This is a genomic window from Luteibacter sp. 22Crub2.1 (assembly GCF_900167995.1).
Lineage (GTDB): Bacteria > Pseudomonadota > Gammaproteobacteria > Xanthomonadales > Rhodanobacteraceae > Luteibacter > Luteibacter mycovicinus.
The window spans coordinates 1-115343 of the sequence record NZ_FUYT01000011.1 but is presented as its reverse complement, the minus strand read 5'-3'; the positions used below and the strand labels follow the sequence as shown (position 1 = coordinate 115343).

Sequence of the window (115343 nt, the reverse complement as noted above, 5' to 3'; positions counted from 1 at the left end):
GGCATCGGGATCTTCGCCACGAAGTCACAGGTATCGCGGGTAAGACGGCGCATGCCGTCACCTTCGCTACCCATGACCAGGGCGACCGGACCCTTCAGGTCGATGGCATAGAGCGACTGATCCGTATCGCCGTCCATCCCCGTGATCCACACGCCTGCGTCCTTGAGCAGGCGCAGGGCGCGGGCGAGATTGGTGACCGCAATCACCGGCACCAGATCCGCACCGCCGGCTGACGCACGACGGACCGTCGGCGTAATGCCGACCGCGCGATCTTTCGGCATCACCACGGCGGTGACGTTGGCGGCCGCCGCGCTGCGCAGGCAGGCGCCGAGGTTATGCGGATCCGTCACACCGTCGAGCACGAGCACCAGCGCGTCCGCACCGGCCGCCTCGAGCAGATCGGGCAACGCACTCTCGTCGCGCAACGGCGGTGTTTCGTACCGCGCGATGACACCCTGATGGCGGGCTTCGCCACCGAGCTTCTCGAGCTGCTCCTTGCTCACCGTCTTGACGATGAGCCCGAGCTTGCGCGCCTGCGCGGCGATCTCGTTGACACGGGCGTTCTTCGAGTTCTGCTCGATCAATACTTCACGGACACGATCCGGGTCGTTGGCGAGAGAGCCTTCGACCGGATTGATCCCTACGATCCACGTCTCACTCATGCTTGCGGCTTGCTCCTGGGTTTACGCGGCCCACGCCGACCTGCGGATGTCTTCGCGGGGGCCTGGTCCGTCGGCGCCGGACCGGCCGCCGTTTTCGTTACGGCGCTTTTCTTCGCCGTGGATTTCTTCGCGACGGGCGCCTGGGCAACGTCGGACGGCGCACGGCGCCTCGATGTGACTTTGCGCGCCGAGGTGTCGGGAGACGCATCGCGACTGTCATCCCGACGAGCGCCACGACGACCTGACGGACGCGCATCCTCCGCACGTGCCTCGTCAGCCTGGCGCGGGCCACGCTGGCGTGAGCCACCTTGCGGCGCCGCGTCCTGGCGTGACGAGCCCTGACGCGAACCGCCGGCCGAGGAGCCGCGCTTTCGTGACGATGTTTCGGCCTCCGCCTCGCGCCTGGGCGCCCGCGCGGGACGCGCATGATGCTCAACCGGCTCTTCAACCGCAACCGGTGCCGCCGTCTTCTTGCCGAAGATCCGGCCGACGGCCTTCTTCGCGGCACGTCCCATCGCCATCCCCGCTTCCAGCATGCCCGAGCGAGGCGCCGGCTTGGCCGCGGCCACGACCTTCGGCGCAGGCTTCGGCAACTCGGCCAGACGTGCGACCAGGCGGAAGTCGATCTTGCGATCCTCGAGGCTGGCGCGCAGCACCTGCACGCTGACGTAGTCACCGAGGCGATACGCCACGCCCGTGCGCTCACCCTGCAACAGGTGACGTACGGGATCGAACTTGTAGTAATCGTTGGGCAGCTGCGAAACATGCACCAGACCCGACACGCGCGAGGCCGACAACTCGACAAACAGACCGAACGAGGTGACGCCGGTGATGGTGCCCGCGAATTCCTCGCCGACGTGCTTCTCCATCCACGCGCATTTGAAACGCTCATCCACGTCGCGCTCGGCCTCTTCGGCACGGCGCTCACGCTGCGAGCAGTGGATCGCCATCGCGGACATCTGCGTATCGCTGTAGATGTACTCGGCCGGCTTGCCGCGGGTCAGCGCGTAGCGGATGGCACGATGTACCAGCAGGTCGGGATAACGGCGGATGGGCGACGTGAAGTGGGCATACGCGTCCAGCGCCAGACCGAAGTGTCCCTGGTTCTCCGGATGGTAGATCGCCATGCTCTGCGCACGCAGCAGCACGGACTGGATCAGCTCCGCTTCCGGGCGGTCCTGCACTTTCTTCAGCAACGCCGAGAAATCGGCTGGCGTGACTTCGTCCGCCGGCGGCATCTTCAGCTTGAACTCCTTCAGGAACTGCAGGAGGTCGTCGTACTTTTCCGCCGGGGGCGGCGCATGCACGCGATACAGCGCGGGGATCTTGCGCTTGGTCAGGAAGCGCGCCGCCTGCACGTTGGCGGCGATCATGCATTCCTCGATCATCTTGTGCGCATCGTTGCGATCGGACGCGCCCATCGACTCGACATCGCCCGCGGGACCGAGACGGAACTTCACTTCCGGTGTTTCGAAATCGATGGCGCCGCGACGCTTGCGCGCCTTCGCCATGACCTTGTAGAGCTTGTGCAGCGTTTCGACCTGCGGCAGAACGTCGGCGATCTCGTCACGAACGTCCGCATTGCGCTCACCCACCGCCTGCCAGACCTTGTTATAGGTGAGGCGCGCGTGCGAGAACATCACCGCGTCGTAGAACTTGGAGCGTACGACGTCGCCGTCCTCGTCGATCTCCATGTCGCAGACCATGCACAGACGCTCGACCCTTGGCATCAGCGAGCAGATGCCGTTGGAAAGCGTCTCGGGCAACATCGGCACGACGAAGCCCGGGAAATACGTCGACGTGCTGCGGTTGTAGCCCTCGACGTCGAGCGGCGTACCGACCGGCACATAGTGCGAGACGTCGGCGATCGCCACGATGAGACGGAAACCGCCGTCCTTCAGCGACTCGGCATACACCGCGTCATCGAAGTCACGCGCGTCTTCGCCATCGATGGTGACCAGCGGAAGCTTGCGGATGTCCGTGCGGCCCTTGCGCTCTTCGGACGTCACCTTGGGTTCGACTTCCTCAGCCTGACGGATGACCTCCGGCGGGAACTCATGCGGCAGGTCGTGGCTGGCGATGGCCATCTCGACCACCAGCGACGGCTGCAGGCGCTCACCGAGGACGGCGCGCACGGTGCCCATGGGGCCACGGTGCTGGGTCGGCGGATCGGTGATCTCCACCACGACGATCTCGCCCGAGCGGGCGCCGGCGTCGCGGCCGGACGGAATCATGATGTTCTGGTGCAGGCGGCGATCGTCCGGCTCGACCAGGGTCACGCCGTTCTCGATGACCACGCGGCCGACCAGGCGCGGCGAGCGGCGCTCCAGCACCTCGACGATGGCGCCCTGCCGGCGGCCACGGCGGTCGATGCCGACGACGCTGGCGAGCACGCGGTCGCCATGCAGCACGCTGCGCATCTGCTGCGGCGACAGGTAAAGATCTTCTCCGCCCTCGTCCGGGCGCAGGAAGCCGTAGCCCTCGGCGTTGGCGATGACCCGGCCCGGCAGCAGGCTGAGCTTCTGGGCGGGTGCGTAGTCGCCGCGGCGGTTACGCAGCAGCTGGCCATCGCGGACCATGGCGCCCAGGCGACGGTTGAGGGCGACGATTTCGTACTCGTCGAACAGCCTCAGGGCGCGGGCGATGTCGTACTCGGCCAGCAACTCGCCCCGCTCTTCGAACAGCGCCAGGATGGCCTCGCGGCTGGGGATCGGCTTCTCGTAGCGCTGAGCTTCGCGATCGGCATGGGGGTCGACCACGGCACGCGCCGGGCCGTGCTGATCCAGCGCCTTGCCGGAGCGGCTGGACTTGGGTTTACGGGGGCCGCGGGCGGCATCCGAACCTTTAGTTTTCTTTGTCACGTATGAACCTTTGAAGGGGGACGCGAAATAGTTTCACATCCGGTGTGCAAAATCGTTGACAAGTTTCCCCGACCTACCTAATCTACGCGGCTCACGGGGCAGCGATGCTTCGGGACACCTGCCCAGGTGGCGGAATTGGTAGACGCACTAGTTTCAGGTACTAGCGGGTAAAACCGTGGAGGTTCGAGTCCTCTCTTGGGCACCAATTATAGACGAAGCCTCGCAGCGATGCGGGGCTTTGTTGTATCCGGGGTTCAGAAAGCTGCGTCTGGCGTACAGCGCGGTCACGATGTGCCGCTGCCATAGGTCTCTCTTGGCACCGGCGACGGACTCGCCGAGAATCCGGTGACACTGCATTGGGAAGCCCACGTGTTCACACGCCTGAAGTCGATCTTCGCAACGTCCGGGGGCAACAGCAGCGCGGATAACGATATCCGCCTCAATGTCTATGCCACCGTCAGCCCGCTGCCGAAGCCAAGCTTCCCTCACACGCTCCTCGGCGAGCGCGATCTGAGCGACCCGGAATTGCACGGCCACCTCGAGGGGTTCATCGGCTACACACTCAGCCGGGGCGACGGGGAAATGACTCACACCCGTTACCACGTGATGCGGCACCTTCAACGGGTGCAACACCATGTCAGCCTGATGCTGTCCTCGAATGCGCTCCCCGAGTTCGCTCGATGGGCCTGCCAGGCGAATGCGATCGTCTTCGACGACGACGGCAGGATCTGCGATCCCGAGGGCCGCGTGCTGATCGACAGCCAGGGCGCGGGAGATCCCACTGCGGAGTTGACCTACCCCGCCGACGCGCTGGAACGAAAGTCGCGCAGCGAAGCAAGGCTGCTGGCGGACGGTATCGCCGTGCGTGGCAGCCTGCCGCCCATCATCGGTGAGCACGAGGTCCAGTGGCGCACTGCCGATGAGGTGGCCGGACGCGTGATGGCCCTTCTCGCCGTGAGCGCGTTTGCCGAGGGCATACGGGACAACGACCCGCTCGACCTCGGGCAGATACGTGAACGGCTCCCGGCCGCCTTCTCGTATTTCTCGCAGGCCGAACAAGCGTTCCTGCAGGCCGCTACGCCCGACACGCACGTCGTCACCCAGATGGGGTGGCGTTATGAGAGCACGGCGATCCTCGCCTGGGCGGCGGGTCTGTGGCCGGAACTGCCGTCTCCCGGCGAGATATGCGACGTGTCCGGCCTGACCGGGCACCTGCTCGATGCGTCAGCACATGGTCTGCCGCCGACCCATGGCCTGCGGCCTGCAAACGAGATTCTCGACGCGCTCGACGAGACGATCCGATGGCACTGGGTCATTCGCGAAGCGGAACTCGGACGACGCGAATTCCCGCCCAACGTCATTCCCGGCGTCATCAGGGAACGGCACCACGCTCTGAACTGGCTCGTTGGTTTCGAGCGCGCGGATTGGGATGATGTGACGACGCCGACGTGAACTCACCAACCCGAAAGATCAGATCGGTCGTCCCGAACGAGAACTGGCAACTGGCGATCGCTTTCGACGACGGGACCACACGCCTGTTCAATGCGTCCGTGGCCCGGGAGGAGATGGGCTGGCCGCAGCTGGCCTATCCCCAGACCTTCAAACATTTCTCATATAGCGATAGCGCATTAACGTGGCCTCTGCTGGGTAACGTCACGGCTGACTACCTGTACGACAACTCCGCACCCGTCACGCAAGCCACCCTCGAGCATCATGCCCTTCGCCTCAGCTACAAAAACCAGGCACCGACCGAGGAAAACGCCACGCATCACGTCTATGGCATCTATCTCCACGCCTTCAGCGAAGCTCTTTTCGCCGTGGGCGAGTCCATTGGCGGCGGTCACGCCGAGCGGGGCGGATCGCGACGGATGACGCTGCGCGAATGGCGGGACTGGCCCGGCTGGAAAGAGCACGCCATTCTGTCCGGCGCCGAGTGGGCCATCCCGATCATCGAGTCCTGTATCAATGACCCTGAAATGCTGGTGGATCGCCTCGTCCGGGAGATCTGTCGCCGAGCGGCCGATCCTCAGTAAGAGGACATCGAGCCCTTAGGCCGGATAATGTCGCCCTGCCCCCACGGACCTCCTGACTCATGAACGACCTGATCGGCGAAGAAGCGGAGTTCTATCTGAAGGCCTTTCACGGCCTCGACTACGCCGAGGGCAAGCTCGCCTCCAAGACCTTCGAGGAATGCACGTTCACCCGATGCTCTTTCAGCGACGCCGTCCTCGACCACTGCAAGTTCATCGACTGCACGTTCAACGCCTGCGACCTGAGCAACGTCAAAGTCAATGCCAGCAAGTTCCAGAACGTGAGCTTCAACGAGTGCAAGGTGATCGGCGTGGACTGGGCGCGGGCCGACTGGCCGCGTTATGCGGCGCCAGCTCAACTGGCGTTTCGCAAGTCCGTGGTGAACTACTCGTCGTTCTTCGACCTGAATCTTCAGGAGCTGGTGCTCGAAGAGTGCAAGGCACGCAACGTTGACTTTCGCCAGGGCGATTTCGCGCGAGCCAACTTCACCTACTCCGATTTCGCCGAGAGCCTGTTCGGCAAGACGAAGCTGATGGGCGCGGACTTCAGCGAAGCGACCAACTACATCATGGACATTCGCGAGAACCAGATAAGAGGGGCCAAGTTCACGCGGACGGAGGCATCGGGGCTTCTCTACGGTCTGGGTATCGAGCTGGTCGACTGAAGCCAGGGACCGCAGGCATTGGTCAAGGCGCTCCTATGGCGCGCCCTTCAATACCTGCCTGGACCGATCCTCCGCGTGCCGCTGGGGTAATCAAGCCCGGGATCGTCGCCAGTCGCCCTTGATGGCGATCACTGCGAACAGAAGCAGTGTGATTCCGATCCTCGATGCAAGCGCAAGGGCGTAGTGCAGCCCGGGATCGATCAGCCGCGAAAGCGCAATCATGAGCGCGGCGTACACCAGCATGGTCACCCACCCCTGCCAGCTGCGAGGACCGATTCCCCAGCCAAATCGCTTCTTCCCGAACCAATACGTCCGATCAGCCTTCATGCCTGGCACCTCAAGGTTTTGTGCCGCTCAATGTACGCCGGCATGATCGCAAGAACTTGTCGACTTACGTGGCGAACCGGCAAAGCACACTAGCCTTGTGACGTTCCCGGCTATGATCCGATCCACACCCCACGAGGTATCAAGGATGACCGCTCGTTTATCACCCCGATTCGCTCTTTGGCGCGCTGGTGCCTTCTTCGGCATCCTCGCGGCAGCCGGCATCATCGTCTTCGTTCCCGCCGGACTTCGCGAAGCGGGAGTCCACGTGGCGAAAGCGTGGGGACTCGATCAGTGGGCCGCGCCGCTTTGTCTGTTGGGTGCCATACCCGGCGCGGTAATCGCAGATCGAATCCGAACGAACCGAACCTCCGCAAGTAGCTCGTAGGCACCTCGCATGGGATGCGTAGCGACTTCTATGATTCACTCCGCTCGATAAACAAAACGCGGCCAGGGAAGTGCTCTCGAATGGTCACGACCTCGGCATCAATGCCGGCTCCGTCAAGCGGATCGAGTCGACGCGTCATGATGGTCAGGTCGAGGCCCTGACGCCGAAGCTCCGACACCTCCGCCGGATCGGCGACACCGCCGTTGAGCCATATCGAAGCATGGCCCGCTGCCATATGGCGCCAGCGATCCCAGCCCTCTAGCGTCAACACAAAGACAATCATGGTGCGCTCCTATGGGTCGGACCATCAGACGCGACACCTCGTCGGGCACCTCGTCGAGGGTTCCTACAGGCGCCGTGCTCCCCTTGCCGGGAACGCGCAGCGAAACCGCCCCCGAAACTGACAGGATCACCTGCCACAATCTTTTCTGTGCCTTCGTAGTCCACTCTTGTGCCCCGCAGCAGAATGACGATAGTCCGACTCTATGGGTTCGATAGATTCAATCAGTTTCCGAACGCATCACGGCCAAGCGTACACTCCGACGAGGTCTTCCACAGGTTCGCGTCATGCCTACCAGCCAACGCGCCCCACTTATTGCATCCAGTGCCCTTTGCATGCGGGCCAACGATGCTTTGGTCGACCCTTCGGCAGCGCTGCTGCCCAACATCGTTGTCCCTTCGGCGCCCGGCGTCGAACCTCCGTGCAAGCCTGACACCCTGTAACGCCAGCATTTGGGACCTGTCCCAAGGAGAAAGAGCGCATGACCAATGAAGCCAAGTGCCCGTTCAACCATACCGCCGGCGGCGGTACGACCAATCGCGATTGGTGGCCCAAACAATTACGTGTCGACCTGCTGGCCCAGCATTCGAACAAGTCCAATCCCCTGGGTGAGCAGTTCAATTACGCCGAAGCGTTCAAGAGCCTCGATCTGGCGGCGGTCAAGGCCGACCTGACCAAGCTGATGACCGACTCGCAGGACTGGTGGCCCGCCGACTTCGGTCATTACGGCGGCTTGTTCATCCGCATGGCCTGGCACAGCGCCGGTACCTACCGCGTCGGCGACGGCCGTGGCGGCGGCGGTCGCGGTCAGCAGCGTTTTGCGCCGCTGAACAGCTGGCCCGATAACGTCAGCCTGGACAAGGCGCGCCGTCTGCTGTGGCCGATCAAGCAGAAGTATGGCCAGAAGATTTCCTGGGCGGATCTCTACATCCTGACCGGAAACGTCGCCCTGGAAAGCATGGGCTTCAAGACCTTCGGCTATGCCGGCGGCCGCGAAGACACCTGGGAACCCGACCAGGACGTGTACTGGGGTAACGAGAAAACCTGGCTGGGTGGCGACGTTCGCTACGGCAAGGGTGCCGCGGGTAAGGACGACGATGGCGGCGTCCTCGTTGCCGATGCCGAGAAGCATGGCGAAGAGCAGAGCCGCACCGATGGCGGTCGCAACCTCGAGAGCCCGCTCAGCGCGGTGCAGATGGGCCTCATCTACGTGAACCCGGAAGGTCCGGACGGCAATCCCGACCCGGCCGCCGCTGCGCACGACATCCGCGAAACCTTCGGCCGCATGGCCATGAACGACGAGGAGACCGTCGCGCTGATCGCTGGCGGTCACACCTTCGGCAAGACGCACGGCGCCGGCCCGGCCGATAACGTCGGTCCCGAGCCGGAAGGTTCCGACATCGAAAATCAGGGTTTCGGCTGGAAGAGCAGCTTCGGCAGCGGCAAGGGTGCGGATACCATCACCAGCGGCCTCGAAGTCACCTGGACCAGCACGCCCACCAAGTGGGGCAACGGCTTTTTCGAGAACCTGTTCGGTCACGAGTGGGAGCTGACGAAGAGCCCGGCCGGCGCCCATCAGTGGATCGCGAAGGACGCCGAGGAGACCATCCCGCACGCCTTCGATCCGTCGAAGAAGCAGCGCCCGACGATGCTGACCACCGACCTCTCGCTGCGCGTGGACCCGGCTTACGAAAAGATCTCCCGCCGTTTCCTGGAAAATCCGGACCAGTTCGCCGACGCGTTCGCCCGCGCGTGGTTCAAGCTGACCCACCGCGATATGGGGCCCCGCGCCCGTTACCTGGGGCCGGAAGTGCCGTCCGAGGTGCTCGACTGGCAGGATCCGATTCCGGCGGTCGATCACCCGCTCATCGGCGAGTCCGACCTGGGCGCACTGAAGGAAAAGATCCTTGCGTCGGGTCTGACCGTTGCCGAACTGGTCACCACGGCCTGGGCTTCCGCGTCCACCTTCCGCGGCTCCGACAAACGCGGCGGCGCTAACGGCGCGCGCATTCGCCTGGCACCGCAGAAAGACTGGGAAGCCAACCAGCCCGAACAGCTCGCCAAGGTGCTGAACGTCCTCGAAGGCATCAAGAAGGACTCGGATGCCGCAGGCAAGAAGGTCTCCATCGCCGACCTCATCGTGCTGGCGGGTAACGCCGGCATCGAAAAGGCCGCGAAGGATGCGGGTCACGCCGTAACCGTGCCCTTCTCCCCCGGTCGTGGCGATGCCACACAGGACCAGACGGATGTCGAATCCGTGGGCGCGCTCGAGCCGAAGGCCGATGGCTTCCGCAATTACCTCAAGCGCAAGTGGCGTGTACCCGCCGAAGCCCTTCTGATCGACAAGGCCCAGTTGCTGACCTTGACCGCGCCGGAGATGACCGTGCTGGTCGGTGGCCTTCGCGCGCTGGGTGTGCGCTCAGGTAACGACAAGCATGGTGAGTTCACATCCAGGCCGGGCACGCTCACGAACGACTTCTTCCGTAACCTGCTCGACATGGGTACGGAATGGCGAGCGATGTCATCGGCACAGGATGTGTTCGAAGGCGTCGATCGCAAGTCGGGCGAACGTAAGTTCACCGGAACGCGCGTCGACCTGATCTTCGGCTCGCATGCGCAGCTGCGTGCCATCGCCGAGGTGTATGCGACGGAAGATGCGCAGGCGAAGTTCGTGACGGACTTCGTGGCGGCATGGACCAAGGTGATGAATCTGGATCGCTTCGATCTGAAGTAACCGGGCACGTGTATCGTTTGATCTGAAGGCCGCCGGGACTCGTTCCCGGCGGCCTTTCTGCTTACGGCTCAACGGCCACTCTTGACACGTCGGCCGACCGCACGAAGACTCAGGCCGAAGCACAGACATGGAACGCATATGCGCGTCGATAGATCGTCACCCCGCGATCGACGGGAAACCCGGAACGGGCTCAAGAACTTCGAGTTGCAGGTCATCAAGGCCATGGCGTGCGATGTTCTCAGTGACGAGATGCTGAACGAGCTCGCAAACCCCGGTATACCCGTGGTCTACGAATACACCGGCTGCGGCTATTTCGTGACTGTCGAACATGGTGCATTGCCTGCTGTTGAGCGGACACTGTCGGTGCCCCCACTGGTCGGTTCGCTCGGCGAAGTCGTATGCGGGTTCGTCGTCTATCTCGGAAAGCACGAACTGACTCTCGAAATTCACGAGTGGGGCCCGTTCTCCGTGACGAACGATTTTCGCGAGAGCGACGTCGTGGTCCGTGATCCCATGCCATGCGATCTCGACAAGTGACCGCGGTTAGTCCAGGGAACTGCGTCGCACATCGCCGTCAATCCCGATTGCGATACACCTCGGGAACGAACGAATAACCGGCCCCCTGCTTCGCCACGTGCCCGCGCTGGTCCTCGCGCAAACAGACGGCGTCGCCACGCTGCCCAGTCGCCTGCTGCAACGCTACACCTCGCTCGTCGACGTGATCGATCTTCCCGTCGAGATCCCGGGGTTTCAGTTCGCGATGGGCTGGCATCCGCGTGCTCAGCAGGATGAATCGTTGCGCTGGTTGCGGCAGTGCTTTCTGGATGCCGTGAAGCCGGACGCTGCGGCCTGAGGCTGCGCGTCACACGTCAGCTGCTCGACACCGCCATCAGATAAGCGCGACACATGATCGGCAGCTGCGCCCTTAGCATCGCCAGCGAAGACGCCGGCGCTTCCTTCTCCAGCACTTCGCGTACCGTTCCCACGAGAATCGTACGCACGGCAAACGTCACCGTCGGCAGGTCGTCGAAGTGGGCATCGGCCGCGCTGGCAAGCAGCCGCTCGATCGCCTGGTCGGCGCGGCGGACGATGTCGTCGATCAGGTCATCGGTGTCGAGTTCGGCAGCCACCGTATAGAGCACACGAGAACCGGGCATGTGGCGTAGCTTCGCTTCGAGATAGGCATGCACCAGCCCATCGGCCATCTCACCCAGCCGCGCACCTTCGAGCCGGACGCAGGCCTCTTCGGTCGCGATCACCACCTCATAGAGGTACTGCTCCAGCACCGCGTACAGCAGCGCCTCCTTGTGCGGGAAGTACTGGTACATCGTTCCCACCGACACCCCTGCCCGCTCGGCCACCCGCGTAGTGGTCAGCTTGACCAGGCCGTCGAACAGCAAAACCTGAAACGTCGCCTCGAAAATCGCCGCGACTGTGGCGGTCGAGCGGGCCTGACGCGGGGTTTTACGCGGCTTGAGGGGGTCTGAAGGGACGACGGCCATATGCGAATGTAAAAACCGAAGGATGATTCATAAATTAACTCATAGCGCCATCCGCCACCTAATCCAGAAGGAAACGCCATGAGCAACACCGATCGACGCATCTCCCTCATCACCGGTGCCAACAAGGGCATCGGTCTCGAAATCGCCCGCCAGCTCGGCAAGGCCGGCCATCGCATCCTGCTAGGCGCCCGTGACACCGGCCGTGGCCAGCAGGCCGCCAAAACGCTCAGCGACGAAGGCATCGATGTCCGCTTCGTCTCACTCGATCTCGGCAGTCCGGCATCGATCAAGGCCGCCGCGGCGGATATCGAAGCCAACGAGGGCCGTCTGGACGTCCTCGTGAACAATGCTGGCGTCGCCGTGCAAGGCGACGGCAACACCAGCACCGCGACGATGGACGCCGTGCGCACCACTTTCGAGACGAATTTCTTCGGGACGGTGGAAGTCACCCAGGCTCTGTTGCCGCTGGTGAAGAAGTCCGCCTCGGGGCGCATCGTTAACATCTCCAGCGGCCTCGGCTCCATCGCGCTGAATGCCGATCCGACGTGGGACTATGCCGCGGTCAAGCTGATCGGTTACAACGCGTCGAAAGCCGCGCTGAACATGTTCACCGTGATCCTCGCCGATGAGCTGAAGGACACCGGGATCAAGGTCAACGTCGTCAATCCCGGTTACACCGCGACGGACCTCAACGGCAACAGTGGTCACCAGACCGTGGCCGAGGGCGCGCAGGAAGCCGTGCGAGTCGCGCTGCTTCCCGACGATGGCCCGACGGGCGCGTTCACCAGCAAGGAAGGTCCGGATCCTTGGTGAACACCAATCCCGCGACGTAATCAGGTCGCGGACGGGCTCTGCGTAAACATCTCGACGAGGCTGTGCGGCGCACGCTCGCCGAAACAGATGTCGAGGAGTTCGTCCGCGTCCGCCGCCGCCGAAGCGCTGCGTGGAAACAGCGTCGCCTCGTATGCGGCAAGCGCCGCTTCGATGTCGCCGGGATGCGCCACGATGGCCTGGGCCAGTTCCGCGCCATCCCACATCGCCAGATTGGCGCCCTCACCCGAGGGCGCCATCAGGTGGGCGGCGTCGCCGAGCAAGGTCACCCCGGGAGCGCGATCCCAACGATGATCGCCCGGTAACGCATGAATGATGCGGAGGACGGGCGGCGTTTCACCATCGGTAATCAGCGCGGTGAGGCCCGACGCCCAGCCGTCGAATTCCAGGGCCACGCGAGCCCTTGCTGCCGCCGGATCGGAGACGTCGATCTCGGCCATCCAGGCTTCGGATCGCCTGAGCGCCACATAGGTATGAAGCGCGCCATCCGGCTCCCGGTGCGCAAGGATGCCTTTGCCAGGCATCGCGGCAAACATGGCGCCACCACCAACCGCATCCGCTGCCGCCTTGTGGCGCTCGTCGCTTTCGTATAGGTAGGTCTCGACATACGACATGCCCACGTAGGCCGGCCTGGCATCCGACAGCAACGAACGCACCTTCGACCAAGCGCCGTCGGCACCGACGAGAAGGTCGGTCGTCACGCTCGATCCGTCGACGAAGGTCAGGCGATGCTGCGCACCTCCCGCTGGCGATGCGCTGACAAGCTTGCGTCCCCACTGGATAGCGCCAGCCGGCAGCGACTCGATCAGCATGCGGCGAAGCTCACCACGAGGCACTTCCGGTCGGCCACCGGTGCCGTCATCGGGCTCGTCGAACAGGACGCGACCGTCCGCGTCGAGCACGCGGGTTTGCTGACCGCCAGGGTGAACGAGCGCCTGAAAGGCTTCGAAGAGACCTGCCGCCCTGAGTGCCCGCTGCCCATCACGTTCGTGGATGTCGAGCATGCCACCCTGCGTACGTGCCGTCGCCGAGGCCTCTGCCTCGAACACCGTCGACGCGATGCCATGGACGTGGAGAACGCGCGCCAGCACCAGGCCGCCAAGACCGGCACCGACGATCGCTATGGGGGTATGCATGGGGAAAGACCTTACGAAATGGCTTATGGAACGTCGTTCCAATCATCTTGGAACGACGTTCCATCCATGTCAAGATGGCTCATGGTCAAGAAAGCTGCCCCCACCCCGCGCCGCGAAGACTCCCTCTCGCGGGACCGTATCGTCGACACGGCTATCGAACTCCTCGACGCCGAGGGTGAGAGCGGTTTGACGTTTCGCGCTCTGGCGGGGCGGCTCGCCACGGGCCCGGGCGCGATCTACTGGCACGTCGCCAATAAAGGCGAGTTGCTGACAGCCGCGTGCGACGCGATCGTCAGCCGGACGATGACTATCGCAGTGGCTGGCGAGTCGCCGGAAACCGACATCCGCGCACTCGCTCTGGGTCTGTTCGACGCCATCGACGAGCACCCATGGGTGGGCTCCGCACTCACGCGCGCGCCCGGGCAGCTGCCTGCCGTTCGCATACTCGAAGGACTCGGCCAGGCCCTCTGCGCGCTTGGCGTTCCCGCCGAGAGGCAGTGGCCGACGGTGTCGGCATTGCTGAGTTACATCCTCGGCGTGGCGGGACAGAATGCGGCCAATGCGCATGTCGGCAGAACGCTGGGGACGGATCGCCTGGCCTTCCTGTCGAGTGTCGCCGCGACGTGGTCCGAGCTCGACGAAGAGGCCTTTCCGTTTGTGCGGAGCATGGCGGGGCCTCTGCGCGAGCATGACGATCGCGCGGATTTTCTGGCGGGGATCGATCTGATTCTTGGCGGGGTCTGCGGACGGACGGACGTATAAGCCGACGGGCAGAATGCCTACGCCGGCTGGCGGGCTCCGCCGCTCGTTGACAATATCGCAATTTGCGATAGTCTTCGAATCATGGCTTACGGAAGAGTGCAATGCGCGTCATCACGAATCGGCGCCTGGCCGAATTCGGCAGCCGTCACATTGACGCAAACGAACCCCTCCAAGTCTGGCGAAAGCTTCTTGAGTCGCGCAGCTACTTTGGATTTAGCGACATGAAGTCAACCTTCGGCGCAGTTGATGTCGTAGGCGACAAGCATGTATTCAACATACGGGGCAACCGGTATCGGATCGTTTGCGGCATCAGCTACTCGACGCAAATTTGTTTCATAAAAGCGTTGTTGACGCACAGCGAATACGACGAAGGAAAATGGAAATGAAAGCAAGACACTCGCTCGCCTCGGTGCAAAAAGGCTGGGAAGCGTTCCAGAAGATGTCAGGCATGCGTCATATAGCCAACGACAAAGACTATGAAGAAGTCGTCGCGCTCGCCGATGCGCTCGTTGATATCGGTGCTATGGACGAAAAACACGCCAGCCATTCGTTGTTCGCGGTTCTGGCAGACCTCATCTACGCCTATGACCAGCGAAATTATCGCCAGGCCGATGTACACGGCGTCGACCTCCTTCGCTTTTTGATGGAACAGCACGATCTCCGGCAGAATCAACTGCCAGAGATCGGGACACAAAGCGTGGTCTCCGAAATTCTCGCCGGCAAGCGCGATCTCACGGTGACTCACATTCGCGGGTTATCGGAGCGTTTCGGCCTTAGTCCAGCCGTCTTCTTCTAAGCGCCGGCGTCAGGGCGTCCGTCGCCAGCGGCGCGTCGCCCAGCGCCACAGCATCCACCACAACACCGCTACCGGAAAGGCCAGGACGCCCCGAGGGACCGAGCATTGCGTTTGTTCAGTCAGGAATTCACTCCGTGCGCTCACGCACCAGATCGATGAAGGCACGGAGGCCAGCGGACATATGCCGGTGCGCGGGGTAGTACACCGCGAGACCAGGGAAGCCGGGGCTCCAGTCGTCGAGAACACTTACCAGACGGCCAGCGGCGAGATGCTCTGCAACGCCCAGGCCATTGCTCCACGTCCACGCCAGGCCGAAACCGTCGACGGCGGCGGCAACCATCAGATTGTGGTTGTCCAGGCCAAGCGGACCGTCGACCTCGATGCGCCGCTGCTCGCCGCGTTTCTCGAACTCCCAGCGGTAGATCGTCCCGCTCGGCAGGCGGCCCCGGATGCAGACGTGCTTCGTGAGGTCGTCCGGAACCTTCGGCTTGCCGTGGGTTTTGAAGTACGCCGGTGAGCCGACCACGATCAGCCGCAGCTTGTCCGAGCAGCGCACGGCGACCATATCCTGCGGCACGTCGTCAGCCAGACGAAGGCCGGCATCGAAACCCTCCGCCGCGATGTCGATGAATCGTCCCTCGGTATTGAGGTCGAGGCGCATCTCCGGATAGCGGCGCAGGTACTCGAGGATGACCGGCTCGAGGATCATGGCCGCGCCGCCTTCCGCCGCACTGATCCGCAGCGTCCCGGTCGGGCTGTCCCGGAAGGCGTTGGCGGCCTCCATCGCGGCGGAGATCTCGCCAAGTGCCGGGCGCACCCGTGCCACGAACTGCTCCCCGGCTTCGGACAACGACACGCTGCGGGTCGTCCGGTTGAACAGGCGGACACCCAAGCGTTGCTCCAGGGCCGCGACCGCGTGGCTCAACGCCGACGGGGACATGCCCAGGGCCACGGCGGCCCGTCGGAAGTTCTGGTGGCTGGCCACCGCCAGTACCGCCTGAAGTTCGATCAGCCCGGCCTTGTGCATTGTTCGGGATTCCGCATCGATGGGTGCCGGATAAGCCTGATTGACGGGATGGCCGGGTGCAAGTGAAAACCGTCATCTTCGGCCCCGCCTCTGTATAATCGTGCCCAGCAACACCCGGTGGGAGAAGCGGAAGGACCCGCTGCCGAAGGCGCAACGCCCGTAATCGCTCAGGCTCCCATGACCACCGGCGTGCTTCATCACTCTGGAGAGACCGGTTAGATCCGGCGCCGAAGGTGCAAGAGGCCATCCGCCTCCAAACTCTCAGGCAAAAGGACAGAGGGGCGCCCCACGTGCCGGCACGGCACGTTCTTTCGGATGCCTCCAAAGTCATGAGCCAGAAAAACTCTCCTTCGCTGCGCGAGCTCGAGAACCATGGCGCGTTCATCGAGCGCCACATCGGCCCGAATGACGCCGAGATCGCCGAGATGCTCGCCGTGGTCGGCCACGCCGACCTCGATGCGCTGACGGACGCCATCGTCCCCGGCTCGATCAAGTCGCCCGCCCCGCTGTCGCTGCCCGCAGCGGTGACCGAGGAAGAGGCGCTGGCCAAGATCCGCGCGATCGCCGACCGCAACACCGTCTTCCGCAGCTTCATCGGCCAGGGCTACTACGGCACGCTCACGCCGAACGTCATCCTGCGCAACGTGCTCGAGAACCCGGCGTGGTACACGGCCTATACGCCGTACCAGGCGGAGATCTCGCAGGGCCGCATGGAAGCGCTGATCAACTTCCAGACCATGGTCACCGACCTGACCGGCATGGACATCTCGAACGCGTCGCTGCTTGACGAGGCCACTGCCGCGGCCGAAGCGATGACGCTCGCCAAGCGCTCGGCCAGGTCGAAGTCGAACGTCTTCTTCGTCTCGAAGGACGTCCATCCGCAGACCCTCGAAGTGCTGCGCACGCGTGCCGACGGCATCGGCATCGAGCTGCACGTCGGTGACGACAGCGAAGGGACGACGGTCGACAGCTTCGGCGTGCTGCTGCAGTACCCGAACACGTTCGGTCGCATCAACGATTACAAGGCGTTGGCCGACGCGACCCACGCGCGCGGTGCCATCGTCTGCGTCGCCACCGACCTGCTCGCCCTCACGCTGATCGCTTCGCCGGGCAGCTGGGGTGCGGACATCGTGGTCGGCAACACGCAGCGCTTCGGCGTGCCGTATGGTTTCGGCGGTCCGCACGCCGCTTACCTCGCCTGCCGCGATGCGTACAAGCGCTCGATGCCGGGTCGCCTGATCGGCGTCTCCGTCGACACCGAGGGCAAGCCGGCTTATCGCCTCACCCTGCAGACCCGCGAGCAGCACATTCGCCGCGAAAAGGCCACGTCCAACATCTGTACCGCGCAGGTGCTGCTCGCCGTCATGGCCAGCATGTATGCCGTGTACCACGGTCCGGAAGGCCTCGTCCGCATCGCCCGCCGCACGCATCGCCTCACCGCGATCCTCGCCGGTGCGCTCGGCAAGGCTGGCGTTGCCGTCGGTGGCGACTTTTTCGACACGCTGCATGTGACCGGAGTCGACGCGAAGGCGCTGCACGCCAAGGCCGCAGCCGCCAACCTCAACCTGCGCGCAATCGACGCGAACAGCGTCGGCATCAGCCTCGACGAGACCACCACGCGTGCGGACATCGCCGCGCTGGCCGGCGTGTTCGGTGCGAACGTGAACGACATCGACGCACTCGATGCCGCGACCGACGACGCACTGCCGACTGCCCTGCTCCGTGATGTCGACTTCCTGCAGCATCCGGTGTTCAACACGCACCACAGCGAGCACGAGCTGCTTCGCTACCTGCGCGGCCTGGCCGACAAGGATCTCGCGCTGGATCGCACCATGATCCCGCTGGGCTCCTGCACCATGAAGCTCAACGCCACCGCCGAGATGATCCCGGTGACGTGGCCGGAGTTCGCCAACATCCACCCGCTGGCCCCGGCCAGTCAGGCCCAGGGTTACAAGCAGCTGATCGACGAGCTCGAGGCGATGCTGGTCGAGTGCACCGGTTACGACTCCGTCAGCCTTCAGCCGAACTCCGGCGCCCAGGGTGAATACGCCGGCCTGCTCGCGATCCGCGCGTACCACCGCTCGCGTGGCGAAGGCCATCGCGACATCTGCCTGATCCCGGAATCCGCGCACGGCACCAACCCGGCGTCCGCGCAGATGTGCGGCATGACCGTCGTGGTCACGCGCTGCGATGCCAACGGCAACGTCGATGTCGACGACATCCGCGCCAAGGCGGAGAAGTATTCGGATCGTCTCGCCGCGATCATGATCACCTACCCGTCCACGCATGGCGTGTTCGAGGAAGACGTGGTCGCCATCTGCGACGTCGTGCACAAGCACGGCGGCCAGGTGTACACCGACGGCGCCAACATGAATGCGCTGGTCGGCGTGGCCAAGCCGGGCAAGTGGGGTTCGGACGTCTCGCACCTCAACCTGCACAAGACCTTCTGCATTCCGCACGGCGGTGGCGGCCCGGGCGTCGGCCCGTGCGCGGTCAAGTCGCACCTCGCACCGTTCCTGCCGCGTGCCTTCGGCGCCGAGGGCGGCGTGGGCATGGTAAGCGCGGCCACCTTCGGCTCCGCGTCGATCCTGCCGATCTCGTGGATGTACATCACGCTGATGGGCACCGAAGGCTTGCGGAAGGCGACCCAGGTCGCGCTGCTCAACGCCAACTACATCGCGAAGCGCCTCGCCCCGCATTACAAGACGCTGTACACGGGTCGTAACGGCCTGGTCGCGCACGAGTGCATTCTCGATCTGCGTCCGCTCAAGGACGTCACGGGCGTGGGCGCGGAAGACGTGGCCAAGCGCCTCATCGACTTTGGCTTCCACGCACCGACCCTGTCGTTCCCGGTCGCGGGCACGCTGATGGTCGAACCGACCGAAAGCGAGTCTCAGCATGAGCTGGACCGTTTCATCGACGCCATGATCCAGATCCGTGAAGAGATCGCCGCGGTGGAAGATGGCCGTCTGGATCGCGAGGACAACCCGCTGCGCAATGCTCCCCATACGGCTGCCATGGTCACCGGCACCGAGTGGACGCACGCGTATCCGCGTGAGCTGGCCGCGTTCCCGCTGCCCTCGCTGAAACTCAGCAAGTACTGGCCGCCGGTGTCGCGCGTGGACAACGTCTACGGCGACAAGAACGTGATGTGTGCCTGCATCCCCATCGATGCCTACAAGGAAGATGCGGAGGTTTGAGGCTTTCGCTGCTGAAAGCGTCCAGGGCGGGAGCCATCGCCAGCAGGCTGGCTCCCGAGTCCCTCGTTCCATACCCCCGCGAATCCCTTCGGCCATGCTTTGTCTTAAACTGGAAACCTGGCCGCCGCACCTCCGCCGCGGCACACTTTCCAAGGTAAGCGCATGACTCAGGAAACTCTTCGCGACCAAAGCCTGCTCGGCCTCCTCAGGGGCGTCGAGGACTTCAGCGCCAACGTCTTCCCCGAGACGCAGGAGCTCTTCAGCGAGCTGGCCGAAGGCCAGAGCCCGCACACCTTGTTCATCACCTGCGCGGATTCACGCGTGGTCCCGGAGATGATCACCCAGACCCAGCCAGGGGATCTCTTCGTCTGCCGCAACATCGGCAACATCGTGCCCGGCTACGGCGAAATGCTCGGTGGCGTCTCCGCCGTGGTCGAATTCGCGGTCGCCGTCCTGCATGTCCGTCATGTCGTGATCTGCGGCCATAGCGACTGCGGCGCCATGAAGGGCCTGCTCAACCCGGACTCCACCCGGACGCTGCCCACGGTCGAGGCCTGGCTACGCAACGCGGCCGCCGCCAAGAGCGCGGTGTTCGCACGCCAGATCGAGGGCCCTGCCCTGCTCAACGCAGTGACTCAGGAAAACGTCCGCCTCCAGCTGGCCCACCTGCGCACGCATCCGGCGGTCACCGCCGCGCTGGCCAACAAGGCGATCACCTTGCAGGGCTGGGTCTACGACATCGGCGACGGCACCGTTTCGGTGCTCGACCAGGCACACGACGAGTTCATCCCGCTGGCCGAGGCGATCAAGCGGGAACACAAGGCGTGATCCTGCCGGGGCGGGCGCACCTGGGCCATATCCTGCGTTACGTGGGCAAGCCGTTGATCTGGCTGCTTGCATGGGATGTGGCGGTCACCGCCTTCTGGTACGTAATGCATCCTCGGCTCACGGCGGAGTTTCCCGCCCTGCCGCTCACTCTGCTCGGCTCGGCCGTCGCGGTGTACCTCAGCTTCCGCAACACCACGGCGTACGCGCGCTGGTGGGAAGCGCGCACCCTCTGGGGAGCGATGGTCAACGCCTCGCGGACACTCGCCCGCGAGGCGGTCACGCTCCTGCCGGACCGCGGCATGGGTGTCACGGTCGCGCATCGACAGATCGCCTATGTGCACGCGCTGCGCATGCATCTGCGTCGACAGGCGCCGTGGGACGAACTCGCGGCGCGTCTGCCGGCGGAGGAAGTCGAACGACTGCGCGGCGTCCTCAACGTGCCCAACGCGATCCACGCGCGCACAGCGGCGCTGATTGCCGACACCCGCCCCGACCCGATCATTCAGGCGGCCTTCGCGCGGACGCTGTCGGACATCTCCAACGCTCAGGGTGGCATGGAGCGGATCAAGAACACGCCTTTGCCGCAGCAGTACGCGACCTACCCGGCCATCTTCACGCACGGCTTCTGCATCCTGCTTCCGCTGGGTCTGGTCGAGACGCTGGGCCTGCTGACGCCCCTCGGCTCCACGGTCGCCGGCTTCCTGTTCCTGGCCCTGCTACAGATCGGCAACGACATGCAGAACCCCTTCGAGAACCTCGAAGACGACGTGCCGCTGACCACGCTCACGCGCGGCATCGAGATCGACCTGCGCGACTCACTCGGCGAAACGCATGGGCTGAAGCCCGTGCAGCCGAACGATGGGATTCTCTGGTAGCGATTGCTGCGCTGCATCCATGACGCCTGGCACACGACCCGGCCTCCGATTCGGATTTCAATCGATATAAATACCGGTCCCGGAGATCTGCCCTTGCGCGCGATTCGCCCGTTCGTCCTTGCCGCCGCCGTTCTGCCGGCCGCTGTCGCTGCCGCTTCCGGCCCCTCCGACCTCGTCAACCCACTGATCGGCACCACCAACGGCGGCAACGTCTTCCCGGGCGCCGTCGTGCCATTCGGCATGCTGCAGTTCAGTCCCGAGGCCTCGCCGTTGCCGGGCAAGAAGGCCCCGATCGCCGCACCGGGCGGTTACGAATATCGTGCCGATGCGATCCGCGGTTTCAGCCTGACCAACGTCGAAGGCTGGGGTTGTGCGGGTGGCTCGGGCGATGTACCGATCATGCCGATCACCGGGGACGTGACGACCTCACCCAGCACGGACTTCCGCCATGCGTACGCATCGAAGTTCAGCCACGACCATGAGACGGCAAAACCAGGCCAGTACCGCGTAACACTCGACAACGGTGTCACCGCCGATCTCACCGCCGCGCTGCACAGCGGTGCCGCACGCTTCTCCTTTCCCGCCGACAAGCCGGCCAACGTGCTCGTGCGCGCGTCCGATTCGGAGGTCGGCTCGGAGAACGCGAGCATCGTGGTCGACAAGGCCAACCGTCGCATCAGCGGCTCGGTCACCAGCGGTAACTTCTGCGGCTATATCGACAAGGCGGACCGCCACAGCTACTACACGATTCATTACGTCATCGAGTTCGACCAGCCATTCGCCAGCACGGGCACGTGGAAGGACACCGCCGTGACCAAGGGCGGCACGAAGAGCGAAGGCGGCTCGGGCTACGGTGAAAAGGGCTTCCCTGCCGAGGGCAAAGGCTCCGGCGCATGGGTCGGTTTCGCCAGGGGCACGAAGGACGTGAACCTACGCGTCGGCATCTCTTACGTCAGTGCGGCGAACGCGCAGGCCAACCTCGATGCTGAAGTACCGAAAGGCACTTCGTTCGATACCGTACGCGATAACGCGATCGCCACGTGGAACAAGCAGCTGTCACGCATAGACATCGAAGGTGGCACGCCGGACCAGCGCACCGTGTTCTACACCGCGCTGTACCACGCATCGATGACGCCGAACGTCTTCAGCGATACCAATGGCGAGTACATGGGTTTCGATCAACAGGTGCATAAGGTTTCCGGCACGCAGAAAGCGCAGTACGCGAATTTCTCCGGCTGGGACGTGTACCGCTCACAGCTGCCGCTGGTGACCTGGCTCGACCCGAAGACCGGCAGCGACATCGCGCAAAGCCTCTACAACCAGGCGCAGCAGAACAAGGGCGTCTGGGACCGCTGGACGCATAACAACGGCGCGACGCACGTCATGAACGGCGATCCCGCCGCGCCGTCGATCGCCGGCATCTACGCGTTCGGTGGCAGGGACTTCGACGTCAAGGGCGCCTTTGCCTCGCTCGTGCACGCGGCGGACAACCCCACTGAACTGGACAAGTCGATGGACGGCTGTCCGGTGGAATGCGTCGGCCAGCGCCCGGGTCTCGAATCGTGGCTCAAGCTGCACTACATCCCCGTGGGCGCACCGTCGTGGGGGCCCGCCGCGGATACGCTCGAAATCGTCGCCGCCGAGTTCGCCCTCAGCGCCCTGTCCGACCGGCTCGGCGACAAGGCCACTTCCACGCGTTTCCTCGACCGCGCCCAGTACTGGCGCAACCTGTTCGATCCGAAGGCCGCTCCGGACGGCGGCTACATCCGCAACCGCAACGCCGACGGCAGCTGGGCGCTGGTGAAGGACGATGACGACAAGGAAGCCCACGCCTTCACGCCATCCACGGAAGACGGCTTCGTCGAAGGCAGCGCCGCGCAATACGTGTGGATGGTGCCGTTCAACGTGCACGGCCTGTTCGACGCGATGGGCGGTATGGACAGGGCGCGCAAACGTCTGGACAACTATTTCTATCAGCCCGATGGCACCTTCGCGGTCACAAAATCCGGGCCGCTGCATGCCGAGCTCGACAATGAGCCGTCGATCGGTGGTCCCTGGCTTTACAACTACGCCGGCCAGCCATGGAAGACACAGGAGCTGGTGCGCCGCGTGCTCGATACGATCTGGGTCAACGGTCCGAACGGCATCCCCGGCAATGACGACCTGGGCGAGATGTCCTCGTGGTATGTGTTTGCGGCGTTGGGCATCTATCCGAATATCCCGGGACGCGCGGAGTTCATCGTGGGCAGCCCGATCTTCACGAAGGCCACCGTGCATCGCGAAGGCGGCGATGTGGTGATCGAAGCGCCGAATGCGGGCGCGGGCAAGCCGTATGTCACGGGGCTGAAAGTCGACGGGAAGACGACGCCCCGCTCATGGCTGCCGGAGTCGTTCGCGACCGGCGGCGGCAAGCTGGAGTTCGACCTGTCGGATAAGCCGAACAAGAGCTGGGCGAGCAAGGCATCGGACGCCCCGCCGTCGTTCGACACCAGGAAGCACTGATTATGTAGGAGCGCGCCTGCGCGCGACGGGTTTGCGGTAGCCTCCATCGCGCGCGCTCCTACATGCCGCCATACAGCCGCCTACGGGCGGCTTTTCTTCGTCCGAAAATCCGTCTGATTTTTCAGAATCCTTCCATATCCACACTGCCCTTTGGTCACTACGGTGACACCCTCTTCTACGAGGTGTCGCCATGGGTACGATTCCCAACATCCAGGCCTTCGTGGCGGGTGAGTTCGCGCAACGGGGACGGATGCTGTCCGTCGGCTTCACCGACACCGATAAGGCATCTCGCCCACCACGACGCTCGTTCCTGGCGTTTCGGCTGGAGTTCTCCGAGCGCCTGTCCACGCCATTCCGTGCGGTGCTCTACGGCATCACTCCCCAAGTCTGGACTTATCCCGATGCCGAGCGTCCTGGCGATCGTCACGTCGAGCCACACCCGGACCGTTTCCTCGGTCTGCTGACCTCGATCTCGGTCCGGGCCGAATCGCGAACGCGCAAGATCCATGGCGTTGTCACTGCGGCACGACAGATCGGCAACTGGCACAGCCAGACCGAAGACATCGGCTACGACGTCTACGAGCTCGTCGTCGAACCCACGCTGTGCCTACTCGCCCTGCGCCAAGCCAACCGCGTCTTCCAGGAGCGGACGACGCTACAGATCCTCCACGAGCTGCTCGACGAGCATCGTCTGCACAACCCGCTGGTGGATGCGACGCTTCGGGCCACGTTCCCCGTGCAACGCGATACCGATCGTTCGCTCGCACGCGCCTACCGCATGCAGTATCAGGAATCCGACCTCGATTTCATCCAGCGCCTGCTGATCGACGAAGGCCTCAACTATGTCCTCGAGGCGGAGACCGGCCACGTGGGGACTGGCAACGCCTGGCATGTATTTGCTGCCGATCACCGTTTCGACGACACGCCGGAGGCAACGCTGAGCGTCACGCCGCGCCCGGGCAACCTTCCGCTTACCGGCTGGATGGCACGCCGTCAACTGGTCCCTGCCTTCACCCGCGCACTCAGTCACGACTATAAGGACAACACCCGATACGAAGCCCGCCACGACGGGCGCGCTAACCTCGGCATGGGCGAGATCGCACGCGGCAAATTCGGCCACTACGAGACACTGTCACCGCGCGCGGTGGTCAAGCCATCGAATGGCATGGGCGTGCCCGCACAACATCGCCAGTGGGCCCGCGACATGGATGCCGAGATCTTCGTCGGTACCACCACCGTGCCCTTGTCGCTCGCCAGTGCTGTGCGCATCAAGGGACTGGAGTCGCGTCGACACCCCATGCGCCATGGCGAGTCCCGGTCCCGCAAAAACGACTACATCGTTACGGCACAGACCATCGTCGCTCATGTAACGCTGCCGGGTGACGTACGCATCCACTGGGCAACACTGAATGACGAGATTCGTCAGCAGACGGGTACGACCCTGTTCGCCGCCGTAACCAACGCGCCACCCTTGCACGTCACGTTCGAGGCCCAGCCCGCAGACAAACCCCTCGTGCCGCCGCACCCGTCGCGCGCGTTGCGGCCGCGCCCCGGCCCTATGACCGCGACGGTCGTCGGCCCACCCGACACCGTCGTCGCTACCGACGACCTGGGCCGAGTCGCGGTGGTGTTCCACTGGGAGCGCGCGCCCGACGTCCCGCAGTTCGCGTGCAACTTCCCGGACTTCCCACGCGGTCCGCCGATCCGCGTGCGCTATGTGCATCCGGGCGCCGGTGAGGGCATGGGGTTTCAGTACCTGCCGCGAGTCGGCGACGAGGTGCTGATCTTATTCATCGACAATGACCCCGACCGGCCTGTCGCCGTAGGTAGTGTGCACAACGGTCGCAAGGGCACGCCCGGTTTCGGCGGCGTATCTACGCTCCCGGGAGACGCTGCACTCACTGGGCTTCGCTCGGTCGAGCACAACGGTCGCGGCGCCAACGAGCTGGTGCTCGACGACACTAATGGCGAGGTGGGCCTTCGTCTGGCGACGAGCACCGCGCATAGCGAACTCAACCTAGGGCACCTCGCCGTTCCACGAAAGGATGGCAAGGCGGCGGTGCGAGGTCTGGGGGCGGAATTGCGCACCGAGGGTGCAGCGGTGTTCCGAGCGGCACAAGGTATGCTTGTCAGTACCGAAAACGCCGCTCGCGAAGCGCATCATCTGCGCCATGACGACCTGGCCGAACTGCTCGCTCGTTGCCAAGACCTAACACAGGCATTGGGCCGAGCGATGGCCCGCGCCGGAGGTGACGAGCCGCGTCACCTCGGACAGACCGCAACCAGGGAGGCACTGGCGACGTGGGCGAGCTCACCGACCTCCACCGGGGACAAGGGGACGTCCGCTTTGCTGGCATTCCACGGCAAAGATGGAATTCTCGCCGCCACAGAAAAATCGCAGGTGCTCTACGCCGGCGAACACCTCGATCTGACCGCAGACGGCACGTGTCACCTGGCGAGCGGCCAGCGCACGCATGTGAACGCGGGGCAAGGTGTCGGCATACACACCTGCGAGGGTGGCATCGCGATGGTCGCCTCGGCGGGGCGCGTCAGCGTCGAGGCGGCGCAGCACGATCTGCGCATCGACGCACGCCAGTCCGTCACGGTGACGAGCCACGACGATGAAGTTGTGCTGTCCGGCAGGATCATCCGGCTTGTGGCTGACGATGGCAGCTACATCAGGCTCGGCGAGGGTGTCGAGGTGGGTTCCCCGGACAAGTGCCGCATGTACGTGACGGACATTGAGTACGCAGGGTCACGGAGCATGACGCGAGACGTCAGGGCCCGCGCGGCAGAGGATACGCGGCAGCGCGCGCAGTTAGTCTTCCCCGAGCTGGACCCGACCGAGATCGTCGCTGCAACCAAGCGGACGTACGCGGCTGATCAAGAGGCTCAGGAACGCGTTTACGGCGAAACCGACGATGAAGGCATGACTGGATGGGTCTCATCGGACAGCGTTCGTCCCGTTCGATTCCTTACCGGCACACGGGTCCCGGAACCGGGTCCCACAATGATTCCGAACGAGGACACCGGCGGTGACGCATGACTGGTCGCCTGATCGTCGTTGGTGACCTCCATTCTCATGGCGGAACGATGGAGCACGGCTGCGCGCACGCCCGCATCGATGGGCTTGCCATCGTCCGCCTTGGAGATGAAGCCGCCTGTCCACAACACGGAAAAACGCGTGTCGCGACCGCCAGTTCCGGCATCCGATACCACGGTGCCGTCGCCGCGTGCGATGGCGACGAGCTCGAGTGTGGCGCCGTGCTCATGGCACGCCAACACCGCGTCACAAGGATCTGACCCGCCATGACAAAAGACACCGGTACGTTTAACGTCGTCGCCCAGCGCGACATCATGTTGTTGCACAGCGACCCCAAGATACATCCACGCATCGTCGTGCCCTCCGACCTTCCAGGCATCGTCATCTTTGTCCACGGGGTCAACGACCCGGGTGCCAACTACGATGTCATCGAAGAAGGCATTTGCGAGGGCCTGAATGAGCGTCTCGATGCGTTCCGGCTGATTCCCGGCGTGTACGGCGAGGCCTATCGGGAAGCGCACAAGTCGAAGCTTTCGACTGGCGACAAGGACTATAAGAAGGTCGCCGAGGTCAAGTACGACCCGGATATGTATCTTTACCAGCGCAAGGAACGGGGCGGAGAACCCGGCGTCAGAACCCATAGCGTATTCATTCCCTTCTATTGGGGCTATCGCGCTGCCAAGAAAGAGATCGCGCGTGAAGCGCCGGAGAAGGGTGGGACACCCGATGGATACAAGGTGAAGCGCGGCCAGTATCAGGACATCCATGGCAATCGATTGAGCAAGCATTTCGCCAAGGGCGGCGGCATGTTCAACAACGCGACGACTTCCCTGCCGCTGATGTTCGAAGCCGGTTTCCGAGACAATCTGCTTAACAAAGCGGCCAAGCAAGCCATGACCGGCTATGAGTACAGCGCGGAGAGCCCGCATCGCCGCTACATGGCACTCGCCGCCGAACGACTAGCCATGCTGATCCGCGAGATACGCGCGATCTCCCCGGACGACACGATCACGGTGATCGGTCACAGCCAGGGCACCCTGGTGGCCCTGCTCGCACAGGCCATGCTTGCCGATGGCAACCCTCAGCGGGAATTCGAGGGAGCCGTCATACCCGCGCTCCCTCCCGCACGATCCGCGGACTGCCTGATCCTTGTCGACTCGCCTTACAGCCTGATTGAAACGTTTGCCGAAAAAGCCGCAAGGAACAACGTCTCTCGTTACACCGCCAAAAGCCGGCTGAAAACGCTGATCAACATCGTCGAATCCATCACGGGCAAGCCATATACCATGCCCGAGCTTACCGAGCTCTCACCCGCCATTGAGGGCAATCGCGACCACCAGGGACGAGCCGGAAAGCGCTGGAAGGGTGTGGGCGCCGCGCAGCGTCGCGAGCGCGACGGAACACTCACGCCTTTCACTGAGCGCGACAACCGCGGCAAGGTCTACATGTACTTCTGCCCAGAGGATGAAACCGTCAACCTGTTGACTATCAAAGGCATCGGAACGCTAGGCGTCCCCGATGAACTTGAAGACCGCACACCCGCCATGAACGAACTGAAAAAGCGTCGGTTCTTTCAGAGGGCGTGGACCCGTCGCAAGAGTGATGATGAAGGGCACCCGGTACTCGTCGGCCAGCCGGAAGGCTACGCGAACTTCGGTGGACGGCACAGGTGCTTTGTCAACGGCGAGCCTATCTCCCCGCCCTATGAGCCCAAAATGTATGGGGGCGAAGCAATCATCGGCAGTGTCGAGACCGCCGGCAAGGTCATTCCTAACGACTATGCCAAGGACCTTCTGATCGGCAATCCCGACACTGACGTGAAACAAACGCCACTGGGAATTCCATATTCCGACTCATCGAACAAGCAGAAGATCATGCGCGATTTCAATGAAGGAAAGGAGCCCGATGATCAGACATATGGCGTCTTCTTGCTACCCATTCCTGACTTAGTTACAGGTGGTCGTAAGGGATGGGAGGTTTATCGCGAAGAAACGCCAAACGAGATACGCGCTCGCATTGCGCATGAAGAAAAGATGTGGCAGAAGAATTCATATCATTCCGCAATGCTCTCTGATCGCGACAACCTACGCCGGGTGGCGGCGTTTGACGTGGCTATCGGGCAGGCAAAGGTTCTCGATGACGAGAATGCGCGAAGTCTGTTCCACGGATTGGCGGACTGGAAGATCGACGGGAACGCGATGAAAATGATTACGTCGAATCCACTTTACGGATCATTGAGTCCCGCCGCTTGCGCACTCACTCAGGGCTGCTACAGCTATTACAAAACTGGAAAATTTCCGCAATCTCTAGTGAGAACCGAACCGCCAGAACTTGTAGATACGGAGAAACTCAAATGGTTCGATTAATCACTCGAAAATGGGATTCCATGTCGATCGATCAGAGAGTCGGCATCTTATTTTTCTTCACCGCCTACGTGGCAGTCATCCTAATCACGTCCATTGGACTCCTGACATTCGACATGTACAAAGTAGAAGATCCAACCCCAAATAAGCGGCTGATCATATTAGCAAAGTATCTCTTCATCATTCCACTGGCTTGGACAACTTTTATTGCAGCCGGGTGCACGAAGACGGCCTCAGAAAAGCAAACCGAAGAGATGATGCTTTCGATAAGGTCAGACCAGGAGCGCTCCCTGCCGCCGCACGAGCGAATCATGAGAGGGACGGGTGACCGGTACGCGCTGGAACTACGCGCCGTGGGCCTCAACATCGAGGACGCGTCTCAGGATGAACTTTGGAAACCTATCACGTCACTCGCCAGTATAGTCGCGTCGGTCTATCCACCTCAGATCGAGGACTTTCCTCAAGATGAAGACGACAGGCTGATGCAATCCCGTATTGCAGAAGCTTCCGCCGCACAGAGCGTTGGACTCGACGCAGTATCGGATTGGCCCATCCCTGCGCTGGCTGCCCAACCGCCCACACCGACCTCAGCGAAGACATCGGCAGGCGAAGAAATCGGGTCAAGTCTTCAAGGCGCAAGCCTCGTCTATACCTACGCTATATGGATCGACGATCTCAACGGCGAAGACGCCTCACCGCTTGTCGATAAGCTTTTCGCATTCTTCGACGAGCACCCGGAGGTGCCGCAGGTCATCGTCATGGCTAAAGACGGCGACACATTCCGCGACACGTGGACAGCCCCAGGCCATAAAAGAAGGCAAGGTGCACATATACCAGAAAGGCTCTCGAGCTTTGTCAGCCTCCTGGTCACAAGAACCGATCGAGTCGACCGCTTCATTCGTCCCTACGCGATCAAGGAAACGAAGGGAGCAACCTCCCCGCTCCAGACAGAGTTCGACTACATCAAACTCTATAACTTCTACTGGGAAGAAGACGAAGCGTACGCGGCAAGGCGCCATGAGTCTTACATCGCAACCACGATGAGTGCCAGCCACTGGGCCAGCCGTCTCCCCGCCTTCCTGAAAACCATCGATGACAAGGGTGTCCCCGGCTTCAAACGTACGAACTATCTTCCTCTGCGTTGGACCGAGTGGCAGATCGATCTCTTCGACCGCGCACCGTTGCTTGGCTACCTCCACCGCCCCATCACGGTTCGCCTGCGCGACGACGAGGATAAGCCGTTCGACATCGATGCCGCCACGGCTGCGCTAACGGCAGGTTGGGAGCGTGCGGTCGGGACCCTGCCTGCCGGCGAGGCTCCGGTGCGCGTCTTCCGCGATACCCGCAATGATCACGGCGTGACTAAGGTGCTGGCCCCGATCCTTCGAAGTCAAGCAACACCTATCAATGTCGACAACATGGATCAGGGATTCGACATTGGCGTACGACTAGGTAATACCGGCATCGCCTCGCCCTTCGTACAGATCGCCCTGGGAACCATGGCCAGCTACAAGCTCGGCGGTGCGACGGCTACGGTGCATCGGCGGGAGAACGGTGATGTGACGTTTACGATGATCAGCCCATCCGATCCGGAACAAAAAGCGGCTTGGGAAGCAAGGTCGGGAAAGAAGAATCCTTTCTACGCGCACGTGAACTAATGGCGTCTCATTGTTTAAGACAAAGAGCATTCTTCGATCTTTGAGGCAAGTCATTTCGCGCCTCTAGCTCGCAACTCTGGTCAAAAGCTATGCGCAACGCCTCGCTCATCGTGGCTGTCGCGCTTAGCATAGCCAAGCACTAAGGAACTCGGTCGTGACGATTGGCGCGCGCCTCAAATTTATACGCTCCGGCCTTCCGCACCTGGCGATGGCTCGATCACTGGGAATATCCCTGCGGGCATATGCTATCTACGAGCGAGATGAGCGCCTACCTCCCGCCGACACACTCATCCGCCTGAACGACCTGGGCTGGAATACGAACTGGGTTTTGACCGGCATCGGCGAAAAGGGCCTCGACACGCGCTCTTCGTCGCCACCCCAGAATTTGGGGATCGACGAACTTAAAGCCGCCGTAAGAGTAGCCGAAGAGGCATTGGACGAAAGTAGGTTAGGTCCTGACGACTATGCAATGCTCGTTGGCCTGATCTACGTCGCCCTGGGAAAAGGCCTCGATATCGCAGACGTGCTTGCATTCGCAAATGCCTGCCGCCCGCGGGCTGCATGGAGCAGGAACGCCAGGTCGCAATCAGAGCGGCTGAACCGTTCGGTCGACCGTTTCGTTCGTGAGCATCACGGAATTCCGGAATAGCGTCCGCGATTAGGAACGGCGCGATTCCATCCGCGCCCTTCTTCAAAGCCACCTCACAGCTTCATCAAGTACTTCGCATCATCCCGGTGCACCTCGCTCGGCCCCGATGACAGAAACGTGTCGTAGCCAAGACGCGCCGGGTTCGGCCCGCCCAGGCGTATGCCGCCCACATCGTCCCGATGAAGTAACGGCACGACTTCATATTCATACGCTTCGCCCAGCGTGATCCTAATCCAGCGACGCAGCAGCTCATGGGCCACGCCGCCGGGCATGAATTCCATGTAACGCGGTTTGCGAAGCGGTCCGACGTGCAACTTTACCCGCAGGTGCCGCTGTCGAACCCGTCTGCCGAGCACCATGTTGACTCCTAACGTCGAATTGGCGACGCCAAGGCGTGTCTGCATCCCGACGGGCAACTCGTACATCGCCTCCACGCAATCCTCGACGCGGATCGTCTCGCCCACCTGCAGGGAAAGAATCCGGCCCAGGTATTCGGCGGACATGGGGTTTTGACGCAACGCGGCACAGATACCCGCCATAGCGTCATCCGACAGGGACAGCCGCTCGGGGCCGGCAAAGCGACCCGTATCCCGCAGCCCATGGCCAGCCAGCGCCCTGAGCGAGCCACTGAGCGCGCTCTCCGCGCCCAACTCGTACCCGAGTTCGGGATGGTCATATCGCCATGCCTCGTAGAACAAACTCACCGGGCGCTGGATCATGACGTCGAAAAACGCCTTGGCGCCCCCGTTGCGTCCACGGCTTTCGCTCTCAGCCACTCGCTCGGTGTAACTCGGCGATAGTGCGCCAAAGCCACCGAGCAACCCCATCACCGGGGTGGTGATCTCCACCTCGGTCGTCGGGTCCTTCAGTGCATCGACTGCGGCATCGACGTCAGCGATGGCCCGTCCGTCGCGAATCACCCGCACGGCCTCGACGTCCCCCGGCGCAAAGCTCAATGAGGTACTGTTTCGGAACCGCACCCGGCGCGTCGCTGGCATGCCCGACGCATCCGGCGATACCGACGAGAGCAAGCGCACCGTCTGGTAGAACTCGAAGCCCTTCGCACCACCGACCGCACGCCGAATCAAATCAGCGGGCCGCTTCCCGTTCGCATCTTGCATGAGTAGAGCTCCTTGCCGGTATGGCACGATGAAAGGGTGAGTTCGGTAAACGTGTTGATCTGCACGTACTGCGCAAACACGATGTCGAGCACGTGAACCAGGGCATGCATGCCGATGCCCACCAGCTGCGTCACGTCGATGGAGAGATCGATGGCGGTGCCGCGCATGGGCATGATGCCGCCGAATCCCGTCAGCCATCGCATGACCGATTCCTGGCGAATGCTCACCAGCGACTGCACAATTTGCTCGCCCCACACCGAGCCGGGTGGGACGTACAAACGAAGCAGTTCTCTCAGGGCGCTGGCATCCGGCCTCAACAACGTTTCCTGGTTCATGGACAGCTGCGACACAAGTCGCCAGCTGGCCTCTTTGCCGAGTCGGAATCTCGCTACGGCGGAGGGGCGCGTGATCAGTCGCCCTTCCGGACCCGTTGCCGCATCCGGCGCATACAGACGGGCACCCGGCGTGCCGCAAACCAGCTTGGCCGGGGCATCGCCATCGCAACAGAGCATCCGGACGCTTACACCGAAGCCCACGCGAATCGTTTCGCAGACGCTGTCGACGAACAAAATGGTTTCGGAATTAGGATCCTCGCTGCCTGCCGCCGTTACCCAATAGGGACCCGAAACGCTCGAGCTCGTCCTTCGCGCGGCGTGGAAGTGGGGAATATCGAACGCACCACCCTCCTCGGCGGAACGCGCACCTTCAACCGATTCAATCGAAAGCAGACCGCCCACGGGGTACCCCGATGTCCGTGCGCCGATATCCAGCGTCGAGCCAGCATGTGACCGTGCCGATGCGCCTGCCGAGGCCCGAAATACGTTTGCCAACGGCGCGCATCGGGTCAGCAGATGCTCCGGACCCACGCTTCGAAGGTCCATGCCATCGACGATGGTGCTTCGGCCCAGGAAGAGGATGGCGCGGCCGCTGCCATCGCTTTGCCGTGTTCCGTTGGGCAACACGAGGTCGAAAAATCCGAACTTGTCCGGGAAGGCAAAAAACTCGCGAAGCAGGCGGAAACCGGGATGCGACGCTACTGAGTCGTCGAGGACGCGTGTCTCGTGGTTGAGGCCGACGACATCGAGCATGCCACCATCGAGGACATACCGGTTGTCATCGGGATCGGGAGAGAGGACCGCCGTGACGCCGAGACCCAGCGCATCCCTCAACTCCGCCGCGATAGACGTATCGCCGTCGACAAACAGACGAAGGCCGCGTGTCACGTCGCCGTCCCAGCGCAGATCAAGATAGGGGCCGCGGTACATGGTGCCGGCTCGGGTATGAAACACACCGGAGGCGTTGAAGCGTGCCGACGAAAGGTCCGGAGCGTGCGTGTCGACGTCAAACAGCGTGTTGAAGCGGAACCGTGTGCCTCCGGGCGGCCCGGCGTGGATCAAGACCCCTCGTTCGAGGGCACCACTGAACGCGCCCCTGTCAAAGCGCGCTACTGCGCAGGACGGAAAAGGACGTCGGTATTGCGGAAAAATCGCCTCGAGCAAGGTCTCGGCGAAGCCGGAATACCCGTCGTCGAGCCGACGGGCGACCCGGGCGTTTAGCCACGCCACGGACTGCAGCAAACGCTCAATATGCGGATCATCGCTGCCGTTCTCAGACAGTCTCAGGCCCGCGGCTACCCGGGGATAGCGTTCGGCGAACTCACGCGCCTCGGCATTTAGCGATGCCAGCTCGCGCTGAAAATAGGGAAGTATCGGGCTCACCGGCTTGCCTCCTGCCGCGCGCCGCCATACCCCGGCAACGACCGGCGAGGAACCGGCTCCGCCACGGCGAAACGCATGGTAGACGACTGATACCGGGCCTCCAGGCCGACCGGCTCTAACAGGTCGGCCACCTTGAGCCGAGCGCGAATCACAAAGTCCAGGGAGCCTGACGCGCCATGGTTGTCGCTGATCACGACATCGACCGACGTAAACCGACGATCGAAGGTCTCGATCGTGTGCCGAATCTCGTTGGACAGATACTCCCGGTCTTTCGCGTTGGCGAGGCTAAGCACCGAGAAGTCGGGCATGCCCAGCATAAACGCCGAGCTTGCGACGAGACTGAGGGAGGAGTCAGCGGCAGACACCTCGGACTCGTCGACCTCCGATGCATCGTCGGCGGTGTCCAGAACGATCTGGCGATGCACGTTCCTGGTGTTGAGAAGATCCTCGACGTCTCTGATCGCTGAGGCGATATAGGCTGCCGCGCCGACTTCGCCAGGACTCCCCGGCTCGGCCTCATCCCCTAGCAGCCGGTCCAGCAGACTTGCCGTGACTCGCAATTCCTTCATGTGTCGCCTCCGATGAAAACGATCTGCGTCAATGGTGACGCAGGAAGGTTTTATATCGAGTGGCGGCGCGGAATGTTTGAGAATCTGGACCGATTTAGGGGTGAGTTTTAATGCTTGAGGGTTGGGCGCGATGAGAGCTGCGGCATGCCCCGATCGCGCGCAGGCGCGCTCCTACAAGGCGCTGCGTCGTAGACGTAACGCGTTACCAACCACCGACACCGAGCTCAGACTCATCGCCAGTGCGGCGATCATCGGTGACAGCGTCAACCCGAACACCGGGTACAACACGCCAGCCGCCACCGGCACACCTACCGCGTTGTAGACGAACGCGAAGAACAGGTTCTGCCGGATATTCTTCACCGTCGCGTCCGACAACGCGCGCGCACGGGCGATGCCGGCGAGGTCGCCCTTCAGCAGCGTGACCGACGCGTTTTCGATGGCGATGTCGCTGCCATTGCCCATGCCTATACCGATATCGGCCACCGCCAGCGCCGGTGCATCGTTCACACCGTCACCCGCCATGGCCACGACGGCACCGCTTGCCTTCAGCGAGGCCACGATGCGTGCCTTGTCTTCCGGCGATGCGCCGGCGTGTACGTCATCGATCGGCAACGAGGCTGCTACCGCTTTCGCGGTGGCCGCGTTATCGCCCGTCAGCATCACCAGCTTGACGCCGGCCTCGTGCAAGGCCTCGAGCGCCGGCTTCGTCGACGGCTTGACCGCGTCCGAGAAGGAAAAAACCGCCGCCAGTCGTCCGTCGATCGCGAGGTACATTGCGGTGGCGCCCCTTGCACGTGCTTTCGAAGCCACGTCATGCGCGGCACCGAGCTCGACACGCTCGTTTTCCATCAGCCGGCCGTTGCCGACGGCTACATCACGGCCCTCGACGCGACCGCTCACGCCGCGCCCGACGTAGACCTGGAATCCCGACACGGCGGCGATGGTTACGCCCTCGCCTTCCGCCGCCGCGACGATAGCCGCCGCCAGCGGATGCTCGCTGGGACGCTCGACGGCAGCGGCCATTGCCAGTGCGGTGGCAAGATCGACCCCGAACGTACGCACATCGGCCAGCGTCGGCTTGCCTTCGGTCAGCGTGCCGGTCTTGTCGAAGACCAGCGTGTCGATATCCCGCAGCCGTTCGATCGCTCCGGCATCGCGAAACAGCACGCCCGCCTGCGCACCGCGACCGCTCGCCACCATGATCGACATCGGCGTCGCAAGGCCGAGGGCGCACGGACACGCGATGATGAGAACCGAGACGGCCGCCACCAGTGCATGCGTCAACGCCGGCTGCGGACCCACCCACCACCAGACCGCGAACGCCAGGATCGCGGCGACGACGACGAGCGGGACGAACCACGCCGCCACCTTGTCCGCGACGCGCTGCGACGGCGCGCGTGAGCGCTGCGCTTCGGCGACCATCGCCACGATGCGCGACAACACGGTGTCCGTACCGACATGGTCGACGCGCATCGTCAGCGCGCCGTGCTGGTTCTGCGTGCCACCGGTCAGCCGGTCATGCGCATGCTTGGCCACGGGCATCGCCTCGCCCGTAAGCATGGCTTCATCGACATGGCTCTCGCCATCCAGCACGGTGCCGTCGACCGGTACTTTCTCGCCCGGACGCACGCGAAGCGTGTCACCGACGCGCAGGGCATCGATCGCGACATCCTCTTCGTGGCCATCGCTGCCGACGCGACGTGCCGTCTTCGGCACGAGACCCAATAAACCTCGCAGCGCTTCACCGGTGCGCCGACGGGCGCCCAGCTCGAGGAGGTCACCCAGCGTCACCAGTGTCACGATCACGGCCGCGGATTCGAAATAGACCGCGACCTGCCCGTGCATGTCGCGCATCGCCGGTGGGAACTTGCTAGGCAAAAGAAACGCGACCGTGCTGTAGAGCCAGGCGACGCCGGTGCCCAGCGCGATCAACGTATACATGTTCGGCGACCACGGCTTGAGCGACCGCCAGCCACGGGCGAAAAACGGCGCGCCGCCCCACAGCACCACGACCGTCGCCAGGATCGCCTCGACCCAGCCGAGGATCGCCGCCCACGGCTGATGCCATGCCTGCCCCGCAAGATGCGGAATCATGGTGATCAGGAACACGGGCACCGTCAAGGCGACAAGCAGCGCCAGCCGACGGCCTAACGACCGCACCTCACCGTCGTCGTCATCCAGGCTCGGCATCGCCGGCTCGAGCGCCATGCCGCACTTCGGGCATGAGCCCGGGCCTTCCTGCCGCACGTCCGGGTGCATGGGACAGGTGTAGATCGTCCCGGCGGGCGCAGGTGCCGCCGGGGTCTTCGGGCCGAGGAAGGCCATCGGGTCGGCGGCGAATCGTTCGCGGCAGCGGCCGCAGCAGAAGTGATACTCCTGGCCGTCATGCATCGCGTGGTGTGCGGTCTTTGCAGGATCGACCGTCATGCCGCACACGGGATCGATCGCGGTCGCCGGCTCGGCGGCCGCGTGGTGCGCGCAGCAGGAGCTCATGCGTTCGGCTCCGCCAGCGCCTTGAGGATGGGACAGTCTTCAGGCGCACCGTGTCCCGGGCACGCCTCGACCAGTTCAGAGAGGCCATCGCGGACACGCTGGAGTTCGGCGATGCGCTCGTCGATGGCCTGAAGGCGCGCTGCGGCGCGTTCGCGCACACCGAGGACGCCCCCGTGGCGATCGGCAGATAGCGCCAGTAGTTCGCGGATTTCCTCGAGGGTGAAGCCGAGGTCCTTCGCTCGACGGATGAAGCGCAGGCGGGACACCGCACCCTGGTCGTATTCACGGTAACCCGAGGGGCGGCGCTTCGGCTCGGGAAGGAGGCCTTCCCGCTCGTAGAACCGGATGGTGTCGATGGCGACGCCCGCGCTCTGCGCGATGCGGCCGATGGTGAGGGAGCTTTGGCTGGTCATGGGATAAGTCTAGACCCTTTATCCAGGTCCAGAGTCAAGCGATTGGGCTCATGGGGCCTGCCGCTTCGGAGAATGGGAGAGCCCCTGTCCTGCAGCCCATACACCAGGTCGGGTCAAACCGCTACGCAACCGGAGCATTCGCCCGCTCCCCTTACGGTCTCCTCGAGATACCCGAGATCGGCGACAGCAAGGACGATGGTTTAGCGTTCGATTTGCCCAGGCATTCACACTTCATCGGAGCACGCGGTTCCGCTGGAAGCAGACGCTCGTAATCGACCGGATGCGACCGGACAGCGACATGCCAAGCAGTTACAGGTACTCACATGCCGTCGTTTCGGGAAGGTGCCCGAAGACTTTGAAGCCCACGTCAGTCTTGATGCCGGGCAGATGGATGGCTCGCAAAGCAGCGAGCAAACTCGAGGCCTGTTCATCGTTCGCAGGCCTGACCTCGACCCACTCGATGTCCTCATAGCTGCCATCCATGAAATGGTAGAACCATTCCGAGTCCCAGTCGGACTCGTAGCCGGACCCCACCATTCTGACGCGCCACGCAGGACCTGGCTTTTCCAGCTCCAACATAGCGGCTCGAAGCTCTCTCCACTTCGTGTTGTTCATGGTCGGGTGCATGGGGGCACGCTTATTTTCTTGATGACTGCTAAGCATATGATACCGCCCGGTATCCACGCATAGATCCGTCGATGGCTCCGCTGCTCGTGGCGAGTTGCGGGGCCGACTTAAGGAAAAGCTCTGCCCGCCAACGCGCACTCGAACCGCAGCAGGCGGTTTTTGTCGCCCGATCCGACGAGTCGACTCAGCAACCCACCGCGGCCAGAACTCCACTGCATAAGCACCTTTCGCGCGGCAGCGGGTTCTGTTGTGCTGATCCCTATGACATGAATGTCTGGCCAAGGTGGCGGCGTGACGTCGTCACTTGCGTGTTCATGCGGCACCCCTTCGCTGCACTGTCGGCACAGGATCCGAACGTTGGAAGTCCAGACCTCATGATCGACCTGCGCCAGGTCTAGCGCCGTAGTCAAGGCTTCGAGATCAGCGGCGTCATCCGTGTGCACCTCGGCCTCATAGGTGCTGTTAGCGGAAGGCTCAAACAGCTCCAGGACGTTGAAGACCGAGTAGGTCCGACCCTTGGACTGACGTTCGCCGACGGGTGCGCCATCGTGCAGAACGACATCGCCAGCCCTGAAGCCAGATTTTGGGTAAGGAATGTTGCGGATGACGACGCGTACCGGGTCTATGCGCGTTCCCCACACGACCTCGCCGTTGTCATCAGGATTCAGGCGCACAGGCGCGATGCCAAAGTTTCCCTGGATTGGCCCGTCACCCTCGGGAATGCGCAAACCGACGCGATGCCAGGCTTTGCGTGCAGCAGTCCAGTCACGCAGGGCCGTCGCAGCGATGCCCATGTTCCAGTTCGCCGCCTCGTCATCAGGCCGAAGATCTGAAGCGCGTCGGTTATGGTAAAGCGATTCCACCCATGCGCCGCGGTACTTGTGCACGAGGCCGATATTGTAGTGCGTCGAGGCGCGCTCTGGGTCCAGCGCCAGCGCGCGCTCGTACAGAGCCATGGCACCATCCGAATTGTCCAGAGCCCGGGCCTCGTCGAGCAGCTTGTCGACGGCCTCGCGAGAGGTAAATGCCTGTGGTTCACTCAATTGAGACTGCCCTTATCGCGGTGGTTGTGGCGCCAGCACGCGCGTCGGCGTCGCTGCGTGGACTATTTTAAAACGGTCATATAAAAGTGGCAGCTTTTGCCCATTATGAACAGTTGCGATCGTCAATCTGAAAGCGGAACGGCTTGGACCCAGTGGTACCCGCTGCGCGCAGGCCAGAGCAGTGGCATGGAGGCCAACGCCGCCATGCAAGCGATGAAGACGCGCCAAGCAGGGCTCATGCATCAGGGTCTACGGCAGAAATTGAGAGGCCCGGACACTGGCGCAGCGACGAAGGCGGCACTTCGTAAAGTCAGCAGTGCTTTCCTGAGCGCGGCGCTGCGGCCGGTTACCTTGAGCACGGGCAGCACCGCGCATAGGTTCTCGCCAGGCTTCATACCGGTTTCCAGCAGCAGCTCGTGCAGCAGCGACAGCAGCAGGGCTGTGTCGCGCGGCGGATCGTCTGGCCGGGCCGCGACCAGCGCTTCAAGCAGCCGGATGATCACGGGAGGCATGCCGGGTGCCATTCGTGCTGCGGTAGCCAGCGCTTTAGCATAGCGTGAGGCACGGACATGCTCGCCCGCCAATAGCAGAGCCATGTCCACCCCCAGTGCATTGATATCGATCCGGGCATCGAGCACCGTCTGCGCGAGTGCATCGATAGCCAGCGCCAGTTGTCCCGGCTCTTTACCAGCCAGCGCGAGGGCGATAAGCAATGTTCCTGGTGGGCCCGGGGCGACGGTGGGTTCAAGTAGAGGCGCAAGGTAGGCGCGGTTCTGCCATTGCGCTTCCGACCAGTCCAGATTGTTACCCAGCAGCCTGCAACCGGCGGCGAAAAAAGTGTGCAGACAGCTGGGCGCCAGCGTCGCCCAGAAGCGGATCAGCGCTTCGTCGGTACCTGCGTAATTGAAATGCTGCGACGCATAGCGCGGTACAAACGTTGCCGGCTGATGCCCATGCAACGCTATGAGCAAGCGGTCTGCGCCCTCCGGCACGAAGCCGTCATCGACGATGATCCGGCGGTGGACGTACTCACCTGGCGCCGATGTCCGCGTATCAACATGCCAGCTGAAAACCGGCGCGCGGGTGGTATCCGGGCCGAGATCGCCCAGCGCGGCGAGCAGTATCGGGTCGTCGTTGCCAGGGTGACGGGCACGCGATGCCGCCACCATCAAGGGCATGTCGAGCTCGCCGCCGTCCAGCGTGTCGCCGAGCGCGTAGCGGAAGGCGCGCAGCAGTGGCGAGTCCGGCAGCGCGCGCAGGTTTGGTTTCGGCCCGGTGGGTGGCGCCAGCCGCATCAGGGCGCGAATACCGGCACGCCGCGCGGGCAATACTCCCGCTGCCGCATGGGCAGCGATGCGCGTGGCCAGACGGTGTGGATCGATAAAGCCACCTTGGTGGGTTGCGGCATCCAAGGGCTCAAGCCCGGCACCGTGTTGCGCGGTCGCGACCGTATCCATCACGCGGTCGAGAATGTCGATATCGATACCGGGGTGTTCGCCGTATGCATCGACCTGCCGCTCGTAAGGCAGCACAGTGACATCGAGCAACACCGCCACGATCTGGCCAAGCGCCTGAGTCAGTGGCTTGCGCAGCCGCTTGAGTCGCTTCGCAGCCGGGGCGAGGCGTTCGCGCGTGCGAGCGTCGAGCGGGGCCATCCGCGTAAGCGCGGTTACCACGGCTTCGAAAGCATCGATGTCGGTGTCGTTTTCGAATACATAGGCAATGCGTTCTGCCAGCGTGTCGACATCGTCGATGCGCGGCAATTCGCGCGAGGGATCGCAGGGCCCGGGCAGGGACGGAGTGCTCAGCGACACATCCAACGTGGCGTGCGGCTTTTCCGGCCGCGCGCCCGTCAGGGCGGCCAGCGCTACCCGGTTTGACGCAGCAACGGCGGCCAGATAGTCGTTGAGCGTGTCGCGCACGCTGTCGTCCAGTGCGAGGTTGCCAAGCAGTTTGATCGCTTTCGCCTGCACTGCGGCATCCGAATGGCCCAGCGCATCAGCCAACAGCCGCGCGGCCGCGTTTGCGGCATGCGGCTCACTGCGAAGGCGTCGCTCGATCATTTTCATCGCCAACAGCGCGTGGCCTTTGGCCGCAGCGTGCATCGCGGGTGCAAGCGTATCGAGCAGATCGGTGGTGGCGACGGGGTGATTCGCATCGACCGCGTCGATGACCTTCAAGGCCATACCAACCGTCGGTGGGATACGGCTGCGGCAGAGCGCCAGATAGCGGGGCAACCGGGCGTGGAGTTCATCAAGTGTAGGCGCCATGCGCTCATGGAACCGGGAGAACCACCCTGAACGGAACTGCGGCCAGTCCTGTGCCAGGGCATCCAGCGCCTTATCCAGCAATATATCGCGACCGAACTGCGCTTGCGACCACGGCGAATGGAAGAAACCAAGCCAGGCGTCCCGGCGGTATTTATCGATCGCAGCGAGACTGGCATCCGATGTTCCCTCGATCTCCATGACGCGGAGGATCACCGGATGCAGCGTCGGGTTGGCTGCCACATACGCTTCGAGCGACGCTTTCTTCTGGTAGATCGCGTATGTCGGCAGATCCATCATCAGGAGCGTGTGCGCGTCGCTGTCGGGCCGCTGCATCAACCCGTGTTCGATAAACGGATTGATGTAGTGCAGCGAGGGCCACGGCCCGCTCATCAGCGCATCACCGAGGCCTTCCAGGCAGGGCGGCGCAAATTCACGGGCCAGCGGAGCGGCATCTTCGATGCGAATACGGTGATCCGCGACATCCTTTGCGGTTCCGCACACAAACAGCGCGGCTTGCGTGGCACGTTCGCGGTCACGCAGGGGCTGTTTCATTTCCCACGGGAGGTGCGGGTCGTCTTGCTTCGCCAGGACGCGCAGCGTTGCGCGTAGCGCCTTTGCGAGGCCCGGACGATTTTCCTTTGGTATGTCGCGCAGCGCTGCGATCACTGCCGCTGTGTCACCTTGCGACATCGCATGCTCAAGTGCTTCAGGGACGGCTTCGCTCATGCGCGGGCTTCCCAGGCGCTGCGCGCCGCCAGCACGTGTTTACACGGGCCGCGTTCCGCGCCGTGCCGTGCGAACCAGGGGCACGTGCAGCGTATCTCGGCATCCACGGCGCGAACGCGGTGCCCCGCGCCGTCGCTGTCTACAGTGGCGGCGAACACGGGGCCATCGTCGAGATGTACGGCAGCGTGTTCCAGCAGCTCCCTGGCAGCGGCAAGGCGCGGGTGGGCGTCTTCGATGGCCGACAGGTCAAAGGGCAGGACGCGATGGAAATAGCCTTGCTCTGCGACGTCATAACCGACGAGGCCGGAGGCACCCAGGGCGCGCAAGGCATCCGCTACGCGCTCACCGGGCAGTCCCGTGGAGAGAGCCAGATCGTCGACACGCAACAGGTGTTGCCAGTTCAGCTGGGCGCGCACGCGGTCGAGCACCGAGTGGTTCCCAGCGTTGCCGAGGCGCATCAGCGCGTACAACGACTGGCCCTCGCCGGAGAAGCCTCGCCATGTCTCGGCGCTCAGCACCAGACTAACCCTCATGCCATTGAAATCCAGTACCCAGGCGCTGGCCTGATTTGACGGGTCGGCATAGACGCGGAGGTGGCGGACGCCCGGCAGCAACGGTTCCAGTACCCGTAGCCGGGTACTGTCCGTCACGCGCACGCCGCCCTCGACCGCGCGCGTGGTCGTGATCAGGCCAGCCGCCCCACGGGCTATCCACAGTGGCGTACGGGCCGTCGACGCGCGCGGAAGCGCCCGGAGAAAACGCAGGGACTCTACGGAACCGGCCTCGAGACGGGGCGTCATTCCCGCCTGGAACGCCTGTACCTCCAGCATGCCGCGCACCCAGCGCTCTGGCAGAGCCACCTTCCGTTCGGTTACGGAGCCGTTGGAGGTCGCCAGGGTCAGTTCGCCGGAGCCTACCGAAAGGCCCAGCCCGTGGTCATCGCGAACGCGGGCAAGGGCGGCGCGCATCGGTGCATTGAAATCCACGTTGGTGGTGCCTTTGCCGGTCACCTCACCGGCATATCCTTCTGGCCCCAGGTCGACGCGTATATAAGCGCTGCAGCAGGCAGAGAAGCCCTCGAAGCGGAGTACGCCTCCGCCGGAGGTAACGACCGGGTCAGCCAGCGCGATGCGCTTTGCCAGCATGTTGGGTGGCGTAAAGAAGCGCGATCCGACGATCAGGTGCACCGCCGTCAGCGCATCGGCCACCAGCCTTGGCTGATGGACGCGGCCTTCGAAGAAGTGAGACGTCGGCAGGGCACCCGTCGCGCTGGTAACTAACGCGAGATGCGGGCCGCTACGATCGTCGAGCGCCGACGCGCCCGCGTAGCGGTAGGCGTGCTGTACCTCGGCCATGAGCGCGCTCCTTCCCATCCAGTCGGCATTAGAACCGATCGACCGCGCGAATGGGAGAGGTTCTCGCTGCACTACTTCAGAGCCGCGATCTCATCGGGACCCTGCCCGTCCACTACCGGGAGCCACGGATCTCGCCTGCCCGATCGACCTCGGTTCCGCAACTTCGCCCGTAGGTCGAGACGTGGCATGCACACCCACTACAGCATCATTGATTGAAAGACTGCCCTGAACACGGCGGCAGGCGCAGGCGCAGATCTCTCGCTCTACCACCGCAAAACCCGCGGCCCCAGCAATGCACCCACCACCGAGGGCACCAACATCCCAAGCAAATACCAGACCGACCAGAACGGCGGCGCCATTTCCGGGCAATGCAGGCAGTAGGCAACGGCGGAGGTCGCACCAGCCAGCAATCCCGCAGCGGCTCCCGCCAGGCGCAGCCGCACGGGCGCCATACCGCGTACCGCCCACAACATGGCGACAAACGGCGGTACCGACAGGACGGCGATGATGATCGAGCACACCTTCCAGGTATGACCGAGCAACAACGGCACGCGGGCATCGACATCCGCGCCGGCGAGCACGATGCCTGCGGCGATCCAGGCGATCACGGCCGGTATCACGACGGCGGTCCATCCCGCACCCACCGACACGCCCGGACGCGACAGCCGGAGCGTCACGAGCAAGGCACCGCCGCCGAGGGCCACCGCAAATCCGAGCCGGAACCAGAAGACCGGCATGGAGACCACCTCGCCGAGATCCGGACGGATACCCAGAAAGACCGCCATCAACACCGTGGCTGACGACAATCCGATGAGGATAGCTACCGCGAAGCGCCAGGGCGGGACGCGCCGATCGACCGGTGTCGTCTGGCTTGCGAGCAGGGAGATCAGATCGTCGGTCTTCATGTCAGGCCTCGAATGCGCGTGGCGAGGGCCTTGAGGCCACGGTGTATGCCGACTTTGACGGCAGATTCGGACAATCCGCTGCGAGACGCGGCTTCGGCCACGGACAAGCCCTGAAGCTTGACCAGTTCGATCGGCAGGCGATGGCGCTCAGGCAGGGTGACCAGTAACTCGCCGAGATCGCGCCTTGCTTCAGCCGGCTCGAGGTCGACGGTACCGAAGAGGTTATCGTCTTCCCAAAGGGGCTCGTGCAATGCCTCGCGTCGCGCATGGGCGCGGAAGAAATCCATCAACTTGTACCGGGTAATGGCATAGACCCAGGCCGTCAGTGACTGATCGTCCTGATAGGTGTGCCGTGCGTTATGAATGGCCAGCAGGGCCTCCTGCAGTACATCCTCGACATCGGCCGGAGCCTTCGGCAGTCGGCGACGCAGGTATGCACGCAAGTGCGACGACAGCCTGCCGAGGAAAAGGCGGTACTGCGCGGCATCACCGCTCAGCCCTTGCAGGAAACACCAGCGCAGTTCGACCTCGGCGGAGGTGGTGGCGTCATTATCGGACATCGTCCCGCCTGTGATCACCCGAACACGGGCATCGCGGAGTGTAACGCTGGAGGTAACGGGAGTTCATAGTCACTATTCGCGTCCGCGCCCCATCCGGTTACACCTCGCGATGTCCGGGTGTAACCAGCGGGCCCTTTCAAGCGAATTCTCCTGTACCGGACGCCGTGTCCGGACCCAAGGAGACCGCCATGAACCATCGCCACATCGCTTCCCTCGCCCTGACCTTCGCCGCCCTGACCGCCGGTGTCGCTCACGCCGACGCCGCCAAGCCCGCCGTCGAAAAATGCTGGGGTGTCGCCAAGGCCGGCCAGAACGACTGTGCCGCCGGCCCCGGTACGACATGCGCAGGTACCGCCAAGGCGGATTATCAGAAGAACGCGTGGAAGAACGTCCCGGCCGGCACGTGTACCGCCATCAAGACCCCCAAGGGCAACGGCTCCCTGACCAAGGTGGGCTGAGCTCGCCATGACCCTCGCACCCACCGCGGGTATCGGTTTCAAGCCCCAGCACGCTGACGACGTCTTCGCTTGTGCGTCGCCGGCCCTTTGGCTCGAGATCCATCCGGAAAACTACGCGGTGGATGGTGGGCCGCGACTGGCGCTGCTGGATGCGCTCGCGTCGAGGTTCCCGCTGTCGCTACACGGGGTCTCCCTGTCACTGGCCGGGGAGACCCCGCCCGATCCCGTGTGGCTGCGGCGGCTGAGGACCCTCATCGAGCGAACGCAGCCCGTTCTGGTATCGGAGCACCTCGCGTGGTCATCGTGGAACGGGAACTATCTTCCCGACCTGCTTCCCTTCCCCCGGACGCACGAGGCCCTGTCGAGAATCGTCGAGCACGTCGACCGGACGCAGACGGCACTCGGGCGGCGCATCTCGCTTGAAAACCCAGCCCATTACCTCCCGATCGACGGGCATGAGTGGAGCGAGACGGCATTTCTGGCCGAGCTTGCCAGACGCACGGGCTGCGGTCTGTTGCTGGATATCAACAACGTCCACGTCAGCGCCCGAAATCTCGCCGCCGATGCCCACGACTACATCGATGCCTTCCCTCTTTCGTTCGTCACCGAGATCCATCTGGCCGGACACGCATTCGACGAGGGACTCGAAGGCCTCCTGATCGATTCGCACGATGCACCGGTCGCCACCGAGGTGTGGGACCTCTACAGCTACACACTGCAAAAGACAGGTCCGGTGCCGACCCTGATAGAGCGCGATGGCAACGTTCCATCGTTCCCGACGCTGCTGGCCGAGCGCGATATCGCTCAGGCGATTCTTGCCAATGCGCACGGACGAACGCCATGAACTCCGCGTCTTTCCAGCAAACGTTCGCGGAGGCTTTAAGGGCGGATGGCAGCCGCACGGCGTTCTCCGACCATCCTGCGTTCGCCGTGTACCGCAACACGGTGATGCGTGGGTGCATCGATGCCCTCGAAGCCAACTACCCCGCGGTATCGTGTCTCGTGGGGCGCGACTGGTTCCGGTCGGCAGCGGCCATCTTCGCCAGCGAGGAGCCCCCGCGTGACGCACGCCTGGTGGCCTACGGTGAACGCTTTGCCGACTTCCTCGCAAGGTTCGCACCCGCTTCCGAACTGCCTTATCTACCTGACGTCGCGCGCATAGACCGCTTATGGACGGAGAGCTACATCGCGGCGGATGCACCGCACCTCGACCTGGAACCGCTGCGGCAGGCGGACCCCACCGCCATGACGTCATGGCGTCTCACCATCCATCCGGCGACTCGTACCTTTGCCTCCGACCTGCCCGCCTTCTCCATCTGGTCACCCAGCCGGGCCGGCGAGGCGGTGGATGGCGGCCTCGTGTGGGAGCCGGAAGCCGTAATGATTACCCGGCGCAATCACGAGGTGCGCGTCACGCCAGCCAGTCCCGCCGTGTTGTCTCTCGTGCATGCGTGTGAGGCCGGTCTGTCGCTGGCCGATGCGATCCGTACAACCACCGATGCTTACCCCGGCACCCGCATCGACCTGCTCGTCGCCCTCCTCGTCGAGGCGGGTGCCTTCGCCTCACCCTGAAGGATCTGATTCCCATGAACGAACCACGCTTTTTCTCCGGCAATTCCGTGCGCGCACGGTGGAACGCGATCGCCGGAGCGGTCGAATCCCACATCGGCCACAGCTTCCTGGCCTTGGTAGCCCGCGTCTCCATCGCCGCGATCTTCTTCCAGTCCGGACGCACGAAGGTCGAAGGTTTTCTGACCATCACGGAGAGCACGTACGAACTGTTCCGCACGGAATACAAGCTTCCGCTGGTGCCGCCGGAAATTGCGGCGCACATGTCCGCCTACGTCGAAACTTTTGTACCCGTACTCCTGGTGCTGGGCATCATGACGCGCCTCTCCGCCACCGTTCTCCTCGGCATGACGACCATCATCGAGATCTTCGTGTATCCCGACGCATGGCCTACCCATCTGTCCTGGGCGGCCATCCTGCTGCACCTGATCGCACGCGGAGGCGGACGCGTGTCGCTCGATCATGCATTCGGCATTCGCTGAACGCGAAAAGATAGTGCGGGCAGCTGTAACCGAATAGCCATCGGCAACGAATCAATCAATGCCACTTCCGGCACACCTTCTGGAGAACGCCATGAACACCGCCACCCACAGCATCGCCGCGGCTGCCGCCCTCTTCGCCGTCTCCGCCGCCGCCATCAGCGCACCGGCACACGCCGCCGAACAGGCTGCCGGCAAGACCGTCCACTGTTATGGCATCAACAGCTGCAAGGGGACGTCCGATTGCAAGTCGGGCAATCACCAGTGCAAGGGGCAGAACGAATGCAAGGGCCAGGGCTTCAAGGCCGTCTCCGTGCAGGAGTGCAAGGCACAGAACGGCAGCACCACGCCGCCCGCGGCCTGATCGTCGGGCCCGGCCGATATATACGGCCGGGCCACCTTGAAGGACTGTCGATGCAACCGACCATACCTCCACCGTTTCACGGTTACGGGCTCGGGCTTCGCATAGCTCACTACGCCGAGTTCCTCGCGCGTCAGCAGCCGGTGGACTTCGTCGAAGTCATCTCGGAAAACTTCATGGTCGAAGGCGGCCGGCCCCTGGATACGCTTGCACGCATCCGTGACCGCTACGACGTCGCGCTTCACGGCGTCTCAATGAACCTGGGCTCGGACGACGGTGTCGACCTCGACTACCTCAGGCGCCTGCGCGCGCTGGCCGACACCATCGAGCCCCTGTGGCTATCCGATCACGTGTCCTGGACCGGTGTCGGCGGCATCAACTCCCACGACCTGCTCCCTCTTCCCTATACGGTCGAAGCGCTCGATGTCCTCGCCAGAAACGTGCTCGATGCGCAGGACGCCCTCGGACGCGCACTCGTGCTCGAGAACCCGTCGACCTATCTGTCGTTTTCCGACAACACCATGGATGAACCGGGCTTCCTGAAGGCACTGTGCGAACGCACGGGATGCTTTCTTCTTCTCGACGTCAACAACATCGTCGTCAGCGCGACCAATCATGGACTCGATACCGAGGCATGGATGGAGCGCTTGCCCCTTGACCGTGTGCGCCAGATCCATCTCGCCGGTCACAGCCAGGGCGTGGACATGCTCGTCGACACGCACGACGCCCCGGTGGCCGACACCGTCTGGGATTTGTACTGGCGATTCGTCCCGCGCCTCGGCGAGGTCGCCGTCATGATTGAACGTGATGACCACATTCCGCCATTGCCCGAGTTGCTGTCGGAACTCGAACGGGCGCGACAACCGGCGATCGTTACGACGCCATGAGTCTGGGCGACCTCCAGCGCCGCCTGCTCACGGCGGTCATGACCGGACGCCCGGTGCCTGAGCTGTCGGCGGCCGGCCAGCGCGTGTATGCAAATAACGTGCGCGGTCAGCTGCTGGCCGCGTTGCGCGATACCTACGAGAAATGCGCGGCGTGGCTGGGCGACGACGTCTTCGATGTGCATGCCGGGGCCTATATCGAAGTACACGGTTCAACGTCCTGGTCACTGGATCATTACGGCAGCGAGTTTCCGGACTATCTTGCGCGAGCCTTCCCGGAAAGGCTCGAACTGGGTGAACTGGCGTGGCTAGAATGGGCACTTCGCGCCGCGTTTTCCGGAAGAAACGCTTCAGGCCTCGCGCTCGAGGAACTGCACGTGAGGGATTGGGATGGCGTCCAGTTCTCGTTCGTTCCCACCCTCATGTACCGACAGCTGCACACGAACGCACCCGCCCTATGGGCCGGCATCGCGTCCGGCCAGCGAACACATACACGTATAGCCGACGGCGCAGCCGATAACGGTCAAGGCGTCCGCGTCTGGCGGCATGAGTTGACGCCACGCTTCGTTTCCATGACGCGTGCGGAACACGCCTGTCTCGATCTGCTGGTCGCGGGCGCAACGTTTGGCGAAGTCTGCGAGTGGCTGTCCTCGACGGCGCGTGAGAAAGACGTCGCCTCCGCGGCGGGATCGCTGCTTCGCGCCTGGGCGACCGACGGATTGATTACCGGTGTGCGGGAAACCGGCTGACCCCTCGTCCATTTTCGAGCCCGAGTTTTTGCAGCGCAGCGTGACACAAACGCGCAATAACGGCTTAATTCTCCACAGGGGATTTAGATCGATCTAAGTGTGTGATCCACGTCACGTCGCTCAAGCGATGACGTGGACGACCTGGATCGTGGGGTGGGGACAGTCTGGGGATGACGCATAAAGCGTGGCTTCCCACAACGCTGCTTCCTGTCGGGCCTTGGGTGGGGATTTGGGAAGCTGTCGCATGAACGCACGAAACGATCGTATCGCCGTGAAACGAGCCTGCGCGAGGAGTGCTGCCTGTTTCCCACGGTGAGGGATGCTGACCGTTACACGGGTCTCGCGCAGGCGCGCTCCTACGACCCCGTGTTGGAAAACGGTGGTTGCGCAGGCGGGCATCCGCTTTAACCCATAGAAAACCGCAGAGAGACCATCACCGACAAGCGGGGGCTTGTCGGGCGTGGAATTTTGGATCGATGTAACTGGTTCCAGCAGGAGGCCGTGTGCAGAACTAGACCGGGTATCTGCAGTGATGAAACGGGGATCAACGCGCCGTCTCAACGTGCGCGCACATTACTGAGGGAAGTAATCGCAATGACTTATCTGCCACACATGCTCAAGCGCAAGCCGCTCTGCGCCGCACTCGCCGTAGCCACCCTGTCCTTCGCGGGCCTGCTCGCCGTTCCGGCGACCGCCTTCGCGCAGGCCGCCGCACCCGTCGCGACAAGCTCTGACGCCACGGCGCAGACCACCGATAGTGCCAAAGCGAAACAGGACGAAAAGACCCGGAAAACCGACAAGGCGAAGGACGACAGCACGACCAACCTCGACGCCGTCGTGGTCACGACGTATGCCCAGTCCATCGACCAGAACGTCCAGGACAAGCGCGAAGCCAACTCCATCGTCGAAGTGATCAATGCGCAGAACATCGCGCAGTTTCCGGCCAAGAATATCGCCGACGCGCTCGCCCACGTCCCTGGCGTCGTCATCAGCCGCGAGTCCGGCGAAGGCAAGACGGTCAGTATCCGCGGCCTCGCGCCCGAACTGACCCTCACCGAACTGAACGGCAACTACGTGGCCTCGGCCGATACTTCCGCCGGTCTGACGCGCTCGTTCAACTACACCCTGATGCCCGCCAACATGTTCTCGGACATCAAGCTCTACAAGAGCCTCGAGGCGCGCCTCGACGAAGGCGGTATCGGCGGCAACGTCGACCTGCGCACCCGCCGTCCGCTGGAAATGAAGGCCAACGACGGCTTCGTCTCCGCGAACATGGCCGGCTCGGACAACAGCAGCAAGATCAAGCCTCAGGTTTCCGCGCTCTGGTCCTGGAAAAACAAGGACGAGACCTTCGGCTTCCTCGTCGCCGGTTCCGAACAGAAGCGTCGTGACATCAACTACACCGCCAACGCCAACAGCTGGCACTGGTGGGGCAATGATTGCACCGACCACGCCACCTGTACCGCGCCGCCGACGGATATACACGGCAAGCCGTACGGCGGCGACGTCGCACCCAATATCGACCTCTGGTCCGGCGGTGGCGTCGTCGATCAGGGTGGCAATACCTATAACGGTTACTGGATGCCGCAGCAGTTCTCGACCAGCCGGAACCAGCTTGACCTGAAGACCAAGGGCGCCCAGGCGACCATGCAATTCAAGCCGAGCGATCATTTCCTGCTGACGGGTAACTACTTCCGTTTTCAGCGCGAGCAGACCCAGATCACCAACACGCTGGAAGTGCCCGAATGGGGCCTGCCGGGCAACAGCAACTACGCCGACCAGCAGGGCCGCCTGCTCGCGAACAACGGCTTGTCTTTCGATCCGTCGCACACCGTCGTGACGGGTGCCAACTACGTGCTGCCACCCGCTGGCACGGGCTGTAACGCCACGGTCAACCCGAGCACGGGTGCGGTGCGCCAGGCCGTCGACGTGTGCTCCACGGAAATCCCGTGGGTCACCGGCAATTACTCCGTCGAGAAAGCCACCTCGCAGACGCTCAATCTCGAAGGCGAGTGGGACAACGGCGGCGCGCTCAGCGGTACCTTCAACGTCGGCCGCACGTGGGCCAAGGGCGGACCCTCGGTCGAACTGGGCATGGCCGCCAAGCCGCGTAACTTCGTCAACGGCGCGTGGGTCGACGGCAGCAACGGTGCCGCATGGACCCTGGACGGCAAGCCGACCCTCACCGCGGCTCCGGGTGTACTGCAGGCCATGCAGAACGGCGCGGGCCAGGTCGACCTGGGCTCGACCGGTTCCAACATGGTCAACACCACGACATCGCAGAACTTCGCACAGGCGGACTTCACCTGGGCGTTCGACGACAGCTGGATGCAGTCGCTGCAGTTCGGCGTGAAATACCGCGACAACAAGGCCGAGCAGCAGAGCAACGAGGTGCGCTGGTACTGCAAGGGCACCGAGTCGCAGTTCCAGACCTGCGACCCGAACGCCGGCCAGCTGCCCGCGGGCTTCCTGCAGGCCAACAGCCTGGACGGCAGCAGCGAGGTCTACAACGACAATACGTTCCCGGCGATCAACTTCCCGGCGTACTACAACTACCTCAACTCCACGTACGACCGGGTGCTCTACAACCATCCCGAGAACAAGTCGTCGATCCAGGAGAAGATCGCCGCGGCGTACGTCCAGGCCAACTTCGACACGGGTACGATTCGCGGCAACGTCGGCCTGCGTTTCGTCAGCACCAAGCAGGACCTGACGGTCGCGGATCAGATCACGACCAACAACGCGGTGTACTACCACGATCCGGCGGGCAACATCCTCATCTGCCCGGCATCGGGTGTGAACGCCGGTGGCGGCGCCTGCGCGGCAGGTGACTTCCAGTACCTGCCCCGCGAAGTCGCGGTCATCCAGAACTACACCAACGCCACGACGTCCAAGCGTTACAACAAGCTGTTGCCGAGCTTCAACATCGCGTGGAACGTGACGGACGACTTCCTGGTTCGCGCGGCCGGCTCGCAGGCACTGGCCCGTGCCAACTATACCGATCTGGCGCAGCTGGGCAGCCTGACCAATAACACCCAGGAGTACTACAACGACCGCAAGCAGTTCGGTGCCCCCCTGCCCGGCTGGTACGGCAGCGGCGCCAACGCCGACCTGAAGCCGTTCACGGCGACGCAGTTCGACCTGGCCGGCGAGTGGTACTACGCCGAGCATTCGGTGCTCGGCCTGGATCTCTTCCAGAAGAAGGTGAAGAACTTTGTCGTGCCCGTGACCGTGAACAACCTCACGGTGAACGTCGGCGGCACGGAAGAGAACTTCCTGCAGTACAGCACCAACGCCAACGGCCGTTCGGGTACGTCGAAGGGTATCGAGCTCTACACCCAGCACACCTGGGACTCGGGCTTCGGCTACATCGGCAACTACACGCTCAACAAGACGAACGAAACGGCCGTGACGCTGGGCGATACCGCGGTGGGCAAGGCCGAGCTGATCGGCAGCGCCAAGTACGCCGCCAACGTCTCGGTGTTCTACGAAAAGAACGGCCTGCTGCTGCGCGCCAGCGACAACTGGACGGGCCGCACCATGCAGGGTCTGGCGTCGGGCCTCCCGATCTACTCGCAGCCGTACCACCAGATCGATCTGAACGGTGACTACGAGTTCAACAAGCACGTCATGGTGACCGCCTCGGTGATCAACCTGAACAAGGCGACGCCTCACCAGTACCTCGGTGGCGACACCCGGGCACGCCTCGTCTCGCTCGAGTACGCCGGCCGCCAGTACTACGTCGGTGTGACGTACAAGTTCGGCGACGGTACCTGAGTAAAAACAGACGGGGTCAGGCGCATCGCCTGACCCCGTTTCCGTTTCAACGGATGCCTCCCCACTCCGTCGAAGGAAAACACCATGAATTCGCATAAGGCACGCCTTCCCGGCCGTGCTCTCACCGTCGCGCTGTCGCTGCTGCTGTTCGGCACCATCGGCGACGGGCGAGCCAGAGAGAAGACAGCCGCCGCGCCGCCCGGATCGTCGCTCGATCTGGCGAACCCGCTAGTCGGCACCGCTTCGCTGGATCGCAAGGAACTGATCGGCAATGCCCCGCCCCCGGGCGAGCCGCTCTACACCGGCATGACCACGCCCGGCGCCAGCCTGCCGCAAAGCGCGACCGAAGCGGCGCCGGTCAACATCAACGCCGACCTCAGCTTCCCCACGGGCGTGCCCGTCGCCTATGACTACCGACGTCCCGCCATGATCGGTTTCACCGGCGGCGGATCGACCTATGGCGCACGTGGCGCACCCATGGTCATGCCGGTCGTCGGCGACTGGACCGTGCCGCCCGACTACGCCACGTCGTACTACGACAAGGCCACCGAGAAAGCATCGCCAGGCTACTACGCCGTCGATCTCGCCACGTTCCACACGAAGGTGGAGCTGACGGCGTCGCAGTGGACCAGCCTGATGCGTTTCACCTTCCCGGAAAGCCATCGTTCGAACGTGGTGATCAACCTGCGCCGGGACGGCGGCGACGTGGAAGTGGTCAACGACCGCACGATTCGCGGTGTCGCCACCGCGGGGCGTCGCGACCACGACGCGGATGGTCCCTATTTTGTCGCGGAGTTCTCCCGGCCTTTCGCCAGCTTCGGCACGTTTCACGCGAACCTGAGCGATAAGGGCGAAGGTCTGGGTGGCGAAGATGTACAGGCCGGACGACGCAACGTGTCGGGTAGCTACGCGGGTGGCTATGTCACCTTCGACACGAAGGCGGGCGATCAGGTGGTCGTACGCATCGCTCACGGACACAGCGCCGAAGAAGCGGATCAGCGACTGCATGCGCAGGACAGCGATACCGACTTCGACCGCGTACACGCCAGCGCACGCGTGGCCTGGGCAAAGCTGTTCGATCGCGTGGAAGTGAGTGGCGGCACCCCGAAGCAGCGCACACTGTTCTATTCGACGCTCTACCACTCGTTCGCCAGCCCGCGCATGATCGCCCGCAAGGGTGAGCACTACACGGACGCCGCGGGCAAGGATCAGGTGGCGGCATACGATCATTACGGACCAGTGCCCTTCTGGGACACCGGCCGGAACCAGATCACGCTGCTGATGCTGCTCGAGCCTGGCGTCGTCCAGGACATCATGCGCTCGGAGCTGGATCGCGCGCACGAACGCGGTTACATGAACACCTCGTTCCACGGCGACCATGCCGTGTTCCTGTACGACGGTGCCATGCAGCGCGGCATTCCGTTCGATTATGCAGCCGCTTACGACGCGTTACGCAAGAATGCCACGGACCCCAGGGGTCCGCGTGGTTATCTCGCGGAATACGACAAGAACGGATGGATCTCCGACATCGTCCCCCCTGGCAACCCGAGTCCGCCCTATGCCGGCGGGAAGGCCGGCGTGGCAACCACGCTGGAATACGCGTGGGACGACCATGCGCTGGCCGACGTGGCACGACGTCTGGGTAAGAAAGACGATGCCGACCTCTTCGAACGCCGCTCCGCGAACTATCGGAACGTATTCGATCCCTCGACAGGTTTCTTCCGCGGACGTACCGACGACGGCAAATGGATCTCGCCGTTCGATCCCGCCGAGCCTTACTACAACTTCATGATGAAGGAAGGTTCGGGCTGGTCGACGCTGTGGCTCGTGCCGCATGACGTGCAGGGACTGATGAACCTGCTGGGCGGCCGAGACGCGTTCAACGCCAGGCTGGATACGTTCTTCTCCACGCCTTACCAGCCCAAAGGCATCTGCCGCGACTGCACCGGAGTGATCGGGCAATACGTGCAGGGTAATCAGCCGGACCAGCAGGCGCCGTATCTGTATGCGTGGAGTGGTCAGCCGTGGAAGACGCAGGCGCTGGTGCGTCGCATTCTCGCCGATCTGTACGGCAGCGACGCCTCGGGCTACGGCTACCCGGGGATGGACGATCAGGGATCGACGTCGTCGTGGTACGCCTTGAGCGCGATGGGTTTCTATCCCGTCGACCCGGCGACGCCCGATTACATCATCGGAAGCCCGATCTTCGACCGTGTCCGCCTGCGTCTTGGTAACGGCAAGGTGTTTGAGATCGTTGCCCGGAACAACTCGGACCGTAATCCGTACATTCAGTCCGCTACGCTCAACGGGAAGCCGTGGACCAAACCGTGGTTCAGTCATTCCGATATCGCCGAGGGCGCCACACTGGTGCTCACGATGGGTCCCGCACCCAGTAAGACCTGGGGCACCGACCCGAACGACGCGCCGCCCTCCATGTCGGCCGCAAAAAAGGATCCTCAATGATGCGTACGACCCACCTGCGGCACGCCTGCCTCGCCATGGGGATGGCTGCCGCCTTCGCTCCGGTCGCCATGGCGGCGGCTGACACGGCCTCGACCTGGAGTGGCAAGGCCGCCCCGCTCGCCACGCCTTGGACCGGCAAGGTGTCGCCCACCAACGCGCTGCCGGAATACCCGCGGCCACAGCTTGCGCGCCCGTCGCTGGAACACCCGCAGTGGCTGAGCCTCAATGGGCTTTGGCAGTACGCGGCGAGCGACACCGAGGCGAAGCCGACCTTCGGCCAGGCACTGAAAGACAAGGTACTGGTGCCCTACCCGATCGAGTCCGTCCTCTCGGGTGTGCAGAAACATGCCGACTTCATGACCTACCGCCGCACCGTGGACGTCCCCGCCGCCTTCACCGCCCAGGGTCAGCATGTGATGCTGAACTTCGGCGCGGTGGCGCAGGATGCAACGGTCTACGTCAACGGCACGCAGGTCGCAAAGCACACGGGCGGCTATACGTCGTTCGCCACGGATATCACCTCGGCCCTGAAGGCCAAGGGCCCGCAGGAAATCGTCGTCACGGTGCACGCACCGGTCGACGGCGAAGACGTGATGGTCGGCAAGCAGCGCCTCAAGCCTGAAGGCATTTTCTACACGCCGGCCTCGGGCATCTGGCAGTCGGTGTGGATCGAGTCGGTCAGCGCCACCAGTCTGGCGCAGCTGACCTTCACGCCGGCCTCCAGCCTGGACGCCTTCACGGTGACTTCGAAGCTGCAGGGCGACAAGGCGGATGCCACACTGCACGTCACCGCCTACGCGGAGGGCAAGCCCGTCGGTGAGGCGACCGGGCCCGCCAATGCACCGCTTCATCTGGCGATCGCCCATCCGCGGCTATGGAGCCCACAGGACCCGTTCCTGTACACGTTCAAGGCGACGCTCGCCAAAGGTGACCAGCATGACGATGTCACCAGCTACGCGGGTCTGCGCACCATCGGCCTCGCAAACGTCGGTGGCCTCAACCGGATCGTGTTGAACCGCAAGCCGACCTTCCTGCTCGCAACGCTCGACCAGGGCTACTGGCCGGACGGTATCCATACCGCACCCACCGACGCGGCACTGAAGTTCGATATCCAGAAGACGAAGGATCTCGGCTTCAACACCATCCGCAAGCACATCAAGGTCGAGCCGGCGCGCTGGTATTACTGGGCCGATCACATCGGCCTGATGGTGTGGCAGGACATGCCCGCCCTGCCCAACGGCCACAACGAGAAGCTCAGCGATGCCGCCAAGGCCGGCTTCAAGACCGATGTCACGGCCATCGTCGAGCAGCTCAAGGGCGAGACCTCGATCATCGGCTGGATCCCGTTCAACGAAGGCTGGGGCCAGTGGAGCATTCCCGCCGCCGGTGAACTGGCCACGCAGATCAAGCAGCTCGATCCTTCGCGCCTGGTCAATGCGCGCAGCGGCGCGAACTGCTGCGACACCAAGGGCGACCCGCATGCGGGTGACGTTTACGACATCCATGATTATCAGGGTCCCGGCCTGCCGGCTCCGGATGCGACCCGCGCATCGATGGATGGTGAGCATGGCGGCTTGACGCTCGGCGTACCGGGTCACGTGTGGCCGAACACACCGATCAATCCGTACGGCGAGGTGAAGGACAACGCCGCATTGAACGCCGGCTATGTCGCGAACACGGCCGTATTGCGTGACAAGGGCCCGGGTATCGGTGTGTCCGGCTCGGTCTATACGCAGATCACGGACGTCGAAGGCGAGCACAACGGCTTGTACACGTACGATCGGAAAATCGAAAAGGTCGACGAGGCCAAAGTCCGCGCGATCAATGAGGCGACCATCAAGGCGGGTAGCCCGTCCCTCTGAATTTCAACAGTTGTTCCTTTTTCCCAAAGCCCCGGAGCAATCCGGGGCTCTTTTTTTATTTTTCCGCCTCTTCGTCATGTGAGGCCAGTATTCGCCGAAGACGTTCAACATTCTCAGCAGAATCAAGCCCTGAGATCGATTCCACGACCTTCCCGTCACGGAAGACATTGAACGTAGGCGAGGCAGTGAAGTCGACGCCCTTCCAGGCCGCGTTATCAAAAGCGATCATCGCCGGGAACATCGGAAACCGTCGATTCCACTCGGTCAGAACCTCGCGGTCCAGTTCCGCGCCACTGATCAGCCAGGTAACGTTGGATTTGTTGAACATCCCGGCCAGCTCGGCATCGCGTAGCACTTTCGAGGCCGCATCCTCGGCGAAGTGACACCCAATGACGACGACCACGTACGTGCCCTTTGCCGGTGTGGTCGGCTCAACCAGACTCAGGCCGCCGTCATGCTCGACATATCCCATCGGATGGCCCGGCCCTGGGGCCGTAGTGACTTCAAAATGGCGATAGTCGTAGAAATCATCCTCGGGGTATGCCTGTCTCAGCTGGGCCGATGCGACAAAATCCCTGGCCGTAATCAGAGCTTCGTAGTACGCCTGGACTTCACTTTCGGCTGCAATGTTTCGCCGCCGAAGCTCTTTCAGTACGTCGCGCATGCCATGCAGATACAAACTTCTCGCGTCGTAGTCTCCCGCTTGCGCGAAGAAACTCGAGGTCTTCAGCATGCGGAAGAGCATGCGAAGATCCGCTTCCTGCTGTACTTCCAGGCTGGCAATCCACTCCGCCAGCGACCTTTTATAGAGCCGCTTCAGTGCCAACGACTTCTCTTTGGGAGTAATCGCCGAGAGACGGATCGATGAAACCTCGGCCCACAGCACATCGCCCGAATGACGCACGCCGCTGAGTACGGGCGACGCGTAAAATGCCAGAAACGAAAGAACCCAAAGGGCGCCGCTCCGACATGTTCGCGAATCAGGACGTTTTTTCACCTAGTGAGTCCGACAAAGATACGAGCAGACCGCACCTTCGAGCCGCTCGCAAACATGGCTGCTACCGCCCTTGTGTACGAGGCACGCTGCGCCCCCACGGGTAGGTGGAAGTGACCGCCTCAAACGACGCTCGACTCGATTGTCATTCTCGGTTGTTGCACGACGCGTCCGAACGGCTCGTGTCGTCGTCTGCAATCCAAAGAGCGCCAGGATGCTGTAGACCTCGGAAGAGTGCATACCCTCAAGCTCTACGCTCGAATACGAACCGAGTCCTCGCGGAGAGAACATCAGCGATGCGAGAAACGTCTTCATCTTCGCCTCTCCAAACCGATGAATGGGGGAATTTGGCGTGACGGCCAGATAAGCGTCTAATTGCGCCCGGGTCCGAATAGGAGCACTTATCGCGTCGAGGACCTCTTCAGAAGAGGCTGCTTCGTTCTGTAGTTGATAACTCGAAGCGCACGCATCGAAGCTCAGTGCCAGAGCGAATGCTCCAGCAAGAATAATCATTTTCATGTGAGACCCTGGGAAGAAGGTTGGCTGGTGGCGCACGTACCGAAAGGTTGGTGTTGTGCCCGGGAAATGATCGCTGTATCGACCCTCACCTGGATGTAGGCGAGCGACATCAATCCCGACAGGAGATCTCCCTCCGTGCCTCAGCAACCCGTCCTTAAGTGAGCGCGCTGCCAAGGTGCAGCGGCCCTGCGCCGTCTCCGAGCAGAAGCGCAGCCCGCCGCCTTCCGTGGTGATGCGCTGGCTCCATCGCCGGGACCACCCGCCAACGTTACCGAATCGATCCAAGCCAGACTGCTCGACCCCTCGCCGGGTTACGTAGCGCCAAACCTCCGTGGTACCGAAAACGCGCATGTTGCGCTGCAGCTTTTCGACGCCCGCTTTTTTGTGATCACATATCAAACATCGCAACGAAGGCCCCGTGATGAGCGTCGATCCCAAAGCCCTCCCCACCCTGACTGAAGTCACCCGCTCCACGCTGGTGGATCAGGTCTATCGGCAGCTGCGGGACGCCCTGATGAGCGGCCGCTTCGAGCCCGGCCAGCCATTGACGATCCGAGGTCTGGCCGAGGCGCTGGGCTCCAGCCCGATGCCGGTACGCGAAGCGTTGCACCGGTTGCACGCGGAGCGCGCCTTTGAAGTGACACAGACCGCGCGCATCCGCGTTCCGGTCATGACCGTCGCCCGCCTTCGTGAAATCCGCGATGCCCGCGTCGCCCTCGAAGGCTTGTTGGCGGAGAAAGCCGCGGCCCTGATCGACAAGAACGATCTCGCCGAGATCCGCGCGATCTACAAGCAGATGCAGGCCGCCGTCACGAGCGTGAACGTTCCGGATTACCTCTGGGCCAACTTCGCCTTCCACCGCCGCATCTATGCCGTCGCCCGCACCGAACTGGTGATCGCCGCCGTCGAGACGTTCTGGCTGCACATGGGCCCGTGCTTCGGGCTCGTCGCGCCGGACAAGGCGCATCTGCGCCGCTCGATGGAGGCGCATCGCCGCATCGTCGAGGCACTGGTGGATCGTGATGGCCCCGCCGCGAGGGCCGCCGTGGCCGACGACATCATGCAGGCCGCCGACTCCCTCACGCATTTGCTGGCCGACAGCAGCGGTCGCGCCCCCACACAAAAGAAGAAAGGAACCAAAGCATGACGATTCTCGATCGGATGGTGCCCCAGCCTGGCTTGCGTGTGCTGATCTCGGGCGGCGCGTCCGGCATCGGTGCGGTGTTGGCGGATGCCTATATCGAAGCGGGCGCCACCGTGCACGTGTGCGACGTCAGCGCCAAGGCCGTCGACGCCTTCAACGCGGCGCGTCCCGGTGCGCTCGCCACGCTGGCCGATGTCTCCGATGCCAACCAGGTAGCGAATGTCTTCCGTGTCCAGGAAGAGCGCTTCGGCGGCCTGGATGTGCTGATCAACAACGCGGGCATCGCCGGCCCCACGGGCGGCATCGATGCGATCGCGCCTGAGGCGTGGAAGACCACCGTCGATATCAACCTCAATGCGCAGTACCGCTTTGCGCACCACGCCGTGCCTCTGCTCAAACAGTCCGACCGCGCGCATCTGCTGTGCATGTCGTCCGTGGCCGGCCGCCTCGGCTATGCGTGGCGCACCCCCTATGCGGCGACCAAATGGGCCGTGATCGGTCTCATGAAATCGCTGGCATCGGAACTCGGTCCTGACGATATCCGCGTCAATGCCCTGCTGCCGGGCATCGTCGAAGGGCCCCGCATGGAAGGCGTGATCCGCGATCGCGCCACCCAGCTGGGCCTGCCCTATCCGGAGATGGAAAAGGAATACCTGAAGAAGATCTCGCTGGGCCGCATGGTCACTGCGGAGGACGTAGCCGCCATGGCGCTGTTCCTCTGCTCGCCCGCCGCACGCAACGTGACCGGTCAGGCCATCAGCGTCGACGGCAACGTCGAATACCTCTGAGCCCCCTTCCTCCCTTTTCGTTCCGGAGTCTCCCCATGGCCAAGGCCAAGCCCGTCATCATCACCTGCGCCGTCACCGGTGCGATCCACACGCCGTCGATGTCGCCCCATCTGCCGATCACGCCCGATGAAATCCGTGATGCGGCGCTCGGCGCGGCAGAAGCAGGTGCCGCCATCGTCCACCTGCACGCGCGCAATCCGGAAAACGGCCAGCCCAGCCAGGACGTGAACCTGTTCCGCCAGTTCCTCCCGCAGATCAAGAAGCAGAGCGACGTGGTGATCAATATCACCACCGGTGGCGCGCCCAACATGGGCGTGGAAGAGCGCCTGCAGCCCACCCTGTTGCTGAAGCCCGAACTGGCATCGCTCAACATGGGCTCGATGAACTTCGGTCTGTACGAAATGCTGCAACGCTTCCAGGATTTCAAATACGACTGGGAACGCCCGTACCTCGAAGAGAGCGACGACCGCATCTTCCGCAACACGTTTCGTGACATCACCTACATTCTCGAAAGCTGCACGAAGAACGGCACGCGCTTCGAGGTCGAGTGCTACGACATCGGCCACATCTACGCGGCGCAGCACTTCGTGCAGCGTGGTTTGCTCAAGACTCCTGTGTTCCTGCAGTCGGTGTTCGGTCTGCGCGGCGGTATCGGTGGCGATCCGGAGGACCTGATGCATATGCGTCGTACGGCAGATCGTCTGCTCGGCAAGGACTATGTCTGGTCGATCCTCGGCGCCGGGCGCAACCAGATTCCGCTGGCGACCATGGGCCTGGCGATCGGATCCAACGCACGCGTCGGCCTCGAAGACTCGCTGTGGGACGGTCCCGGCCAGCTCGCCGCGAGCAACGCTCAACAGGTCCGCCGCATCCGCACCGTGATCGAAGCACTGGGCCACCGCGTGGCGACACCTGACGAAGCGCGCGAGATCCTGCAGCTCAAGGGCCGCAATCAGGTCGATTTCTAAGCATCCCGGGAGAGCGTCATGAAGATCGAAGTACTCGTCGACATCAAGACCACCCTGGGTGAAGGCCCGCAGTGGGACGTCGAGCAGCAGCGGCTGTACTGGGTGGACAGCATGGACGGCCGTATCCTGCGTTGCACCGCGGAAGGCAGCGAACTACGCGGCTGGGAAGTCGGCCAGAAGATCGGTTCCATGGCGCTGCGCAAACATGGCGACCATGCGCTGGTCGCCATGGAGAACGGCATCCACGACCTCGACCTGGGCAACGGCGACCTGCAACTCATCATCGATCCCGAGCCGGGCATGACCACCAACCGCCTCAACGACGGCAAGGTCGATCGCCACGGGCGCTTTCTGGTCGGCTCCATGGACATGCAGGAAGAAAAAGGCTCGGGCAAGCTGTTTCGTCTCGACCCCGATCTTTCCCTGCACGTGCTGGAGGAAGACATCATCTGTTCGAACGGTCCGTGCTGGAGCCCCGACGGCAAGATCTTCTACTTCGCCGATACGTGGACAGGCGAGATCTGGGCGTACGACTACGACAACGCCAGCGGCAAGGTGAGCAACCGTCGCACGTTCGCCAAGGTCGATACGTCCGGCGGCGGCGCCGCGGACGGTGCCACGGTGGATGCCGAAGGCTGTGTCTGGCAGGCGCTGGTGTACGACAGCAAGTTGATTCGCTACACACCGGATGGCGAGGTGGACCGCGTTATCGAGATGCCGGTGCGCAAGGTCACCAGCGTGGCGTTCGGCGGGCCGGACATGGACGTCCTATACGTCACCTCGATGGGCAAGCCGCCCTTGCCGAGGTTCCCCGGCGACGGCCAGCAGCGCGGATCGCTGTTCGCCATCACCGGTCTGGGTATACGAGGCGTGCCGGAGCGCCGCTTCGCCTCCTGAGCCTCGCGCACGGGATTTCCACAGGATCCGATCCATCTCACTAACGGTGCCGTGACGCGCCGGGGGGAGTGTCATGTTCAAAAAAACCGAAGCACCGTTGAAGAATATCCATCGCTTCTCGTGGGTCTCCCTGCTGGTCTGTTGGTTGATCTGGGTCCTGAATGCCTATGACCGGGAAATCATCCTTCGACTTGGCCCTACCATCTCCAAGGAGTTCAACCTCAGCCCCGATCAGTGGGGTACCGTGGTCACGGTGGTCATGCTGGCTCTGGCTCTGCTGGATATCCCCGGCTCGATCATGAGCGACCGCTATGGCGCCGGCTGGAAGCGTGCACGCTTTCAGGTGCCGCTGGTCCTCGGTTACACCTTCATCTCGTTCCTTTCGGGTTTCCAGGCACTGACCGGCAAGCTCTGGTCGTTCGTCGCGCTGCGCGTCGGCGTGAACCTCGGCGCGGGCTGGGGCGAACCGGTCGGCGTCAGCAACACGGCAGAATGGTGGCCGGTACAGCGCCGCGGCTTCGCCCTCGGCGCGCACCACACGGGCTACCCCGTCGGTGCGATGCTCAGCGGCCTGATCGCCAGCTTCGTCATCAGCACCTTCGGCGAGGGTCACTGGCGCTATGTGTTCTTCCTCGCCCTGATCGTCGCCATTCCGCTGATGATCTTCTGGGCTCGCTATTCGACCGCCGCACGCGTCGACACGCTGTACGCCGATATCGCCGAGAAGGGTATGACGCCCCCGGATCTGGGCGATGGCGTGAAGGTCGCCAAGGGCGAAACCTGGAAGACTTTTGTCGCCACGCTGACCAACCGCAACATCGCGCTCACCGCGGGCAACACGATGCTCACGCAGGTGGTCTACATGGGCGTGAACGTGGTGCTGCCGGCGTACCTGTACAACATCTCCGGCCTGTCGCTGGCGGAGTCCGCGGGCATGAGCGTGGTCTTCACCATCACCGGCATTCTCGGTCAGCTGATCTGGCCCAGCCTGTCGGACATCATCGGCCGGAAAATCACGCTGGTGATCTGCGGCGCGTGGATGGCCGCGTCGGTAGCGGCGTTCTACTTCGCCCAGAACATGGCGATGCTGATCACGACGCAGTTGCTGTTCGGCCTTGTGGCCAACGCGGTGTGGCCGATCTACTACGCCGTAGCGTCCGACTCGGCGGAGCCGCGCGCCACGTCGACGGCCAACGGCATCATCACCACGGCAATGTTCATCGGTGGCGGTATCGCACCGGTACTGATGGGCGGCCTCATCTCCATGGGCGGCGGGTGGAAGAGCCTCAGCGGGTACATCGTCTGCTTCTTCGTGATGGCCGGATGCGCGCTCGCCGGTGTCCTGTTGCAGTTGTTCACCCGCTACGGCAGCCAGCACCACAACCCACGGGCGGCCGCCTGACCGGATCCCCGGAGAACAGCCATGAGCATCCTCAGCCCGTCACAAGACACCGAACGCCTGGTCATGCGCAAGTTGATGCCGGTACTGGTGGTGGCTTACATCATCAGTTTCCTGGATCGCAGCAACATCGCGCTGGCCAAGACGCATCTTCAGGTCGACTTCGGCCTGTCGACCGTGGCCTACGGGGTAGGTGCAGGCCTGTTCTTCCTCACTTACGCACTGGCTGAGATACCCAGCAACCTGATCCTGCACCGCGTGGGCGCGCGTTTCTGGATCACGCGGATCATGGCGACATGGGGACTGGTCTCTGCGGGCATGGCGCTCGTGCAGGGCGAGACCTCGTTCTACGTGCTGCGGCTCTTGCTCGGCGCCACGGAGGCCGGATTGTTCCCGGGCGTGATGCTCTACCTGACCTACTGGTTCGGAGAAGCATCGCGCGCCCGGGCCACTGGTTACTTCCTGGTCGGCGTGAGTCTGGCCAATGTCATCGGCGGCCCGTTGGGCGGTGCTTTGCTGGGGCTGGAAGGCAAGCTCGGACTTCACGGCTGGCAGTGGATGTTCGCGGTGGAGGGCCTGCTGGCGACAGCCTTTGCCGCCGTGGTCTTCATCACCCTGCCTGACCGCCCTGCCCGGGCGCGCTGGCTGACGCCTGCACAGCGCGATGCGATGGAACGGCGGATCGCTGATGAGGCCGTGGCGATTGAAACGAAGCGCGGTAAGGGAGCGAGTGGGCTGGCCCGATGCTTCACCGACCCACAGATCCTGCTGGCGATCCTGATCTACTTCTGCCACCAGATAGCCATCTATACCGTGATCTTCTTCCTGCCCGGCATCATCGCCGGCTACGGAAAGCTGAGCGATCTTCAGGTGGGCTGCCTCAGTGCCTTGCCCTGGCTGGCCTCCGCCATCGGCACGATGACCATACCCCGGCTGGCGAACACGCCCACACGCAGTGCATGGCTGTTGCGCGGCGGACTCGTGCTGATGGCCGTCGGACTGCTGGTTGCCGCATGGACGGGCCCGGTCGTGGCGATGCTCGGGTTCTGTGTGGCCGCCTTCCTGTTCTTCGTCGTGCAGTCGCTGATCTTCACCTACGCCACGTCGCGGCTGACCGGCCGCGGACTCGCGGGCGGCCTGGCGTTTATCAACACCTGCGGTTTGCTGGGTGGCTTCCTCGGCCCCTCCCTGATGGGTGCTGTGGAAGCGCATACAGGCAGCACGCATGACGGACTGATCGTTATCGCCGGACTGCTCCTGCTTTCCGCTATCGCCGCGACGCGACTGCGCCATGGCAGCGAGGAACGCGCGACTCCTTCCCCCGATCTTCTCAAGGTGAATCGATGAACAAGCTCTACCCCAGCGCCAAGGCGGCACTGGCCGATCTGCTGGCCGACGGACAGACCCTGGCCGTCGGTGGCTTCGGCCTGTGCGGCATTCCCGAGGCGTTGATCGACGCCGTGCGCGAGCATGGCGCAACCAACCTCACCGTCGTCTCCAACAATGCGGGTGTCGACGACTTCGGCCTGGGTGTCCTGCTGGAGTCGCGGCAGGTGCGCAAGATGGTGTCCAGCTACGTGGGCGAGAACAAGGAGTTCGAGCGTCAGTACCTTGCCGGCGAACTCGAGCTCGAGTTCACGCCGCAGGGTACGCTTGCCGAGAAGCTTCGCGCGGGCGGTTGCGGCATCCCCGCCTTCTTTACCCGCACCGGCGTCGGCACCGAGGTGGCTAAAGGCAAGGAAACCCGCGACTTCGCGGGCGAAACGTACCTGATGGAAAAGTCGATCCGTGCGGACGTCGCGCTGGTAAAAGCCGCCGTCGCCGATCGTTCGGGCAACCTGCGCTTCGCCAGCACCGCGCGTAACTTCAACCCGTTATGCGCGATGGCGGGCAAGCAGTGCGTGGCCGAGGTGGAGCGCATCGTGGAAAATGGCGAATTGCATCCCGACGATATTCATCTGCCGGGCATCTTCGTCCAGCGCCTGGTGCTGAACGCGACGCCCGAAAAGCGTATCGAGAAACTCACCCTGACGGAGGCAAACTGATGGCTTGGGATCGCGACGATATGGCGCGCCGCGCCGCCGCCGAACTGGCCGACGGTTTCTACGTCAATCTGGGCATCGGCTTGCCGACGCTGGTGGCCAACTACATTCCCGAGGGCATGGACGTGTGGCTTCAGTCGGAGAACGGCCTGCTGGGCATCGGCCCGTTCCCCACGAGGAGCACCGTCGATCCCGATCTCATCAACGCAGGCAAGCAGACCGTAACCGCCCTGCCCGGCTCGAGCTTCTTCGACAGCGCACTCAGCTTCGGCATGATCCGCGGTGGCCACGTGAACCTCGCCATCCTCGGCGCGATGCAGGTGTCCGAACGGGGCGACCTCGCCAACTGGATGATCCCGGGGAAGATGGTCAAAGGGATGGGAGGCGCCATGGACCTCGTCGCGGGCGTCGAGCGTGTCGTGGTATTGATGGAACACACGGCGAAGGGGGCGCATAAAATCCTCCACGAGTGCAGCCTGCCCTTGACCGGCGTCGCGGTCGTCGACCGGATCATCACCGATCTGGGCGTACTCGATGTCACGGCCGATGGCCTGCGACTGGTCGAGCTCGCGCCCGATGTCACCCTCGGTGAATTCCGTGATGCCACCGGTTGTACCGTACACGCCCCAGATGGAAACACCCCATGAAATACCAGCTCGGCGATACTCGCGTAAACGCACATCCGGACAGCTGGATCGCACCCCAGGCTGTGGTGGTCGGCAACGTTCACCTGCACGCCGGCGCCAGCGTGTGGTTCAACGCGGTGGTACGCGGCGACAACGAGCCCATCGTCATCGGCGAAGGCAGCAACGTACAGGATGCCGCCGTCCTGCATAGCGATCCCGGATCACCGCTGACCATCGGCAAGGGCGTCACCATCGGTCATCACGCCATGCTCCACGGCTGCACCGTGGGCGATCACACGCTGATCGGGATCAACGCCGTGGTGCTCAACGGCGCTGTCATAGGCAAGCACTGCATCATCGGCGCGAATGCACTGGTGACCGAGGGCAAGCAGATTCCCGACGGCTCGCTCGTCGTGGGATCGCCGGCAAAGGTCGTACGCGAACTCAGCGACGAGCAACGCCAGGGTCTCGAAGAGAACGCGGCCCACTACGTCGCCAATGCCGCGCGCTTCGCCGCCGGACTGACGCCACAGGACGATGCGTGAAGATCGTCATCGCCCCGGACTCCTTCAAGGAAAGCCTCGACGCCTTATCGGTCGCGCGGGCCATTCGTGATGGCCTCGCCGATGTGTGGCCCGATGCCGACTACGTGCTGAAGCCGATGGCCGATGGTGGCGAAGGAACCGTCGACGCCGTGATCGCATCGACGGGGGCGCAACGTCATTCCCGGAAAGTGTGCGGGCCGCTGGGTGACCTCGTGGACGCTACATGGGCCTGGCACGCCGATACGAGTACGGCCACCCTTGAGATCGCCGAAGCCAGCGGCTTGATGCGTGTGCCGCCGGATCGCCGCGATGCCGCGCAAGCCGACAGCTACGGCACCGGCGAACTCATGCGTGCCGCACTCGATCACGGTGCACGGCGCATCGTCGTCGGACTGGGCGGTAGCGCGACCAACGACGGTGGCGCCGGTTTGCTTCGTGCGCTTGGCGCGCGCTTTCTCGACGACACGGGGAGTGCCCTGCCGCCCGGCGGCCTCGCGCTGGGCGCACTGCACCGGCTCATCCTCGATGACCTCGACCCACGTCTGCGTGACGTTGAGCTGATCATCGCGAGCGACGTCGACAACCCGCTGTGCGGCGCGTCGGGTGCGTCGGCGGTGTTCGGGCCGCAGAAAGGCGCCCATGCCGCATTGGTACCGCAGCTCGACGCCGCTTTGGCTCGACTGGCTTCCGTACACGCCGTGCAAACCGGCAAGGACTGGAGCGGCACGCCCGGTGCCGGTGCCGCTGGCGGAGCCGGCTGGGCGATGCTCGCCGTGCTTCGGGCGACGCTGCGCCCCGGCGTGGCGCTGATTGCGGAGATGAACGGCCTGGAAGACGCCATCGATGGCGCTGACCTCGTCATCACCGGCGAAGGCCGTATGGATGCCCAGACGGTGAGGGGCAAGGTGCCCTTCGGTGTCGCGCGTCTGGCGAAGGGCCGGAACGTGCCGGTGGTGGCCCTGGTCGGCAGTCTCGGCGAAGGCTATCGGGACCTCTACGAATACGGCCTCACTGCCGCGTTCTCGCTGGTCTCGCGGCCGATGTCGCTGGCGGAGGCCGTGACCGACACCTCCGCGTTGCTTACGAGTCTGGCCCGGGACGTGGCACGGCTGATGGATGCCTCTCGCCTTGCGCGTTAGGCCTCATCCAACGGGCACAGAGGTACTTCTCCCGGGCGAAGTGTCAGCACCCGGACGCCCTTTCGCGTGACCGCTACCGTATGTTCGAACTGGGCGGAGAGACTGCCATCACGCGTATACACGGGCCATTCGCCCTCTCGCGAGAGAATGGCGGAGCGGCCCTGGTTCAACATCGGCTCGATCGTGAACACCATGCCCTCGCGTAGCTCCAGGCCGGTACCGCGACGGCCGTAATGGAGGATCTGGGGATCCTCGTGCATCTCCCGGCCGATGCCATGCCCGCAGTATTCCTTCACCACGCTGTAACCATGGTCCCGCGCGTGCCGGGAGATGGCATGACCGATGTCCCCCAGGTGCGCCCCCGGACGGACTTCCGCGATGCCCTTCCACATGGCCTCGTAGGTCGCCCTGACGAGACGTCGTGCCGCGTAGGACGCTTCGCCCACGAGATAGGTGGTGCTGGAATCGGCGATGTAACCGTTCTTCTCGAGCGTGATATCGAGATTGACGATCTGCCCGTCGCGAAGCACATCGTCCGCGGCCGGCACGCCATGGCACACCACGTTGTCGATCGAAGCATTGAGTACGTAAGCGAAGCCGTACTGGCCCTTGCTGGCGGGACGGGATTGCAGGTCGTCGACGATCATCCGCTCGACGAGGTCGTTGATCTCGAGGGTACTTTTGCCCGCCAGCGGAAGCTGGTCCAGATGGTGGAACACGGACGCAAGCAGACGCCCCGCTTCCGCCATGACGGCGACTTCTTCGCTCGTCTTGATCACGCTCGCGCTGACCTCACCGGCAAGGCGTGGACCCCGGCCCCGCGTAGCTCGTTCGCCACCAGCTCCTGGAAGCTGAGGGACGGATTGAGCTCACAGAGCGCACCGATCCGGATCCAGAAACTGGCCTGGGCATTGATCGACCGGCCGGAAACCGTGCAGGCGCGGCGAATCTGATCGTGTGTGTCGTCGTCGATGTTGACGATTCCCATGGGGCCTCCTGAGGTTCTGCCGGGCATACGTAACGTATATGGATCATATACGAAGCATCTATGCCGTGCAAAAGCCAGGCGCGGCCGACGATCAACCTCCATATAAGTGAAAGGCGCCAGCGCATCGTGCGCCGGCGCCTCTCGGTCCACACAGGGGGAAGTGGACGCCTCCAGCATGCTGCGACGGATGTCGGCCAAGTGTGACGCAGCGCACCAACGTGGCCTGATGCCGGAAATGCGTGGGTAGAAATGAGAAAAGGCGACCGGGATCACGCCGTATGGAAGACGTATGACGCACTAAGGCGCTGACCGATTGAGCTGAGATATCTAACCAGACCTGCGAAAGCGGGCTTCATGGTGCGCGTCATAGAGCATCGTATAAATCCCGACGCCAGCGGCCATCAGCCCCGAAGCCGCCCCCACGCCCAGCGCCCAGCGCGGCCCCATATGATTGGCCACCCATCCGACCATAGGTGCCCCGATCGGTGTCCCGCCCAGCGCGATACCCAGACGCAGCGCCATGACCCTGCCCCGCATCGCGGCGGCGGTAGTCAGTTGCATGAGGCTGTTGGTCGTATTGGTGAAAGTCAGGGCGGCCACACCGATGACGACAAGGGCCGCGGCGAAAAACCAGTAGCCCGGCGCCACTGCGGCCAGTGCGCAGCCCAGACCGAAGACCGCCGAACCGATCAGCAACGACGCAAAGCGCGGCTTATCGCGCCCGGCTGCCAGCAAGGCGCCGGCCAGCGTGCCGACAGCCATGATCGACGACAGAAGCCCATAGCCCCGCGCGTCGGTATGGAACACCCCGACGGCCATCGTCGAAATAAAGATCGGGAAATTCATACCGAACGTTCCGATCAGGAACAGCATGACCAGAATCGCCTTGAGATCGGGCCTGCCCCACACGTAACGCAGCCCATCGGTAAGACTGCCTTTGGTGCGTACGGCACGCGTCCTCGCATGCAAGCTGTCCACGTGTAGGAAAAACAACGACCCCAGCACCGCGAAGAAGCTGATGCCGTTGAGCAGGAACGCCCAGCCCGTGCCCACTGAAGCGATCACCAGCCCGGCGACGGCCGGCCCGATCATGCGCGCCGCATTGAACGAGGTCGAATTCAGCGCCACGGCGTTCGGCAGGTCATCATCACCAACGAGGTCGGCCACGAAGGTCTGGCGTACCGGGGCGTCGAAAGCCGAGGCACAGCCGGAAGCGAACGCGAACAGATACACGTGCCACAGTTGCACGACGCCGAGTACGGTCATCAGCCCGAGTGCAAGGGCGAGCAGACCCATCGTCGCCTGGGTCGCCATCAACAGGGTACGGCGGTCGTAGTGATCGGCGGCGAAACCCGTCCACGGCAACAGGAGCAACTGCGGTCCGAACTGCAGCGCCATGACGGTACCGACCGCTGCGGCGTCATGGTGAGTGAGTTGCGCGAGAACCAGCCAGTCCTGGGCGGTGCGCTGCATCCACGTTCCAATGTTCGACACCAGCGCACCGGCCGCCCACATGCGGTAGTTAGGGCTTTTCAGTGAACGAAAAACACGTGTTATCGCGGCACTCACGAGCGCTCAGGCACACGGCCACCGTGAAACTGCCCGAAGTGCCGGGCCGAGTGCAGGCTCATGACGAGCACGCCAAGACCGAGAACCACGACATCTACCGTCTTCTTCATGTCGATGTCGCCGGTACGGCAGACCAGCACGTAGCCGATCACCAGATTGGCAATACCCCACACCACGTTCACCGTCGAAGAAGACAGCCCCTTGCCCGGCGGCTTGGCGAACGGACTCTGGAACGACTCACCCATCACGCCGCCGACAAAATGCGGCACGGCATTGGACAGAAATGCACCCCCGAAAAACAACGAAACCAGATGCTGCCAGGGCATGTCAGACACTCCTCGTATCGAGTAGATCGATGATTTCCTTCGTCGCTCCCGTCTCGCCCAGCCGTGGGAAAACGTGATTGATGCTGTATTCGTGTGCTTCGGGCCGCGCATCCGTCATCGCGTCGATCGCCAGGGTGACGTTGAAGCCTTGCTCGTAGGCCTGCCGCGCCGTGGATTCGACACCGGTCCCCGTCGCCACGCCGGCCACGACTATCTGGGTCACACCGCGCGTTCGCAATGCGCTTTCGAGGTGAGTGCTGGCGAAAGCACCCCAGGTTCGCTTCGTCACGACGATATCGTCGGATTGCTGATCCAGCTCCGGAATGAGATCGGTCCAGCCAGGCGGCCTCGTCGTCATGCGAGGTGGGCGTTCCGTACGCCCGGGCGCGGCACCTGCCACGTTCACCAGCACCACAGGCAAGGCTCGCTGGCGGAATGCCGCGAGCAGCGCGCGTGCGCGTTCAATGACATCCTCGATGGGATGGGCCAGCACGGAGCCGACAATGCCCTTTTGCAGGTCGACGACGATCAGCGCCGTCTGCGGATCAAGCTTCGTAAGCGCCATCAGAAGTCCGCCAGCCGCTGCAACAGTGTCACGGCGGCCGCCAATTCGCGACGTTCCTGTGGCGACAACTGCGCCTCAAGCGCGCGAAACAGCCAATCTTCCTTGGCGGCTCTGACCTCGGTGACTTTCTTGCGAAACCCCGCCGTCAGCTCGATAAGCGTTTGCCGCCCATCGGTCGGATCCGGCGTGCCCGTCACGGCTTTCATCGTTTCCAGCGTGCCCACGGTCACCCGCATGGACTGCGGGCGCACGCTTTCGGCCCGGGCCAGAGCGGACACCGTGGCCGGGCCGTCGCGCTCAAGGCGGAGCAGCACCGATTTCTGGGCGGCCGTCAGGTCGTGTGCCTGGGTTTGCTCACGTACACGGCGGATGAGCTTGCCAAGCGTGATGCGCAGGTCACCGGCGAGGGCCACGGAGGGGGCGGTATCGGAAGTGGACGAGGGTTTGGCCATGCACACACGGTAGCATGCGTACAGATTATCTGTACAGTCTAGCTGTATATAAGCTAACAACTCAGGTAGTGGCTTGGCTCGGGTATGAGCCAAACCTGTTGGCGATGGCAGGTCGCGGCAAGCACCCTGTCGCCAGCAGGGCTGGCTCCTACCAGAGCCAGGCCGCGATCAGCGTGTTAGCAAACTGATTACCAGCCCACGCCCAACGTAATCTGCGTCGGCGCAGCGGTATTCACCGTCGAGCTCTGCTCCTGCGCGTCGTCATAAGCGAACCCGTACGCCAGCCGATCAATGGAATGGTCGTGCCAGAACCTGGCGTAATAGTTGGCCGGCGCCGCCTGATACCATGCAGTCGGGTCGCTCCACTTGCTTACATCGGAAATGACGTGCCGATTGAACGCGGCGGAGATCTGCGTCTCCAGCGCTTTCTCAGTGTCGTTGCCCTGCGCAAGGCTACCCTTGGCCTCCAGCACATCCTGCGTGGTCGGCTTCTGGACCAGATACTGACCACCGACATACGCACCGTTGCCAAGGTCGACCTCGTTGAAAACCAGCGTGGTTCCCTGCACCTGCCCGCTGAAGCGACGCGCGCCGCCCCACAGATCGATCACGAGCGGCCGCGTGCTGTAGTCCGCCCATGCCTGGTCGATGTAGCTGTCGAAGTAATGCTCGTTGGGCTGCCCCGTATCGAATGTCGACTTTCCGGGCGCCAGGATGCGCGTGTCGCTTTCCGCCTCGGAGACGAACTCCGGCGGGACTTCGGCCTTGAAAGCCGCGTAAATCGAAGCACGCGACTGCTCGATGCCGACGCGCTTCTGAAATCCACCTTCACCGGTGACGTTCAGCGTAAGCGGAAAACCGAACTGGTCGACCTGCGTGGTGTTGATCCAGAGACCGCTGTCGTTATAGGTGAACTCGTACCAGTCCAGTTTGACGTCGTTGTTCGCGTCGGTCGGGTTCTGTGGATTGGGACCGGCGAAACCCGTCAGGCCATCCGCCGCGACAAGAATCTTCAGATAGACCGGCTCACCGACCGACACGTAGATGCGGCCTGACGACATCTTTGGCAGCTTCAGGTTCTGCGCCTGAGCCAGGGTGAAGCCATGATTGGGATAGTTCTGTCCATTCTTGCTCAGATGGCCGTCCGCATCGTTGTCGCCCACCGAGGCCGCCACAAGCTGGCCGTCAGCGGATACCCAGGAAAGATTTCCCGTAACGGGATCCTTGCCCAGGATCGTCACGTAGACCTGGTCATCGGCAAAGGCACCGGCCGTGTTGTTCTGCACGATAGTCGGCACGTCGGCGTAAGCCGGAAGCGCTGCACATACACCCGCCGCCAGCGTGGCCAATGGCAGGAACAAAGCCAGCATACGGCGGCGGCCGGCGGAACGAGCGGTTTGAATATTCGTCGTCACCATGAAGCATCTCCTTGCGTTAACGAAACGAGAGCATGCGCATGGCAGGCAGGAATGTCTGCCTTATTTCGGATAAGCGGACCGCATGACCGGCGCAATGGCCCGTACTGTGACGGGACTTCACTCCCATTCGTGCGACCGCCGTTAACGTGGCGTCGGCGACATGTTAGTCGCGCAGAAACTCACGCAAAAAGGCATTGAAGCGCTCGGGATATTCGACAGGCGGAAAATGTCCGCACTTCGGAACGACATGCAGAACGGCATCGCGTGCCTGATCGCACATGAGCTGTCCCGCGGCAACCGGTGCACTCGCGTCGTCTTCTCCCACGATCACCATCAATGGGATAGCCGTCTCGGCGAATCGTGCCGTCAGCCGGTCTTTGAGGTCGAGCGTCGCAACGAGATCCCATAGCGAAGCGTGAAAGCTCGGGTCTTGTCTATGCAGCAGCTTCCGGAACCGGTCGGACACTTCGGGATGTTGTGCACGAAACGCTTCGGGGAACCATCGCGCCAGATGCGCCTCTGCCATGATCGCCATGCCGCCGTCACGCGTAGCGCGCGCACGATCACGCAGCATCTGCCTGACCGTCTCGGGGAACGTGCAGGATGTGGCAACGAGTGTCAGGCTCCGGACCATCGATGGCTGCTCGATCGCCAGGGCCTGAGCGACCATGCCACCGAACGAGATGCCGACGACATGCGCGGATGCGATATCCAGCGAGGCTAACGTCTCCGCCACCTGCGTCGCGATGGCCTCGAATGTCGGCGCGCCGTCGGGAGCACCGGACAGACCGTGACCCGGAAGGTCGAGCGCTACGACATCTCGATCACCCGCGAACTCCACGAACTGCGCATCCCAGATACCGAGATCGAGCCCCAGTGCGTGAAGAAACACGATCGGCGACGCACCCGGTGGCCCCGAGCGCACGACGTGGATGGCATCTGGAGCGCGTGCGGAAAAATCATTCACGAATACGTACCCATCCGTCGATATCGGCTCCCGCCCCCGCAGGAGAACGCCGAGCATACGGACGCGAAAGCTGCCGCGAAAGAAGGTTCGCCACGGCACCTAACGCTAGAGCGGGATACCTTGACCGGAGCGTCGCGCCGCTTCGCTAGCTCACCAGGGCACGACACGCCCCAGATAGTCGAGGTAATGCAGCCCCTGGCGCCCCGCATACGTCGTCATGGTGTCGACCAGGTTCGGAATGCTCTCCTGAATGGTCAGGCGCGCCTCAGGCCCACCCATGTCCGTGCGCACCCAGCCCGGCGCCATGAGCAACAGAGTCCGCGGGTCGTCCGTATGACGTGCCGCGAAGCTGCGCATGAACATGTTGAGTGCGGCCTTGCTGCCTCGGTAAACCTCGTGATTGCCGTTGGTGTTGTTGGTGAGGCTGCCCTGCCCTGACGACATGATCCCGATCGTCCCGTCGACCGTCACAAGATCCTGCAGGGACTCGATCACGCGCATGGGACTGAGCGCATTGGTGACCATCACGCGGATGAACTCGTCGGTGGACACGTCGGCTATCGTCTCCGCGTCATCGTTGGTCACCCCCGCGTTGACGAAAAGCACGTCCACCGTCCGCGATGACAGTCGGGCCTTGAGGGCGGCGACATCCTCGACCACGGTCGTATCGAGGACCTCGACTTCAAGTGCGCCGTCGGACGACGCTGCCAGTTCACGCAGCTTTCCGGTTGAGCTGGCCCGCCCCGTAGCGATGACGTGCCAGCCACGCCCAAGGTATTCCTCGACCATCGCGAATCCGAGGCCGCGCGACGCGCCAATCAGGAGAATGGTTTTCTGTGAGGACGCTGCTTGCATGAGCTACTCCGGTTACGAGGGGCCCGCGCTCCGGGCCGGTCCTCCCAACGTAGCGACGACGCAACCGGGGCGGAAGACGCGCGACAGTCAGTCCATACCTGCACCAAACGCCTTATCTGATCCGATCGCGATACGATGGGTCATGGACGAACCCGACCTCAACCTCCTCGTCGCCCTTGACGCTCTGCTGGCCGAAGCGAGCGTCGCGGGCGCGTCACGACGCCTGGGGCTCAGCGCGTCGGCCATGAGTCGCACGCTGACGCGCTTGCGCGCCGCCACACAGGACGAACTGCTGGTCCGGGCCGGGAGGCGTATGGTGCTGACGCCGCACGCCGAAGCTCTGCGCGAACGCGCCCATGGCCTGCTCCAGGACACGCGAAGCGTTCTCCGCCCGGTGGTCACCGAAGACGGGATCGGCTCCCTCCGGCGCACGTTTACGATCCGCGCCAACGATGGATTTGTCGAGGTGTTTGCGGCCGAACTCATCGGCGCGGCCAGCCGCGCAGCGCCTGGCGTCCGCTTGCGTTTCGCCCCGAAAGCGGAGAAGTCCGCGGTGCCGCTCCGCGAAGGACTGGCCGATCTCGAGATCGGCGTCCTCGGCGGCATGGGACCCGAAGTCCGCGTGCAGGCGTTGTTTCGCGACCGTTTCCTCGGTGTGATCCGGCGCGGCCATCCGCTGGCCGATGTCGACCCGATGACGCCCGAGTCGTACGTGGCGTACGGCCACGTTGTCGCCTCACGTGTCGGCCGCAGCGAGGGTCCGGTCGATGCCGCCCTGGCCGCAAAGGGTCTTCAGCGCGACGTCGTTTCGGTCGTGCCGAGCTTTCAGGCGGCTCTGGCGGTGACGCTGGCATCCGACCTGATCGGGCTGGTGCCCGCCTCGTTTCTTGCCAGCCCGCCCGATACCGTGCGCGTCTTCGACCTGCCGGTCGAAACGCCGACCATCACGGTGTCGCAGATGTGGCATCCAAGGCTGGAGAACGAGGCTGGACATCGCTGGCTCAGACAGCTGGTGCGCGAGGCTTGCCAGGATCGTCTTGCGCAGCTGACATCAGCCTGATCACGCTGGAGAAATCCAGCTCCCCATTCCCCGCCTTACTATTCAACGCATAAAGGTTGCGCGCCAGCTCCCCAAGTGGAATCGAAGCCCCCACACCGACTGCCGCCTCGGTTACCAGCCCGAGATCCTTCAACATCAGATCGTTGCCGAAGCCACCGGTGTAGCCACGCGATGCCGGCGCGTTCGGCAGCACACCCGGCCACGGATTGCACACCTCGGTAGCCCAGCTGCGCCCCGTGCTCACCGCCATCATCTGCGACAGCACGCCCGCGTCGAGACCGTGCGCGACGCCCAGGGCCAGCGCTTCGCCGGTGACGGCCATGATGACGCCGAGCGCCATGTTGTTGCACAGCTTGGCCACCTGCCCCGCACCGCTAGCGCCGACATGGAAAATATTCTTCCCCATCGCTTCCAATATGGGCCGTGCAATATCCAGCACCGCCGTGTCGCCTCCCACGATGAAGGTCAACGTTCCCGCCGCGGCACCCGCGGTGCCGCCAGAAACAGGCGCGTCAAGCATCGCGAGGCCGCGACCAGTGGCGGCTTGTGCAACTTTCTTCGCCGATGCCGGTGCGATCGTGCTGCAATCGACGACGAGTGCACCATCGGGAATGGCGGCCAGCAGCCCCGCGTCTCCCAGATAAAGCGCTTCCACATGCCGGCTGGCGGGAAGCATCGAGATGACGATCTCAGCGTCGCTCACCGCATCGGCAGCGCTCGCCGACGCGGAGGCTCCTGCGACAACCGCCGTATCGACCGCCGACTGAACGAGGTCGAAGACCCGCAGGGCATGCCCTGCCTTGAGCAGATTCGCGGCCATCGGGCCACCCATGTTGCCCAGCCCGATAAAAGCGATGCGACTCATGCGTACGACTCCGGTTGACTGCCCAGATCGGCAAGCGGATGCGCTTCCGCGCTGAACGGTGCATTGAAGAAAGATTCGGCCCAGCTCGATGTCGCCTCGGCCAGCGTCGCCGGGTTCCAGCGCGGTTGGCGGTCCTTGTCGATCAGCAGCGCACGGATGCCCTCCGCGAAATCGCCGTGTGCGGCGCAATGCAGCGACACGATGTATTCGAGGCGAAAGGTATCGGCGAGAGAAAGCGTCGACGCGCGGCGCTGCAGCTCGAAGCCGAGCCGCGCGGAGCCAGGCGCACCGGCAAGCAGCGCCGTCCTTGCGTTATGCAGCCAGGTATCGTCATCCTGGATCGCATCGATGGCGCCGACGATATCGTCGAGCCGCTCGTTGCCGCAGACCTCGCGGATCAGAGCCGCGTGCGCTTGCAGCGGACCGGGTGACACCGGCTGCTCGATGGAGCGTAAAACCGCGGTCAGCGTGTCGTGGTTGGCGCTCGCCGAACTCGACCAGTTCGCGTTGGACAGCGCGTTCATGACCTCCGGACGCGCATCCTCGGGAATGAAGTGGTCGGCGAGACCCGCATGGATGGCATCGCCCGCGCCGAGCGGCGCGCCGGTGAGGGCCAGAAACATGCCGCCGCGATCGGGCACACGCGACAACAGCCAGCTGCCTCCCACGTCTGGATAGAGTCCCACGGTAATTTCCGGGAAGGCCAGCTTCGACCGCTCGGTGACCACACGGTGGCTTGCTCCCGCCATCAGTCCGATGCCGCCACCCATGACGATGCCGTGCCCCCAGCAGAGGATCGGTTTGGCATAGGTGTGAATCCGATAGTCCAGCCGGTACTCGGTTGAAAAGAACTCACTGGCATACGCGTTGCGCGTGATCTCACCGCCGCCCGCCTCCCGGTAGTCGACCATGCTTCGATACAAGCCATGCAAGTCGCCGCCCGCGCAGAAGGCCTTGTCGCCGGCTCCCTGCAGGACGACCACCGCGATCGCGTCGTCGTCGGCCCATGCGCGAAGCTGGGTGTCCAGCAGGCTCGCCATCGTCAGTGAGAGCCCGTTGAGGGTCTTCGGCGCATGGAGTGTCGCGATGCCGATACGTCGCCCATCCCGCCCGTCGCGCTCTTCGAACAGCACGTCGCTCATGCGTTCTTCCACTCGGCCGTACGCTTCTCGAGAAAGGCGTGTACGCCCTCCGCCTGATCCGCGCTGTCGAACAGGTCGACGAAGGCTTCGCGCTCGGCGACGAGCGCGGCAGCGTGCGTCTGGGTGCGCGTTGCCTGCACCAGGCGTTTGCAGGCCGCCACGCTGGTCGGGCTCTGCTTCGCGGCACGCGCTGCCCATGCGAGCGCGGCGTTCAACCCTTCACCTCGGGGAACCACGTCTTCCACCAGGCCGATGCGCAAGGCCGTCGCGGCGTCGACTCGCTCGCCGAGCAGGATCATCCGCTTCGCCCAGCCCTCGCCGACCAGGCGCGGCAGGTTCTGCGTACCGCCGGCACACGGCAGCAGTCCCACACCCGCTTCCGGCAAGGCCATCTGCGCGTGTTCCTCGGCGATGCGAAGGTCGCATGCGAGTGCACATTCGAGGCCGCCACCCATCGCATAGCCGTTGATGGCCGCGATGCTCACGCCACGGAACGCCGACAACGCCTCGAAGGCCTCACCGAACCGACGGGCGGCTTCACGCGCCAGCGCGCGGTCGCCATCCGCGAACTGCTTGAGATCGGCGCCGGCCGAGAAGAACTTCTCCCCCTCGCCCGTCACCACCAGGGTGTAGACACCACGATCCGCATTCAGCGCCGCGACGAGATCGCGCAGCGCGGAAAGGCTATGTACCGTCCAGGTGTTGGCTGGCGGGTTGCTCAGCGTCACGATGGCCGTGTGGCCTTCGAACGTCAGCCTGAGCCCCGTCCAGTCGGTATCCTTGTAACCGGTCATCGCAACTCCTCTTCAGTGTTGAGCAAGTGGCGCGCCACGATCACGCGCATGATTTCGTTGGTGCCTTCCAGTATCTGATGCACACGGCTGTCGCGCAGCAACCGTTCGATCGGGTACTCGCGGATATAGCCATAGCCGCCATGGAGCTGCAGGGCGTCGTTGCAGATGTTGAATCCCGCATCGGTGGCGAAGCGCTTGGCCATGGCGCACCACACCGTGGCGTCGTGACTGCGTGCGTCGAGCTTGCGCGCTGCCGTGTGCACCATCTGTCGAGCGGCGACCAGCTGGGTCGCCATATCGGCCAGCTTGAACTGCAAGGCCTGGAACTCGCCCAGCTTGCGCCCGAACTGCCGCCGCTCACCGAGATAACGCCGCGCGGCGTCCAGGGCGCCCTGTGCGGCACCGAGTGAACAGGCGCTGATATTGATCCGCCCACCGTCCAGACCCTTCATGGCGATCCGAAACCCATCACCCTCTTCGCCCAGAAGGTTCGCCGCCGGCACACGAACGCCGTCGAACGTGATGCCCCGCGTGGGCTGACTGTTCCAGCCGAGCTTGTCCTCCTTACGCCCATACGTAATGCCTTCGGCGTCGGCGGGTACGGCTAACGCACTGATACCACGCGCACCCTCGCCCCCCGTGCGGGCCATGACCACGAGCATGTCGGTGGCACCGGCTCCCGAGATGAAGGCCTTGCTGCCGTGGAGCACGTACGCGTCACCATCACGCACGGCGCGCGTCTGCAGAGACGCCGCATCGGAACCGGCGCCCGGCTCGGTCAGGCAGTACGACGCAAGCTTCGCCCCGCTGCACAGCGCCGGACCCCATTCGGCGCGCAACGAAGAACGTGCATGCGTCGCCAGCATCCACGTCGCCATGTTGTGGATACTGATGAACGCCGCGGTGGATGGATCGGCGGCGGCGAGTTCCTCAAACACGATCGCCGCATCCAGCCGGGTCAGCCCGCTGCCGCCGGCCGCTTCGTCGACATACAGGCCGCAGAAACCCAGTTCGCCTGCCTTACCGATGGCCTCACGCGGAAAGATGCTCTCGGCGTCCCAGTGCGCCGCACGCGGCGCCAGTTCGGATGCCGCGAAATCGCGCGCCGCCTCGCGAAACGCCATCTGCTCGTCGCTGAAGCCGAAACCTTGCCCCATCACAGGAATATCCATGACGGCCGCCATCACTTGAGGCTGATCGTCGTATTGACGCCGTGGCCGCGCGTGTCATCGTCGAACCAGCGCGAAGTGATCGTCTTGGTCTGCGTGTAGAACGTGACCGCCTGCTTGCCGTAAGGGCCCAGGTCGCCGAGTTTGGACGCACGCGATCCCGTGAACGAGAACAGCGGCACCGGCACCGGGATCGGTACGTTGATACCGACCTGCCCCACATCGATGTCTTCCTGAAAGCGACGGGCAGCCGCACCGCTCTGCGTAAACACGGCCGTACCGTTCCCGTTGGGATTGGCGTTGACCAGATCCATCGCTTCGTCCAGCGTGTCGACCGTGAGGACGACCAGCACGGGCCCGAAGATCTCTTCGTCGTAGATACGCATGCCGGGCTTCACGCCCGAGAAGATGGTCGGCCCGACGAAATTACCGTTGCCGTAGCCCGGCACCCGGTATCCGCGACCGTCGAGCTCCAGCGTCGCGCCTTGTGCCACGCCCGCGTCGATCAGGCTCTCGACGCGGTCACGCGCCAACGATGAGATCAGCGGGCCGACGTCGGTGCCGGCCTCGGTCCCCGCGTTGACCCTCAGTGACTTCGCCTTGGTAACGAGATCGGGAATCCACTCGCGCGCGGCCCCCACCAGCACCGCCGTCGATGCCGCCATGCAACGCTGCCCGGCCGCACCGAAGGCGGCACCGACCATGGCATTTAACGTCTGCTCCTTGTTGGCGTCGGGCAGAACGACAGCGTGATTTTTCGCCCCCATCATGCACTGCACGCGCTTACCGGCTTGCGATGCACGGTGATAAACGTGCGTACCGACCTTCGTCGATCCGACGAAAGACACCGCCTTGATGTCGACGTGATCGCAGATGGCGTTGACCACCTCCTCGCCCCCGTGCACGACGTTGAGCACGCCCCTGGGAATGCCTGCCTCCTGCGCCAGCTCGACCAGCCGCATGGTGACCATCGGGTCCTGCTCCGACGGCTTCAGCACGAAGGTGTTTCCCGTGGCGATGGCCATCGGAAACATCCAAAGGGGGATCATCGCCGGAAAGTTGAACGGCGTGATGCCTGCGCAGACACCCAGCGGCTGCAGCAGTGTGTACGTGTCCACGCCACCGGCCACGTTGTTGGCCAGCTCGCCGAGTTGCAGATTGCCGATGGCGGCCGCCTGCTCCACCACCTCGAGGCCACGGAACACGTCGCCTTCGGCGTCCGGCAGTGTCTTGCCCTGCTCCGCCGTGAGGATCGCCGCCAGTTCCGCCATGTGTTCGCGGATCAGTTGCTGGTACCTGAGGAAGATGCGGGCCCGCGTCCCGATGGGCGTCTTGCGCCAGGTGGCGAACGCGCGCCGGGCGGCGGCGACGGCCGCATCCACCTCCCGGGATGTGGCGAAGGGCACACGTGCCAGGACGACCTGCGTCGCCGGGTTGATCACATCGCGCCATTGTGTGGTCGCGGACTCGACGAACTCACCGTCGATCAGCAGTTTGACGGTCGCGACATCGGTCGCGGCACGATTCATCTCGTTCATGATGCTTGTCTCCATATCGCTCACCCGCGAAACCGGGCGTGCGTGAGCGAGACAAGTCGGTTCGAGGCCACGGACGCCGCATCGAGCCAGCTCGTCCGGTTGCCCACCGCAACACCCGAGGAAGACACCGCAAGCGGTGCCCACCACGGGCCGGTCTCCGGGCTTGCGAGCGATGCGATCCGCATCACCCCGACACCTTCCCGCGTTGCCGCAGTGGTTCTGAGTCGGGTTTTCTCGCCTACCGTTGCGGGGGCAGCGCCGGCATCGGACCGGCTTCCCGTTTCACCCTGCGCACCGGAATGGCGGCGGCAGGACACCTGTGGCCAGCGGGAGTGTAGGCGGCGACGCGGCGAGCGACACGCTGCGATGCAGTAAAGGCGCCTTGGATGCCGCCACGGATTCCGACTAAGCTGCGCGGATCAGCCGTTCCACGCTCAGGAGATCTCCATGATCGACCACACCGGCGCCACCGTCAGCGACTTCGAGCGCAGCAAGCAGTTCTATACGACCGTATTGGCCTCCATCGGCTATGAACTGATCGTGCACTTCCCCGCCTCGAAAACGGGACGTACCGACGTGGCGGGGTTCGGCGAGAACGGCAAGCCGGATTTCTGGATCTACCAGGGCACACCCAATCAGCCGCCGGTACACGTCGCCTTTCGGGTGAGTTCGCAGCAGCTGGTGCGGCTATTTCATCAGACGGCGCTGGATGCGGGCGCGAGGGACAACGGTCCGCCGGGCCCGCGTTCGCACTATCACGAAGGCTATTACGGCGGTTTCGTGCTGGATCCGGATGGCCATAACATCGAGGCGGTGTTTCACGCCGGCTGATGGAAGATCATTGATGAACTGCCCGCATAGGCTCAAGCGGTTTATCCCACTTAATCACTGGACCCCCGGTCGGTAGCATGGCGTCATGGCTACCTTCTGGAGATCACCATGAAAAAGCGCGTTCTCGGTAAAAGCGGCTGGAGGTCTCAGCCGTCGGCTTTGGCTGCATGGGCCTCAATTTCAGCTATAGCCACGTGCTGAGCGGCGACGAGTCAGTCAAGCTCATCCGCGAGGCGGTGGACCTAAGCGTCGATTTCTTCGATACGGCCGAGGTCTATGGTCCGTTTACCAATGAGGAGATCGTCGGCAAGGCCTTCGCGCCGATGCGCGACCGCGTCGTCATCGCGACGAAGTTCGGCTTCGCGTTCGATCCGGAAACGAACAAGCAGACGGGTCTGGACAGCCGCCCGAAAAACATCCGCAAGGCCGCCGAGGGTTCCCTCAAGCGTCTGGGCATCGAGCAGATCGATCTGCTCTATCAGCACCGCGTAGACCCGAACGTGCCGATCGAAGACGTCGCCGGTGCGGTGAAGGATCTCATCCAGGAAGGCAAGGTGAAGCACTTCGCGTCGAAGGCTAGCTGGTGCTCAACGGGATGAACCACATTCTCCGGGCGACCCTGGCGGGCCTTGGTCTGGCCTGGGTGCCCGAGGACGTCGTCGTGCCGCATATCGAGGCCGGACGACTGGTGCGCGTCCTGGAGAGCTGGTGCGACCCGTTTCCGGGCTACCACCTTTACTACCCGAACCGGCGGCAGACCTCCCCCGCACTGACCCTGCTGGTGGATGCGCTACGTTATCGTGGCTGAATCGCCCACAATCCCTTGACGTTTCCGCGATTGACACCATCTCGTAGGTAGCCGAGGATCGAATCAGGCCGCGCCCGGGTCCCGGGGCCGCGCAGCAAGCAGGAGTCACCCATGAGCCAACGTCATCTCGTCCTCGCCGCCTTGTTCGCCCTGGACGTCGTGTTCTTTCTTGCCGGTTCGGTCACAGGGACGTTGCTGCTCGTCGCCGCTGGCGTCGTGACGGAGACGGCCTTCTGGTTCAACATGATGCAGCAGCGCCGGATGCAGCGGATCAAGGTTCGCGCGCGACGCGATCGCTGAGCCTCCCGTAAGTCGGCGTCAGAAACCCCGCACCGCGGGGTTTTTTTATGTCGCCCCGGAAGCCTCCTCCGCACTCGGTCCCCGCTCCAGATACGTCGACAGAGCGATATAGCTCCGCGTCCCCTTGAATCCCTCCATCGCGTGAATCCGCTCCAGCAGGTGTTCGAGCCCCCGCGTATCGGCCGTCCGTACCTTCAGCAACATCGCGCTCTCTCCCGTCACGGTGTGGATTTCCTCCACCTCGGGAAAGGCCTGCAGCGCCAGCAGCTGGCGTGTCACCGCCCAGCTGGTCGTGTCCACGTGGACGAAGGTCAGCAACGGACGCCCGACCTTCACCCCATCGAGCACAGCCACGGTGGCCTTGATGACCCCATCCCTGCGCAGCCGCTTCACCCGCTCATGCAGCGCGGGTGCGGAGAGATGCAGCCGTTCGGCCAGCTCCGCGTAGCTCAGCGTGGCATCGGCGGAGAGCGCGCCTAATAATTTTCGGTCGATCGCGTCGAGCCGGACCGCGTCGGGGGTCTCGCCCGGAATGGCTTTCGTTTTTTTCGTCATGGCAGCCTGTCGCCCTTTCGCCGAATGACATTCGGCGTTTTACTGAATCAGCCTAACAGACTGCGAAGAACCTTTGACATGACCACCTTCGACACCCGCGTCGCCATCCTCGTCCGCAGCGACCTGCTGACATGGCAGAAGCTCAACGTCACCGCCTTCCTGGCCACCGGCATCGCCGGAGCGGCGGCAGATGCCATGGGCGAGCCATACATCGATGCGGCCGGACGTCACTACGCGCGCCTGCTCGGGCAGCCGATGCTCGTGTTCGGTGCCGATGCGACGCAGCTCGCCCATGCGCATCGCGTCGCCATCGAACGCGACGTGACCCGCGCGATCTATGTCGAGGCGATGTTCTCCACTGGACACGACGCGGCCAACCGCGAAGCCTTCCTCGCGGAAGACGCCGATGCACCCAACCTCGTCGGCATCGCGTTACGCGGACCTCGGAAGGCGATCGAGAAAGCCACCAAGGGCGTGCCTCTGCACACGTGATTTCACGGGAACCGCAAGCCGGGGCTGCGATAATCCCTGGATGACCAAGCGTAGATCCCCGCCCTCTTCGACCGACCTCCGTGGCTTCGTACGTGTACGTGGCGCACGCGAGCACAACCTCAAGAACATCGACGTCGTGATCCCTCGCGACTCGCTCGTCGTGTTCTCCGGGGTGTCGGGATCGGGCAAGTCGTCACTCGCTTTCGGGACGCTGTACGCGGAAGCGCAGCGACGCTACTTCGAGTCGGTGGCGCCTTATGCGCGACGCCTGATCGACCAGGTAGGCGTGCCGGACGTCGACGAAATCGAGGGGCTGCCGCCCGCGGTGGCATTGCAGCAGCAGCGCGGCACGCCCGGAGCACGCTCATCGGTGGGCAGCGTCACTACGCTGTCGAGTCTCGTGCGCATGCTTTACTCGCGTGCGGGCTCGTACCCCGCCGGCCAGGCGATGTTATACGCAGAGGATTTCTCGCCCAACACGCCGCAAGGTGCCTGCCCGCACTGCCACGGGCTGGGCCGCGTGTACGAGGTGACGGAGGCGTCGATGGTGCCGGATCCCACGCTGACCCTGCGCCAACGCGCGATCGCGTCATGGCCACCGGCATGGCACGGTCAGAACCTGCGCGACATTCTGGTCACCCTCGGCTACGACGTGGACGTGCCGTGGAAGGACCTGCCAAAGAAGCAGCGCGACTGGATCCTGTTCACCGAGGAAACCCCGACGGTCCCGGTCTATGCCGGCTTCACGCCGGCGGAAACCCGTGCGGCACTGAAGCGAAAGACCGAACCCAGTTACATGGGCACGTACATGGGTGCGCGGCGTTATGTGCTGCACACTTTCAGCACGACGCAAAGTCCGCTCATGAAGAAGCGCGTGTCGCGCTACATGATCGGCAGCGTCTGTCCGGTCTGCGATGGCAAGCGTCTGAAGCGCGAGTCGTTGTCCGTGACTTTTGCCGGGCTGGACATCGGAAGCCTGTCCGCGTTGTCATTCGATGCCCTGGTCGATACGTTGAAACCGGCAGCCGAGGGGCGGTTCAACGAGCTGGCCGAGTCGACCACACGCAGCCGCGCCGCGGGTAAGCGCGCGAATGCGAAGCGCGTAGCCGCCGGCGGCGCCGCGCACGACGGGTCATCGGACGTGCGGCGCACCCCCAACCTGTCCGAGGAAAAACGTATCGCGGCTCAGCGCATCGCACAGGATCTCGTTGCCCGCGTGGGTACGCTCCAGGCACTCGGCCTTGGCTACCTCTCAATGGACCGATCAAGTCCCACGCTGTCACCGGGCGAGTTGCAGCGGCTGCGCCTGGCCACGCAGATCCGCTCGAACCTGTTCGGCGTCGTCTACGTGCTCGACGAACCGTCGGCCGGCCTTCACCCGGCGGATGGCGAGGCCTTGCTCACCGCGCTGGAGCAACTGAAGCGATCGGGCAATACGATCTTCGTCGTGGAGCACGATATGGACGTCATGCGTCGCGCTGACTGGCTGGTCGACGTCGGCCCGGATGCAGGCGAACGCGGCGGCGAGATTCTTTACAGCGGTCCTCCCGATGGTCTCGCCGACGTGGCGCTGTCGCGTACCGCGCGTTATCTGTTCGGTCACGAGCGGCCTCTTGAGCGGTCACCTCGCCCGGCATCGCGCTGGCTCGAACTCCGCGGCATCACGCGCAACAACCTCCATAATCTGGATGCCGCCTTCCCCATCGGTCTGTTTACCGCGGTCACCGGCATTTCCGGCTCGGGCAAGTCCAGTCTGGTCAGCCAGGCGCTGGTGGAGCTGGTCAGTGAGCATTTGGGCCACGAGCTGCCCGCCCCGGAGGACGAAGGCGATGACGCGGCACCCAGCGTCATCACGAAGACCGGCGGTCGCATCCACAAGGGCGCCGACGCCATCACGCGACTGGTCCAGGTCGACCAGAAGCCGATCGGGCGCACGCCTCGATCCAACCTGGCGACGTATACCGGGCTCTTCGATCACGTGCGCAAGTTGTTTGCCGCGACAAAGGCAGCCAGGGCGAAGCGTTACGACGCCGGGCGCTTTTCGTTCAACGTGGCGAAGGGGCGCTGCGAAACCTGCGAGGGCGAGGGATTCGTCAGCGTCGAGCTGCTCTTCATGCCCAGCGTCTATGCACCCTGCCCCACGTGCCACGGTGCGCGCTATAACGAGGCCACGCTAAAAGTGCAGTGGAACGGCAAGAACATTGCCGACGTGCTGCGACTGACGGTCGAGGAAGCCTGCGAGTTTTTCGTCGACGAGCCAGCGGTGATGAAGCCGCTGTCGCTTCTCTATGACATCGGGCTTGGCTACCTGCGCCTCGGACAACCGGCCACGGAGCTTTCCGGCGGCGAGGCGCAGCGGATCAAGCTGGCGACGGAACTGCAGCGGTCGCAGCGCGGGAGCAATCTTTACGTGCTGGACGAGCCGACCACCGGACTGCATCCGTCGGATGTGGACAAGCTGGTGGCGCAGTTGCAGGGGCTGGTGGCGGCCGGCAATACGGTAGTCGTCGTCGAGCACGAGATGCGCGTGGTCGCCGGAGCCGACTGGGTGATCGACGTCGGTCCCGGCGCGGGTGACGAGGGCGGCAAGATTGTCGCCTGCGGGCCGCCGCGGCTGGTCGCCAGCGAGACGACGAGCCGTACGGCGCCTTATCTGGCTCGGGTACTCGGGTAAACGGCGTCGCCGACAGGAACAGGCCCCATCGACGACCATGCACTGCCCCCGCGGGAGCTGCCCTCAGCTCCCCTCGGCAACCGCCGGCAGTTCGCTCACGTCACGCACGCTGTACACGTCGATGGCATACGGATGCTGCGCGTCGCCAGTCGCCTTGAAGCGTCCGAACACCGTGGCATCGGCACGGGTGCCTTTATTGCTCACCGTGCGTCGGAACGAGGACACATCCCGCTTACCGGCGGACTTGTCGTCCATGGCGAGGTCCACCGCGCCCTTGCACTGCGCATCGGACAGCGTCGTCGTCTTGCCCTCGCTGCTGGCCACGCCACGGACGGTCACCGTCGTGTTGAGGTAGCGGGCGGCGGTGCCGAGCACCGAGCAGATGGACTCGGGTGGTGTGTCGTCCTCGGAGCGAGCGACCGCCGCGTTACTGGCGATAACGAGGACCAGGGCGACCCCCGCCGCCCGTGCGAACGTCTGGATTGTCATTTGGCTTCCCCCCCCTTCTCTTCTCAAGCCCGTCAGGGCCCCTGCCGTATGGACGGCTAATCGAAGGACACCGCGTTTGCGGCGTCGCGTCAATAAGAAAAATGGGCAGTAGGGGGTGAACTTATTGCCGATCAGGCCTTGCCGGCGGCGATGTTCACGCTGATGGCGATGATGAAGACATTGAAGAAGAACGCGATCGCGCTGTGCATCAGCCCGATCCGGCGCAGGTACCGGGTGGTGATCTGGACATCGGAGACCTGGAAGGTCATGCCGATGGTGAAGGCGAAATAGGCGAAATCCCAGTAATCGGGTTCTTCATCACCGGGGAAATCGAGCCCCTGGTGTGGCTTGCCGAACTCCCCGTAATACCCGTGGGCGTAATGCAGGGAGAACAGGGTATTCATGAAGGTCCACGCCAGGATGATGGTGGTCGCGGCCACCGCGATGGCCAGTGCCCCGCCCTTGTCGCTGGAGTTCAGCTCCGTCGTGACCGCGCCGAGCACGACGGCGGAGAGGACCACACCACTCAGCAGCGTGGTCCACCGGCCGGTGTCCTGTTGCTTCGCCTGCCGCCGCATGGTGGCCGGACTGGCACCGACGAATATCCGCAAAAGCAGGACGAAGTACACGACGGCACCCAGATCGAACCCCAGCAGCAGCGGCAACGACCGTGGCATGCCGCTGAATTCCAGCGCCGCCGCGGCAACCACCGCCACGGCCGCACCCACCAGCAGGCGCGGGCGGGCGTGGGCGTAGCGGATCGGACCCCACACTTTCCTGCGATGAGGCGCTGATTTTTGCGGCGTTTCGGTCATGAAAAAAGCTGTCCACCCGGCGAATGCGGCGGACTATAACCTCTTACGGCTGCGTCAGTGTCACCGTCGCCTGACGCAGAGCCTCGGCGGCCTTTCGGGTCGCGTTGGCGGTGAGGGTCACTTCCGCACTCGCCTGATCCCAGGCTTTCGCGTCGATGGCGTCACCGATACCCGGAAGCGGCGCGACGTCTTCGCCCTCCTTGCGACCCGGGGCCTGCAGCAGGTGCCGATACAAGCTGCGCTGGGGCAAGCCGGACGCCTGGAGGAACGCCGGAGCGACATCGCGCAACGCACGGTTGACCTTCGCGGCGCGGGACGAAGACAGTGCGGGCGCACCCGTTGCTTCAGCGATGGACGCGGCCGCGTCGAAGGCGCCAGCGGCGGCCAGGAGATCGCGCTGGGCGTCGCGCAGGGCGTCCAGATTCACCGCCTGCCACCCATCGTCGACGCGCGCGGGCGGCTGCAGCTTCCGATAGGCCACATCGGCCAGGTGGTACGAACCGTCATCCAGCAGGGCGTTATGGCGCTGCGCTTCCTTGTGCGCCGTTTCCGAGCTCGCCTGCAAGCGGTCGATGTCCTTGCCGAGCGCCGTGGCAAAGCCGGTGTATCGCCACGGCAGCACGTCCGCATTGGCGACACGCAGGACGAGCCGCGCATTGGTTTTCGCCAGCAACCCTACGTAAGCAAGGCCGGGATCGCCGAAGCGCTGGTAATGCGTGTATGTGTCATAGAGCGAGTGGTACACCGGCACACTCTCGTCATCCCCGTCGCGGTCGTAACCATAGCGAACGTGCAGCGACGGCACGCCAAGGCGATGCGCGAACGACAGGTAATCGGAGCCGGTGCCTACGCGCGACGGAACGATCGGACCCGAGACATCCTTGCCTTTCTCCGCCGCATCCACCGCACGCTTGGCCAGCCGACGTGCCTGCACGGTGGCGCCGGTTTCCGGGTCCTGCAGATCGGCTGCCACACCGTCGATCAGAGTGGAAAGCGACGGGTCACCCTGCGCGGCGAGGAAACCCCTGCCGGTAGTGTCGTTATTGAGGTAGAACACGGCCTTCTTCGACAGCTCGGCGGCGTGCTGCGCGGTCCATGCCTTGGAGCCCAGGATACCCAGCTCTTCGCCATCCCAGCTGGCGAACACCAGCGTGCGCTTCGGTCGCACGCCTGCCTTGGCCAGCTCGCCGATGGCCCTGGCCTCAGCCAGCAACGCCGTGGTGCCCGCGAGCGGGTCCCACGCACCGTAGACCCAGGCGTCATGATGCACGCCACGAATCACCCACTCGTCGGGATGCTCGCTGCCACGCAACGTGGCGATCACGTTGTGCAGCGTGCGCCATTCCCACGGCGAACGGACTTCCAGATGAACACGTGCATTGCCCCCCACGTGATAGGTCAGCGGCAGACCGCCTTGCCAGCGGTCCGGCACGGCCTGCCCGCCGAGCGCCCGCAGGAAGTGTTCGGCGTCGCCATAGCCGATGGTAACCACAGGAATCGACAGGTCCGCCGTGTGCTTCGCGGCCTGGATCGTCTTCGCACTTGCTGCATCCAGCACGCTGTCGATGCCAAGCGTGCCTCGCTGGAGGGTACGCGGCGTGCGCCACGCACCGTCGGGGTAGACGTCACCCTTCACGAAGCCATCGGCTTCCGGATCCGAGTAGATCACCACGCCGACCGCGCCGTGCTCCTGCGCAAGGCGTGGCTTCACCCAGCGCCCGGCACCGCTCGACTTGACCAGGACCACCTTGCCTTTGACCGACTCGCCGGTGCGCTCGAGATCCGCATAGTCCTTCGCCAGGCCTTCGTTGACGTAGATCAGTGGCGCATCGACCGCGCCGTCCGGGCTGTACGACTCCATGCCCGGCAACACGCCGTCTTGTTTTGCGGTATCCGGATCACCGGCAACGGCGGGCTCGGTAAAGTCCGCCGCATAGCTCTCACCGCCCCGCAGCGAAAGCTTCTGCACCGTGGGATAGGCGACGAGCACACGCGTCGATTCGACCTTCACGTCCCAGCCCCACTGACGCAGGCTGTCCGCGATGAAACGCGCGTTGTCGTCGTTATGCGGCGACCCGACCTGGTTGGGCGCCGACGTCAACCGCCGTAACCAGCCGTCGAGATCGGCGCTGCCGATGGACGCGTCGACACGCTGCTCCACGTCGCGCTCCGCCTGCGTCGAGGCGCCGCCGAAGCCGGCGATCGGTTCGGCGGGAGCGGCATGGGCGCCAGCCGCGACGGTGAGGGAGAAAGCGATAAATAGCGTACGCATGCGCATCAGTCCCACCGGTACGTGGCGCTGGCGTAGTAGTAACGCCCGTTCCAGCTCAGCGGTGAGAACAGGCTGTACTTGAAGTTGCCGCTGGTGGAATTGGCATACTTCACCTGCTCCGGGCGGGCATTGAACGCGTTGTCCGCACCGGCGCTCAGGGTCCAGTGGTCGATGTTGTAATCGGCCGAGAGATCCAGCGTCCAGCGATGATCGAAGTTCTGATCGAGCGCATTGCCACTGTTGCTGTAGACGGTGTAGCTGCCGTAGCGCTGCACGTTGGCGTGGCCCGCCCAGCGGCCGTGCAGGTAATCGAAGCCTACGTCGAGCTTGGTGCGCGGATTGGTATCGCCCAGCAGGCCGAGACGCTCGCGACGCTCCACGCGCTGCACCGCCACGCCGAGCTCATCGAGGATGGCCGGATTCGGCTTGACCCGGGTCACCTCGTTTTCGTTGTACGCCCAGCCCACGGTGGTGTTGAGGCGATCGCCGTTGGCGAAATCGAAGCCGTACTGACTCACGACATCGAGGCCGCGCGTGCGCGTGTCCACCGCATTGGTGAAGTAACGAATCGACTGATAGTTCGCGTCCACGCCGTTGGCGGCGAGGTAGGCGTTGACGGCGGGTGTGCTGACCGGAATGTTCGACGACAGATTGATGCGATTGTTGATCTTGATGTAGTACGCATCGACGCTGACGTTCCAGCCGTTGAGCGGCTCGAGCACGAGGCCGAGCGTGGCACTGCGCGACTTCTCGGGCTTCAGCTTCTCGGCACCCAGCAGACTGGCCGCTTCCGCATCCACCGGGAACGTACCGGATTGCACCAGCACCTGTCCCTGCCCCAGGTCCTGCAACTGCGAGGAGATATCCGCATAGTGCTGCTGCACCAGCGTCGGCGCACGGAATCCGGTGCCGACGCTGCCACGGACGGCGACGCGCGGCGTGAAGTCGAAACGACCGGACAACGATCCGGACGTCGTGCCGCCGAAATCGCTGTAGTTCTCGTGGCGTCCCGCCAGCGACACGGCGAAACGGTCGGTCAGATTGGTCTCGAGATCGATGTACTCGGACGTGTCATGCCGCTGCCAGTTGCCCTGCAGGTCGCCCGTGATTCCTCCGTTCGCACCGTACTGCGACACGGCATCGCCCGGCGTCACCTTGTACGCCTGACGCAAATACTCCGCGCCAAACGACACGCTGACGGGATTGGGCAGCCACGATGTCGTGATTTCCTTGCTGATATCGAGGTTGGCGACCTGCTGATTGGCCTTGTAATCGGCCCCCTGGATGAAGAACGGCGTCTCACCGAACGCCCTGTAGTAGTCGGCGTTGATCGAATGACTGCGCTGGTCGTACTCGTTCGAGCCATGGCTGACCGAGGCATCGTAATGCCAGCCGTCGCCCAGCTCACCGCGCAGGCCCGCGGTCAGCGTGGTGTCGTTGACGATCGGAATGCTCACCGGCAGGTAGCCGCTGGGATAGATCGAGGCGACATTGGTCGAATCGCCGCGGTGACGATAGAGGCTGGCGGTTTCGTCGCGGTCACGCCGGTAAAGCGCTTCGAAATAGACCTCGGCCGCCTTGCTGAACTCGTACTGCCCGACCACGGACACCTTGTTCGACTGCACGGCCGGATCACCGAGCCAGTACACCTTCTTGCCGTACGTGGTACCGACCGACGCCGCGGTCTGATCGCGCCCTGCGCGATTGCTGCCATCGTTGTTCTGGGTATCGATCGCCACATGGATCGAGCCCTTGTCGCCCAGCTTGAAACCGGTATCCGCCGAGAGCTGTCGCTGCAGGCCATCGCCCGCGTCATAGCCGCCGAACTTGGCCGTTACCTGGCCGCCCGTGCCCGACTTCTTCAGGATCACGTTGATCACACCGCCGATGGCGTCGGAGCCGTAACGTGCCGACTGGCCGTCTCGCAGCACCTCGATACGCTCGATCGCCGAGACGGGAATGGCGTTCAGGTCGACGGGGTTCGAACCGCGGCCGATGGCGCCACCGAGGTTGAGGAAGGCGCCCGAATGCTGCCGCTTGCCGTCGATCAGCACCAGGACCTGATCCGGGCTGAGACCGCGCAGTGTCACCGGCCGGGCCACTTCCGCCCCGCTGATGGTGGTCGGCTGCGGGAAGTTGAGGGAGGGCACCAGACGCGCCAGCGCCGCCGCGAGCTGGGTGGCCCCACTCTGCTGCAGCTGCTGCGGGGTGATCACGTCAATCGGTTGCAGCGAGCTCGATACGGTGCGCTCGGTGCTGCGCGTACCGGTGACGATGACGGTGTCGAGGTTGCTGGGTTTGGCGGCCTCGGTCGTGTCGGCCGGCGCGGCCTGTTGCGCATGGACGGTCGAGGCGCTGAGCGCGACGGCGAGTGCAAGGAACAACGGCTTGCGGCGATGAGCGAAAGACAACATGGGTACGGAATTCCCCTGGAAACGGAAAGTGCGCCGACGCCCCGGGGGCGACGGAAATGAGTGACGGCAGGTCGCGGCAACGCTCCGGGGCGTCACCCGTCGACGTGACGGAGAAAATGGCGAGATGTGCTCCGCGGGTTTAGCGGAGCGCGCACTACGCGCGGTGTGGGTCGCTCAGACCAGTCGACACGAACGACACGCGCATGCCGCCACCGAACATCGCGGCATGGCCGGCGACGTCATCGGGAGGGTGTGCGCGTGGAAGTCGTATGCGTTCACTGGGAGCGTGTTACACCTGAAGTAAGCCGCCGGAACGGCATGGTTGGCAGTGGCCCGGATGTCATTTGTTGCACCGCGTCGCAAGTTTGTCAACCTGTGCGATTGGACGTCCATTTCAAGACCTGCGGCGCTATGACGCGCATCGTGCGATGATTTCCCCCGATCCCACAGGCCATTCCCCATGAGCTACGACGACGATTACCCCGAAGAACGCGAGTACGACGATGAAGAAGGCGAGGACACCGTCGAGTCCCAGGTCTGGCAGCTGTTGCTGCTCATCAATCCCGGCGACGAGGAGAATGCGCTGCGCCAGTTCACCGTGTATCGCGCGGAGATCGAGGACCAGGGCGACGAAGACCCCATCCGCATCGTGGCGCAGGTCACCGACTGGCAGTCGAGTTTCGAGGTGGATGCCGACGACACCCGCACTCTCGTCGATGCCATCATGGAACTGGTATCGCGCTGGAGCGATGTCACCATCGACTGGGACGGCGACCCGAGCGAAGACGAGTTTCACGAGGACATCGACGGTCCGGAAATCTTCAGCCGCGCCTTCGACCAGCTCAATCAGTACGGTTATACGTTGTGGGCGCGCGAGGCTGAGGAAGACGATGTGTATGCCGGATGGATCACGTCCTCGCGCGATGACGAACACATGCGTCAGATCGCCGCGTCGCTGGGCATCAATCTGCGTCTTGGCAGCCAGGTGACCTGAGCTACGCCAGACGCTCCTTCAGCAGATCGATGAAGGCACGAACCTTCACCGGGGGCTGTCGCCCGGGATACACCGCGTGTATCCCGCCCTCGGGCAACGTGAACCCGGGAAGCAAGGCGACGAGTCTCCCGGCGGCGACATCGGCATCGACGACGTAGTCGGGCAGTACCGAGATCCCCAGGCCTTCGAGGACGAAACGACAGGCGACGGTCGCGCTGTTGGCACTGGCGATGACACGGGTCTGTACCGAGTGCTCATCGCCGTGGCCATCGGTGAAGGTCCATCGCGTCGGCGAAGCCAGCACCGTGACGGCCACCCAGCGATGCGCTGCGAGGTCGCCGGGGACCGATGGCGTACCGTGTTTTTCCAGATAGGACGGCGAGGCGACGAGGCATTCGCGGAAGGCGGCTAGCCGGGCGGCACGCAGGCTCGAGTCGCGCAGCCAGCCGATACGGATGGCCAGATCGAACCGCTCGGCGATCAGATCGGACACGGTGTCGGTGACGACCAGTTCCACCCTCACCTGCGGATAGCGCTCGGCGAACTCGGCGAGCGCCGGGGCGACGACAGTGGTGCCATGGTCGCTGGCAGCCGTGACGCGAAGCACGCCCATCGGCGTGTCACGGCACTCGCCCAGCCGGGTGATCGCATCGTCGGCATCGGCGAGAATGCGGGCGCAGTCTTCGTGAAAGCGCTCACCGGCGTCGGTCAGCGCCATCCGCCGCGTGCTGCGCACCATCAACGCGACGCCGAGTTCCTCTTCCAGCTTTGCCAGGTGCTGGCTGACCATGGCCTTGGTCGTCCCCAGCTGCCCGGCCGCGGCGGTGAAGGACCCCGCCCTGACGAGGGCGACGAAGACGGCCAGGCGGTTCAGATTGACGTCGGCGGCGGCCATGAGTCGGTCCCTGTCGTAAAGCGATACTTTACGATGAATTGCGCGATGGGGCGTTTTTCGGAAACGATCGCCGGCGCATCCTAGCTGCCTGACTTCCGACACCAAGGCCATTCCCATGAAGATCGTTCTGTTCGGCGCCACCGGCAACATCGGCAACGTGATCCTCGACGAGGCTCTGGCCCGCGGGCATGAGGTCACCGCCGTCGTTCGCGATCCTGCGAAACTGGCCACGAAGAACCCGAAGCTTGAGGTCGTCAAAGGCGACGTGGCCGACGCCACCTCGTTCGCCCCCGCCCTTGCCGGGGCCGATGCCGCCATCGCCAGCCTGAACGACCATGCCACGCCGGCCAATGTGCCGAAGCAGGCGACCGCCCTGCTCTACGCGCTCGCGGCGGCCGGCGTGAAGCGCTTCGCCTGGGTCGGTGGTGCGGGCAGCCTGGAGACCGCACCGGGCGTGCGTGTGATCGACGACCCGAACTTCCCGGAAGCCTGGAAGACCTCGGCGAACTCGCAGATCGAGGCGCTGAAGGCGTTCCGCGGCAGCGATGCCCGTGTGGACTGGACCTACATCAGCCCCGCGGCGGAGATCGCACCGGGCGAACGCAAGGGGAGCTTCCGGGTAGGTGGCGATCAGTTGCTTGTGGATAGTGACGGGCACAGCCGGATTTCGACCGCTGACTTTGCCATCGGCGTGCTGGACCGGATCGAGAAGGGCGATGCGGTGAAGAAGCGGGTGACCTTCGCGTATTGAGGGGAATCGCGCGCATGAGGAATCGCGCGCACGAGGAATCGCGCGCGGGGCGCGCTCCTACATGGGGATTGGCGGCGTGGGGATTGGCGGCTTTTGGCCGCTATAATCTCCCGATGAATTATCGCCACGCCTACCATGCCGGCAACTTTGCCGATGTCCTCAAGCACATGGTGCTCGTGGCCCTGATCGACTCGCTGAAGCAAAAGGCGTCGCCCTTCTGCTACATCGACACTCACGCCGGCAGCGGTCGATACGACCTGCAAGGCAACGAGGCGCGCAAGACCGCCGAGGCCGACGAAGGCTTCGGCGTCCTCAAGACCGCGTCCGGCCTGCCGCCCCTGCTTTGGAAGTACCTCGAGATCGTCCGCGCGTTGAACGAAGGCAGCGATTCGCTGCGCTTCTATCCCGGCTCGCCGTGGATCGCCGCCCATCTGATGCGTGAGACCGACTCGGCGCAGATGGTCGATGTACGCAATGACGAGTCAGGCGCACTCCGCCAGCTGTTCCACCACGACAAGCGCATCCATGTGCATGAGCGTGATGGCTACGAGGCGATGAAAGCCTTCGTTCCACCGAAAGAAAAGCGCGGCCTGGTGCTGATCGATCCGCCGTTCGAGGCTCAGGAAGCCGAGTTCCGCATCATCGAGAAGACGCTCAAGGCCGCGCTGGAAAAGTGGCCGACCGGCGTCTACGCGGTCTGGTACCCGATCAAGCTGCGCAGCCACGTGCAGCCGTTCCATCGCTGGCTGACCAAGTGCGGCGCCAAACGCGTTCTGGTCGCCGAACTGCTGCTGCGTCCCGACGACTCTCCGCTGCGTCTCAACGGCACGGGTATCGCCATCGTGAATGCGCCGTGGAAACTCGATGAAACGATCCGCGACTCGCTCAAGCTGCTGCCGAAGCTTTTGGGGAAGCCGGGCGAATCCGAATACCGGCTGACCTGGCTGGTGGAAGAAGGCAAGGATGAAGAGCCTGCCCACAGTCCGCACGCACCCCGTTCAGTCCGTCGGCGCTAAATTGGCGATACATGCCAGGAGCCGACCCATGCGCCCGACCATCGTCCGTTTAGCCGTTCCTGCCGCCCTGCTCACGCTCGCGCTTTCCGCCTGCGCACCGGCGCCGATCTACAAAACCACCGCGAACAACGCCGCCGTGCCACCCTCCCAGGTGGCGCGCGAGCCGGAACGCTACGGCAACTCGGACGTGATCTGGGGTGGTCGCATCGTCAGGGTCAGCAACTTTGCCGACCACAGCGAGATCGAGATCCTCGCCTATCCGCTCGATGGTTCGCAGCGGCCGCAGGCGAACGACACCGGCAACGGCCGGTTCATCGCCGCCATGCCTGGCTACGTCGAAAGCCTCGACTACCCGGCTGGCGGCCTGGTGACCGTCGCGGGCCGCCTGAATGGCACGCGCGCGTCCAATGTCGGGCAGGCGTCGTACACCTTCCCGCTGGTTTCGGTGAACCAGTCGCACGTGTGGACGGCCAAGGAAATGTCGGGTGGCCACCCGAACATCAGTTTCGGCGTGGGTGTCGGCGTCATACGGTAAGATCTTTCGATCACTTACCGGGACAGGGATCACATGTCGGGACATTCCGATTCGAAGCGCGCGATTTTTCTCGCGCTTGGCGCCAACTTCGCCATTTTCGTCGCCAAGCTCGTCGCGGCCCTCTTTACCGGATCCGGTGCGATGCTCGCGGAAGCGGTGCATTCGCTCGCCGATTGCGGCAACCAGGGCCTGTTGCTGCTCGGCATGAAGCAGGCCAAGAGGCCGCCGTCGTCAGAGTACCCGCTGGGCTGGGGGCGCGCGCTGTATTTCTGGTCCTTTCTCGTCGCCATCCTGCTCTTCAGCGTGGGCGGCATGTTCTCGGTCTACGAGGGCGTCCATAAGCTCACCCATCCCGAGCCGCTCAAATGGGCATGGCTGGCTGTCGGCGTGCTGGTGTTTTCCATCATCACCGAAGGCGTTTCCATGCATGGCTGCATGCAGGAAGTGAACAAGGCGCGCGGCGACCAGCCTTTGTGGCAGTGGTTTCGTGAGACGCGGGCAAGCGAGCTGCTGGTGATCTTCGGTGAAGACCTGGCCGCCCTGCTCGGCCTCTGCCTGGCACTGATCGCCGTGCTGCTGACCATGCTGACCGGCAACCTGATATTCGACGCTATCGGCACGATCGCCATTGGCGTGCTGCTTATCGTGGTAGCCGTCGCGGTCGCCCGCGAGGTCAAGGCGCTGCTGATCGGCCAGGGCGTGGAGCCAAGGCGCCGTGTGCAGATGGTGGCTTTCCTCCAGGGCCGCCCTGAAATCGACACGGTCTACAACCTGCTGACCCTGCAGATGGGCAACGAGGTGATGGTGGCGATCAAGGCGAAGATGGCCGCGGCGCCGACCGCGCGCGCCATGGTCGAAGCGATCAACATCGTGGAGGCGGACTTCAAGGCGGAGTTCAAGGACGTGCGCTGGAGCTTCTTCGAGCCGGATATCACGGACTGAGGCTGGCCTAGCCAGCCGCTTCACCCCGGGGTAGTACAATCGTCGGCTTGTCCGCAAGCGACCAAGCCGACTTCATGCCTCTAGCTCTGACCCGCCCGCCGCTGCCCGCCACCGCCAAGACACGCCGCTACTGGGCCACACCCCATGGCTCGGCCTGGGCTCTCGAAGTCGCCGAGGCGGCGCGCGCGCACGAAGGCCTGCTGGTCGTGGTCACCCGCGACACCCGCAGCGCCGACAACCTCGAAAGCGAGCTGGCGGTCTTCGCGGGCGAACTGCCCGTGCTGCATTTCCCGGACTGGGAAACGCTGCCCTACGACGTCTTCAGCCCGCACCCGGAAGTCGTTTCCCAGCGTATCGCGACCCTCTACCGGCTACCCAGCACCCGGCGCGGCGTGCTGGTCGTGCCGGTGGCGACCCTGATGCAGCGCATCGCCCCGCGCACGCACATCACCGGTTCCGGGCTGGTGCTGCGCAAGGGTCAGAAGCTGGACCTGGGCGCCGAGCAGCGTCGCCTCGAAGCCGCCGGCTACCGCAACGTGCCGCAGGTCGCCGAGCCGGGCGACTTCGCCGTGCGCGGCGCGCTCATCGACATCTACGCCATGGGCGCGAGCGAGCCGTATCGCGTCGAACTGTTCGACGACGAGGTCGAGTCGATCCGCAGCTTCGACACCGAAACCCAGCGCTCCACGCATCAGGTCGACAGCGTGGACCTGCTCCCGGCCCGCGAATTCCCGTTAACCGAAGACGCCGCCAAAAACTTTCGTGCCAACCTGCGCGAACGTTTTCCGATCGACATCCGTCGCTGCCCGCTCTATCAGGACATGAAGGAAGGCGTCACGCCGGGCGGCATCGAGTACTACCTGCCCCTTTTCTTCCCCGCCACTGAAACCCTGTTCGACTACATCGCGGGCGATGCGATGTTCGTCCTGGGCGAAGGTGCGCTGGCGTCGGCGGAGCAGTTCTGGACCCATACCGCCGAGCGCTATGACCAGCGCGCGCACGATATCGAGCGTCCGGTGCTGCCGCCGGCCGAGATCTACCTGCCGCCCGAGCAACTGCGCGAGCGCCTGAACAAGCAGGTGCGCGTGGATGTCGTGTCCAGCGATCACGAGCACGCCGTGGACCTGGGCACGCAGCCCGCGCCCGAGGTGCCGCTCAACCGCAAGGGCGAAGAGCCGGGCACCGCGCTGCGGCACTTCCTCGCCAGCTACAAGGGCAGCGTGCTGATCGCCGCGGACTCCGCCGGCCGCCGCGAAGCCCTGATCGAACAGCTCGCGGGCGCGGGGCTGAAGCCGGCCATCCTCGACGGCTGGAAAGACTTCCTTGCCCGCGACGAGAAGCTGGCGATCACTGTCGCTTCGCTCGAGCAAGGCTTCGCGATCACCAAGCCCGCGTTCACCGTGCTCACCGAGCGCGAACTGTTCGGCGAGCGTGTGCGCACCGACCGCAAGCGCCGTGCCGGGGCCGCCCGCGATCCCGAAAGCATCATCAAGGACCTGACCGAGCTGTCCATCGGCTCGCCCATCGTCCATATCGACCACGGTGTGGGCCGCTATCAGGGCCTGCTTTCGCTCGATGTCGGCGATATGCCGGGCGAGTTCCTGACCATCGAGTACGCCAAGGGCGACAAGCTCTACGTGCCCGTGGCCCAGCTGGGCCTGGTCAGCCGCTACACCGGCACCGCGCCCGAACTGGCGCCGCTGCACTCCCTGGGCGGGGATGCCTGGGAACGTGCGCGCAAGAAGGCCGCCGAAAAGGTGCGCGACGTGGCGGCCGAGCTGCTTGGCATCTACGCGCAGCGCGAAGCCCGTCAGGGCCAGTCACTGTCCGTCGACCGGCAGATGATCGAGGAATTCGCGGCGACCTTCCCCTTCGAGGAAACACCCGATCAGCAGGCCGCCATCGATTCCGTCATCGTCGACCTCGCCGCACCGCGTGCGATGGATCGCGTCGTCTGCGGCGATGTCGGCTTCGGCAAGACCGAGGTGGCACTCCGCGCCGCTTTCGCCGCCGCGACGGCCGGCAAACAGGTGGCCGTCCTGGTGCCGACCACCCTGCTCGCCCAGCAGCATTACCGCAACTTCGCCGATCGCTTCGCCGACTGGCCGGTCCGGGTGGACGTCATCTCGCGCTTCAAGTCGAAGAAGGAAGTGGACGGCGCGCTGGAGCGCCTCGCCGAAGGGCAGATCGATGTCATCGTCGGCACCCACAAGCTGCTTGGTCCCGAGATCCGGTTCAAGGATCTGGGCCTGGTCATCGTCGACGAGGAGCAGCGTTTCGGCGTCCGCCAGAAAGAGCAGCTGAAAAAACTGCGTGCGGAGGTCGACCTGCTGACCCTGACCGCCACGCCGATCCCGCGCACGCTCAACATGGCGATGAGCGGACTGCGCGACCTGTCGATCATCGCGACGCCGCCGGCCCACCGGACCGCCGTGCGCACACTGATCTCCACGTACCAGCCCGCCCTGATCCGCGAAGCGATCCAGCGCGAGCTGGCCCGTGGCGGACAGGTCTACTTCCTGCACAACGAAGTCGAATCCATCGAGCGCATCGCACGCGAGCTGGGCGAACTGGTACCTGAAGCGCGCATTCGCGTCGCCCATGGGCAGATGCCGGAGCGCGACCTCGAACAGGTCATGGCGGACTTCCACCGCCAGCGATTCAACGTGCTGGTGTCGACGACCATCATCGAATCCGGCATCGATATCCCGACCGCCAACACCATCGTGGTCAACCGCGCCGATCGCTTCGGTCTCGCGCAGCTGCACCAGCTGCGCGGACGCGTCGGTCGTTCGCATCACCGCGCTTACGCGTACCTGATCGTGCCCGACCGCAAGGCGATGACCGCCGATGCGGAGAAGCGCCTCGAAGCGCTGGCCTCGCTGGAAGAACTCGGCGCCGGCTTCACGCTCGCCACGCACGATCTCGAAATTCGCGGTGCGGGCGAGATGCTCGGCGAAGAACAATCGGGCCAGATCCAGGAAATCGGCTTCGGTCTGTACACGGAACTGCTCGACCGCGCCGTACGTGCACTGAAGTCGGGCAAAGTGCCGGACTTCGATCTCACCTCGGAGCACGAGACGGAGGTCGAACTGCATCTTCCCGCGCTGATTCCGGAGGACTACCTGCCGGATGTCCATGCACGACTGACGCTCTACAAGCGCATCGCCAGCGCGCGCGACGAAAATGGGTTGCGCGAGTTGCAGGTGGAAATGATCGATCGCTTCGGCCTTCTGCCGGATCAGATCAAGTGTCTGTTCGCAGTCGCCCAGCTGAAACTGATGGCGACGCCGCTGGGTATCCGCAAGGTGGACTTCGGCGCCAATGGCGGACGTATTACCTTCCGCGATAAACCGGATATCGACCCGATGGCGCTGATCAAGCTGATCCAGCAGCAGCCCCGGGTGTTCAAGATGGACGGGCAGGACAAGCTGCGCGTCATTCTGGAGCTGCCGGGTTCGGCCGAGCGCATCAGGACAGCGCAGGATTTGCTGGTATCCCTGGGCGCGAGGCGGCCCGGCTAACCCACCAACCTCGCGTCACCCACTGTAGGAGCGCGCCTCGCGCGCGACATCCGGCGTGCGGCACCATCACACGGCGACGCAGACCGTTTTCGCGCGCGGGGCGCGCTCCTACAAAGCTACGACCGGCTTCAGGCCACCACCGGTGTCGACCGGACCAGATACTGCACACTGAAACGGCGGTCCTCGTCCATCCAGACCTGCGCCACGGACAGCCCGGCTTTGTTCGCCATCTGCGCGAAATCGTCCAGCGAATACTTGCAGCTGTATTCCACATGCATCGCTTCGTCCGCGCGGAAGCTGAAGGCCTCGTCGCGCACGTGCACCACTTGCTGCTTCGTGCTCACGAGCGACGTCTCGATCCGACCTGCCAGCACGTTGTAGCGCGCGCGATGACGAAACGCGTCGACATCGAAATCGGTCCCGATTTCCCGATTGAGACGAACCAGCATGTTGAGGGTGAAGTCGCGCGTGATGCCTGCCTCGTCGTTGTAGGCCGCTTCGATCTCCGCGACGTCCTTCTTCAGGTCGACACCGATCAGCACGCCGCCGCCGTCGCTCATCTCGGCACGCATCTGGCGAAGAATCTTCACCGCGTCCTTCGCCTCGAAATTGCCGATGGTCGATCCCGGAAAATAGATCACGGTGCGACGTGGCGAGCGCGACGCGACCGGCAGGCGAAGCGGCTGCGTAAAGTCCGCACACACCGGCTGCATCGGCACGTTGGGGAAACGCATCGCAAGTTCGGCGACGCTTTCCATCAGCGCGGTGCGAGAAATCTCCACCGGAACGTAAGCGACCGGCGTCTCAAGGTGTTCGAGCAACATGCGCGTCTTGATGCCGCTGCCGCTGCCGTATTCGACCAGACGCACGTCCGGCCCGATGACATCGGCGATATCACCCGCGTGGTCGCGCATGATCGCGATCTCCGTGCGGGTGAGGTAGTACTCGGGCTGCTCGCAGATCGCCTCGAACAGAGCCGATCCACGTTCGTCGTAAAAGAGTCGCGACGGCAGCTTCTTGATCTTCGCCCCGAGGCCACGGCGTACGGTCTCGAGGGTGTCCTCGACATCCGGGTGGCGGTCGTCGACACGGATGTCTTTCGGTTGAGCGCTCATCGATCGTTTCCCAGTCGTATCCCCGTGAACTGCCAGCGGGCATGGGGAGGAAAAAAGTTGCGGTAAGAGGCGCGAATATGATCGGCGGGCGTAGCGCAGGAGCCCCCGCGAAGGATCCACTGCCCGTTCATGAACTTTCCGTTGTATTCGCCCAGCGCTCCGTCCAGCGGACGGAAGCCCGGGTAACTGACATAAGGGCTCATGGTCCATTCCCAAACGTCGCCGTATATCTGTCCAAGATCGGTCTCGAACGACGAGGCACGTGGCTGGAACACCCCGCTGTCCTGAAGGTTTCCGCGCACGGGTACGTCGGCAGCCATCGTCTCCCACTCGACTTCCGTCGGCAGGCGAGCGCTGGCCCAGCGTGCGAAGGCATCGGCCTCGAAATAGCTGATGTGACACACAGGCGCGTGCGGGTCGATCGCGCGTCGGCCCTGCAGGGTGAATTCGGTCTCGCAGGCCTCGTCCCAGTACAACGGATGCTGCCAGCCTTCCGCATTGACCGTCGCCCAACCATCGGACAGCCACAGCATGGCGTCGCGATAACCGCCGTCCTGAATGAAAGCGAGGTACTCGGCGTTGGTGACAGGACGATTCGCCAGCGAACCGGCCTGCCGGTATGCGCGGTGACGCGGGCCTTCGTTGTCGAAATGGAAGCCCGCGCCCTCGTAGCCGATCTTGACGACTCCTTCGTCGAAGGGGATGTATCGCAGGGCGGGAGCCGCGACGGACAGCGCGCGCGGCGCATCCGGAGCAAAAGCGGGCTCCAGCGGGTTCTGCGAGAACGCATGTTTGATATCGGTGAGCAGCAGTTCCTGATGCTGCTGCTCGTGCTGGCAACCGAGCTCCACCAGCATCGACAAGGCCTCGTCGTCACCGCGCTGAATGCGTCCGGCAATGGCCTCGTCCACGCGGGATCGATAATCCAGCACTTCGTCGAGAGCCGGCCGGGTGATCATGCCGCGGCGCGTACGCGCATGCATCGGACCGACCGACTGGTAGTACGAATTGAACAGGTAGTGCCATTCCGGGTGGGGCGAGACATACGCCGGGTCACGAGCCAGGATGAACTGCTCGAAGAACCAGGTCGTATGGGCGAGATGCCACTTCGTGGGACTCGCATCCGGCATGGACTGGATCACGGTGTCTTCGGGTCGCAGACGAGCCGCGAGTGCCGCAGTGCGATGACGGACGCCAAGGTAGCGCTGTGCGAGATCCGCAGGGGCCGATGGGGGTGTTTCGAGGCCAAGCGGGCGGACCATCATGCGCTGGCCTCCTGTTCGGCCGAAATAGCGTCAGTCATGACGGAAAGGATGGCCGAGCAAACGTTCAACGAATGTGAGCACACCCCTTCACGACCTTAACGAAAGGTGCACCCGGCCCTGTCCCCTCTCGCTTCCAGGCCGTTTCGGGCTTAACGTGAGACATTCCCCCGGAGGACCACGCCGTGAATGTCCGCACCCTGATCGCCGCTTCCGTGCTGCTTGCCTGTGCCTCGTCCGCGCATGCCCAGAACGCCCCGCCAGTGCCGCGCAACGAGCTTCCATTCAACGACTGCATGCGTACCGACCGTATCAACGAATGGGCCGTCGCCGACGCCCGTACGGTGGCCGTGCGCAATGGGCCCAATCACTTCCTCGTCAAGACCAGCACGGACTGCCCGCGCATGGATCTTGGGGGAGGCATCCACTTCAAATCGTCCAACAGCGACAAGGCCATGGGCGAGATGCGCATCTGCGGCGGGATCGACGAGAAGATCGTGCGACGAGACGATCCGCCGTGCCAGATCCAGTCGGTGGAGACCATCGACAAGGCGCAGTTCGAGACACTGAAGAAGAAGGCGAAGCGGCGTGGGTCGGGCGCGGAGCCGAATGGGGCCGTGCGCTGACGTGACCCGGTCCGCTCACTGGCCCTCAGCTGTCTCCAGCGCGACCGTCTTCCAGAGCGGACCAAAAGAAGAGGCCCGGCAATGCCGGGCCTCTCTCTTAACGTTTCAGCGACTGCTGATTCAGCGACTGCCGACGATCAATACCCGTCGTCGCGGATGTAGCGCGTGCCACCGTAACCATCGTCCACATAGGTGGTCGTGGTGGTCACGCGGCGGGTCACCACCGGCGGCGCGTCCTCGTAAACCACCGTGCGGCGCGGCGCGTAATACGTCGGGCCGTTGTCGTACACGACGGTGCGCGGTGCCGTCGCGTTCGCGACCAGACCCACCACCGCACCGGCGACGATCGCGCCAGCGATCCAGCGGCCGGCGTGGTCGTAGTGACCGCGACCGTAATAACCGCCACGACCGCCATAGTAACCACCGCCGTGGTAGCCGTAACCGCCACCATGGTAGCCGCCGTAATACCCACCACGCGCGAACGCGCCGGGAGCGAACGCCATCAGACCCGCAGCGGCGAGGAAGAGGGCGGACTTTACGAACTTACCTTTCATGACAGTTACCTCCGGGTGTTGAGCGCAGATTCGCGCTCTGCCACTGAATCCAATCTGAAGTTTTCTACACTCTCAATTCACGTTTTCCACGGATTCACGTACGGCTTCCGAAGCAGCCAGCAGCCATGGATGTTGTGGCGGCGGGCGAAGTCGAACGGGATGCTGGGAGCACTCCAGTCTTCAATGGAGAAATGGGGTTCGAGCGCCGCTTTGTCAAGCTGGAATCGGCGGAAATTGTTCGAGAAAACAATGACCCCGTCCGGCAACAGGCGGTCCAGGCAGAGCATCAGCAGCTTGACGTGATCGCGCTGGACGTCGAAGTCGTCGGCCCGTTTGGAATTGGAGAACGTCGGCGGGTCGACGTAGATCAGCCCGTACTGCATCGAGCGCTTTTCGAGGAAGGTGAGGGAATCTTCCTGCACCAGCCGGTGACGCGCGCCCTCAAAGCCGTTCAGCGCGAGATTACGAGATGCCCAGTCAAGGTAAGTACCCGAGAGGTCGACCGTGGTCGTGTCGCGCGCATCGCCGGCCGCCGCGTAAACGCTGGCCGTGCCCGTATAGGCAAACAGGTTGAGAAAATGCTTACCGGGGGCAAGCTCACGGATCTTGGCCCGGACCAGGCGGTGATCGAGGAACAGGCCCGTGTCGAGGTAGTCGGTCGGGTTGATCAGGAAGCGCAGGCCGCCCTCACCCACTTCGACAAATTCGCCCTTCTGGTCGAACTGACCGTATTTGGAGCCGCCCTTGCCGCGCTCGCGCGTCTTCACGGCGATCCGCTCGCGGGGAATCCCGAAGACTTCGCTGGCCACGCGACCGATCTCGCGCATGCGAATGCGTGCCACATCGACCGGCACGTCCTGCGGCGCCTTGTACTCCTGAATGTGCAGCCAGTCCTCGTAGACGTCGATCGCCGCCGCGTACTCCGGCAGGTCCTGGTCGTATGCGCGCCAGCAGGTAATGCCCTCGCGGGTCAGCCGCTTGCGCAAATGGCGGACATTCTTCTCGAGACGGTTCTTCAGCATCTCCGCGCCGGCTGACAACGGCCTGGCCTCGCGGGGCGCCGCATCGCGCGGGCGCAGCGCGAAGGTCAGCAGCGGCGTCTCGAGCGCGCCGTTGAACAGCACGTAGCGCTTGTCCGGGCTGAGGCGGAGGGCGCGGCCCAGCTCCTCGTCACCGGCCAGAATGGCGGCACGCCAGCCCTGGAAACGATCCTTCAGCGCCTGGCCGAGGTCGCGGTAGAGCACCGGCAACTCGGCGCGGTCGCCCAGACGCTCGCCGTAAGGCGGGTTAGTGATGACCAGACCCAGCGCGGTCTCCGGCGGCGGCGCGACATGCACGGCGTCGCGCTTGTCCAGATGAACGAAACCGGCGACGCCCGCGCTCTGCGCATTGCGCTTCGCGGTCTGGACCATGTGCGCATCCGAATCGCTGCCGAAGAACACCGGACGCAGGGCGCGCAGGCCTTCCTCGGCGCGAGCCCTGGCCTCGTCGTAAATCGTGCGCCACAGCGAATAGTCGTGCTTTGCCCAGCCGAGAAAACCGAAGTAGTCGCGACGCAAGCCCGGCGCCACGTCGGCAGCCATCAGGGCGCCCTCGATCAGGAGAGTGCCCGAGCCGCACATCGGGTCGACCAGCGCGCCGCCTTCGGCGTAGATCCGCGGCCACTGGGCACGGACGAGCATGGCGGCGGCGAGATTCTCCTTCAGCGGAGCCTCGCCCTGCTGCTCGCGCCAGTTACGGCGATGCAGCGGCAGACCCGAAAGGTCGATGGACAGGGTGGCGCGGTCGCGGCGCAGGCGCACGTTGACGCGCAGATCGGGTTCTTCCGGGTCCACATCGGGGCGCGCACCGCTGGCGGCGCGGAACTGGTCGACGATGGCGTCCTTGGTCTTCAACGCGATGAACTGGCTGTGGTTGAGCTTGCTCTGCGCCGTGTTGGCGTCCACGGCCATGGTGCCGTGCGGCGCCAGGTGCTCGGACCAGTCGATGTCCTGCACGCCCGCGTACAGAGCGTCCTGGTCGGCGGCGTCGAACTCGGCCAGCGGCAGCAGCACGCGGCTGGCCATACGCGACCACAGGCAGGCCCGGTAGGCCGTCTCGATGCTGCCGGTGAACGACACGCCAGCCAGCGCCTCGCGCACGTCGCCAGCGCCGAGGGCGATCAGTTCGTCCTTGAGCAGGTATTCCAGGCCCTTGGGACAGGTTGCGAAGAAGTTGCTCATGCCAGGCCTCCGAGGAAACGGCGGAACTCGGCCTCGATATCGGGCAGCGAATCGCTCAGGCGATGGTCGTCCTGCACCAGCAGCAGCGGCGACGCGTGGGCACGGGCGTAGCCGATGGCCTCATCGACGGGGCAGACGTCGTCCGCATAGCCATGGATGAGGAACGACGGCACGCCGGTGGCGGTGGCGAACGCGCGACCGTAGCCGGGGATGCGTGCCGGCAGGGCCAGCAGGAACAGACCGGCGACCGGGGCGTCCAGCGAGGCCAGGCCGGAGACGAACGCACCCATGCTGGACCCGACGAGGACCGGCGGCGCGGGCGACGCGGCGACCGCCTCGGCCAGGCGTGCCAGACGCGGATCGACGCAACCGGCATGGCCGAGGGCGTCGTCGTCGCGGTAATCGGGGCGGACCGTGGTCCAGCCGAGCGATTCGGCCACGGCGGCCAGCGCGCTGACCTTGGTGGCGTCGGGACCGGAATCGGACCCGTGGGAAAGAATGATGTTGCCGCGCATGGCGGACTCCGTACGCGGAATGACCGCCTATGTTATCAAAGCGCCATGATCGACATACTTTACGCCCCCCTGCCCTATGAACGTCTGCTCCCCGAGCGGGCGCCCGACACCGTCGACCTGGTGGTCATCCACTGCACCGAGCTGCCCGACCTGGCCATGGCAAGGGAATACGGCGAGCGCGTGCTGTACGAAGATCGCGGCACCGGCGCCAGCGGGCACTACTACATCGACCGCGACGGCTCGATCCTCTGCTACGTCGACCCGAACCGCGTGGCCAATCACACCCGCGGCTACAACCCGCGATCGATCGGCATCGAGCTGGTCAACCTCGGCCGGTACCCGGACTGGTTCCACTCCGCGAAGCAGGAAATGACCGAGCCCTACCCGCCCGAGCAGATCGCCGCCCTGCGCGACCTGCTGGACGAACTGGTCGTCCGTTTCCCGTCGCTGCGCCACATCGCCGGCCACGAAGACCTCGATACCGCGCTGGTCCCGGCCAGCGACGATGAGGAAAACAGCGTGCCGCGCAAGCGCGATCCGGGCCCGCAATTTCCGTGGTCGCGCGCGTACGACGCCGGCCGCCTCGGACGGCTCGAAGGCTGAGGCCCGTTATACTTTCCGACCATGTCGCCACCCCGCACACCAGGTAACCCCATGACGGACAACCACGTCGGCGAACTCGTCGAGCTGCTCGAGCTCGAACGTCTCGAAGACAACCTCTTCCGCGGCCAGAGCCGGGACATCGGCACCAAATTCGTCTTCGGCGGACAGGTGCTGGGCCAGGCGCTGTCCGCCGCTCAGCGCACCGTGGACCCGAGCCGTGAGGCCCACTCGCTGCACGCCTACTTCCTGCGTGCCGGCGACATCAACGCGCCGATCGTCTACAGCGTCGAGCGCACACGCGACGGTGGTTCGTTCTCGGCCCGCCGCGTCGTCGCCATCCAGCACGGCCAGCCCATCCTCAACGGCTCCATCTCGTTTCAGGTGCCGGAGACCGGCTACGAACACCAGATGTCGATGCCCGAGGTTCCCGCGCCGGAAGACGTCGAGCCCATGCCGGCGATGACCGCCGAACAGCTCAGCCGTCTGCCGGAGAAAACCCAGCGCTGGCTAGGCATCGACGGGCCTTTCGAGTTCCGCCACGTCTGGCCGCGCGACGAACTGCGTCCGGCCAAGCGCCCGCCTTATCAGCACATCTGGTTTCGCCTGACCGCGCCGATCGGGGACGCGCTCGGCCTGCACCAGGCCTTGCTCGCCTATGCCTCGGACTTCCATCTGATCGGCACCGCCACCCTGCCCCACGGGATCTCGTACCTGACGCGCAACATGCAGATGGCGAGCCTGGATCACGCGCTGTGGTTCCATCGCCCGTTCCGTATCGACGACTGGCTGCTCTACTCCTTCGACAGCCCGACGTCGCAGGGAGCACGCGGCCTGGCACGGGGCATGATCTACACACGCGACGGCGTGCTCGTGGCTTCCACCGCGCAGGAAGGCCTGATCCGCGTCCGTCCGGACTGATCCCATGAGCATCGAGCTGCGGCATCTGCGCTACTTCATCGCCGTCGCCGACGAGCTCCATTTCAGCCGCGCCGCCGAGCGGCTGGGCATGTCCCAGCCGCCGCTCAGTCAGCAGATCCGCGATCTGGAGACCATGCTGGGCCTGCGACTGCTGCGCCGTACCAACCGCCGCGTCGAGCTGACCGACGCAGGCCGGGTTTACCTGGATGCCGCCCGCGACATCGTCACGCGCGTCGACGACGCCGCCGACATGGCGCGTCGTGCCGAGCGCGGCGAGATCGGCGAACTGCATGTCGCCTTCACCCGTTCCACGCCGCTCATCGAGAAATTTCCTCAGGCCATCCGCGCGTTTCGCGATGCGTATCCCGCCGTGCGGCTGGTGCTCGTCGAGCGGAACACGCTGCAGCAGGTCGAATGCCTGCTCGACGATCGCCAGCAGATCGGTTTGCTTCGCGGCGGCAAGCTGCCCGCCCCGCTGGTTTCGCACAAACTCGTCGACGACCCGCTGGTAGCCGTGCTTCGTGCGGACCATCCCCTGGCGAAGCGCAAACGTCGCAAGCTGCGCATGGAAGAACTCGCCGACGAACGGTTCGTGGTGTTCAGCCGTGCCGCCGGTACCGGCGTACACGATCAGTTGCTGACGATGTGTCGCAACGCGGGCTTCGCGCCGCGCATCGCACAGGAAGCCGGTGAATCATCGACCATGATCGGCCTCGTCGCCGCGGGCATGGGCGTCGCCGTGTTGCCTGACTCCCTGCGCCACGTCCGCGTCGACGGCGTCGCCTATGTCGCCATCGATTCGCCTGACGCGGCGAGCGCGATCCACGTCACGCATCGCCGCGACGACACCTCGCCGCTGGTCAGAGCCTTTACGAAGCTGATGCTGAAGGCGTGAGCGTGCGCAGCTTCAAGGCGATGGCGAGGCCACCGAGCACGAGCAAAGCCGCGTAAGCCGCCACACCGTTCCAGCCGCCATGCGTCCAGGCAAGACCGCCGAGCGATCCGGCGATGCTCGAACCCATGTAGTACGAAAACAGATAAAAGGACGAGGCGTGCGCCTTGGCATACACCGCGCGCCTGCCTACCCAGCTGCTGGCGATCGAGTGCCCACCGAAGAAACCGAAGGTCAGCATCGCGATACCGGCGACGATGGCCCACAGCGATGAGCTCGCGGTCAACGCCACGCCTGCCAGCATGATCACGAAGGTCGTCCAGAGCACATGGCGACGTCCCAGCTTGCCAGCCAGTGAGCCCATCCACGCCGAGCTGCCTACGCCGATCAGGTACACCATGAAGATCGCACCCACGTGCGACTGCGACAGTGAGAACGGCGGCGCAAGCAGGCGATACGACACGTAGTTGTAGATCGTGACGAAGGCGCCCATCAGCAGGAAGCCCTCAGCGAACAGCCACGGCAGACCCTTGTCGCGCCACAGCGAACCGAACGACGCGAGCAACGCACGCGGATGGGCGCGACGCTTCTCGAAATGCACGGAGGCGGGCAGCCCGCGGAATACGAGATACGACGCAAGGAGACCAAGCACGCCGATCACCGCCACGGCGACACGCCACGACGAATGATCCGCGGCGAAACCGGAGATCAGTCGCCCACCCATGCCGCCAATGGCGTTACCGCCGATGTAGAGACCCATCGCGAAGCCCAGCGAATCGCCGTGAATCTCCTCACTCACATACGTCATGGCGACCGCGGGTAGCCCTGCCAGCGTGATGCCGAGCAACGCTCGGATTACCAGGAACGAGCCCCAGGTCGGCGCCATGGCGGAAAGCAACACGAGAATCGACGAACCCAGCAACGACGCCAGCATGATCGGCTTTCGACCGAACGCATCCGAGATCGCCCCCGCGAACAGCATGGCCACCGCCAGTACGCCGGTCGTCAGCGACAACGACAGACTGCTGCTCGCCGCGTCCACCCCGAACCCGTGAGAGAACGCGGGCATGAGCGGCTGGACGCAGTAGAGCAGGCCGAAGGTGGCGAAACCCGATGAGAACAAGGCCAGATTGGTGCGCCGGAATGCCGGCGTACCATGACGAATGCGTCGATCGACGATGACAGCCGACGCGGCGGGGGACGAGCCGTCCACGGGGACCTCCAGGGAATGAGCCATGGTGTTAAGGCTAGACCCTGAATTGAGTCGAATCGATACCGGAACGCGTCCGCTTCGATATGTCCTGCGTATCAATAAGAGACCCGTTGCGAGACGTGCAACGTGACTGGCAGTTCGGTGACCGCGTATCCGGCGACGTGCCAGCGCGCAGGCGCTAGCGCACTTCGGTGCCCGAAGCGGCACCGTCCCACTGCACCGCATCCGCGAGCTCCTGCTCGGTCAGCGCCAGAGAGCCGGATTCGGCCTCGGTTTTGACCGAGAGCACGTGCCCGTCGTTACGCGACAACTCGCGTGCCCCGGACGTCGCCATCGCATGCGCCCGCTCGTCATCGGACGACAGCAGCACCAGCAACGTCTTCGAACCCGCGACGAAACGCACGCCGCTGGTCGCACCCGACTTCGCGAGTGCCGCGGAATCCAGTGGCACCGCCGTTACCTTGCCCGTCCAGCGTGGCGGAGCGACGAAGGTGTAACCCGCGGCTTCGTCACGCCAGGCAAAACGCTTCATAGGCTCAGCTGCCGGCGCGCGCTCGCCGTGGGTACCGGGAGGCGTCTGGGCGGCGGACGCGGCGACGCTGAAACCGAGCAGCAGGAAAGCGATAGCGACAGGTTTCATGGCATACCTCCGGACGATGGGAGCAGCGTACGCTTCCCGTGTCGCGATGGCGTCAAGCGCCCCGGTCGGCGGCGACCTCGTCCGGGGCGACGTGCCCTTCCCTGCCGCTGACCCAGGCAAACAAGGCGATGCCCACGATGATGGCGACCGCGCCGATGGCGGCCATCGGGCCCGGCACGGCTTCGTGCAGGAAGATCACGCCGATGACCGTCGCGAACAGCAGCTCGGCGGCCTGCATGGCTTCCACACCGGCCAGCGCGGTCGGCTGGCGGCCGACCATCTCGGTCGCGTGGAAAAACAGCACCGTCGCAATGACACCCGACGACAACGCCACGCCACCGGCCAGCCAGATCTCCCGCCAGGACGGCGGCCCGATGCTGAACCACGTAGCCACGGCAAGAAGAATCCAGAGCGGCCAGCTCGCCAGCGTCATCCCGAACACCCGTTGCACGGCACCGAGGCGTGTGCCGGTGCGTTCGAGATGCAACAGGATTTTCCGGTTGCCCAGCGGATAGGCGAAGGCAGCCAGGACGACCGCGCCGACGGCCAGCCACGCCGACGCGTCGAGCGATCCGCGGGCATTGCCGAACTGCAGCAACATCACGCCGATGACGATCAGGGCGCCGATCGACAAGGCGCCAACGTGCCAGCGGGCACGCTCATCGCGATAGATGAAGGGGGCAAGCAAGGGGCCGGCGAGGACGGTTGTCTGGAAACTTCCCGCCACCAGCCAGGACGGACCGCTGCTGGCCGCCCAGGTGAGCGGCAGGCCGAACAGCACGAAGCCGATGCTGCTCCAGATGAGCCACGTGCGCGTGTGCGCGCGAAGTTCGCGAGTAAGCGAACCCAGCCCGCCCTGAAACGGCAGAACCGCCGCGAGCAGCGGCAGCGTGATCAGGTAACGAAGGATCACCGCCCACTGCCAGTGCCCACCCCCACTGACGACGGCGCGGTTGAGGACATAGGTCAGCGTGAAGAACAGCGCGGAGAGCAGCGCGATCGCGACGGCCTGGAGTGCACGGGAACGCATGGTGGACCTTGATTCGAACGAGGTCCGAGTGTGCCAGTGAATGGGGCGGGCGTCAGCCGGGCTTCCGTTCTGACTTCATCTCTCGGCCCCGTGCCTGTTAGCCTGTCAATGACTAATCATCGAGCCCATCATGGAAGACCTGCCGCGCTTCACGTTTGTCATCAACCTCGCCGGTGCCCACGACCGCTGGCATGCGGTCGACAAATCGCATGCGCTGTACCTCAGGCCTGAAGTTGAGCTCCGCAGAATCGAAGCGGTCAATGCACAGGATATCGATCGCCTGCGGGTCCGAGGAACGATATCCGTATCGGAGCGGGCCTGCTTCATGAGTCATCTCCGGGCGCTGGACATCGCAGCCAACGAAGGTCCCGGACCCTACTGGATCGCGGAAGACGATGTGGCATTCGGCCCCTCGACGCTCCCCCTGATCAAAAGCCTGCTGGAACGCCTGAGAGGAGCGTCGTGGGACATCGTTCTCACCGACGTTATCGTAGCCCGTGCCCCAGACATGCTCGGCCTATGGATGCGGCGGCGTGCGTTGCCGCCCGGCAGCGGACCAGAAACGTTCGGTCTGGATCGCATCGCATTCGGTGGCATGACGTCCTATCTCGTTCATCCGCGCGCTGTGCCGCGCATCCGTCGGCTGATGCGCCTATCGGCGGCTCTCAATCTTCCCTGGGATCTATGGATCCGAGCCATGGCTCGCCGCCAACAGCTGGCTTGTTTTGCGACGCTTCCCTTCTTGACGCGCGCCAGTGAATCACCCTCTCAAATCCGCGGCGAAGAAATGCATATGGCGTGGTGGGGAGTCTTTCGCGACCTGATGTTCTGATCACCGTCACCGCGATGACGATGATCGCCGCGATGGTTATGCGGCAAGAATGTCGACTCCCCGTTAATTAGTTCCAACCATAACCCGAGGCGGCCGGATCGTTCTGCTGCCTGAATTCGGCAGGCGCCAGGCCACCGAGACTGTCGTGAGGGATCTCACCGTTGTAATCGGCAAGCCAAGTCTCGGCCTGCTCGCGTACCTCGCTCAGGTTTCGGAAGACATGCATGTCCAGAACGCCACGCCGGAAGCTGCCGTTGAAGCGCTCGATAAAGCCGTTCTGCATCGGCCTTCCGGGTTCGATAAAGTCGAGTTTGATGCCGTTGCGTT

104 protein-coding genes, 1 tRNA gene, 1 pseudogene and 2 riboswitches (1 of these 108 running past the window's edge) are annotated in these 115343 nt (G+C 63.9%); of the genes and pseudogenes, 58 read left to right on the top strand and 48 right to left on the bottom strand.

Going from position 1 to position 115343, the window contains the following annotated elements; genetic code table 11:
- Positions 1–662 carry the 5' portion of a 23S rRNA (guanosine(2251)-2'-O)-methyltransferase RlmB gene (gene rlmB / locus B5X73_RS13045; RefSeq protein ID WP_079522046.1) on the bottom strand. Its footprint begins 85 nt before the window's first position, so 662 of the gene's 747 nt are visible here — the first part of the coding sequence; its start codon is at positions 660–662; its stop codon lies off the left edge, out of view.
- Positions 659–3421 (bottom strand): ribonuclease R, encoded by a 2763-nt coding sequence (gene rnr, locus B5X73_RS13040; protein WP_139382784.1) that lies wholly within the window; start codon positions 3419–3421, stop codon positions 659–661. Before rnr ends, rlmB begins: the two co-directional genes overlap by 4 nt.
- Positions 3422–3643: 222 nt before the next feature.
- Between rnr and B5X73_RS13035 the strand changes: the two genes are divergently transcribed.
- From B5X73_RS13035 to B5X73_RS13020, 4 genes are all read left to right on the top strand, one after another.
- A tRNA-Leu gene (locus B5X73_RS13035) sits at positions 3644–3728 on the top strand.
- A gap of 164 nt (positions 3729–3892) precedes the next feature.
- Complete coding sequence (locus B5X73_RS13030; RefSeq protein WP_079522044.1) at positions 3893–4975, top strand: DUF4272 domain-containing protein; 1083 nt, start codon at positions 3893–3895, stop codon at positions 4973–4975.
- Positions 4972–5556 (top strand): DUF2442 domain-containing protein, encoded by a 585-nt coding sequence (locus tag B5X73_RS13025; RefSeq protein WP_079522043.1) that lies wholly within the window; start codon positions 4972–4974, stop codon positions 5554–5556. The genes B5X73_RS13030 and B5X73_RS13025 overlap by 4 nt, the downstream gene beginning before the upstream one ends.
- Positions 5557–5615: 59 nt before the next feature.
- Positions 5616–6218 carry a pentapeptide repeat-containing protein gene (locus tag B5X73_RS13020; protein ID WP_079522042.1) on the top strand — a complete coding sequence of 201 codons (603 nt, stop codon included), beginning with the start codon at positions 5616–5618 and terminating at the stop codon, positions 6216–6218.
- Positions 6219–6308: 90 nt separating this feature from the next.
- Here the strand turns inward: B5X73_RS13020 and B5X73_RS13015 are convergent, their stop codons facing one another.
- A complete protein-coding gene (locus B5X73_RS13015) occupies positions 6309–6545 on the bottom strand; it encodes a hypothetical protein (RefSeq protein ID WP_079522041.1) in 237 nt (78 codons plus the stop codon).
- A gap of 413 nt (positions 6546–6958) precedes the next feature.
- Entirely contained in the window at positions 6959–7213 is a 255-nt protein-coding gene (locus tag B5X73_RS13010; protein ID WP_079522040.1) for a hypothetical protein, read from the bottom strand.
- A gap of 478 nt (positions 7214–7691) precedes the next feature.
- On the opposite strand from B5X73_RS13010, the gene katG reads away from it, so the two are divergent.
- From katG to B5X73_RS12995, 3 genes are all read left to right on the top strand, one after another.
- Positions 7692–9944 carry a catalase/peroxidase HPI gene (katG, locus tag B5X73_RS13005; RefSeq protein ID WP_079522039.1) on the top strand — a complete coding sequence of 751 codons (2253 nt, stop codon included), beginning with the start codon at positions 7692–7694 and terminating at the stop codon, positions 9942–9944.
- A 138-nt stretch (positions 9945–10082) separates the two neighbouring features.
- Positions 10083–10481: a hypothetical protein gene (locus tag B5X73_RS13000; protein ID WP_079522038.1), complete on the top strand. Its 399-nt coding sequence runs from the start codon at positions 10083–10085 to the stop codon at positions 10479–10481.
- 97 nt (positions 10482–10578) lie between these two features.
- Positions 10579–10797, top strand: a complete 219-nt coding sequence (locus B5X73_RS12995) for a type 2 periplasmic-binding domain-containing protein (RefSeq protein ID WP_079522037.1) — start codon at positions 10579–10581, stop codon at positions 10795–10797.
- Positions 10798–10813: 16 nt separating this feature from the next.
- Here the strand turns inward: B5X73_RS12995 and B5X73_RS12990 are convergent, their stop codons facing one another.
- Positions 10814–11446 (bottom strand): TetR/AcrR family transcriptional regulator, encoded by a 633-nt coding sequence (locus B5X73_RS12990; RefSeq protein WP_079522036.1) that lies wholly within the window; start codon positions 11444–11446, stop codon positions 10814–10816.
- Positions 11447–11524: 78 nt separating this feature from the next.
- On the opposite strand from B5X73_RS12990, the gene B5X73_RS12985 reads away from it, so the two are divergent.
- Positions 11525–12259 (top strand): SDR family oxidoreductase, encoded by a 735-nt coding sequence (locus B5X73_RS12985; RefSeq protein WP_043693287.1) that lies wholly within the window; start codon positions 11525–11527, stop codon positions 12257–12259.
- Between the two features lie 20 nt (positions 12260–12279).
- Here B5X73_RS12985 and B5X73_RS12980 read toward each other — a convergent pair whose 3' ends face one another.
- The gene (locus B5X73_RS12980) at positions 12280–13413 is read right to left on the bottom strand and encodes an FAD-dependent oxidoreductase (RefSeq protein ID WP_079522035.1); all 1134 of its coding nucleotides are present in this window, start codon (positions 13411–13413) and stop codon (positions 12280–12282) included.
- A gap of 81 nt (positions 13414–13494) precedes the next feature.
- Here B5X73_RS12980 and B5X73_RS12975 point away from each other — a divergent pair, with 81 nt between their 5' ends.
- The 3 genes from B5X73_RS12975 to B5X73_RS12965 all read left to right on the top strand — a co-directional run bounded on the left by B5X73_RS12975 (position 13495) and on the right by B5X73_RS12965 (position 14971).
- Positions 13495–14175, top strand: a complete 681-nt coding sequence (locus B5X73_RS12975; protein WP_079522034.1) for a TetR/AcrR family transcriptional regulator — start codon at positions 13495–13497, stop codon at positions 14173–14175.
- A gap of 101 nt (positions 14176–14276) precedes the next feature.
- Complete coding sequence (locus B5X73_RS12970; protein WP_079522033.1) at positions 14277–14561, top strand: type II toxin-antitoxin system HigB family toxin; 285 nt, start codon at positions 14277–14279, stop codon at positions 14559–14561.
- On the top strand, positions 14558–14971 hold the full coding sequence (locus B5X73_RS12965; RefSeq protein ID WP_079522032.1) for a helix-turn-helix domain-containing protein: 414 nt from the start codon (positions 14558–14560) through the stop codon (positions 14969–14971). The genes B5X73_RS12970 and B5X73_RS12965 overlap by 4 nt, the downstream gene beginning before the upstream one ends.
- Before the next feature lie 127 nt (positions 14972–15098).
- Here the strand turns inward: B5X73_RS12965 and B5X73_RS12960 are convergent, their stop codons facing one another.
- Positions 15099–15998: a LysR family transcriptional regulator gene (locus tag B5X73_RS12960; RefSeq protein WP_079522031.1), complete on the bottom strand. Its 900-nt coding sequence runs from the start codon at positions 15996–15998 to the stop codon at positions 15099–15101.
- Between the two features lie 192 nt (positions 15999–16190).
- Positions 16191–16285, top strand: a riboswitch (glycine riboswitch).
- Between the two features lie 42 nt (positions 16286–16327).
- On the opposite strand from B5X73_RS12960, the gene gcvP reads away from it, so the two are divergent.
- From gcvP to B5X73_RS12915, 9 genes are all read left to right on the top strand, one after another.
- Positions 16328–19198, top strand: a complete 2871-nt coding sequence (gene gcvP / locus B5X73_RS12955; RefSeq protein ID WP_079522030.1) for an aminomethyl-transferring glycine dehydrogenase — start codon at positions 16328–16330, stop codon at positions 19196–19198.
- 162 nt (positions 19199–19360) lie between these two features.
- Positions 19361–20026: a carbonic anhydrase gene (locus B5X73_RS12950; protein ID WP_036114222.1), complete on the top strand. Its 666-nt coding sequence runs from the start codon at positions 19361–19363 to the stop codon at positions 20024–20026.
- Positions 20023–20901: a bestrophin family protein gene (locus B5X73_RS12945; RefSeq protein WP_052191194.1), complete on the top strand. Its 879-nt coding sequence runs from the start codon at positions 20023–20025 to the stop codon at positions 20899–20901. Before B5X73_RS12950 ends, B5X73_RS12945 begins: the two co-directional genes overlap by 4 nt.
- Before the next feature lie 93 nt (positions 20902–20994).
- Positions 20995–23403 (top strand): GH92 family glycosyl hydrolase, encoded by a 2409-nt coding sequence (locus B5X73_RS12940; RefSeq protein WP_254857294.1) that lies wholly within the window; start codon positions 20995–20997, stop codon positions 23401–23403.
- Between the two features lie 190 nt (positions 23404–23593).
- Positions 23594–26449: a type VI secretion system Vgr family protein gene (gene tssI, locus B5X73_RS12935; RefSeq protein WP_079522029.1), complete on the top strand. Its 2856-nt coding sequence runs from the start codon at positions 23594–23596 to the stop codon at positions 26447–26449.
- The gene (locus B5X73_RS12930; protein ID WP_079522028.1) at positions 26446–26706 is read left to right on the top strand and encodes a PAAR domain-containing protein; all 261 of its coding nucleotides are present in this window, start codon (positions 26446–26448) and stop codon (positions 26704–26706) included. The genes tssI and B5X73_RS12930 overlap by 4 nt, the downstream gene beginning before the upstream one ends.
- A 6-nt stretch (positions 26707–26712) precedes the next feature.
- Entirely contained in the window at positions 26713–28812 is a 2100-nt protein-coding gene (locus tag B5X73_RS12925) for a T6SS effector phospholipase Tle3 domain-containing protein (RefSeq protein ID WP_079522027.1), read from the top strand.
- A 20-nt stretch (positions 28813–28832) separates the two neighbouring features.
- A complete protein-coding gene (locus B5X73_RS12920) occupies positions 28833–30467 on the top strand; it encodes a type VI lipase adapter Tla3 domain-containing protein (protein WP_176167837.1) in 1635 nt (544 codons plus the stop codon).
- Positions 30468–30621: 154 nt separating this feature from the next.
- A complete protein-coding gene (locus B5X73_RS12915) occupies positions 30622–31116 on the top strand; it encodes a helix-turn-helix domain-containing protein (protein ID WP_079522025.1) in 495 nt (164 codons plus the stop codon).
- Between the two features lie 53 nt (positions 31117–31169).
- On the opposite strand, the gene tssG is transcribed toward B5X73_RS12915, so the two are convergent.
- The 11 genes from tssG to B5X73_RS12860 all read right to left on the bottom strand — a co-directional run bounded on the left by tssG (position 31170) and on the right by B5X73_RS12860 (position 44916).
- Positions 31170–32237, bottom strand: a complete 1068-nt coding sequence (gene tssG, locus B5X73_RS12910) for a type VI secretion system baseplate subunit TssG (protein ID WP_139382781.1) — start codon at positions 32235–32237, stop codon at positions 31170–31172.
- Positions 32201–33955, bottom strand: a complete 1755-nt coding sequence (gene tssF / locus B5X73_RS12905) for a type VI secretion system baseplate subunit TssF (RefSeq protein ID WP_079522023.1) — start codon at positions 33953–33955, stop codon at positions 32201–32203. The genes tssG and tssF overlap by 37 nt, the downstream gene beginning before the upstream one ends.
- Positions 33952–34524, bottom strand: a complete 573-nt coding sequence (tssE, locus tag B5X73_RS12900; RefSeq protein WP_079522022.1) for a type VI secretion system baseplate subunit TssE — start codon at positions 34522–34524, stop codon at positions 33952–33954. Before tssE ends, tssF begins: the two co-directional genes overlap by 4 nt.
- 171 nt (positions 34525–34695) lie before the next feature.
- Positions 34696–37017 (bottom strand): heavy metal translocating P-type ATPase, encoded by a 2322-nt coding sequence (locus B5X73_RS12895; RefSeq protein WP_079522021.1) that lies wholly within the window; start codon positions 37015–37017, stop codon positions 34696–34698.
- A complete protein-coding gene (locus B5X73_RS12890; protein WP_079522020.1) occupies positions 37014–37430 on the bottom strand; it encodes a heavy metal-responsive transcriptional regulator in 417 nt (138 codons plus the stop codon). The genes B5X73_RS12895 and B5X73_RS12890 overlap by 4 nt, the downstream gene beginning before the upstream one ends.
- A gap of 309 nt (positions 37431–37739) precedes the next feature.
- A complete protein-coding gene (locus B5X73_RS12885; RefSeq protein ID WP_343123900.1) occupies positions 37740–38057 on the bottom strand; it encodes a DUF6678 family protein in 318 nt (105 codons plus the stop codon).
- A 107-nt stretch (positions 38058–38164) separates the two neighbouring features.
- Positions 38165–39100, bottom strand: coding sequence for a tetratricopeptide repeat protein (locus tag B5X73_RS12880; RefSeq protein WP_079522019.1), 936 nt, complete (start codon positions 39098–39100; stop codon positions 38165–38167).
- Between the two features lie 242 nt (positions 39101–39342).
- A complete protein-coding gene (locus tag B5X73_RS12875; RefSeq protein WP_079522018.1) occupies positions 39343–42096 on the bottom strand; it encodes a DUF6493 family protein in 2754 nt (917 codons plus the stop codon).
- Positions 42093–43451 carry an SWIM zinc finger family protein gene (locus B5X73_RS12870; RefSeq protein WP_176167836.1) on the bottom strand — a complete coding sequence of 453 codons (1359 nt, stop codon included), beginning with the start codon at positions 43449–43451 and terminating at the stop codon, positions 42093–42095. The genes B5X73_RS12875 and B5X73_RS12870 overlap by 4 nt, the downstream gene beginning before the upstream one ends.
- 263 nt (positions 43452–43714) lie before the next feature.
- Positions 43715–44356 (bottom strand): NrsF family protein, encoded by a 642-nt coding sequence (locus B5X73_RS12865; RefSeq protein WP_079522016.1) that lies wholly within the window; start codon positions 44354–44356, stop codon positions 43715–43717.
- Complete coding sequence (locus tag B5X73_RS12860) at positions 44353–44916, bottom strand: sigma-70 family RNA polymerase sigma factor (protein WP_036114244.1); 564 nt, start codon at positions 44914–44916, stop codon at positions 44353–44355. The genes B5X73_RS12865 and B5X73_RS12860 overlap by 4 nt, the downstream gene beginning before the upstream one ends.
- A gap of 188 nt (positions 44917–45104) precedes the next feature.
- Between B5X73_RS12860 and B5X73_RS12855 the strand changes: the two genes are divergently transcribed.
- The 10 genes from B5X73_RS12855 to B5X73_RS12810 all read left to right on the top strand — a co-directional run bounded on the left by B5X73_RS12855 (position 45105) and on the right by B5X73_RS12810 (position 57518).
- On the top strand, positions 45105–45374 hold the full coding sequence (locus B5X73_RS12855; RefSeq protein ID WP_036114246.1) for a BufA1 family periplasmic bufferin-type metallophore: 270 nt from the start codon (positions 45105–45107) through the stop codon (positions 45372–45374).
- 7 nt (positions 45375–45381) lie between these two features.
- Positions 45382–46218, top strand: coding sequence for an MNIO family bufferin maturase (locus B5X73_RS12850; RefSeq protein WP_079522015.1), 837 nt, complete (start codon positions 45382–45384; stop codon positions 46216–46218).
- Complete coding sequence (locus B5X73_RS12845) at positions 46215–46946, top strand: HvfC/BufC N-terminal domain-containing protein (RefSeq protein WP_079522014.1); 732 nt, start codon at positions 46215–46217, stop codon at positions 46944–46946. Before B5X73_RS12850 ends, B5X73_RS12845 begins: the two co-directional genes overlap by 4 nt.
- Positions 46947–46960: 14 nt before the next feature.
- Positions 46961–47425 (top strand): DoxX family protein, encoded by a 465-nt coding sequence (locus B5X73_RS12840; RefSeq protein ID WP_079522013.1) that lies wholly within the window; start codon positions 46961–46963, stop codon positions 47423–47425.
- A gap of 91 nt (positions 47426–47516) precedes the next feature.
- A complete protein-coding gene (locus B5X73_RS12835) occupies positions 47517–47786 on the top strand; it encodes a BufA2 family periplasmic bufferin-type metallophore (protein ID WP_079522090.1) in 270 nt (89 codons plus the stop codon).
- A 50-nt stretch (positions 47787–47836) separates the two neighbouring features.
- Positions 47837–48670 carry an MNIO family bufferin maturase gene (locus B5X73_RS12830; RefSeq protein WP_079522012.1) on the top strand — a complete coding sequence of 278 codons (834 nt, stop codon included), beginning with the start codon at positions 47837–47839 and terminating at the stop codon, positions 48668–48670.
- Complete coding sequence (locus B5X73_RS12825) at positions 48667–49416, top strand: HvfC/BufC N-terminal domain-containing protein (RefSeq protein ID WP_079522011.1); 750 nt, start codon at positions 48667–48669, stop codon at positions 49414–49416. Before B5X73_RS12830 ends, B5X73_RS12825 begins: the two co-directional genes overlap by 4 nt.
- 594 nt (positions 49417–50010) lie before the next feature.
- Positions 50011–53193 carry a TonB-dependent receptor gene (locus tag B5X73_RS12820; protein WP_079522010.1) on the top strand — a complete coding sequence of 1061 codons (3183 nt, stop codon included), beginning with the start codon at positions 50011–50013 and terminating at the stop codon, positions 53191–53193.
- Positions 53194–53277: 84 nt separating this feature from the next.
- Positions 53278–55656, top strand: a complete 2379-nt coding sequence (locus tag B5X73_RS12815) for a GH92 family glycosyl hydrolase (RefSeq protein WP_079522009.1) — start codon at positions 53278–53280, stop codon at positions 55654–55656.
- Positions 55656–57518, top strand: a complete 1863-nt coding sequence (locus tag B5X73_RS12810; protein WP_176167835.1) for a glycoside hydrolase family 2 protein — start codon at positions 55656–55658, stop codon at positions 57516–57518. The genes B5X73_RS12815 and B5X73_RS12810 overlap by 1 nt, the downstream gene beginning before the upstream one ends.
- A gap of 55 nt (positions 57519–57573) precedes the next feature.
- Here B5X73_RS12810 and B5X73_RS12805 read toward each other — a convergent pair whose 3' ends face one another.
- Positions 57574–58515, bottom strand: a complete 942-nt coding sequence (locus tag B5X73_RS12805) for a hypothetical protein (RefSeq protein ID WP_139382780.1) — start codon at positions 58513–58515, stop codon at positions 57574–57576.
- 937 nt (positions 58516–59452) lie between these two features.
- Here B5X73_RS12805 and B5X73_RS12800 point away from each other — a divergent pair.
- The 10 genes from B5X73_RS12800 (at position 59453) to B5X73_RS12755 (ending at position 68579) form a co-directional block, all read left to right on the top strand.
- Entirely contained in the window at positions 59453–60178 is a 726-nt protein-coding gene (locus tag B5X73_RS12800; protein WP_079522006.1) for a GntR family transcriptional regulator, read from the top strand.
- On the top strand, positions 60175–60963 hold the full coding sequence (locus tag B5X73_RS12795) for an SDR family oxidoreductase (protein WP_079522005.1): 789 nt from the start codon (positions 60175–60177) through the stop codon (positions 60961–60963). Before B5X73_RS12800 ends, B5X73_RS12795 begins: the two co-directional genes overlap by 4 nt.
- A 35-nt stretch (positions 60964–60998) precedes the next feature.
- Positions 60999–61931, top strand: coding sequence for a 3,5-dioxohexanoate:acetyl-CoA acetone transferase (locus B5X73_RS12790; RefSeq protein ID WP_079522004.1), 933 nt, complete (start codon positions 60999–61001; stop codon positions 61929–61931).
- An 18-nt stretch (positions 61932–61949) separates the two neighbouring features.
- Positions 61950–62828 carry an SMP-30/gluconolactonase/LRE family protein gene (locus tag B5X73_RS12785; RefSeq protein ID WP_079522003.1) on the top strand — a complete coding sequence of 293 codons (879 nt, stop codon included), beginning with the start codon at positions 61950–61952 and terminating at the stop codon, positions 62826–62828.
- 73 nt (positions 62829–62901) lie between these two features.
- Positions 62902–64230, top strand: a complete 1329-nt coding sequence (locus tag B5X73_RS12780; RefSeq protein WP_079522002.1) for an MFS transporter — start codon at positions 62902–62904, stop codon at positions 64228–64230.
- Positions 64231–64251: 21 nt separating this feature from the next.
- On the top strand, positions 64252–65574 hold the full coding sequence (locus tag B5X73_RS12775) for an MFS transporter (RefSeq protein ID WP_079522001.1): 1323 nt from the start codon (positions 64252–64254) through the stop codon (positions 65572–65574).
- Positions 65571–66272 (top strand): CoA transferase subunit A, encoded by a 702-nt coding sequence (locus B5X73_RS12770; RefSeq protein WP_079522000.1) that lies wholly within the window; start codon positions 65571–65573, stop codon positions 66270–66272. Before B5X73_RS12775 ends, B5X73_RS12770 begins: the two co-directional genes overlap by 4 nt.
- On the top strand, positions 66272–66916 hold the full coding sequence (locus B5X73_RS12765) for a CoA transferase subunit B (RefSeq protein ID WP_079521999.1): 645 nt from the start codon (positions 66272–66274) through the stop codon (positions 66914–66916). The genes B5X73_RS12770 and B5X73_RS12765 overlap by 1 nt, the downstream gene beginning before the upstream one ends.
- A complete protein-coding gene (locus B5X73_RS12760; protein WP_043693232.1) occupies positions 66913–67440 on the top strand; it encodes a gamma carbonic anhydrase family protein in 528 nt (175 codons plus the stop codon). Before B5X73_RS12765 ends, B5X73_RS12760 begins: the two co-directional genes overlap by 4 nt.
- A complete protein-coding gene (locus B5X73_RS12755; RefSeq protein ID WP_079521998.1) occupies positions 67437–68579 on the top strand; it encodes a glycerate kinase in 1143 nt (380 codons plus the stop codon). The genes B5X73_RS12760 and B5X73_RS12755 overlap by 4 nt, the downstream gene beginning before the upstream one ends.
- On the opposite strand, the gene map is transcribed toward B5X73_RS12755, so the two are convergent.
- The 9 genes from map to B5X73_RS12710 all read right to left on the bottom strand — a co-directional run bounded on the left by map (position 68576) and on the right by B5X73_RS12710 (position 75719).
- Positions 68576–69358 (bottom strand): type I methionyl aminopeptidase, encoded by a 783-nt coding sequence (gene map / locus B5X73_RS12750; protein WP_079521997.1) that lies wholly within the window; start codon positions 69356–69358, stop codon positions 68576–68578. The genes B5X73_RS12755 and map overlap by 4 nt on opposite strands.
- On the bottom strand, positions 69355–69567 hold the full coding sequence (locus B5X73_RS12745) for a ParD-like family protein (protein WP_079521996.1): 213 nt from the start codon (positions 69565–69567) through the stop codon (positions 69355–69357). The genes map and B5X73_RS12745 overlap by 4 nt, the downstream gene beginning before the upstream one ends.
- A gap of 327 nt (positions 69568–69894) precedes the next feature.
- Positions 69895–71082, bottom strand: coding sequence for an MFS transporter (locus tag B5X73_RS12740; protein ID WP_079521995.1), 1188 nt, complete (start codon positions 71080–71082; stop codon positions 69895–69897).
- Positions 71083–71132: 50 nt separating this feature from the next.
- A complete protein-coding gene (locus tag B5X73_RS12735) occupies positions 71133–71462 on the bottom strand; it encodes a hypothetical protein (protein WP_036114301.1) in 330 nt (109 codons plus the stop codon).
- Position 71463: 1 nt separating this feature from the next.
- On the bottom strand, positions 71464–72027 hold the full coding sequence (locus B5X73_RS12730) for an isochorismatase family protein (protein ID WP_079521994.1): 564 nt from the start codon (positions 72025–72027) through the stop codon (positions 71464–71466).
- Positions 72027–72479 (bottom strand): MarR family winged helix-turn-helix transcriptional regulator, encoded by a 453-nt coding sequence (locus tag B5X73_RS12725; protein ID WP_079521993.1) that lies wholly within the window; start codon positions 72477–72479, stop codon positions 72027–72029. Before B5X73_RS12725 ends, B5X73_RS12730 begins: the two co-directional genes overlap by 1 nt.
- A gap of 188 nt (positions 72480–72667) precedes the next feature.
- Positions 72668–73897 (bottom strand): glycoside hydrolase family 64 protein, encoded by a 1230-nt coding sequence (locus B5X73_RS12720; RefSeq protein WP_079521992.1) that lies wholly within the window; start codon positions 73895–73897, stop codon positions 72668–72670.
- Between the two features lie 163 nt (positions 73898–74060).
- A complete protein-coding gene (locus B5X73_RS12715) occupies positions 74061–74864 on the bottom strand; it encodes an alpha/beta fold hydrolase (protein WP_176167834.1) in 804 nt (267 codons plus the stop codon).
- A gap of 150 nt (positions 74865–75014) precedes the next feature.
- The gene (locus B5X73_RS12710) at positions 75015–75719 is read right to left on the bottom strand and encodes an SDR family NAD(P)-dependent oxidoreductase (protein ID WP_079521990.1); all 705 of its coding nucleotides are present in this window, start codon (positions 75717–75719) and stop codon (positions 75015–75017) included.
- 142 nt (positions 75720–75861) lie between these two features.
- Between B5X73_RS12710 and B5X73_RS12705 the strand changes: the two genes are divergently transcribed.
- Positions 75862–76779, top strand: a complete 918-nt coding sequence (locus B5X73_RS12705) for a LysR family transcriptional regulator (protein WP_079521989.1) — start codon at positions 75862–75864, stop codon at positions 76777–76779.
- Here the strand turns inward: B5X73_RS12705 and mmsB are convergent.
- The 5 genes from mmsB to B5X73_RS12680 are packed head-to-tail and all read right to left on the bottom strand — an operon-like array spanning position 76721 to position 82278.
- Positions 76721–77644 carry a 3-hydroxyisobutyrate dehydrogenase gene (mmsB, locus tag B5X73_RS12700; RefSeq protein ID WP_079521988.1) on the bottom strand — a complete coding sequence of 308 codons (924 nt, stop codon included), beginning with the start codon at positions 77642–77644 and terminating at the stop codon, positions 76721–76723. The two genes, B5X73_RS12705 and mmsB, sit on opposite strands and share 59 nt — an antisense overlap.
- Entirely contained in the window at positions 77641–78786 is a 1146-nt protein-coding gene (locus B5X73_RS12695) for an enoyl-CoA hydratase/isomerase family protein (protein ID WP_079521987.1), read from the bottom strand. Before B5X73_RS12695 ends, mmsB begins: the two co-directional genes overlap by 4 nt.
- Entirely contained in the window at positions 78783–79580 is a 798-nt protein-coding gene (locus tag B5X73_RS12690) for an enoyl-CoA hydratase (RefSeq protein ID WP_079521986.1), read from the bottom strand. The genes B5X73_RS12695 and B5X73_RS12690 overlap by 4 nt, the downstream gene beginning before the upstream one ends.
- A complete protein-coding gene (locus tag B5X73_RS12685; protein ID WP_139382778.1) occupies positions 79577–80752 on the bottom strand; it encodes an acyl-CoA dehydrogenase family protein in 1176 nt (391 codons plus the stop codon). The genes B5X73_RS12690 and B5X73_RS12685 overlap by 4 nt, the downstream gene beginning before the upstream one ends.
- A gap of 11 nt (positions 80753–80763) precedes the next feature.
- Positions 80764–82278: a CoA-acylating methylmalonate-semialdehyde dehydrogenase gene (locus B5X73_RS12680; RefSeq protein ID WP_079522088.1), complete on the bottom strand. Its 1515-nt coding sequence runs from the start codon at positions 82276–82278 to the stop codon at positions 80764–80766.
- Between the two features lie 139 nt (positions 82279–82417).
- A riboswitch (cobalamin riboswitch) is annotated at positions 82418–82623 on the bottom strand.
- A 111-nt stretch (positions 82624–82734) separates the two neighbouring features.
- Here B5X73_RS12680 and B5X73_RS12675 point away from each other — a divergent pair.
- The 4 genes and pseudogenes from B5X73_RS12675 to B5X73_RS12660 all read left to right on the top strand — a co-directional run bounded on the left by B5X73_RS12675 (position 82735) and on the right by B5X73_RS12660 (position 84226).
- Positions 82735–83118 (top strand): VOC family protein, encoded by a 384-nt coding sequence (locus B5X73_RS12675; protein ID WP_079521985.1) that lies wholly within the window; start codon positions 82735–82737, stop codon positions 83116–83118.
- Positions 83119–83226: 108 nt separating this feature from the next.
- Positions 83227–83684, top strand: a pseudogene (locus tag B5X73_RS12670) (aldo/keto reductase); the annotation flags it as partial.
- Positions 83685–83713: 29 nt separating this feature from the next.
- Complete coding sequence (locus B5X73_RS12665; RefSeq protein ID WP_079521984.1) at positions 83714–83926, top strand: LysR substrate-binding domain-containing protein; 213 nt, start codon at positions 83714–83716, stop codon at positions 83924–83926.
- A 111-nt stretch (positions 83927–84037) separates the two neighbouring features.
- A complete protein-coding gene (locus B5X73_RS12660) occupies positions 84038–84226 on the top strand; it encodes a hypothetical protein (protein ID WP_079521983.1) in 189 nt (62 codons plus the stop codon).
- Between the two features lie 45 nt (positions 84227–84271).
- Here B5X73_RS12660 and B5X73_RS12655 read toward each other — a convergent pair whose 3' ends face one another.
- Entirely contained in the window at positions 84272–84781 is a 510-nt protein-coding gene (locus B5X73_RS12655; RefSeq protein WP_036114328.1) for an Lrp/AsnC family transcriptional regulator, read from the bottom strand.
- 78 nt (positions 84782–84859) lie between these two features.
- On the opposite strand from B5X73_RS12655, the gene B5X73_RS12650 reads away from it, so the two are divergent.
- A complete protein-coding gene (locus tag B5X73_RS12650; RefSeq protein ID WP_036114331.1) occupies positions 84860–85273 on the top strand; it encodes a DUF2000 family protein in 414 nt (137 codons plus the stop codon).
- A 40-nt stretch (positions 85274–85313) separates the two neighbouring features.
- Positions 85314–87947: an excinuclease ABC subunit UvrA gene (locus B5X73_RS12645; protein WP_079521982.1), complete on the top strand. Its 2634-nt coding sequence runs from the start codon at positions 85314–85316 to the stop codon at positions 87945–87947.
- Between the two features lie 63 nt (positions 87948–88010).
- On the opposite strand, the gene B5X73_RS12640 is transcribed toward B5X73_RS12645, so the two are convergent.
- From B5X73_RS12640 to B5X73_RS12625, 4 genes are all read right to left on the bottom strand, one after another.
- Positions 88011–88436 carry a hypothetical protein gene (locus tag B5X73_RS12640; RefSeq protein WP_036114334.1) on the bottom strand — a complete coding sequence of 142 codons (426 nt, stop codon included), beginning with the start codon at positions 88434–88436 and terminating at the stop codon, positions 88011–88013.
- A 131-nt stretch (positions 88437–88567) separates the two neighbouring features.
- Entirely contained in the window at positions 88568–89251 is a 684-nt protein-coding gene (locus B5X73_RS12635) for a DUF1345 domain-containing protein (RefSeq protein WP_043693194.1), read from the bottom strand.
- Positions 89252–89294: 43 nt separating this feature from the next.
- Entirely contained in the window at positions 89295–91523 is a 2229-nt protein-coding gene (locus tag B5X73_RS12630; RefSeq protein ID WP_176167833.1) for a M28 family peptidase, read from the bottom strand.
- Positions 91524–91528: 5 nt separating this feature from the next.
- Positions 91529–93937, bottom strand: a complete 2409-nt coding sequence (locus B5X73_RS12625; protein WP_079521980.1) for a TonB-dependent receptor plug domain-containing protein — start codon at positions 93935–93937, stop codon at positions 91529–91531.
- A 460-nt stretch (positions 93938–94397) separates the two neighbouring features.
- On the opposite strand from B5X73_RS12625, the gene B5X73_RS12615 reads away from it, so the two are divergent.
- On the top strand, positions 94398–94931 hold the full coding sequence (locus tag B5X73_RS12615) for a DUF6630 family protein (RefSeq protein ID WP_079521978.1): 534 nt from the start codon (positions 94398–94400) through the stop codon (positions 94929–94931).
- Between the two features lies 1 nt (position 94932).
- Here B5X73_RS12615 and B5X73_RS12610 read toward each other — a convergent pair whose 3' ends face one another.
- Positions 94933–95826 carry a LysR family transcriptional regulator gene (locus tag B5X73_RS12610; RefSeq protein WP_079521977.1) on the bottom strand — a complete coding sequence of 298 codons (894 nt, stop codon included), beginning with the start codon at positions 95824–95826 and terminating at the stop codon, positions 94933–94935.
- 115 nt (positions 95827–95941) lie between these two features.
- Between B5X73_RS12610 and B5X73_RS12605 the strand changes: the two genes are divergently transcribed.
- From B5X73_RS12605 to mfd, 5 genes are all read left to right on the top strand, one after another.
- Entirely contained in the window at positions 95942–96577 is a 636-nt protein-coding gene (locus B5X73_RS12605) for an NAD(P)-dependent oxidoreductase (protein WP_079521976.1), read from the top strand.
- Between the two features lie 113 nt (positions 96578–96690).
- Positions 96691–97593 (top strand): 23S rRNA (adenine(2030)-N(6))-methyltransferase RlmJ, encoded by a 903-nt coding sequence (gene rlmJ / locus B5X73_RS12600; protein WP_043693175.1) that lies wholly within the window; start codon positions 96691–96693, stop codon positions 97591–97593.
- A 28-nt stretch (positions 97594–97621) separates the two neighbouring features.
- Complete coding sequence (locus B5X73_RS12595) at positions 97622–98128, top strand: Slp family lipoprotein (RefSeq protein ID WP_079521975.1); 507 nt, start codon at positions 97622–97624, stop codon at positions 98126–98128.
- Between the two features lie 33 nt (positions 98129–98161).
- Complete coding sequence (locus B5X73_RS12590; protein ID WP_079521974.1) at positions 98162–99070, top strand: cation diffusion facilitator family transporter; 909 nt, start codon at positions 98162–98164, stop codon at positions 99068–99070.
- Between the two features lie 74 nt (positions 99071–99144).
- Positions 99145–102594: a transcription-repair coupling factor gene (gene mfd / locus B5X73_RS12585; RefSeq protein ID WP_079521973.1), complete on the top strand. Its 3450-nt coding sequence runs from the start codon at positions 99145–99147 to the stop codon at positions 102592–102594.
- Between the two features lie 128 nt (positions 102595–102722).
- Here mfd and egtD read toward each other — a convergent pair whose 3' ends face one another.
- Positions 102723–103709: an L-histidine N(alpha)-methyltransferase gene (egtD, locus tag B5X73_RS12580; RefSeq protein ID WP_079521972.1), complete on the bottom strand. Its 987-nt coding sequence runs from the start codon at positions 103707–103709 to the stop codon at positions 102723–102725.
- Positions 103706–104974, bottom strand: a complete 1269-nt coding sequence (gene egtB / locus B5X73_RS12575; RefSeq protein ID WP_176167832.1) for an ergothioneine biosynthesis protein EgtB — start codon at positions 104972–104974, stop codon at positions 103706–103708. Before egtB ends, egtD begins: the two co-directional genes overlap by 4 nt.
- Before the next feature lie 182 nt (positions 104975–105156).
- On the opposite strand from egtB, the gene B5X73_RS12570 reads away from it, so the two are divergent.
- Positions 105157–105597 carry a DUF6491 family protein gene (locus B5X73_RS12570; protein WP_036114366.1) on the top strand — a complete coding sequence of 147 codons (441 nt, stop codon included), beginning with the start codon at positions 105157–105159 and terminating at the stop codon, positions 105595–105597.
- A gap of 137 nt (positions 105598–105734) precedes the next feature.
- On the opposite strand, the gene B5X73_RS12565 is transcribed toward B5X73_RS12570, so the two are convergent.
- The 3 genes from B5X73_RS12565 to B5X73_RS12555 form a co-directional block, all read right to left on the bottom strand.
- Positions 105735–106151 (bottom strand): hypothetical protein, encoded by a 417-nt coding sequence (locus tag B5X73_RS12565; RefSeq protein ID WP_079521971.1) that lies wholly within the window; start codon positions 106149–106151, stop codon positions 105735–105737.
- 77 nt (positions 106152–106228) lie between these two features.
- Complete coding sequence (gene rlmKL, locus B5X73_RS12560; protein WP_079521970.1) at positions 106229–108373, bottom strand: bifunctional 23S rRNA (guanine(2069)-N(7))-methyltransferase RlmK/23S rRNA (guanine(2445)-N(2))-methyltransferase RlmL; 2145 nt, start codon at positions 108371–108373, stop codon at positions 106229–106231.
- Entirely contained in the window at positions 108370–108888 is a 519-nt protein-coding gene (locus tag B5X73_RS12555) for an alpha/beta hydrolase (protein WP_036114375.1), read from the bottom strand. Before B5X73_RS12555 ends, rlmKL begins: the two co-directional genes overlap by 4 nt.
- Positions 108889–108933: 45 nt before the next feature.
- Between B5X73_RS12555 and B5X73_RS12550 the strand changes: the two genes are divergently transcribed.
- From B5X73_RS12550 to B5X73_RS12540, 3 genes are read left to right on the top strand one after another with little or no spacing between them, the layout of a single operon-like run.
- Positions 108934–109491: an N-acetylmuramoyl-L-alanine amidase gene (locus B5X73_RS12550; RefSeq protein ID WP_036114378.1), complete on the top strand. Its 558-nt coding sequence runs from the start codon at positions 108934–108936 to the stop codon at positions 109489–109491.
- 51 nt (positions 109492–109542) lie between these two features.
- The gene (locus tag B5X73_RS12545; protein WP_036114381.1) at positions 109543–110409 is read left to right on the top strand and encodes an acyl-CoA thioesterase; all 867 of its coding nucleotides are present in this window, start codon (positions 109543–109545) and stop codon (positions 110407–110409) included.
- Between the two features lie 4 nt (positions 110410–110413).
- Entirely contained in the window at positions 110414–111304 is an 891-nt protein-coding gene (locus B5X73_RS12540) for a LysR family transcriptional regulator (RefSeq protein ID WP_079521969.1), read from the top strand.
- Here B5X73_RS12540 and B5X73_RS12535 read toward each other — a convergent pair.
- The 3 genes from B5X73_RS12535 to B5X73_RS12525 all read right to left on the bottom strand — a co-directional run bounded on the left by B5X73_RS12535 (position 111279) and on the right by B5X73_RS12525 (position 114184).
- Positions 111279–112538 carry an MFS transporter gene (locus tag B5X73_RS12535; RefSeq protein ID WP_079521968.1) on the bottom strand — a complete coding sequence of 420 codons (1260 nt, stop codon included), beginning with the start codon at positions 112536–112538 and terminating at the stop codon, positions 111279–111281. The two genes, B5X73_RS12540 and B5X73_RS12535, sit on opposite strands and share 26 nt — an antisense overlap.
- Before the next feature lie 154 nt (positions 112539–112692).
- On the bottom strand, positions 112693–113154 hold the full coding sequence (locus B5X73_RS12530; RefSeq protein WP_079521967.1) for a hypothetical protein: 462 nt from the start codon (positions 113152–113154) through the stop codon (positions 112693–112695).
- A gap of 52 nt (positions 113155–113206) precedes the next feature.
- Positions 113207–114184, bottom strand: coding sequence for a multidrug resistance efflux transporter family protein (locus B5X73_RS12525; protein ID WP_079521966.1), 978 nt, complete (start codon positions 114182–114184; stop codon positions 113207–113209).
- A 130-nt stretch (positions 114185–114314) separates the two neighbouring features.
- Between B5X73_RS12525 and B5X73_RS12520 the strand changes: the two genes are divergently transcribed.
- Entirely contained in the window at positions 114315–115016 is a 702-nt protein-coding gene (locus B5X73_RS12520) for a glycosyltransferase family 25 protein (protein ID WP_079521965.1), read from the top strand.
- A 67-nt stretch (positions 115017–115083) separates the two neighbouring features.
- On the opposite strand, the gene B5X73_RS12515 is transcribed toward B5X73_RS12520, so the two are convergent.
- Positions 115084–115343, bottom strand: a 260-nt coding sequence (locus B5X73_RS12515; RefSeq protein WP_139382777.1) for an integrase core domain-containing protein, incomplete at its 5' end; no start/stop codon positions are given.

Coding starts and splice junctions, on each gene's coding strand:
- B5X73_RS13020 (WP_079522042.1), top strand. CDS start 5,616: ATGAACGACCTGATCGGCGAAGAAGCGGAGTTCTATCTGAAGGCCTTT.
- B5X73_RS13015 (WP_079522041.1), bottom strand. CDS start 6,545: ATGAAGGCTGATCGGACGTATTGGTTCGGGAAGAAGCGATTTGGCTGG.
- B5X73_RS13010 (WP_079522040.1), bottom strand. CDS start 7,213: ATGATTGTCTTTGTGTTGACGCTAGAGGGCTGGGATCGCTGGCGCCAT.
- katG (WP_079522039.1), top strand. CDS start 7,692: ATGACCAATGAAGCCAAGTGCCCGTTCAACCATACCGCCGGCGGCGGT.
- B5X73_RS13000 (WP_079522038.1), top strand. CDS start 10,083: ATGCGCGTCGATAGATCGTCACCCCGCGATCGACGGGAAACCCGGAAC.
- B5X73_RS12990 (WP_079522036.1), bottom strand. CDS start 11,446: ATGGCCGTCGTCCCTTCAGACCCCCTCAAGCCGCGTAAAACCCCGCGT.
- B5X73_RS12985 (WP_043693287.1), top strand. CDS start 11,525: ATGAGCAACACCGATCGACGCATCTCCCTCATCACCGGTGCCAACAAG.
- B5X73_RS12980 (WP_079522035.1), bottom strand. CDS start 13,413: ATGCATACCCCCATAGCGATCGTCGGTGCCGGTCTTGGCGGCCTGGTG.
- B5X73_RS12975 (WP_079522034.1), top strand. CDS start 13,495: ATGGTCAAGAAAGCTGCCCCCACCCCGCGCCGCGAAGACTCCCTCTCG.
- B5X73_RS12970 (WP_079522033.1), top strand. CDS start 14,277: ATGCGCGTCATCACGAATCGGCGCCTGGCCGAATTCGGCAGCCGTCAC.
- B5X73_RS12965 (WP_079522032.1), top strand. CDS start 14,558: ATGAAAGCAAGACACTCGCTCGCCTCGGTGCAAAAAGGCTGGGAAGCG.
- B5X73_RS12960 (WP_079522031.1), bottom strand. CDS start 15,998: ATGCACAAGGCCGGGCTGATCGAACTTCAGGCGGTACTGGCGGTGGCC.
- gcvP (WP_079522030.1), top strand. CDS start 16,328: ATGAGCCAGAAAAACTCTCCTTCGCTGCGCGAGCTCGAGAACCATGGC.
- B5X73_RS12950 (WP_036114222.1), top strand. CDS start 19,361: ATGACTCAGGAAACTCTTCGCGACCAAAGCCTGCTCGGCCTCCTCAGG.
- tssI (WP_079522029.1), top strand. CDS start 23,594: ATGGGTACGATTCCCAACATCCAGGCCTTCGTGGCGGGTGAGTTCGCG.
- B5X73_RS12930 (WP_079522028.1), top strand. CDS start 26,446: ATGACTGGTCGCCTGATCGTCGTTGGTGACCTCCATTCTCATGGCGGA.
- B5X73_RS12925 (WP_079522027.1), top strand. CDS start 26,713: ATGACAAAAGACACCGGTACGTTTAACGTCGTCGCCCAGCGCGACATC.
- B5X73_RS12920 (WP_176167837.1), top strand. CDS start 28,833: ATGTCGATCGATCAGAGAGTCGGCATCTTATTTTTCTTCACCGCCTAC.
- tssG (WP_139382781.1), bottom strand. CDS start 32,237: ATGCAAGATGCGAACGGGAAGCGGCCCGCTGATTTGATTCGGCGTGCG.
- tssE (WP_079522022.1), bottom strand. CDS start 34,524: ATGAAGGAATTGCGAGTCACGGCAAGTCTGCTGGACCGGCTGCTAGGG.
- B5X73_RS12895 (WP_079522021.1), bottom strand. CDS start 37,017: ATGAGCTCCTGCTGCGCGCACCACGCGGCCGCCGAGCCGGCGACCGCG.
- B5X73_RS12890 (WP_079522020.1), bottom strand. CDS start 37,430: ATGACCAGCCAAAGCTCCCTCACCATCGGCCGCATCGCGCAGAGCGCG.
- B5X73_RS12885 (WP_343123900.1), bottom strand. CDS start 38,057: ATGCACCCGACCATGAACAACACGAAGTGGAGAGAGCTTCGAGCCGCT.
- B5X73_RS12875 (WP_079522018.1), bottom strand. CDS start 42,096: ATGAGCGAAGCCGTCCCTGAAGCACTTGAGCATGCGATGTCGCAAGGT.
- B5X73_RS12870 (WP_176167836.1), bottom strand. CDS start 43,451: ATGGCCGAGGTACAGCACGCCTACCGCTACGCGGGCGCGTCGGCGCTC.
- B5X73_RS12865 (WP_079522016.1), bottom strand. CDS start 44,356: ATGAAGACCGACGATCTGATCTCCCTGCTCGCAAGCCAGACGACACCG.
- B5X73_RS12860 (WP_036114244.1), bottom strand. CDS start 44,916: ATGTCCGATAATGACGCCACCACCTCCGCCGAGGTCGAACTGCGCTGG.
- B5X73_RS12855 (WP_036114246.1), top strand. CDS start 45,105: ATGAACCATCGCCACATCGCTTCCCTCGCCCTGACCTTCGCCGCCCTG.
- B5X73_RS12850 (WP_079522015.1), top strand. CDS start 45,382: ATGACCCTCGCACCCACCGCGGGTATCGGTTTCAAGCCCCAGCACGCT.
- B5X73_RS12845 (WP_079522014.1), top strand. CDS start 46,215: ATGAACTCCGCGTCTTTCCAGCAAACGTTCGCGGAGGCTTTAAGGGCG.
- B5X73_RS12840 (WP_079522013.1), top strand. CDS start 46,961: ATGAACGAACCACGCTTTTTCTCCGGCAATTCCGTGCGCGCACGGTGG.
- B5X73_RS12835 (WP_079522090.1), top strand. CDS start 47,517: ATGAACACCGCCACCCACAGCATCGCCGCGGCTGCCGCCCTCTTCGCC.
- B5X73_RS12830 (WP_079522012.1), top strand. CDS start 47,837: ATGCAACCGACCATACCTCCACCGTTTCACGGTTACGGGCTCGGGCTT.
- B5X73_RS12825 (WP_079522011.1), top strand. CDS start 48,667: ATGAGTCTGGGCGACCTCCAGCGCCGCCTGCTCACGGCGGTCATGACC.
- B5X73_RS12820 (WP_079522010.1), top strand. CDS start 50,011: ATGACTTATCTGCCACACATGCTCAAGCGCAAGCCGCTCTGCGCCGCA.
- B5X73_RS12815 (WP_079522009.1), top strand. CDS start 53,278: ATGAATTCGCATAAGGCACGCCTTCCCGGCCGTGCTCTCACCGTCGCG.
- B5X73_RS12810 (WP_176167835.1), top strand. CDS start 55,656: ATGCGTACGACCCACCTGCGGCACGCCTGCCTCGCCATGGGGATGGCT.
- B5X73_RS12800 (WP_079522006.1), top strand. CDS start 59,453: ATGAGCGTCGATCCCAAAGCCCTCCCCACCCTGACTGAAGTCACCCGC.
- B5X73_RS12795 (WP_079522005.1), top strand. CDS start 60,175: ATGACGATTCTCGATCGGATGGTGCCCCAGCCTGGCTTGCGTGTGCTG.
- B5X73_RS12790 (WP_079522004.1), top strand. CDS start 60,999: ATGGCCAAGGCCAAGCCCGTCATCATCACCTGCGCCGTCACCGGTGCG.
- B5X73_RS12785 (WP_079522003.1), top strand. CDS start 61,950: ATGAAGATCGAAGTACTCGTCGACATCAAGACCACCCTGGGTGAAGGC.
- B5X73_RS12780 (WP_079522002.1), top strand. CDS start 62,902: ATGTTCAAAAAAACCGAAGCACCGTTGAAGAATATCCATCGCTTCTCG.
- B5X73_RS12775 (WP_079522001.1), top strand. CDS start 64,252: ATGAGCATCCTCAGCCCGTCACAAGACACCGAACGCCTGGTCATGCGC.
- B5X73_RS12770 (WP_079522000.1), top strand. CDS start 65,571: ATGAACAAGCTCTACCCCAGCGCCAAGGCGGCACTGGCCGATCTGCTG.
- B5X73_RS12765 (WP_079521999.1), top strand. CDS start 66,272: ATGGCTTGGGATCGCGACGATATGGCGCGCCGCGCCGCCGCCGAACTG.
- B5X73_RS12760 (WP_043693232.1), top strand. CDS start 66,913: ATGAAATACCAGCTCGGCGATACTCGCGTAAACGCACATCCGGACAGC.
- B5X73_RS12745 (WP_079521996.1), bottom strand. CDS start 69,567: ATGGGAATCGTCAACATCGACGACGACACACACGATCAGATTCGCCGC.
- B5X73_RS12740 (WP_079521995.1), bottom strand. CDS start 71,082: ATGTGGGCGGCCGGTGCGCTGGTGTCGAACATTGGAACGTGGATGCAG.
- B5X73_RS12735 (WP_036114301.1), bottom strand. CDS start 71,462: ATGCCCTGGCAGCATCTGGTTTCGTTGTTTTTCGGGGGTGCATTTCTG.
- B5X73_RS12730 (WP_079521994.1), bottom strand. CDS start 72,027: ATGGCGCTTACGAAGCTTGATCCGCAGACGGCGCTGATCGTCGTCGAC.
- B5X73_RS12725 (WP_079521993.1), bottom strand. CDS start 72,479: ATGGCCAAACCCTCGTCCACTTCCGATACCGCCCCCTCCGTGGCCCTC.
- B5X73_RS12720 (WP_079521992.1), bottom strand. CDS start 73,897: ATGGTGACGACGAATATTCAAACCGCTCGTTCCGCCGGCCGCCGCCGT.
- B5X73_RS12710 (WP_079521990.1), bottom strand. CDS start 75,719: ATGCAAGCAGCGTCCTCACAGAAAACCATTCTCCTGATTGGCGCGTCG.
- B5X73_RS12705 (WP_079521989.1), top strand. CDS start 75,862: ATGGACGAACCCGACCTCAACCTCCTCGTCGCCCTTGACGCTCTGCTG.
- mmsB (WP_079521988.1), bottom strand. CDS start 77,644: ATGAGTCGCATCGCTTTTATCGGGCTGGGCAACATGGGTGGCCCGATG.
- B5X73_RS12695 (WP_079521987.1), bottom strand. CDS start 78,786: ATGAGCGACGTGCTGTTCGAAGAGCGCGACGGGCGGGATGGGCGACGT.
- B5X73_RS12690 (WP_079521986.1), bottom strand. CDS start 79,580: ATGACCGGTTACAAGGATACCGACTGGACGGGGCTCAGGCTGACGTTC.
- B5X73_RS12685 (WP_139382778.1), bottom strand. CDS start 80,752: ATGGATATTCCTGTGATGGGGCAAGGTTTCGGCTTCAGCGACGAGCAG.
- B5X73_RS12680 (WP_079522088.1), bottom strand. CDS start 82,278: ATGAATCGTGCCGCGACCGATGTCGCGACCGTCAAACTGCTGATCGAC.
- B5X73_RS12675 (WP_079521985.1), top strand. CDS start 82,735: ATGATCGACCACACCGGCGCCACCGTCAGCGACTTCGAGCGCAGCAAG.
- B5X73_RS12665 (WP_079521984.1), top strand. CDS start 83,714: ATGAACCACATTCTCCGGGCGACCCTGGCGGGCCTTGGTCTGGCCTGG.
- B5X73_RS12660 (WP_079521983.1), top strand. CDS start 84,038: ATGAGCCAACGTCATCTCGTCCTCGCCGCCTTGTTCGCCCTGGACGTC.
- B5X73_RS12655 (WP_036114328.1), bottom strand. CDS start 84,781: ATGACGAAAAAAACGAAAGCCATTCCGGGCGAGACCCCCGACGCGGTC.
- B5X73_RS12650 (WP_036114331.1), top strand. CDS start 84,860: ATGACCACCTTCGACACCCGCGTCGCCATCCTCGTCCGCAGCGACCTG.
- B5X73_RS12645 (WP_079521982.1), top strand. CDS start 85,314: ATGACCAAGCGTAGATCCCCGCCCTCTTCGACCGACCTCCGTGGCTTC.
- B5X73_RS12640 (WP_036114334.1), bottom strand. CDS start 88,436: ATGACAATCCAGACGTTCGCACGGGCGGCGGGGGTCGCCCTGGTCCTC.
- B5X73_RS12635 (WP_043693194.1), bottom strand. CDS start 89,251: ATGACCGAAACGCCGCAAAAATCAGCGCCTCATCGCAGGAAAGTGTGG.
- B5X73_RS12630 (WP_176167833.1), bottom strand. CDS start 91,523: ATGCGTACGCTATTTATCGCTTTCTCCCTCACCGTCGCGGCTGGCGCC.
- B5X73_RS12625 (WP_079521980.1), bottom strand. CDS start 93,937: ATGTTGTCTTTCGCTCATCGCCGCAAGCCGTTGTTCCTTGCACTCGCC.
- B5X73_RS12615 (WP_079521978.1), top strand. CDS start 94,398: ATGAGCTACGACGACGATTACCCCGAAGAACGCGAGTACGACGATGAA.
- B5X73_RS12610 (WP_079521977.1), bottom strand. CDS start 95,826: ATGGCCGCCGCCGACGTCAATCTGAACCGCCTGGCCGTCTTCGTCGCC.
- B5X73_RS12605 (WP_079521976.1), top strand. CDS start 95,942: ATGAAGATCGTTCTGTTCGGCGCCACCGGCAACATCGGCAACGTGATC.
- rlmJ (WP_043693175.1), top strand. CDS start 96,691: ATGAATTATCGCCACGCCTACCATGCCGGCAACTTTGCCGATGTCCTC.
- B5X73_RS12595 (WP_079521975.1), top strand. CDS start 97,622: ATGCGCCCGACCATCGTCCGTTTAGCCGTTCCTGCCGCCCTGCTCACG.
- B5X73_RS12590 (WP_079521974.1), top strand. CDS start 98,162: ATGTCGGGACATTCCGATTCGAAGCGCGCGATTTTTCTCGCGCTTGGC.
- mfd (WP_079521973.1), top strand. CDS start 99,145: ATGCCTCTAGCTCTGACCCGCCCGCCGCTGCCCGCCACCGCCAAGACA.
- egtD (WP_079521972.1), bottom strand. CDS start 103,709: ATGAGCGCTCAACCGAAAGACATCCGTGTCGACGACCGCCACCCGGAT.
- egtB (WP_176167832.1), bottom strand. CDS start 104,974: ATGATGGTCCGCCCGCTTGGCCTCGAAACACCCCCATCGGCCCCTGCG.
- B5X73_RS12565 (WP_079521971.1), bottom strand. CDS start 106,151: ATGAAAGGTAAGTTCGTAAAGTCCGCCCTCTTCCTCGCCGCTGCGGGT.
- rlmKL (WP_079521970.1), bottom strand. CDS start 108,373: ATGAGCAACTTCTTCGCAACCTGTCCCAAGGGCCTGGAATACCTGCTC.
- B5X73_RS12555 (WP_036114375.1), bottom strand. CDS start 108,888: ATGCGCGGCAACATCATTCTTTCCCACGGGTCCGATTCCGGTCCCGAC.
- B5X73_RS12550 (WP_036114378.1), top strand. CDS start 108,934: ATGATCGACATACTTTACGCCCCCCTGCCCTATGAACGTCTGCTCCCC.
- B5X73_RS12545 (WP_036114381.1), top strand. CDS start 109,543: ATGACGGACAACCACGTCGGCGAACTCGTCGAGCTGCTCGAGCTCGAA.
- B5X73_RS12540 (WP_079521969.1), top strand. CDS start 110,414: ATGAGCATCGAGCTGCGGCATCTGCGCTACTTCATCGCCGTCGCCGAC.
- B5X73_RS12535 (WP_079521968.1), bottom strand. CDS start 112,538: ATGGCTCATTCCCTGGAGGTCCCCGTGGACGGCTCGTCCCCCGCCGCG.
- B5X73_RS12530 (WP_079521967.1), bottom strand. CDS start 113,154: ATGAAACCTGTCGCTATCGCTTTCCTGCTGCTCGGTTTCAGCGTCGCC.
- B5X73_RS12525 (WP_079521966.1), bottom strand. CDS start 114,184: ATGCGTTCCCGTGCACTCCAGGCCGTCGCGATCGCGCTGCTCTCCGCG.
- B5X73_RS12520 (WP_079521965.1), top strand. CDS start 114,315: ATGGAAGACCTGCCGCGCTTCACGTTTGTCATCAACCTCGCCGGTGCC.